Origin of the sequence: Methylovorus sp. MM2 (genome assembly GCF_001648895.1) — a bacterium.
Classification (GTDB): domain Bacteria; phylum Pseudomonadota; class Gammaproteobacteria; order Burkholderiales; family Methylophilaceae; genus MM1.
This window is the reverse complement of sequence record NZ_LXUF01000016.1, coordinates 1-115,343: the sequence shown is the minus strand read 5'-3', so window position 1 is coordinate 115,343 and position 115,343 is coordinate 1. Positions and strand designations below refer to the sequence as shown.

Annotated in this window: 114 protein-coding genes, 3 tRNA genes and 1 rRNA gene (1 of these 118 running past the window's edge); 21 read left to right on the top strand and 97 right to left on the bottom strand. The window is 46.9% G+C overall.

Features of this window, described 5'->3' with window-relative positions; translation table 11 throughout:
- The 8 genes from fliM to fliF all read right to left on the bottom strand — a co-directional run.
- Positions 1-908: the 5' portion of a flagellar motor switch protein FliM gene (fliM, locus tag A7981_RS11125; RefSeq protein WP_067268168.1), read on the bottom strand. It extends 103 nt beyond the left edge of the window; the window shows 908 of its 1,011 coding nt (coding positions 1-908); it begins with the start codon at positions 906-908; its stop codon lies off the left edge, out of view.
- 9 nt (positions 909-917) lie between these two features.
- Positions 918-1,412, bottom strand: coding sequence for a flagellar basal body-associated protein FliL (gene fliL, locus A7981_RS11120; protein ID WP_067268166.1), 495 nt, complete (start codon positions 1,410-1,412; stop codon positions 918-920).
- Between the two features lie 185 nt (positions 1,413-1,597).
- Positions 1,598-2,893: a flagellar hook-length control protein FliK gene (locus A7981_RS11115; RefSeq protein WP_067268164.1), complete on the bottom strand. Its 1,296-nt coding sequence runs from the start codon at positions 2,891-2,893 to the stop codon at positions 1,598-1,600.
- A 32-nt stretch (positions 2,894-2,925) separates the two neighbouring features.
- Positions 2,926-3,372 (bottom strand): flagellar export protein FliJ, encoded by a 447-nt coding sequence (gene fliJ / locus A7981_RS11110; RefSeq protein WP_067268162.1) that lies wholly within the window; start codon positions 3,370-3,372, stop codon positions 2,926-2,928.
- Between the two features lie 27 nt (positions 3,373-3,399).
- Positions 3,400-4,806, bottom strand: a complete 1,407-nt coding sequence (gene fliI, locus A7981_RS11105) for a flagellar protein export ATPase FliI (RefSeq protein ID WP_067268159.1) — start codon at positions 4,804-4,806, stop codon at positions 3,400-3,402.
- Positions 4,803-5,468: a flagellar assembly protein FliH gene (locus A7981_RS11100; protein WP_067268156.1), complete on the bottom strand. Its 666-nt coding sequence runs from the start codon at positions 5,466-5,468 to the stop codon at positions 4,803-4,805. The genes fliI and A7981_RS11100 overlap by 4 nt, the downstream gene beginning before the upstream one ends.
- Positions 5,461-6,456, bottom strand: coding sequence for a flagellar motor switch protein FliG (gene fliG / locus A7981_RS11095; protein WP_067268154.1), 996 nt, complete (start codon positions 6,454-6,456; stop codon positions 5,461-5,463). Before fliG ends, A7981_RS11100 begins: the two co-directional genes overlap by 8 nt.
- Positions 6,449-8,164: a flagellar basal-body MS-ring/collar protein FliF gene (fliF, locus tag A7981_RS11090; protein ID WP_067268152.1), complete on the bottom strand. Its 1,716-nt coding sequence runs from the start codon at positions 8,162-8,164 to the stop codon at positions 6,449-6,451. Before fliF ends, fliG begins: the two co-directional genes overlap by 8 nt.
- Before the next feature lie 191 nt (positions 8,165-8,355).
- Between fliF and fliE the strand changes: the two genes are divergently transcribed.
- Positions 8,356-8,724: a flagellar hook-basal body complex protein FliE gene (gene fliE / locus A7981_RS11085; RefSeq protein WP_067268149.1), complete on the top strand. Its 369-nt coding sequence runs from the start codon at positions 8,356-8,358 to the stop codon at positions 8,722-8,724.
- Between the two features lie 35 nt (positions 8,725-8,759).
- Here the strand turns inward: fliE and A7981_RS11080 are convergent, their stop codons facing one another.
- The 21 genes from A7981_RS11080 to A7981_RS10980 form a co-directional block, all read right to left on the bottom strand.
- Positions 8,760-9,119 (bottom strand): EscU/YscU/HrcU family type III secretion system export apparatus switch protein, encoded by a 360-nt coding sequence (locus A7981_RS11080; RefSeq protein ID WP_082889304.1) that lies wholly within the window; start codon positions 9,117-9,119, stop codon positions 8,760-8,762.
- Positions 9,112-10,062: a flagellar hook-length control protein FliK gene (locus tag A7981_RS11075; protein WP_067268147.1), complete on the bottom strand. Its 951-nt coding sequence runs from the start codon at positions 10,060-10,062 to the stop codon at positions 9,112-9,114. The genes A7981_RS11080 and A7981_RS11075 overlap by 8 nt, the downstream gene beginning before the upstream one ends.
- Before the next feature lie 14 nt (positions 10,063-10,076).
- Complete coding sequence (locus tag A7981_RS11070) at positions 10,077-10,397, bottom strand: flagellar protein FliT (protein WP_067268145.1); 321 nt, start codon at positions 10,395-10,397, stop codon at positions 10,077-10,079.
- 2 nt (positions 10,398-10,399) lie between these two features.
- Positions 10,400-10,840, bottom strand: coding sequence for a flagellar export chaperone FliS (fliS, locus tag A7981_RS11065; protein ID WP_067268144.1), 441 nt, complete (start codon positions 10,838-10,840; stop codon positions 10,400-10,402).
- A 20-nt stretch (positions 10,841-10,860) separates the two neighbouring features.
- Positions 10,861-12,849: a flagellar filament capping protein FliD gene (fliD, locus tag A7981_RS11060; RefSeq protein ID WP_067268143.1), complete on the bottom strand. Its 1,989-nt coding sequence runs from the start codon at positions 12,847-12,849 to the stop codon at positions 10,861-10,863.
- Between the two features lie 22 nt (positions 12,850-12,871).
- Positions 12,872-13,252: a flagellar protein FlaG gene (locus A7981_RS11055; protein WP_067268142.1), complete on the bottom strand. Its 381-nt coding sequence runs from the start codon at positions 13,250-13,252 to the stop codon at positions 12,872-12,874.
- A 76-nt stretch (positions 13,253-13,328) separates the two neighbouring features.
- Positions 13,329-14,126, bottom strand: coding sequence for a flagellin (locus A7981_RS11050; RefSeq protein WP_067268141.1), 798 nt, complete (start codon positions 14,124-14,126; stop codon positions 13,329-13,331).
- Positions 14,127-14,384: 258 nt separating this feature from the next.
- On the bottom strand, positions 14,385-15,134 hold the full coding sequence (locus tag A7981_RS11045; protein ID WP_067268140.1) for a hypothetical protein: 750 nt from the start codon (positions 15,132-15,134) through the stop codon (positions 14,385-14,387).
- A gap of 155 nt (positions 15,135-15,289) precedes the next feature.
- Positions 15,290-15,934: a response regulator transcription factor gene (locus tag A7981_RS11040; RefSeq protein ID WP_067268139.1), complete on the bottom strand. Its 645-nt coding sequence runs from the start codon at positions 15,932-15,934 to the stop codon at positions 15,290-15,292.
- A 14-nt stretch (positions 15,935-15,948) separates the two neighbouring features.
- A complete protein-coding gene (locus A7981_RS11035) occupies positions 15,949-17,355 on the bottom strand; it encodes a sensor histidine kinase (protein WP_067268137.1) in 1,407 nt (468 codons plus the stop codon).
- A gap of 333 nt (positions 17,356-17,688) precedes the next feature.
- Positions 17,689-18,213, bottom strand: coding sequence for an SRPBCC family protein (locus tag A7981_RS11030; protein WP_067268135.1), 525 nt, complete (start codon positions 18,211-18,213; stop codon positions 17,689-17,691).
- Positions 18,210-19,334 (bottom strand): vWA domain-containing protein, encoded by a 1,125-nt coding sequence (locus tag A7981_RS11025; RefSeq protein ID WP_254258563.1) that lies wholly within the window; start codon positions 19,332-19,334, stop codon positions 18,210-18,212. The genes A7981_RS11030 and A7981_RS11025 overlap by 4 nt, the downstream gene beginning before the upstream one ends.
- Positions 19,295-19,879, bottom strand: coding sequence for an MxaK protein (locus tag A7981_RS11020; RefSeq protein WP_067268131.1), 585 nt, complete (start codon positions 19,877-19,879; stop codon positions 19,295-19,297). The genes A7981_RS11025 and A7981_RS11020 overlap by 40 nt, the downstream gene beginning before the upstream one ends.
- On the bottom strand, positions 19,867-20,877 hold the full coding sequence (locus tag A7981_RS11015) for a VWA domain-containing protein (RefSeq protein ID WP_067268128.1): 1,011 nt from the start codon (positions 20,875-20,877) through the stop codon (positions 19,867-19,869). Before A7981_RS11015 ends, A7981_RS11020 begins: the two co-directional genes overlap by 13 nt.
- Entirely contained in the window at positions 20,874-21,761 is an 888-nt protein-coding gene (locus A7981_RS11010; RefSeq protein WP_067268126.1) for a hypothetical protein, read from the bottom strand. Before A7981_RS11010 ends, A7981_RS11015 begins: the two co-directional genes overlap by 4 nt.
- Positions 21,752-22,666 (bottom strand): DUF58 domain-containing protein, encoded by a 915-nt coding sequence (locus A7981_RS11005; protein ID WP_254258562.1) that lies wholly within the window; start codon positions 22,664-22,666, stop codon positions 21,752-21,754. The genes A7981_RS11010 and A7981_RS11005 overlap by 10 nt, the downstream gene beginning before the upstream one ends.
- Positions 22,663-23,685 (bottom strand): MoxR family ATPase, encoded by a 1,023-nt coding sequence (locus A7981_RS11000; protein WP_067268123.1) that lies wholly within the window; start codon positions 23,683-23,685, stop codon positions 22,663-22,665. The genes A7981_RS11005 and A7981_RS11000 overlap by 4 nt, the downstream gene beginning before the upstream one ends.
- Positions 23,686-23,840: 155 nt before the next feature.
- On the bottom strand, positions 23,841-24,125 hold the full coding sequence (locus A7981_RS10995) for a methanol dehydrogenase [cytochrome c] subunit (protein ID WP_067268121.1): 285 nt from the start codon (positions 24,123-24,125) through the stop codon (positions 23,841-23,843).
- A gap of 91 nt (positions 24,126-24,216) precedes the next feature.
- On the bottom strand, positions 24,217-24,696 hold the full coding sequence (gene moxG, locus A7981_RS10990; RefSeq protein ID WP_067268118.1) for a cytochrome c(L), periplasmic: 480 nt from the start codon (positions 24,694-24,696) through the stop codon (positions 24,217-24,219).
- A 5-nt stretch (positions 24,697-24,701) separates the two neighbouring features.
- Positions 24,702-25,610, bottom strand: a complete 909-nt coding sequence (gene moxJ, locus A7981_RS10985) for a methanol oxidation system protein MoxJ (protein ID WP_067268350.1) — start codon at positions 25,608-25,610, stop codon at positions 24,702-24,704.
- A gap of 86 nt (positions 25,611-25,696) precedes the next feature.
- A complete protein-coding gene (locus A7981_RS10980) occupies positions 25,697-27,493 on the bottom strand; it encodes a methanol/ethanol family PQQ-dependent dehydrogenase (RefSeq protein ID WP_067268116.1) in 1,797 nt (598 codons plus the stop codon).
- 256 nt (positions 27,494-27,749) lie between these two features.
- Between A7981_RS10980 and A7981_RS10975 the strand changes: the two genes are divergently transcribed.
- A complete protein-coding gene (locus A7981_RS10975; protein ID WP_067268113.1) occupies positions 27,750-29,099 on the top strand; it encodes a histidine kinase in 1,350 nt (449 codons plus the stop codon).
- Positions 29,089-29,724 carry a response regulator transcription factor gene (locus A7981_RS10970; RefSeq protein WP_067268111.1) on the top strand — a complete coding sequence of 212 codons (636 nt, stop codon included), beginning with the start codon at positions 29,089-29,091 and terminating at the stop codon, positions 29,722-29,724. The genes A7981_RS10975 and A7981_RS10970 overlap by 11 nt, the downstream gene beginning before the upstream one ends.
- Positions 29,725-29,901: 177 nt before the next feature.
- Here the strand turns inward: A7981_RS10970 and A7981_RS10965 are convergent, their stop codons facing one another.
- The 17 genes from A7981_RS10965 to galE form a co-directional block, all read right to left on the bottom strand.
- Entirely contained in the window at positions 29,902-30,585 is a 684-nt protein-coding gene (locus A7981_RS10965) for a class I SAM-dependent methyltransferase (protein ID WP_067268108.1), read from the bottom strand.
- Between the two features lie 261 nt (positions 30,586-30,846).
- Positions 30,847-31,491, bottom strand: a complete 645-nt coding sequence (locus A7981_RS10960; protein WP_067268105.1) for a response regulator transcription factor — start codon at positions 31,489-31,491, stop codon at positions 30,847-30,849.
- A 14-nt stretch (positions 31,492-31,505) separates the two neighbouring features.
- Positions 31,506-32,834, bottom strand: coding sequence for an ATP-binding protein (locus tag A7981_RS10955; protein ID WP_067268103.1), 1,329 nt, complete (start codon positions 32,832-32,834; stop codon positions 31,506-31,508).
- Positions 32,835-32,957: 123 nt separating this feature from the next.
- Positions 32,958-34,514, bottom strand: a complete 1,557-nt coding sequence (locus A7981_RS10950) for a DEAD/DEAH box helicase (protein WP_067268100.1) — start codon at positions 34,512-34,514, stop codon at positions 32,958-32,960.
- A gap of 77 nt (positions 34,515-34,591) precedes the next feature.
- A tRNA-Pro gene (locus tag A7981_RS10945) sits at positions 34,592-34,668 on the bottom strand.
- A 107-nt stretch (positions 34,669-34,775) separates the two neighbouring features.
- Entirely contained in the window at positions 34,776-35,201 is a 426-nt protein-coding gene (locus A7981_RS10940) for a MerR family transcriptional regulator (RefSeq protein ID WP_067268098.1), read from the bottom strand.
- Positions 35,182-35,484 carry an integration host factor subunit alpha gene (locus A7981_RS10935; protein ID WP_067268096.1) on the bottom strand — a complete coding sequence of 101 codons (303 nt, stop codon included), beginning with the start codon at positions 35,482-35,484 and terminating at the stop codon, positions 35,182-35,184. The genes A7981_RS10940 and A7981_RS10935 overlap by 20 nt, the downstream gene beginning before the upstream one ends.
- A gap of 36 nt (positions 35,485-35,520) precedes the next feature.
- Positions 35,521-37,875, bottom strand: a complete 2,355-nt coding sequence (gene pheT, locus A7981_RS10930) for a phenylalanine--tRNA ligase subunit beta (protein ID WP_067268093.1) — start codon at positions 37,873-37,875, stop codon at positions 35,521-35,523.
- 21 nt (positions 37,876-37,896) lie between these two features.
- Positions 37,897-38,880 (bottom strand): phenylalanine--tRNA ligase subunit alpha, encoded by a 984-nt coding sequence (gene pheS, locus A7981_RS10925; RefSeq protein ID WP_067268090.1) that lies wholly within the window; start codon positions 38,878-38,880, stop codon positions 37,897-37,899.
- A gap of 181 nt (positions 38,881-39,061) precedes the next feature.
- Positions 39,062-39,424, bottom strand: a complete 363-nt coding sequence (rplT, locus tag A7981_RS10920) for a 50S ribosomal protein L20 (protein ID WP_067268088.1) — start codon at positions 39,422-39,424, stop codon at positions 39,062-39,064.
- An 11-nt stretch (positions 39,425-39,435) separates the two neighbouring features.
- Positions 39,436-39,633 carry a 50S ribosomal protein L35 gene (gene rpmI / locus A7981_RS10915; protein ID WP_067268086.1) on the bottom strand — a complete coding sequence of 66 codons (198 nt, stop codon included), beginning with the start codon at positions 39,631-39,633 and terminating at the stop codon, positions 39,436-39,438.
- A gap of 122 nt (positions 39,634-39,755) precedes the next feature.
- A complete protein-coding gene (gene infC / locus A7981_RS10910; protein WP_174545166.1) occupies positions 39,756-40,280 on the bottom strand; it encodes a translation initiation factor IF-3 in 525 nt (174 codons plus the stop codon).
- Positions 40,281-40,338: 58 nt separating this feature from the next.
- Entirely contained in the window at positions 40,339-42,246 is a 1,908-nt protein-coding gene (gene thrS, locus A7981_RS10905) for a threonine--tRNA ligase (protein WP_067268081.1), read from the bottom strand.
- 151 nt (positions 42,247-42,397) lie between these two features.
- Positions 42,398-43,369, bottom strand: a complete 972-nt coding sequence (locus A7981_RS10900; protein WP_067268348.1) for a TIGR03790 family protein — start codon at positions 43,367-43,369, stop codon at positions 42,398-42,400.
- A gap of 182 nt (positions 43,370-43,551) precedes the next feature.
- A complete protein-coding gene (locus A7981_RS10895) occupies positions 43,552-44,001 on the bottom strand; it encodes a PEP-CTERM sorting domain-containing protein (RefSeq protein WP_067268079.1) in 450 nt (149 codons plus the stop codon).
- A gap of 10 nt (positions 44,002-44,011) precedes the next feature.
- Positions 44,012-44,500 carry a PEP-CTERM sorting domain-containing protein gene (locus A7981_RS10890; protein WP_067268077.1) on the bottom strand — a complete coding sequence of 163 codons (489 nt, stop codon included), beginning with the start codon at positions 44,498-44,500 and terminating at the stop codon, positions 44,012-44,014.
- A 185-nt stretch (positions 44,501-44,685) separates the two neighbouring features.
- Positions 44,686-45,678, bottom strand: coding sequence for a UDP-glucose 4-epimerase GalE (gene galE, locus A7981_RS10885; protein ID WP_067268075.1), 993 nt, complete (start codon positions 45,676-45,678; stop codon positions 44,686-44,688).
- Positions 45,679-45,844: 166 nt separating this feature from the next.
- On the opposite strand from galE, the gene rfbB reads away from it, so the two are divergent.
- Genes rfbB through rfbD form a run of 4 tightly spaced genes read left to right on the top strand, consistent with a single transcriptional unit; the run spans position 45,845 to position 49,279 of the window.
- Positions 45,845-46,948 carry a dTDP-glucose 4,6-dehydratase gene (gene rfbB, locus A7981_RS10880; protein ID WP_067268073.1) on the top strand — a complete coding sequence of 368 codons (1,104 nt, stop codon included), beginning with the start codon at positions 45,845-45,847 and terminating at the stop codon, positions 46,946-46,948.
- Entirely contained in the window at positions 46,945-47,823 is an 879-nt protein-coding gene (gene rfbA, locus A7981_RS10875) for a glucose-1-phosphate thymidylyltransferase RfbA (RefSeq protein WP_067268072.1), read from the top strand. The genes rfbB and rfbA overlap by 4 nt, the downstream gene beginning before the upstream one ends.
- Positions 47,823-48,368: a dTDP-4-dehydrorhamnose 3,5-epimerase gene (rfbC, locus tag A7981_RS10870; RefSeq protein WP_067268070.1), complete on the top strand. Its 546-nt coding sequence runs from the start codon at positions 47,823-47,825 to the stop codon at positions 48,366-48,368. Before rfbA ends, rfbC begins: the two co-directional genes overlap by 1 nt.
- Positions 48,368-49,279, top strand: a complete 912-nt coding sequence (gene rfbD, locus A7981_RS10865; protein ID WP_067268068.1) for a dTDP-4-dehydrorhamnose reductase — start codon at positions 48,368-48,370, stop codon at positions 49,277-49,279. Before rfbC ends, rfbD begins: the two co-directional genes overlap by 1 nt.
- An 8-nt stretch (positions 49,280-49,287) precedes the next feature.
- Here rfbD and A7981_RS10860 read toward each other — a convergent pair whose 3' ends face one another.
- From A7981_RS10860 to A7981_RS10770, 19 genes are all read right to left on the bottom strand, one after another.
- Positions 49,288-50,706 (bottom strand): mannose-1-phosphate guanylyltransferase/mannose-6-phosphate isomerase, encoded by a 1,419-nt coding sequence (locus tag A7981_RS10860; protein ID WP_067268066.1) that lies wholly within the window; start codon positions 50,704-50,706, stop codon positions 49,288-49,290.
- Between the two features lie 70 nt (positions 50,707-50,776).
- On the bottom strand, positions 50,777-51,943 hold the full coding sequence (locus A7981_RS10855) for a nucleotide sugar dehydrogenase (RefSeq protein ID WP_067268064.1): 1,167 nt from the start codon (positions 51,941-51,943) through the stop codon (positions 50,777-50,779).
- A 30-nt stretch (positions 51,944-51,973) separates the two neighbouring features.
- Entirely contained in the window at positions 51,974-53,107 is a 1,134-nt protein-coding gene (locus tag A7981_RS10850; protein ID WP_067268062.1) for a glycosyltransferase family 4 protein, read from the bottom strand.
- A 95-nt stretch (positions 53,108-53,202) separates the two neighbouring features.
- Positions 53,203-54,390 (bottom strand): glycosyltransferase, encoded by a 1,188-nt coding sequence (locus A7981_RS10845; RefSeq protein ID WP_067268060.1) that lies wholly within the window; start codon positions 54,388-54,390, stop codon positions 53,203-53,205.
- 72 nt (positions 54,391-54,462) lie between these two features.
- Positions 54,463-55,941: a murein biosynthesis integral membrane protein MurJ gene (gene murJ, locus A7981_RS10840; RefSeq protein ID WP_067268058.1), complete on the bottom strand. Its 1,479-nt coding sequence runs from the start codon at positions 55,939-55,941 to the stop codon at positions 54,463-54,465.
- Positions 55,941-57,068, bottom strand: coding sequence for a glycosyltransferase family 4 protein (locus A7981_RS10835; RefSeq protein ID WP_165595556.1), 1,128 nt, complete (start codon positions 57,066-57,068; stop codon positions 55,941-55,943). Before A7981_RS10835 ends, murJ begins: the two co-directional genes overlap by 1 nt.
- A gap of 73 nt (positions 57,069-57,141) precedes the next feature.
- A complete protein-coding gene (locus tag A7981_RS10830) occupies positions 57,142-58,284 on the bottom strand; it encodes a glycosyltransferase (RefSeq protein WP_067268054.1) in 1,143 nt (380 codons plus the stop codon).
- Between the two features lie 5 nt (positions 58,285-58,289).
- Positions 58,290-59,663, bottom strand: coding sequence for an O-antigen ligase (locus A7981_RS10825; RefSeq protein WP_067268052.1), 1,374 nt, complete (start codon positions 59,661-59,663; stop codon positions 58,290-58,292).
- Positions 59,663-60,886, bottom strand: a complete 1,224-nt coding sequence (locus A7981_RS10820) for a glycosyl hydrolase (protein ID WP_131800963.1) — start codon at positions 60,884-60,886, stop codon at positions 59,663-59,665. The genes A7981_RS10825 and A7981_RS10820 overlap by 1 nt, the downstream gene beginning before the upstream one ends.
- Before the next feature lie 141 nt (positions 60,887-61,027).
- The gene (locus tag A7981_RS10815) at positions 61,028-61,726 is read right to left on the bottom strand and encodes an exosortase C-terminal domain/associated protein EpsI (RefSeq protein ID WP_067268048.1); all 699 of its coding nucleotides are present in this window, start codon (positions 61,724-61,726) and stop codon (positions 61,028-61,030) included.
- Positions 61,723-62,625 carry an exosortase B gene (xrtB, locus tag A7981_RS10810; RefSeq protein WP_067268046.1) on the bottom strand — a complete coding sequence of 301 codons (903 nt, stop codon included), beginning with the start codon at positions 62,623-62,625 and terminating at the stop codon, positions 61,723-61,725. Before xrtB ends, A7981_RS10815 begins: the two co-directional genes overlap by 4 nt.
- 3 nt (positions 62,626-62,628) lie before the next feature.
- Positions 62,629-63,489, bottom strand: coding sequence for a chain length determinant protein tyrosine kinase EpsG (gene epsG, locus A7981_RS10805; protein ID WP_067268044.1), 861 nt, complete (start codon positions 63,487-63,489; stop codon positions 62,629-62,631).
- Positions 63,486-64,907 carry a chain length determinant protein EpsF gene (gene epsF, locus A7981_RS10800; RefSeq protein WP_067268042.1) on the bottom strand — a complete coding sequence of 474 codons (1,422 nt, stop codon included), beginning with the start codon at positions 64,905-64,907 and terminating at the stop codon, positions 63,486-63,488. The genes epsG and epsF overlap by 4 nt, the downstream gene beginning before the upstream one ends.
- A 57-nt stretch (positions 64,908-64,964) precedes the next feature.
- Positions 64,965-65,759 (bottom strand): polysaccharide export protein EpsE, encoded by a 795-nt coding sequence (gene epsE / locus A7981_RS10795; protein WP_067268040.1) that lies wholly within the window; start codon positions 65,757-65,759, stop codon positions 64,965-64,967.
- A gap of 57 nt (positions 65,760-65,816) precedes the next feature.
- Positions 65,817-66,755 carry an EpsD family peptidyl-prolyl cis-trans isomerase gene (locus tag A7981_RS10790; protein ID WP_254258560.1) on the bottom strand — a complete coding sequence of 313 codons (939 nt, stop codon included), beginning with the start codon at positions 66,753-66,755 and terminating at the stop codon, positions 65,817-65,819.
- Between the two features lie 178 nt (positions 66,756-66,933).
- A complete protein-coding gene (locus A7981_RS10785) occupies positions 66,934-68,307 on the bottom strand; it encodes an undecaprenyl-phosphate glucose phosphotransferase (RefSeq protein ID WP_371440360.1) in 1,374 nt (457 codons plus the stop codon).
- Between the two features lie 27 nt (positions 68,308-68,334).
- Entirely contained in the window at positions 68,335-69,597 is a 1,263-nt protein-coding gene (gene epsL / locus A7981_RS10780) for an XrtB/PEP-CTERM-associated polysaccharide biosynthesis outer membrane protein EpsL (protein WP_082889302.1), read from the bottom strand.
- Positions 69,545-70,222, bottom strand: a complete 678-nt coding sequence (locus A7981_RS10775; protein WP_067268036.1) for a CAAX prenyl protease-related protein — start codon at positions 70,220-70,222, stop codon at positions 69,545-69,547. The genes epsL and A7981_RS10775 overlap by 53 nt, the downstream gene beginning before the upstream one ends.
- Before the next feature lie 265 nt (positions 70,223-70,487).
- Positions 70,488-70,564 (bottom strand) — tRNA-Val (locus A7981_RS10770).
- A 146-nt stretch (positions 70,565-70,710) separates the two neighbouring features.
- Here A7981_RS10770 and A7981_RS10765 point away from each other — a divergent pair.
- The gene (locus tag A7981_RS10765; RefSeq protein WP_067268034.1) at positions 70,711-71,337 is read left to right on the top strand and encodes a 2OG-Fe(II) oxygenase; all 627 of its coding nucleotides are present in this window, start codon (positions 70,711-70,713) and stop codon (positions 71,335-71,337) included.
- The gene (locus tag A7981_RS10760) at positions 71,334-72,794 is read left to right on the top strand and encodes an aminotransferase class I/II-fold pyridoxal phosphate-dependent enzyme (RefSeq protein ID WP_067268032.1); all 1,461 of its coding nucleotides are present in this window, start codon (positions 71,334-71,336) and stop codon (positions 72,792-72,794) included. Before A7981_RS10765 ends, A7981_RS10760 begins: the two co-directional genes overlap by 4 nt.
- On the opposite strand, the gene A7981_RS10755 is transcribed toward A7981_RS10760, so the two are convergent.
- From A7981_RS10755 to A7981_RS10650, 22 genes are all read right to left on the bottom strand, one after another.
- A complete protein-coding gene (locus tag A7981_RS10755; protein WP_067268030.1) occupies positions 72,777-73,613 on the bottom strand; it encodes an SDR family oxidoreductase in 837 nt (278 codons plus the stop codon). The genes A7981_RS10760 and A7981_RS10755 overlap by 18 nt on opposite strands.
- Positions 73,614-73,617: 4 nt before the next feature.
- Entirely contained in the window at positions 73,618-74,199 is a 582-nt protein-coding gene (locus tag A7981_RS10750) for an NUDIX domain-containing protein (protein ID WP_067268027.1), read from the bottom strand.
- Complete coding sequence (locus A7981_RS10745) at positions 74,196-74,489, bottom strand: DUF2818 family protein (RefSeq protein WP_067268025.1); 294 nt, start codon at positions 74,487-74,489, stop codon at positions 74,196-74,198. The genes A7981_RS10750 and A7981_RS10745 overlap by 4 nt, the downstream gene beginning before the upstream one ends.
- 9 nt (positions 74,490-74,498) lie before the next feature.
- On the bottom strand, positions 74,499-75,947 hold the full coding sequence (gene nuoN, locus A7981_RS10740; RefSeq protein ID WP_067268023.1) for an NADH-quinone oxidoreductase subunit NuoN: 1,449 nt from the start codon (positions 75,945-75,947) through the stop codon (positions 74,499-74,501).
- Positions 75,948-75,974: 27 nt separating this feature from the next.
- Positions 75,975-77,465 (bottom strand): NADH-quinone oxidoreductase subunit M, encoded by a 1,491-nt coding sequence (locus tag A7981_RS10735; RefSeq protein ID WP_067268021.1) that lies wholly within the window; start codon positions 77,463-77,465, stop codon positions 75,975-75,977.
- Positions 77,466-79,523, bottom strand: coding sequence for an NADH-quinone oxidoreductase subunit L (nuoL, locus tag A7981_RS10730; protein ID WP_067268019.1), 2,058 nt, complete (start codon positions 79,521-79,523; stop codon positions 77,466-77,468).
- A gap of 22 nt (positions 79,524-79,545) precedes the next feature.
- Positions 79,546-79,854, bottom strand: a complete 309-nt coding sequence (gene nuoK, locus A7981_RS10725; RefSeq protein ID WP_067268017.1) for an NADH-quinone oxidoreductase subunit NuoK — start codon at positions 79,852-79,854, stop codon at positions 79,546-79,548.
- Entirely contained in the window at positions 79,851-80,498 is a 648-nt protein-coding gene (locus tag A7981_RS10720; RefSeq protein ID WP_067268015.1) for an NADH-quinone oxidoreductase subunit J, read from the bottom strand. Before A7981_RS10720 ends, nuoK begins: the two co-directional genes overlap by 4 nt.
- An 84-nt stretch (positions 80,499-80,582) precedes the next feature.
- On the bottom strand, positions 80,583-81,074 hold the full coding sequence (gene nuoI / locus A7981_RS10715) for an NADH-quinone oxidoreductase subunit NuoI (protein ID WP_067268012.1): 492 nt from the start codon (positions 81,072-81,074) through the stop codon (positions 80,583-80,585).
- A 9-nt stretch (positions 81,075-81,083) separates the two neighbouring features.
- Positions 81,084-82,130: an NADH-quinone oxidoreductase subunit NuoH gene (nuoH, locus tag A7981_RS10710; RefSeq protein WP_067268010.1), complete on the bottom strand. Its 1,047-nt coding sequence runs from the start codon at positions 82,128-82,130 to the stop codon at positions 81,084-81,086.
- Positions 82,130-84,550: an NADH-quinone oxidoreductase subunit NuoG gene (gene nuoG, locus A7981_RS10705; protein WP_067268008.1), complete on the bottom strand. Its 2,421-nt coding sequence runs from the start codon at positions 84,548-84,550 to the stop codon at positions 82,130-82,132. Before nuoG ends, nuoH begins: the two co-directional genes overlap by 1 nt.
- The gene (gene nuoF / locus A7981_RS10700) at positions 84,543-85,877 is read right to left on the bottom strand and encodes an NADH-quinone oxidoreductase subunit NuoF (protein WP_067268005.1); all 1,335 of its coding nucleotides are present in this window, start codon (positions 85,875-85,877) and stop codon (positions 84,543-84,545) included. The genes nuoG and nuoF overlap by 8 nt, the downstream gene beginning before the upstream one ends.
- Positions 85,877-86,350, bottom strand: a complete 474-nt coding sequence (gene nuoE / locus A7981_RS10695; protein ID WP_067268002.1) for an NADH-quinone oxidoreductase subunit NuoE — start codon at positions 86,348-86,350, stop codon at positions 85,877-85,879. The genes nuoF and nuoE overlap by 1 nt, the downstream gene beginning before the upstream one ends.
- On the bottom strand, positions 86,350-87,603 hold the full coding sequence (locus A7981_RS10690) for an NADH-quinone oxidoreductase subunit D (protein WP_067268000.1): 1,254 nt from the start codon (positions 87,601-87,603) through the stop codon (positions 86,350-86,352). The genes nuoE and A7981_RS10690 overlap by 1 nt, the downstream gene beginning before the upstream one ends.
- Positions 87,596-88,192: an NADH-quinone oxidoreductase subunit C gene (locus tag A7981_RS10685; RefSeq protein WP_067267997.1), complete on the bottom strand. Its 597-nt coding sequence runs from the start codon at positions 88,190-88,192 to the stop codon at positions 87,596-87,598. Before A7981_RS10685 ends, A7981_RS10690 begins: the two co-directional genes overlap by 8 nt.
- Before the next feature lie 19 nt (positions 88,193-88,211).
- Positions 88,212-88,688: an NADH-quinone oxidoreductase subunit B family protein gene (locus tag A7981_RS10680; RefSeq protein ID WP_067267995.1), complete on the bottom strand. Its 477-nt coding sequence runs from the start codon at positions 88,686-88,688 to the stop codon at positions 88,212-88,214.
- Between the two features lie 70 nt (positions 88,689-88,758).
- Positions 88,759-89,115 carry an NADH-quinone oxidoreductase subunit A gene (locus A7981_RS10675; RefSeq protein ID WP_067267993.1) on the bottom strand — a complete coding sequence of 119 codons (357 nt, stop codon included), beginning with the start codon at positions 89,113-89,115 and terminating at the stop codon, positions 88,759-88,761.
- Between the two features lie 455 nt (positions 89,116-89,570).
- Positions 89,571-89,655, bottom strand: a tRNA-Leu gene (locus A7981_RS10670).
- Positions 89,656-89,676: 21 nt separating this feature from the next.
- A complete protein-coding gene (gene secG, locus A7981_RS10665; RefSeq protein WP_067267991.1) occupies positions 89,677-90,024 on the bottom strand; it encodes a preprotein translocase subunit SecG in 348 nt (115 codons plus the stop codon).
- A gap of 61 nt (positions 90,025-90,085) precedes the next feature.
- On the bottom strand, positions 90,086-90,838 hold the full coding sequence (gene tpiA / locus A7981_RS10660; RefSeq protein WP_067268344.1) for a triose-phosphate isomerase: 753 nt from the start codon (positions 90,836-90,838) through the stop codon (positions 90,086-90,088).
- A gap of 71 nt (positions 90,839-90,909) precedes the next feature.
- A complete protein-coding gene (recJ, locus tag A7981_RS10655) occupies positions 90,910-92,601 on the bottom strand; it encodes a single-stranded-DNA-specific exonuclease RecJ (RefSeq protein WP_067267989.1) in 1,692 nt (563 codons plus the stop codon).
- Between the two features lie 20 nt (positions 92,602-92,621).
- Complete coding sequence (locus tag A7981_RS10650; RefSeq protein ID WP_067267986.1) at positions 92,622-93,605, bottom strand: hypothetical protein; 984 nt, start codon at positions 93,603-93,605, stop codon at positions 92,622-92,624.
- 96 nt (positions 93,606-93,701) lie between these two features.
- Between A7981_RS10650 and A7981_RS10645 the strand changes: the two genes are divergently transcribed.
- The 5 genes from A7981_RS10645 to A7981_RS10625 all read left to right on the top strand — a co-directional run bounded on the left by A7981_RS10645 (position 93,702) and on the right by A7981_RS10625 (position 98,134).
- Entirely contained in the window at positions 93,702-94,154 is a 453-nt protein-coding gene (locus tag A7981_RS10645) for a histidine phosphatase family protein (protein WP_067267984.1), read from the top strand.
- A gap of 174 nt (positions 94,155-94,328) precedes the next feature.
- Complete coding sequence (locus A7981_RS10640; RefSeq protein WP_067267982.1) at positions 94,329-94,982, top strand: ParA family protein; 654 nt, start codon at positions 94,329-94,331, stop codon at positions 94,980-94,982.
- Positions 94,972-95,952 (top strand): CYTH domain-containing protein, encoded by a 981-nt coding sequence (locus tag A7981_RS10635; protein WP_067267980.1) that lies wholly within the window; start codon positions 94,972-94,974, stop codon positions 95,950-95,952. The genes A7981_RS10640 and A7981_RS10635 overlap by 11 nt, the downstream gene beginning before the upstream one ends.
- A gap of 61 nt (positions 95,953-96,013) precedes the next feature.
- Complete coding sequence (locus A7981_RS10630; protein ID WP_067267979.1) at positions 96,014-96,385, top strand: DUF6394 family protein; 372 nt, start codon at positions 96,014-96,016, stop codon at positions 96,383-96,385.
- A gap of 15 nt (positions 96,386-96,400) precedes the next feature.
- A complete protein-coding gene (locus A7981_RS10625; protein ID WP_082889301.1) occupies positions 96,401-98,134 on the top strand; it encodes an NAD-binding protein in 1,734 nt (577 codons plus the stop codon).
- A 45-nt stretch (positions 98,135-98,179) separates the two neighbouring features.
- Here A7981_RS10625 and A7981_RS10620 read toward each other — a convergent pair whose 3' ends face one another.
- The 3 genes from A7981_RS10620 to A7981_RS10610 all read right to left on the bottom strand — a co-directional run bounded on the left by A7981_RS10620 (position 98,180) and on the right by A7981_RS10610 (position 100,875).
- A complete protein-coding gene (locus A7981_RS10620; RefSeq protein WP_067267976.1) occupies positions 98,180-98,863 on the bottom strand; it encodes a glycine zipper 2TM domain-containing protein in 684 nt (227 codons plus the stop codon).
- A 112-nt stretch (positions 98,864-98,975) separates the two neighbouring features.
- Positions 98,976-99,377: an alternative ribosome rescue aminoacyl-tRNA hydrolase ArfB gene (gene arfB, locus A7981_RS10615; protein ID WP_067267975.1), complete on the bottom strand. Its 402-nt coding sequence runs from the start codon at positions 99,375-99,377 to the stop codon at positions 98,976-98,978.
- A gap of 7 nt (positions 99,378-99,384) precedes the next feature.
- Positions 99,385-100,875: a leucyl aminopeptidase family protein gene (locus tag A7981_RS10610; protein WP_067267974.1), complete on the bottom strand. Its 1,491-nt coding sequence runs from the start codon at positions 100,873-100,875 to the stop codon at positions 99,385-99,387.
- 210 nt (positions 100,876-101,085) lie between these two features.
- On the opposite strand from A7981_RS10610, the gene aceE reads away from it, so the two are divergent.
- Genes aceE through lpdA form a run of 3 tightly spaced genes read left to right on the top strand, consistent with a single transcriptional unit; the run spans position 101,086 to position 106,864 of the window.
- A complete protein-coding gene (aceE, locus tag A7981_RS10605) occupies positions 101,086-103,740 on the top strand; it encodes a pyruvate dehydrogenase (acetyl-transferring), homodimeric type (RefSeq protein WP_067267972.1) in 2,655 nt (884 codons plus the stop codon).
- A 17-nt stretch (positions 103,741-103,757) separates the two neighbouring features.
- Positions 103,758-105,083, top strand: coding sequence for a dihydrolipoyllysine-residue acetyltransferase (gene aceF / locus A7981_RS10600; RefSeq protein ID WP_067267969.1), 1,326 nt, complete (start codon positions 103,758-103,760; stop codon positions 105,081-105,083).
- A gap of 8 nt (positions 105,084-105,091) precedes the next feature.
- Positions 105,092-106,864, top strand: coding sequence for a dihydrolipoyl dehydrogenase (gene lpdA, locus A7981_RS10595; RefSeq protein WP_067267966.1), 1,773 nt, complete (start codon positions 105,092-105,094; stop codon positions 106,862-106,864).
- Between the two features lie 38 nt (positions 106,865-106,902).
- Here the strand turns inward: lpdA and A7981_RS12215 are convergent, their stop codons facing one another.
- Genes A7981_RS12215 through A7981_RS10575 form a run of 4 tightly spaced genes read right to left on the bottom strand, consistent with a single transcriptional unit; the run spans position 106,903 to position 109,731 of the window.
- Positions 106,903-107,301, bottom strand: coding sequence for a hypothetical protein (locus A7981_RS12215; RefSeq protein WP_067267964.1), 399 nt, complete (start codon positions 107,299-107,301; stop codon positions 106,903-106,905).
- Between the two features lie 8 nt (positions 107,302-107,309).
- Positions 107,310-107,987, bottom strand: coding sequence for an SPOR domain-containing protein (locus A7981_RS10585; protein ID WP_067267961.1), 678 nt, complete (start codon positions 107,985-107,987; stop codon positions 107,310-107,312).
- On the bottom strand, positions 107,984-108,751 hold the full coding sequence (locus A7981_RS10580) for a type III pantothenate kinase (protein WP_067267959.1): 768 nt from the start codon (positions 108,749-108,751) through the stop codon (positions 107,984-107,986). The genes A7981_RS10585 and A7981_RS10580 overlap by 4 nt, the downstream gene beginning before the upstream one ends.
- Positions 108,748-109,731 carry a biotin--[acetyl-CoA-carboxylase] ligase gene (locus A7981_RS10575; protein ID WP_067267957.1) on the bottom strand — a complete coding sequence of 328 codons (984 nt, stop codon included), beginning with the start codon at positions 109,729-109,731 and terminating at the stop codon, positions 108,748-108,750. Before A7981_RS10575 ends, A7981_RS10580 begins: the two co-directional genes overlap by 4 nt.
- 113 nt (positions 109,732-109,844) lie before the next feature.
- On the opposite strand from A7981_RS10575, the gene A7981_RS10570 reads away from it, so the two are divergent.
- The 3 genes from A7981_RS10570 to corA all read left to right on the top strand — a co-directional run bounded on the left by A7981_RS10570 (position 109,845) and on the right by corA (position 113,333).
- Positions 109,845-111,611 (top strand): glutamine--tRNA ligase/YqeY domain fusion protein, encoded by a 1,767-nt coding sequence (locus tag A7981_RS10570; protein WP_067267955.1) that lies wholly within the window; start codon positions 109,845-109,847, stop codon positions 111,609-111,611.
- A gap of 5 nt (positions 111,612-111,616) precedes the next feature.
- Complete coding sequence (locus A7981_RS10565) at positions 111,617-112,192, top strand: flavin reductase family protein (RefSeq protein ID WP_067267953.1); 576 nt, start codon at positions 111,617-111,619, stop codon at positions 112,190-112,192.
- Between the two features lie 61 nt (positions 112,193-112,253).
- Complete coding sequence (gene corA / locus A7981_RS10560) at positions 112,254-113,333, top strand: magnesium/cobalt transporter CorA (protein ID WP_067267951.1); 1,080 nt, start codon at positions 112,254-112,256, stop codon at positions 113,331-113,333.
- Positions 113,334-113,344: 11 nt separating this feature from the next.
- Here corA and msrA read toward each other — a convergent pair whose 3' ends face one another.
- Entirely contained in the window at positions 113,345-113,878 is a 534-nt protein-coding gene (gene msrA, locus A7981_RS10555) for a peptide-methionine (S)-S-oxide reductase MsrA (RefSeq protein WP_067267949.1), read from the bottom strand.
- A 178-nt stretch (positions 113,879-114,056) separates the two neighbouring features.
- On the opposite strand from msrA, the gene A7981_RS10550 reads away from it, so the two are divergent.
- Entirely contained in the window at positions 114,057-114,827 is a 771-nt protein-coding gene (locus A7981_RS10550; RefSeq protein ID WP_067267946.1) for a ParA family protein, read from the top strand.
- Between the two features lies 1 nt (position 114,828).
- Here A7981_RS10550 and A7981_RS10545 read toward each other — a convergent pair whose 3' ends face one another.
- Both A7981_RS10545 and rrf read right to left on the bottom strand, forming a co-directional pair.
- On the bottom strand, positions 114,829-115,053 hold the full coding sequence (locus A7981_RS10545) for a hypothetical protein (RefSeq protein ID WP_067267944.1): 225 nt from the start codon (positions 115,051-115,053) through the stop codon (positions 114,829-114,831).
- A gap of 172 nt (positions 115,054-115,225) precedes the next feature.
- Positions 115,226-115,339, bottom strand: a 5S ribosomal RNA gene (gene rrf, locus A7981_RS10540).
- Between the last annotated feature and the right edge of the window lie 4 nt (positions 115,340-115,343).

Here is a 115,343-nt window from a genome sequence, read left to right as displayed (position 1 = left end):
TTGCACTGCATGACTGGTACACCATCTACTTTAGCTTCGATCTCATCCTTGATAGAAAGCGGGATCACATCACCCACTTTCATATTAAGCACGTCACCTAATTGCATATTGGTCTGAGCTAGGTCAGCCACCAATTTCACTTCCGCAGATTGTATCTGCTGTGTCATCAGCTTCACCCAACGTTTATCGACACCCAACACTTCGCCCTGCAAGCTAGACGTCAATACGTCACGTACAGGTTCGATCATCGAGTATGGGAAGCAGAAATGAATCTCTCCCGTTGTAGCCCCCAACTCAACACTGAAAGTAGTCGCAATCACTACTTCATTAGGGGTGGCAATATTGGCAAACTGGGTATTCATCTCTGAACGGATATATTCAAACTTGACCGGATACACAGGCTCCCATGATTTCTCATAGTTCTCTAATACGATAGCCAGCACGCGCTGGATGATACGCTGCTCTGTCTGCGTAAAGTCACGCCCTTCAACCCGCGTATGGAAACGTCCATCACCACCAAAGAGACCATCAACCACTGAAAACACGAGAGATGGATCAAAGACGATCAGCGCCGTCCCTCGCATCGGTTGCATTTGCACCAAGTTAAGATTAGTCGGCACAACAAGATTGCGGATGAACTCGCTGTATTTAGAGATACGGACAGGGCCTACAGAAATTTCCACATTGCGACGGAGGAAGTTAAAGAGCCCAATACGTAACAGCCTGGCAAACCGCTCATTGATGATTTCCAGCGTCGGCATACGCCCACGTACGATGCGCTCTTGCGTCGCAAGGTTGTATGAGCGAACAGCCGCAGGATCAATCTCAGGCTGAACTTCATCCTGATCGCCGCCGACACCTTTAAGTAGCGCATCGACTTCGTCTTGAGATAAAAAGTTATCAGCCATGGTCAGGTTTTATTGAACAACAAAAGAAGTAAAGAAGACACCATCAACTTCTTGAGGTTTAGCACCTTGAGAAAATGGTTCTTTTAGCTGAGCGATGATCTCGTCCGACAATACTTTTTTACCCTCTAGCGAAGTAACTTCACTACTTTTCTTGCTAGATAATAATAATAGAACGCGGTTACGCACTTCTGGCATATGAAGTTTCAACAGTTCAGCTGTCTCATTGTTCGCGACCTTTAAAGTGAGTTCCACTTGCAGATACTGGTCATCAGGATCAGGCTGAAGATTCACGGTAAATGTTTCAAGCGCAAGAAATACTGGGGGTTTAGCAGGTTCTGGCTTGGCTTCAGCCTCTTTATGCGGTGCAGCATGTTGTTGTGAAAGGAAATACCATGCACCCGCAGCCCCACCGCCGCCGATGATCAGCACGAGGAGCAAAATAATAATTAACTTCTTACTGCTTGATTTCTTTTTTGGACTTTCTTCGTCGAAATCTTGTGCCATCTTATAACCCCTAAAAACACTTCTGATGTATGGAACAGCTATATTATCAAAAAAATAGCCTTCCGCAGATGTGTTGAACAAAAGGGATAAAATGGGTCAAATCTAAGCTTGAAAACGATTTGCAGCAAGAATGCGGTTAGACATTCCTTATGTAAGAAAAATATCTAACCGCATAAGGAAATATATCAGGCGAAAGTATCTACCAAACCGTTACTTACTCGACTGACAGTTGGTATATGAGCGACGGCGCTTTCTTGCACACCGCTATCGCCAGCCAAACGTTCAGAACGGGCTTTTGCCATTTGCTCAAACTCTTTCTGCTGGCTTCCCGAACCAATATTAGTTTGCCCCAGATTGATTCCCGACTGGTTCATCATGTCACGCAGGTTAGACAGCCCATCTTCCAGAGCTTTGCGCACCTCGGAATTATCCGAGATAAAAGTAGCATCCGCTTGATCGTTATGCACATGGATCACCACTTGCAGCGGGCCAAGATCAGGCGGGTTCAAGGTCAGGGTGGCAGATTGTTCAGCAGCGCCTACCATCCAAACCACTTTTTGACCAATCGCCTGATCCCAACCGGTTTTACCGGGTGGCGTACTAATCACATTCGAGCTTGCTGCCTGCGCTACCTGAAGCTGGCTTGTTTGTTGTGTGGCTTGCGGCACAGGCGCTTGAATTGCTGAAGTTAAGGCAGCATCTTTTGCCACTGATTCTTTAGCACCCGCCATCAGCTTGTTCGTTTGTGCATCCGTGGCATCAGCCACTTTAGCCGCATTCGGCAATATACTATCAACCCACTCGGAGAGATCAGCAGCATGCTCAGAAGATTTACCTGAGACAGCAATATCTTTCGCATCGCCAGCCTTTTTATGTTGCGCGAGTTCGGCACGTAGATCAGCATCTAAGGCACTGCGTTTCTGTGCGGTGATATCAGCGGCTGCATTCCCTGTTTTTATCTCGCTCACACTTGTCGATTCTACTTGCGGGGTAATCGGCACGATTGGCGCCGCAATAACAGTAGCGGCATCAGCGGTCAACGCAGGTACATCTTCTACCGGAACATCTTTGGCATCTGCGACGATTGCTGTTTTTTTAGTGTCAACATCGGCTTTATCTTGCGTTATGGAAAGCGCTTGATCCTTGATATTGCTATCAACAATCTCTTTAGCTTTTTCAGAAACAGGTTCAGCTGATGGGGCTGAAGCAGTGGTTGTTTTGACGTTGGTATCACCAGCATTGACTATTTTCTTCGCCACTTGCTGTTCAGCCAAACGTGATTTTTCATCGATTCTTGCTTGCGCAGCACGTGTTTGATCGGTCTGCGCCTGTTTATTTCTCACTTGCGTTGAAAGCAACTCTTTAAAAGAAGCGCCCTCGTTCGCAGATGCATTCGCCGAGCTTTTATCGGGGTTGCTAACGGCTGATGGAACAGTCTGCGCAGGATTACTTTGTGAAATCAATAATGATAAGTTTTGCATGATCCAGTCACCTATTCTCAATACATTCAAGATTAACGATTAAATTTATTCATCCGCATTGCGTGTTCATCCATCATCTTCTGGTCTTGCTTCAACTGCTGCTGGTGCGCACGTTTATCTGATCGGTCAGCCAGCACTTCATAAGACAACTTTTTCTTTTGGCACTCTTGCCAAATCTCACGCTGCGCGTTGACTTGGTAACGTGAAGAGTCAACGACATCTTGCTGCCCCAGAATAGCCTGATCGAGCTTTCTTAAAAAACTCTGATAATTCTGGTAAGCATCTGCACTAAAGCCTGAAACAAGAATCCCATCCAGCTTTTTGACGTAATCGCCACGATATTCATTCAACATATCAAGCTTGCTATTTGCATCTTTCAATAATTGATTAGCGGCTGCAAGTTTTTCCGCAGCAGCATCGACCTCTTTTGAGGCTATTTCTTTTAATGTTGTTAGTACCACTGATTGCTGTGTTGCCATGTGATCTCTCCTCCAATCAGTACTTCACTATGCCTCGAGAATATCCGTCAGTTGCTGGATACTCTGTGCCACATCTGCACGTTCAGCGATATCTTGCTGCAAAAACGCCTCGACGCTTTCATGCCTTGCGATTGCTTCATCTAGGATAGGGTCACTGCCCGGCTCATAGGCACCAACATTGATCAGATCCATACTGCGGGTATAACGAGAATTTAACTGCTTGAGCTTTCTTGAAAGCTTCTGGTGATGCGGTGTGGTGATGTTATGCATCGCCCGACTAATAGATTGTTCTATATCAATCGCGGGGTAATGCCCACTCTCCGCAAGACTACGACTTAACACGATATGTCCATCAAGAATCGCGCGCGCAGCATCGGCGATAGGGTCCTGCTGATCATCACCCTCGGTCAGTACAGTATAAAAAGCGGTGATCGACCCCTCACCCGGGCGACCGTTACCAGCGCGCTCAACCAAGGCCGGCAACTTCGCGAAGACGGATGGCGGATACCCTTTTGTCGCTGGCGGTTCACCGACCGCTAAAGCGACTTCACGCTGCGCCATGGCATACCGTGTCAATGAATCCATAATCAATAATACATTCTTGCCTTGATTACGGAAAAACTCGGCGATGGCGGTTGCATAGCTGGCACCTTGCAAACGCATCAATGCAGGCACATCGGCAGGAGCTGCCACAACAACTGAGCGCGCCAAGCCTTCTTCACCCAGAATCTGCTCGATAAACTCCTGAACTTCACGTCCGCGTTCACCGATCAGACCGACCACAATGACATCTGCTGTTGTATAGCGCGCCATCATGCCGAGTAGCACACTCTTACCAACGCCGGAACCAGCAAACAAACCCATGCGTTGACCACGACCTACTGTCAGCATGCTGTTGATCGCACGTACGCCAACATCCAATACATCCTTGATCGGTGCGCGCATCAACGGATTCAGCGGACGCGCAGTCAATGGAGAGCTATCATTAGTTAACAATGGGCCTAGGTCATCCAAAGGACGGCCTGCGCCATCGACAACACGACCAAGCAGGCCATCCCCTACAGGCAAGTGACGCGCACGGTCTGATGTCCTGCGGCGTGGTGCTGTGCGCTGGCTAGGTTTAGGTAACGCATCGGAGACATCCATCGCATATACCTTGGCACCCGGCGTAATGCCTTCGACACCACTTTGCGGCATCAAAAGCAATTTTTCACCATCAAACCCAACAACTTCAGCCTCTACTTTGCGTCCTTCGGCAAGCGGTACGATGCAAGCACAGCCGATAGGAAGCTTGATGCCAACAGCTTCCATCACCAGCCCTGTCAATTTGGTGATCCGTCCAGCGACCTCAAGCGGCTCAACGATACTAAGTATCTCACTACAATCTTTCATGTAGTTCTGCCAATGCTTGTGATGTGCTAGCACATTACTCATTCTTCTATCCAGTCGCCACTTTGTGCCAGAGCATCGCTGATGCGCTTCCAACGCGTGGCATTGGTTGCATCGATCTGGTTGGCAGCAGTCTCGACGATGCACCCGCCTCGTTCGATACCGGCCTCCTCTAGCACCATCCAGTTCTGCTCAGTCAGCTCGACGGACATATGCTCTTTTAGCAATTTCGCATCTTCAGGGTGTACAAGGATCTTGGCTGGCTTCTGCACATAAGGCAGGTAATGAATCGCATCTTTAACCACAGGAATAATCACCATCGGGTCTACGCTCATCTTTGCCTTGAGCATTGCCTTGGCGATATCCAAGGCCAACTCCAATAGTTGTTCGGCTACTTCTTCATCGGCTTTATGCAAGGCCTCACTAAATCCTTGTGCCAGGTTCTTGAGCTCATCTCGCTCTTCCTGCTCGCGTTCACGGGCTTGTGCCATACCAACGGCAAAACCCTCCTGCATGCCTTTAGTAAAAGCCTCTTTGCGTAAGCCTTCAACAATATTAGCTAACCTCTCTTGCTCAACCGGATCATTCTTCGGCATCTCTTTTTTAGGTTTAATCGGCGTGACACCTGCTTTGCCGTCAGCAAAAGAAGACAACTCCCATCGCTGATAGGCTGTCTGCTGCTCTTTAGGTACAGGTGCGCTAGACATAAGTATCATCCCCCTTACCGGCTAGCATGATCTGGCCTTCATCCGCCAGACGCCTGATGATCTGCAATATCTGTTTCTGTTGAGACTCAACATCGGACAAACGCACAGGCCCTTTGCTCTCCAGATCCTCTTTCATCATTTCAGCTGCCCGGCTGGACATATTCTTGAAGACTTTTTCACGAATTTCAGCGCTAGCGCCTTTGAGCGCAACAATCAATGTTTCAGACTGCACTTCACGCAACATGACCTGAATACCCTTGTCATCGATCTCAAGAATGTTTTCGAAGACAAACATTTCATCCAATATCTTCTGCGCCATGTCCTCATCGTAACTCTTGAGGCCTTCCATGACAGTGGCCTCATTCTCACCGCTCATGTAGTTCATGATCTCGGCTGCTGTACGCACACCACCCATTTGTTGTTTCTTGATATTTTCATTACCTGTGAGCAACTTCGACAACACATCATTCAGTTCACGCAAGGCAGCTGGTTTTACGCCATCTAGTGTCGCAATACGCAACATCACGTCCTGACGTAAACGATCTGTGAAAAACCCGAGCACAGCTGAAGCATGATCTGGATCCAAATGCACAAGGATAGTGGCGATGATTTGAGGATGTTCGTTTCTGATGAAGTCGGCAACGGTTTGCGCATCCATCCACTTCAAACTTTCAATACCGCTTGAATCTTTGGTCTGCAAAATACGGTTAAGCAAACCTGAGGCTTTGTCATCGCCTAAGGCTTTTGTGAGTACGGAGCGGATATATTCATCAGAATCAAAAGAGAATGAAGCGCTCTTGTCGGTTTCAGCCAAGAACTCTTCTATGACGGCTTCAACCTGATCATGGCCCACCGACGTCAAAGTAGCCATGACAGTGCCAAGCTTCTGCACCTCTTTAGGTGCTAGATGGCGCATCACTTCCGCAGCCTCATCCTCACCCAAAGCGAGCATGAGGATCGCGCTTTTCATCACTCCGGCATCACTCATTGCCACTCACCCAGTTAGTTACCATATTTGCGACCAGCTTTGGATTTTCCTTAGCGATCTGCTTTGCCGCGATAAGACTTTGTTCATAGCCCTTAGGCTGAATTTTTCTCGCCTCAAGCAGGGGGTCGCCACCGATATTCACCACCGTATCCTGATTATCGCCAGGCGCGGGCAAATTCTCAACTGGCGGCTGTGTCATCTTGCGTAGCATAGGCTTCATGACACGCGAATACAGCATGAACAGAATCAACAACACTACACCAATACGCAAAAACTCTTTTGCCATACCAATATACTCTGGGTCTTTCCAGAATGGGATGCTTGGCAACAATTCACCCTGATCCGCAACAAAAGAGCTGTTCACCACAGTGAGCGAGTCACCGCGTTCAGTATTGAAGCCCATAGCCTGTTTAGCCAGATCACTGATCTGTGTTTTTTCAGCATCTGTCAGTGCGCGGCTTGTGACCTTGCCTTTGGCATCCATACTCTGAATATTGTTCACCACCACAGCAACGCTCAAGCGTTTGATACCACCCATTGGCTGCTGGGTATAGCGTACGGTCTTATCTACCTCATAGTTAGTCGTCACATTCTTTTGTGAGTTCAATGGCTCTTTCGGTGTTTGAGCCGCCGCGGCGGCGGCTGCAGCTGCCTGTGCTGCCGCAGTGCCCGGTGCAGGCGTCGCGCCATTGGCAGCAGTCGCAGGTGCAGGGGTATTTAATGGCGCAGTGTTAGGGACTGGCGGCTGATTAGATAATGCACCAGGCACACCACCGTTGGTTTGGTCGCCCACTGTTTTTGACTCGTTAGATTGCATGCTGCGAATCGCAGCCTCTTCCGGAGTTTGATTGGGCTTATATATTTCGGCCGCTTGCTCTTGGGTTGAGAAGTCAACTTCGGCACTGGCTTCTGCATGAACATTCTTTGCGCCGATGATGGGCGAGATGATCGACTCGACACGTTTTGCGATGTTCTGCTGCAACTCATCTACATATTTAAGCTGGCTAGGGTCTAGATTATTCAAGCCGCTTTTTTTGCTGGTATCTGACAACAGGTTGCCATTCTGGTCTACCACCGTGACATTCGATACTGATAACTCAGGTACGCTAGTCGCTACAAGATGCACGATCGCACTGACTTGCTGTGGATCCAATACTCGGCCTTGACGCAGATTCAACAACACAGACGCAGTAGGCCTTTGTTGATCACGCACGAATACAGAAGGTTTAGGTATCGCAAGATGGATTCTTGCGACTTCGACCGCAGATACAGCCTGAATAGTACGCTCCAACTCACCTTCAAGCGCACGCTGAAAATTCACCTGCTCAACGAATTGTGAAACGCCGAATTTCTGGTTCTCAAGTAGCTCAAAACCGATATTGCCGCCCTTAGGTAAGCCTTGCGCAGCTAATTTTAAACGGGTTTGGTGGACATCTGTGGCAGGCACAAGGATGGCAGTACCACTGTCAGAGAATTTGTAGGGAACATTCATTTGCTCCAACGCGGCAACAATAGCGCCGCCATCTTTATCGGCATAATTGGAGAAGAGCACACGGTAGTCTGGTTGCTGACTCCATAGCCAGAAAACCACCATGATCGCAGCAACGACTGCCACGCCGAGGCCGAGAACAAACTTGTTGCTCAATAGCGACCTGTTAATCTCAAGCAAATTGCCGTTATTAAAGGCCGCTTCTGTTACTGCTGCCATAATGACTCTCCAATTCAAATGCGTTTGTCATAAAACAAGACTGCATGGGTGACCTATTGGATGTCATTATCTTAGCTCATTTAAATTTTAAATGTCGGAATAGAGCGATTTTCACCATCTTATTTGATGACTGACGTATTTTTTATGGTGATAAATTAGCTGGGAGTCTCAGTAGAAGCGAGGTACCCAGAATGACGATTAATGCGATTGATTCCGGCAGAATCGAAGCCATGCTAGCACAGTTAAAGGCTGCAGCACAAAAACCTGCCTCAGAAAGCACCGCCGCCAAGGGTGGGGCAGCATTAGCCAACATACAGGCGAATCAGGAGACGAAACGCGTCGATTTCTCCGATGCGTTAAAGTCATCACTTGATAACGTCAACAAAATGCAGATCGATGCAGAGAGCATGGGCAAGAACTTTGCCATGGGCGACGACAAGGTGAGCCTTTCAGATGTGATGATTGCCGGGCAAAAAGCCAACATCTCATTTCAGGCCACTATTCAGGTACGTAATAAACTGGTTTCGGCTTACCACGACATCATGAATATGGCGATCTAGTCAACTAGCTCGCCAGACAATACGCCCAGACGAGATTACTTTTCCTCAGTCAAGAGCAAAGGCTGCGGTATCGTGTTGTATTGGGGCTCTGATGGTTTCTCATCGCCTTTATAGATATTTTCCGGACTTTCATTATTCTCAACATGGTATAACCAGGCCAAGATTTCGGCGATCGCCTGATAAAGTGCAGCTGGAATATGGTCATCCAAGTCTACCTGCATCAATAAAGCCACCAAGTCTTTTGATTCATGCACGAACACTTCGTGCTCTTTGGCTTTAGCGATGATCTGTTCAGCAATCACACCCCGCCCTCTTGCTACCACCTTCGGTGCGAGATCTCCTGTCACGTAAGCTAACGCGACCGCTTGCTGATGTGATGAAGCAGCTTTACTCATCCGCAGTTACCGTTAACGCTTCAAGCTTTTGCCCATGTAGCTCAAAAGCATTGACCAAATGCATACTCTGCACTTTAAGTTTGTTTAATGTGACCGCATTTAGAGCCGAGATATTCACCTGCACCTGATCATTGGCGATACGAATACGCGCAGACACTTTACCGAGTTTAGGTAAATGCAGAACAATTACACTGGAGATAGGCGGCTGCTCAGGGGTTTGCGATGAAGATGCTGCTTGATCTTCATTACTACTCTCATCCCGGCGCTCAACCTCCCAATCCATCATCTGACCCGGCCATACCTCACCGCGCCATACTAGTCGCTGGTTTTCAAGAATGGCCAACTGCTGTGCCATTAGCGCAGTCGTGGGCGCATTCGGCTGATTTTGCGGCTCTTGCATCACAGCTTGAAGCGTACGCTGGCCCTCAACGAAATCACGTAGATGCGATTCATAGAACAAGCCGCTATTCGTCAATGCGTTTTTTAATTCCTGCGCTACCACTTGCGGTGTCTTAGGTGTATTAGTCACCACATCATCAGAAACATATTGCGCTGTTACACCCTGCTTCTCGGCCTCTTTAAGCTTTTGGTCTATCCAACGGCCCGTGGGACTTAAATTTGCCTCGTTCTTCGGTGCGGTGACATTCTGCTGCACTAGCATGAATGTCGGTTGAGGGGCATCATTGATATATTTGAGCAGTAGGGTCTGACCTACCGTGGTGGATTTACTAAGGTCCATTTTAAGAATGGCGCCTTCGACTTTGACCATAAAGGTCTTATCGTCGACTTTTGATAGGACATGCGCATAATAATCCTGCCCCTTGAGTAACTGCGTCGCGCGGAAATCAAGGTCTTGGATCGCATCGGCGATCCGTACCGTAGGCAAAATCGGCGTGACCTTATCCATCGGCTGCACGCTGATCATGTCTGGTAGTTTAATCATACTATTGCACTAAATCATTGTAGAGAATGATGGCGACGCCTCTTATCAAAATGCGTTGTATTGATGATCTTGGCAATCTTGTCTTCCCAAGGGTTGACGAGGTTACGAATCTCTCGATCATCTTCAAGAATCTTCTTCAAGCTGGCTACTTTACGCTCAAGTGCCCTACCACTCAAAGATTCTTCATCGCTATTCTGTAATTTCTTCACATAAGCCGCACAATCTAGCTCTAACTGGGCAAGCTTTTCCCAATTCTGCTGCTGGGCAGCCAACAACATCTGGTTGGTGATCTTTGCAACAGACTCATAAATCGCTACGGTGGTGTTTTGTCCCATTATTAGGCTCCTGCAACAGCATAATACGGTTCTGGATTTATACTTTTTGTTTGTGCCGATTGGCCGATCGCCTCCCACGATCCCTTCAAGTCAACTAACAGCTTGATCACTTCTTCAATCAACTCAGGTTGATTCTTTAAATTAGCGATATATAGGCGATTACTCATATAAGCATATAGCGCATCAAGACTTTCAGCGATTTCTCCACCTGCTTTTTTATCCAAGCTTAACCTTAAACCGCTTTCAATAATCATGATCGCCTTGGAGATCAACGCACTTTTCTGTGCAATGTCATGCTCTTTCATCGGCATAATGGCAGACCGACATGCAACGATCGCACCGTCATATAGCATCACGATCAATTTATGTGGATTGGCGGCGGCAACGCCGGTCTCAATCCCGACTCTTGCGTATTCGCCTATGCCTTTATTTGATCCAAACATGATTTCGACTCCTTATTAGCTTATTTAGAGTTAGCATTAAATTGCGCGATTTGTTGTGTCAGGTAACTGCTGGTTGTCTGCATACTACTAATCAATGTTTCAAGAGATGCGAACTGTGCGCGATAACGCGCTTCGACTTTTGCCAACCGGACATTTTGCTCATCTATCTGGTCTGCAATACGATCAAGAGAAGTGGCTAATCCATCGGTACGTGCCTCTATCAGCCCATCTGAGCCTAACATCTGCTGAGCGTACTGATTCAGCTTGTAAGCGGCGCCTTGCGCGTAAGTAACTGTTCCGCGGCTACCCAATGTAGCGCCCGTAATATTCACGATCAAGCCGGTACTATCACCGGAAGTGCTCACTAGGCTTTGACCAGTACCAGTCGCTGCTACTCCATTAATCGTGCCGGCTACATCCAGTCCAGCCACAGCAGTTGGACTACCTCCGAAAAGATCTGTTGCGCCATTTCCGCCGGTAATCGCAACGGATTCACTCGCACCATAATTAGTAGTCGTGATCTTGAGCGCACCGCTATCTAGACTCACTGAAGCTTTTGCGCCAGCAGCGGTTAATTTTGCCTGAATAGCTGCAATCAGGTCTGCCGTATTTGCGTAACTGCCAGCGGCTACATTGATGCCATAACTCACACCACTAATATTGAGGTCTAAATGGTCATTCACACCAGCGACTATATTAAGATTTGGGCCACTACTGCCCAACAATGAGCCTTGCTGCGCTGCTTGGGTGATATTGACGGCATAGGATCCTGGTTTTGTACTTGTGCTGTTTCCTGTCACTTTCACAAGTGCATCAGTACTGGTGCTGCTTGTAGAAAATAAGGCGGCGATATCGCTGAAATTACTATCCATCGCTGTTGCTAACTTGGTCGTATCCAACTTCAAGGTGCCATCACTCTGGAATGCCACCCCGATCTGTGACAAACTCGTGTAAGAACCCGCACCTGTCACAGCCTGCGTCATGATACTTTTTAGCTGGGTAGAGATAGCACGCGCGGTTGAGTCGCCCAATAACTCACCGTTACTGGTTGAATCAACGGCAACGAATTTGGTTAATGTCCTGATCTTGCTATCCAGCGCATTATATGCATCGACAAAAGCCTGCACGGAGGCTTGCACTGTTGTTGTATCTTTAGTCACATCAAGCGATACATTGCTGCCAGCACTTTCTTTCACAAGCTTCAAGGTAACCCCATCGATCGCATCTGTAATGGTATTGCTGGATTTAGTCACGGCAATACCATCAATCGTCAGTAGCGCATCTTTAGCCGCCTGTTTCTCAGTCATGTTCTTACCACTGCCAACAGTCGCTGTTGGGTCATAAGCAAGCTGTGAAAGGCCTGTAGAATCAGTGCTATTACCATCGCTATCTGTCACGTCGATCTTGATCGAATTACTCGTACCTGTTGCAGTTGATGTCACCACCAGCCGATTGGTCGAACCATCGTTAATGATGGTAGCTGTTACCCCCGCACCCGCGGCATTGATTGCATCGCGTACACCTGAGAGAGTGTTATTGCCTGACGTGATATTAATAGAAGTAGTGCTGCCAGCACCATTTGCTGAGAATGTATTGGTGCCGCTGTCATAACTACCGAATGAGATCGTCAGCGTACCAGAACCAATCGCACTGTTAGTTGACGCAAAACCACTTGAAGATAGTTTTTGTTGCTGAGCTAGCTGAGAGACATTGACGCTATAGCTACCTACAGTCGCGTTGCTAGTTGCAGTTGCAGTAAAAACACTACTATCTGACGCTTTTGCAAGTAAGGAATTGAATCCCGATGCAGTCGATAATTTTGCAATCGCAGTCTGAAAAGTAGAAAGTGCGCTGGTAAGCGTACCGTATGCGGATACTTTAGCATTGTAAGCGGTCTGCTGTTGCGTCAGCTTAGTCAGCGTACCTGACTCACCCGTCACCAACGCGGTTACGATGGCATCGACATCGAGGCCAGAGGCAACACCTGTAGTAGAGGTAATAGCAGTCATATTCGTATCCTTAAAACAGTGATTACGCCGTTTGCTTTAGCAACAAACCTTGTAACTTATCCAGCGCCTTTGATATTGCCAATACTTCATCATCCGGAATCTGCCTGATGACTTCTTGCGTATGTTTATCGATTACTTTCACAATAGTTCTACCAGTATCCTTATCGATAGAGAACGTAATGCTATTCGCCACCGGGGTTACAAACTCATTGATACTTTGCACTGCATCTGATAACTCTTCATCACTGATAGGCTTGCTTTGTGTTGCTGGCACATTAGTAACAGCAGCTACTTGGCTAGTCGGCGGTGGTGTAGGTGTCGCAGTCTGAGTTGGTTTAACACTAGTTGAAGCCGAAACCATTGCTCTAGCCGCACTGTATGCATCTAAACTTGAAATCGACATATTCAACCCTCCTTTTTTAAATGCCTACAGGATGATTAATCATCCTGTAGGTAGCGCTTCATGTATTACCGTTAAATTAACCTTGTAACAGTGTCAACACGCTGCTTGGCAAGGAGTTGGCTTGTGCCAGCATCGCTGTACCTGCTTGTTGAAGGATCTGTGTACGTGTCAGGTTAGCTGTTTCTACTGCGTAGTCAGCATCCAGGATACGTGATTTAGCAGCAGATTGGTTCTCAACAGAGATTTGCAAGCTAGAGATCACGGACTCAAAACGGTTCTGAATCGCACCCAGTGTCGCACGGTTCGTATTGGCAGTAGTCAACGCAGTATCAATCGCAGTTAGTGCAGTGTTAGCACCAGTATCTGTACTGATATCACCTGTGATCGTTGAAGCAGCTACCGCTGTTGTTACGATAGTTTGACCGTTATCAGCACCCACTTGGAAAGTCATCGCTGCACCGAATACGGCACTACCGTTGAACTTGGTATCAGTACCCAAACGTGTAACTTCAGAAGTTAATTGCGCAAACTCTGCTTGTAAGTTGGCACGGTCGCCAGAAGTGTTCGTACCGTTGGCAGATTGAACAGCCAATTCACGCATACGTTGCAATGCATCAGTTACTTTACCCAAAGCGCCTTCAGCAACTTGTGAGAAAGAAATCGCGTCATTCGCATTACGGATCGCAACTGTTTGACCACGCACTTGTGCATCCATACGTGTTGCAATCGCTAAACCAGCAGCGTCATCTTTTGCACTGTTAACACGCAAACCTGATGACAAACGTTGGATGGAAGTGTTCAGGCTTGATTGAGATGAGCTCAGGTTACGTTGAGCATTCAAAGAAGCGATGTTGGTGTTAATTACTGAAGCCATGTTAATTCTCCTTCAATTTAAAGTTAAATTTCAATTACATCCGTGTTGCCTTCAGCTTTGCTTCAAATGCGAGGCTGTTGAAATTATTATCGGTAGTGTTTTGAGAAAGTTTAATAAAACGCTAACTTTGTTTTTCTCAACTCACCGAAAACACAGGCACGTTGTGTAACTGATGACGGCTCCAATCGTTAAAACCTTTAATAAATAATTAAATAAAACCTAACTTATTGATAATAAATATTTTTATTAAAAATTTATTTACGAATCCTTCTGCTTCAACACAATATCTCGTATATGTTGAGATACTTTTTCCATTTGTTTCTGGTCTAACGGTTCTTTTAACATCGCTTGAAAATCGTAGATTTCTTTTGTAATCCAGCTTTTTGAGTCCAAAGAAACAAGGACACTTTCCATTAATAAATAGAGCAGTTTAATAAATGCCTTATTTTTTCCGGACGCCTCTTCTGCAAATAAATTGATATGAAAATACAGACTCTTCATCTCAAGAGATAAAGCAACCATCTCTTGCCTAAGGGTTGCCTCTTTCACTTGGTTGCCTAAACGCTCGGCGCGCTTAGCCAAAGTGGGTTCAGCATGCAATAGACCCGGCAAGGTCAAAGTCATGGTTTTTGAAAGCAGGTCACGCCAAAAGCGTGTTGACTGCGTATCTTCACCAAATGCAGAGAACGGCGTGCTTTTAGGTGTTTCGGCTACAGATGCTTTGACCAAATCTACCACTTCATTACTGAATTTTGCCCAATCATCGTTCTCAATCGCAGATGCCAGCCTCAAGCCTTTATCAGTACCGGTTTTGGCGAGCAGCCGTGCCATGCGCAACATGGCCACGTCAAACTTAACCTCGAAGTGCCTAACACCAGTAAGCTCGTTATACATCGCCTCGTACGCTTCTGGTGTCGCTTCTATGTTCTTTTCATGTAGCTTCCGCAATATCTCTTGGGCAAGCTCCGCAGATGATTGGGGGATAGGCTGTACAGTTTCTTCAGTCATGAAAAGTCAATTACCCAAGATTCGTTAAAAAGTGCGTTAAAGAATGCGTTAAAACGATGTAGGGGATAAGCAGTTATCTTATTCAACATTTGGCCAATACAAAAAGCCTAATAGCTGGGCAAAAATAGTCTTAATCAATATATTAGGCCTAAAAATCAATCTACAAGATGATTCTTAATCGCATAATGTGTCAGCTCAGCATTGTGCTTTAGCTTCATCTTCTCAAGTAAGCGTGCGCGATACATGCTGATGGTTTTCACTGATAACGATAATTTAAGCGCGATTTCGCTAACAGATAATCCGGATGCAATCAGCGTCAGTGTCTGGAACTCACGATCAGACAATGATTCATGCGCTGGCGCATCCGACTCCATGCCGACTTGGTTAGCCAAGGCCTCTGCAACCTCGGGCGTGATGAATTTTTTACCAGTTGCCACGATGCGAATCGCGTTCACCAACTCTGATGATGCGCTTTGTTTACTAAGATACCCGGCCGCGCCTGCTTTTAAAGATCGAATCGCATACTGGTCTTCTCGATGCATGGAGAGCATAAGCACTGCCAAGTGGTAATTATTACGCTTAATCAGCTTAAGCGCTTCAAGCCCGCTACGATCAGGCAGGGAAATATCGAGCACGAGCACATCAGCATCGGTCTTCGTGGTAAGTTTGATGGCTTCTGAAGCATTATTTGCCTGAGCGATCACTTCAATATCGTCTGTCTCAGCCAGAATCTGCGCCAGCCCCTGCCGTAAGATGGCATGATCATCGGCCAGAATCACTTTTATCTTTTTATTATCCATTAACAGATTGCATCCTAATGTACCGTTTCACAAGGGAGTTTTACCACAATACGCGTGCCGCTCTTTGCTGCACGCTGAATATTAAAGCTGCCATTCAATAGTGTCAGCCGCTCTGACATCCCACGTAACCCATATGAATTCGCTTTTAGCATATCACTTGGTTCTATGCCTATGCCATCATCCACGACTTCTAGCGTGATTTCCCTCTCATCTGCGGTGAGTGCAACTTTCACCAGCTTGGCTTTCGCGTGCTTGGCGATATTAAATAAAGCCTCTTGGCATATGCGGAACAGGGTAATCGCTTGATCCTGCGTTACAGAAAGTTCTTGTTGATTAGAGGTGAATACTGATGTGACGCCGATCTGCTTCTCAAATTCCTTGGTTTGCCATTCAATAGCTGCCACGATGCCAAGCTCTAGGATATTTGGCCTTAAATCGCCAGAAATGCGGTGTGCTGCTTCAAAGGTATTATCGACGATACCTTCCAATTGCTTGGCTTTTTCAAGCAACTCGGTCTGGTCTGGCTTGATGCGTTTAACGATGGATGAAAGACCTATTTTGATGGCGGTGAGGTTTCCACCCAGATCATCATGGATCTCGCGGCCTATCCTCTGCCGTTCTTGCTCCTTGATCTGCTCCATATGAGCCGATAGCTCTGCTAGCCGCTGACGTGATTGCTCAATCTCATGCTTTTCATTCTTGCTCTGCGTGATGTTGGTCATGATGCCTTCCCATTGAATAGCTCCATCATTCAAGATTCTTGGACTAGAGCGCAGGTTGATCCATTTCGTATCTTGCCATTCATCGATCCAGATGCGGCCTTCCCAATTCAATACGGTCAACTCACTCGCAGAGAGGGTGATACTTTCTTCAAAAGACGTGCGGTCTTCAGGCAACATCATCTCTGAGAACATTGCGGGCACTTTCTTAAGTACCTCAGGCATCAGCCCAAGCAAAGCTTTGCAGGCTTCACTTAAGAAGATGAATACAATATGTCCATCTTCATCAAAACGAAATTGAAATACTAAGCTAGGAGTATTAGAGACGATTGCATGAAAACGTGACTCGCTTTCATCCAGTGCCTGTAGCATGGCTTTTTTAGTAGCCCAGCTGCTTTTTGTGGCAATCAAGTAATCTTGCTGATTAATACGGACAAGCAATACCTTTAATCGATCATCCTGATATATATAGTTCTGCTCTCCAACCTTTTTTCCAATCGTAAAAAGATTGGCTGTCTGTCGATGGTTATTGAGATATTCAATCAGCACAGACTGGTCAATGCCTAATAGGGTTTTCAAATCATAGATATCTAATTTATCGACATCACAAACAAAATGCTCTGCTACGCTTTTATTAGCACTGATGACTTGCATGGATAAAGCATCAATCAGGAATACTTCATCGGATACATCTAGGGTCATTACGTTAAATAACTCAAGAATTTCTGAGGAATGACTCAATGGATAAGGCCTCTTTATTATCTGGCAAACATGACATAACAACACATGCCATTATGATAGACCTAAAAGGCAAAAAAAAACCAGACACAAAGTGCCTGGTTGAGATATCTATGGAGTATGCATGAACACGGTAGATGAGCTATAACCTGAATTTCCAGATCAGTTACACATAACAGCTTGCATGGAACACACTATAAGCGGTTTGAACATTTACGCCCTACGCCTTACCTCCCGAAATAGTATGGGAATAATTCCCGAATTGATTTTATAAGCGATATTCACCGCCATCAGTCTCTATTTAGCTTCAACTTTCGCCTTTAAACCAGCTAAGCCTGTTTGAAAGAACGCTGTCACACCGGTTACCGCAGATTCGTCATCCTGCCCCGCAGGTGGTTCATTGCCAGTAAATGCGCGATAGAAACGTGCCTTCCAAGTGACGACTGTTTTGCCCTCAGCATTCGCGGTCAACTCAAAGCGACCATTCAAGGAGCTTACTGGCAAGGCAGTAATATCGACATCTCGCCCCATGCGGTAAGCATAGCGCGTTTCAGATTCTGAGTAATCATCCAGCTCGTCTTTCAATACGCCACCACTTTTAAAATTCATCGTGCGAGATGCGCCAGACGCATGACCACCTTCACCGGTCGATTTTTGCAATGCCGGGTGCCAGTTTGCAATAGCGCCAAAGTCACTCGCTACCGCCCAAACCTTGGCCAAGGGAGCATCGATCACGATACTTTCTTCAGCCTTTTGCGGTGTCGGGCCGTGTGCAAAACAGACCAGCGGCAACATAGCGATTAACGATAGGATTTTCTTCATGACGTACCTTTCTTGTACTTGGATAAAATTACTTGGATAAAATGGAATACTGAAAATCGTTGATTAGGAAATACATTACGCACGAGGCGGTGCGCATTGAATATTTCCCTAAATAGGCTAGGTCGTTCGACCATAAAGAACGACGCGATGAATAACAACAGGGATGCCATGCCAAAGACAGGTCGTATATCTGTCGCCACCCATTTACGTTCTACAGCAGATTGCTTAAGTGCTGGGGGCAGTTTTTTTGTCTGCTCAAGATGCATATAAGTCAAACCTGTGACTTTGGCTAGCTTTTGCAAGCCATCTTCATTCAAGGCAGATAGATTCTCGTGATTGCCATGTCCCGGATCAGCACCATGCGGTGCATTACGCCCGTGGTAGCCTTCCATCTCCAGCACCGACATAACATCTGCCATGCCGAATGTCGCAAATTGCATGACTTCGTCCTCTGTCCAGTATCCGGTGATGGTGTCGTGCTCATCCAGGTGCGGTATCTCTTGCGGGATGACATCTCCTACACCTACGACGAGCCCGCCTATCTCGCCGGGCTTACCATCGAATTCGGGCATATATTTAGGATTTGCTGGCGGTGCCTGATGGCCATCGGTAAAAAACACCAAGGTGCTGGCACCGATTCTTTTTGCTTCTTCAATACCCCGAAATACCCCGTGAGCGATAAACGAATCTGCCGCCCATGCCATACGCCAGTCAAGATTTTCGGCTGCTTCATCGAGCACAGCAAAGTGTGCGCACACCTCAAGCGGCTTGAACAACATCAAGACATCACGTTCAGTAAATAAGCCAATGCTGGCATTTGAGCCGCAAGGCAGACTACTTAATGCATCCCTGACTGCTGCCCGTGAAAACTCAAGGCGAGACCGACCGGCAGCCCCTGCATCCCGCACATTCATGCTCTGGGTAATATCGACCACAAACACAACAGAATAGACCTTGCGTGGCATGGGTATTGATGGATGTAAAAATACAGGCAGCAACATAATGGCTGCAGCCATTAATAGAAAAAGTGCCGGATGATGTTCCCATAGCGGGTGTACCCAGCGTACCAACCTCCATTTCTTCACGGCATGCCTTTGGGAAAACCGGGGATAGTCGGCCATGCACGTTCCGTGGAAGTTTTGAGTTCTTCCGTCTCATCCTGCTCCTGCTCGTTACGTATCCCCGGTGTCAGGTCAGGGCTGGCTCTTTGCGCCAATTCCATGTTGTGGCGCGCATTCCAGTATTCGGGTGCCAATCTCAAGGATTGCCGGTAGCTTTCTTTTGCCATTGCAAGCAGGGGTGAGGCTTCGTTATAGGCAAGCGCTCCTTCTTCGCGCAATGCTGTCAGCGCTGTCTGGAGATAGATATTGCCCATGTTGTACTTGGCTAATGCTGATATTTCGCGGGGGACATCGCGATCCAATTCACCATAAAGGCTGAGTGCTTTGGTCGTATCTTCTTTATTAGCCGCCTGCTGTGCTGTGAGAAACCTGATTTCAGGCGCATTCATGATCGATTGGTTAGTGACAACTTGATGAGGGTCGCTCAATGCCTGATTAATCTGGGATGCCTGATACCAGTACCACCCGCACCCTAGAATAACAATAGAGGTGACCGTCAATATGGCCCAAGCCAGAATATCCCGCCAAAAGATCATGCGTGCCATGTGTTGATCTCCATTCGCTTAGCCGTGATCAGTAGCCCAAGTGCCATAAGTGCTATGGCATAACCCCACCCTGCTAGGTCGCGTCGCGGTTGTTTTTCAAAATAATGGGAAGGCAGGTTATGCATGCGACCAACATCCTCCATCGCGGCCTTGAGTGCTGTGGGGTTCTCAGCTTCATAGGCTTGGTAGGGAACATTCAATGTCTTGAAATACTCATGCAGAAAATACTCGGGCGCACTGGCTGAATCGTCACCATCTTCCGGTTTGATAAAAATACTGGGGGAATTCACCCCGCGTATGTATATCCAAGCCAAGGCGGCATGTTCACGTGCAAACCATGTCCTGATCTGGTCTTGGGTCTGGCTGTCGATGTGGGCACCGCCATCAGACACAAGTAGTATCAATCGTGCACCGGTGACGGGCTTACCCTTAAAGTAATCAAGCGCCATACCCAAACCACGTGCGACCGCCGTGAACCCCATGCCTTTTACATCAGCACTAGCCAGCGCCGACTTCAGCGCCTCTTGGTCATGTGTTAGCGGCACGACAAACACAGGGGAGGTGCTGAATGTGATGAGCCCGACCAGATCCTGCTTGCGACTCTCAATAAACTGCGCGATCACATCGCGTGCGACAGCACTCTTAGAAAGTGACTGATCCGCAGGCTTGCTGATGTAACGCCCGGCAAAGTCGTCATTCATACTGGCGCTTCGATCAAGCACCATCATGATATGGGCGCCATGCCCGATACGCTCTATCTCAGACTGCTTCAAATGCAGCCCCGCCATGCCCATGACCAACCCCAAGATCATGATGATGCCCAGTAACTTGAGGGTACGCTCGATCCATCTTGATGTGCAGTCAACGGGCAGAAGGATTATGGCCGGATAATCGAACAGGCGCTGCCCGTGCAAAAAGAATGGCACCAGCAGCAGTGACAATATCCAAAGCACCATGGGTGAATCGAACCCTATAGCGTTGAAAGCATCTGCATTCATGGTTTTCGCCCTCTCTCGATCGCACGCCCTTTAAGGCAGAACTTTCTAACCATGGTTACATCCCAAGTGACTTGATCTGATGCGAAAAATAACAGGTTGGATTGTCGGTAAAACTCGGCGATCTCATCTTTCATGACAGCCAGCGCAGGTTTCGACTGCAATAGTTTGCCAATATCGCCAGCAAACACAGCACCGCCTGCGGAAGCGTTCAATGCATGATGGGCAATGGCAAAGGCCTCAGCGTTTTCAATCTTGCGGCTACGAATTCGGGTAAGCAGGCGGCAAGCTTGTGTGAATGGACCGCCTCGCAACCATCTAAAAGGCCGCATATCGTATCGCCACAACAGCCACAGTGAAGTGATGATAAAAATGGGAATAGCAAATGACATCGCGCGTAGCATCACGACTAAAGATATCTTTGGCGGTAACGCATCTGCCTGTAAAGTCGCTGCTATTGGGTCAAGCATAATAGGCAGCAATTGAGATACCATGACTTGCCGTTCATGCACGTTGACTGACAATGCCTCCTTACCAAGGTGCATGGTGGCTGAGAACCCCGGGATGGCAATATTTCGCGTCTCCCTCACTGCCTTGAATATCTGCCAGGTCAACCGTAAGGTGTAATGCCCTTGCTCTGGATTTGCGGAGACGACTTTCATGTCGCGTAACTCGACCCATTGACCTTCCCCTGAGCGCGGCAGTGAGTCTTCCGCCAGCACAGCGCCTGCAGGCCCTTGGATCATGATGGATTCATTGATGACATCGCCGACGAAATATCCACCTGGCCGTAGATGGCTTTCTACCTTGACATCACTTGCAGCCGCTATGCTCGCCCATGCAAGAGATAACAAAAGCAGGCATCGAATAAATGGGATTAATCGCAACGCAAAGGCTCCAAAAAATAACGCGTCATCGCACTGGCATGGAATCGCCCTGTAACAAAAAAGGGAGCACGGCCAAAGTTTTGGCAGACACTTCGCAGCTCTTGCCTGCGTCGCTCGTAACTAGCTGCGATATCGCGCTTCAGTGACGGCCGAAACCACAATAGTTGTTCCTGGCTGCCCTCTGAATCACGCACGCGCCCCAGACCCCAATCAGGCAGGTCGGCGAACTCCGCCTGATCCCACAAGACAACAGGAACGACATCGTGATGGGAAAGTGACTGCAAGATAGTCTTGAGTGAAGCTACTGAAAAATGAAAATCCGAAATGAGAAATACCAGCGCCCGCTCTCGCCCTATGGCATTCGCCGCTAGATTTAATCCCTCGGCACTGCCAGAAGGCGGGGGAGCACTTGCGATACGCTGACGTATCTCCATACCTAATCGACGGCTGCATCTTGGGGGCACAAACAGGTCGCGGTTAACACGCTCATTGCATGCAACAAAACCTAGCCTGTCACCCATTCGCCAAGTAGACCATGCGAGCTGATCGCTGATCTCGGCAATCTGTGCAGCTTTATTGATATTGCCCCTAAACCCCATAGAGGCGGACCAGTCGGCAATAACCCATACAGGAATAGCCGCATTCTGCTGGAATATTTTCACCAACATACGGCGATACGGGTCTCGCGCTGTTGCCCGTAGATCAACTCTTCTTGGATCGGGATGGTCGATCAATAACCCATGCCCGCGAAATATCGCACCATTGCCTGCCATGCGACCCACATGCGCACCGGGTCGCACGCCTGATGTACGCCAATCCAACCGATAATGGATTAACTCATTGGCGCGGCCCAATTTATCTCGTTCCACCATTTGATCTGGGCCCACTAGGCTACCTGCGGTCAAGGTGCAGCTACCTGATTCAGTATCTGGGCCATCAACGCAGGCGCGACAACGTCCCGATTCAGCTCATATACCGGCTGGAAGAAGACCCGATGTGCGACGATTTCGTAAAACACAGCACGGATATCTTCCGGCAACAGGTAATCGCGGCCGGCCAGCCATGCAACCACGCGCGCACCGCGCATCAACATACCCATACCGCGCGGGCTCGCCCCTGCAAGCACCAGATTGCTCATATCGATATCAGACAATTGCACGCCATACTGGCCTGGCGTCACAGTCGCCTGCCATAATTGCAAAGCATATTCCTGCAAGGTAGGGCTAGCCTGAATAGAAGTCTGTATATTCGCTGCCACCTGATTAAGCTCAGCATACGGCAAGACCGCTTCAGGAACGCTGGAGATCAAATGATCGGTATCCTGAAAACGGGTATCGAACATTAACTGTTTGCGCAACACATTGTCCGTGGGAGATTCGATCAATATCTCCATAAAGAAACGGTCACGGGCGGCACCGGGCAACTCGAAGGTTTCTTCTTTCTCTACACGGTTACGGTCGGCGAATAATAGAAAATGGGGGAAGAAATACTCACGGTTGAATGCAGTGACACTGCGTTCGGCCATCGCTCGTAACAAGAGAGAGTGCACCTGCGGGCGGGCACGGTTAATCTCATTGAAAAAAAATACGGAGAGGTCTTCGCCTTTTGCCAACAGCGGGCCGGGGTCGATACGCATCTGGCCGGTGTCATCTATCCAAGTGTGGTAGATAAGGTCAGATGGCATCAGGTCAACCGTGCCCTCTACACGCTGATATGCGCCGCCAAGCGCACGGGCAGCAGCGCGCAGTAATGTTGTCTTACCTACCCCTACATCACCTTCAAGCAACACATGTCCTCGGGCGAACAAAGCGACAAGTAACTGCCTGACTGGATGTTCCTGACCTAGGGTCACATGGTTGATGGCCTGTTCAAAGGCAAATGCACGATGCTGCCAATCAGCAAGTGCGGAATTCGTCTGGTTCATGGAGTATCACCATCAGCTTGGCCAACTACCGGACATACTGGGAAATATGTAGCCTGCAATACGGCGGAATTGAAATAACCCGACAGATATTTGCTGTCGCGCCACTGGGAGAAACATCCGGGCAACGAAAGGGAGAGGAACGTTGCCCGAATGATTTACTTCACGTCGTACTTGAACGTACCAGTGGCCTTAAGGTTGGCAACACGTTTAGCATTACGCTCGTTCATGGCATTGATAGCCTTCTCTTGCTTGCTGATTTCTACCGCATCGTGCTTAGGGTCGTACTTGGATCCAGCGATTTTGTCCGGGAAACCAGGTTTCGGTTCCCAGCAATTGCCCGGCTCTTTACAGTTCTGTCCGTCATATGCGAATGCACTCGCTGAGAAGGCGAATACCACGGCGCCCATCAGGCTAATCTTTAACCAGTTCTTACTTTGCATTTTATTTCCTCCGAATCCCTGGCAGTTAAAAATCTCTTCGCGAAGGCCAGGCGCATATCGCGAAAAGGATCTAAATCAATCGAATTAATTGTTAATTGGTAATCCATTTGGCTTTATCAGGATCACCGGTATAGATAGAACGTACCCAGCTCATGATCTGCAACATCTCGTCCTGCGTAAGACGGCCACGCTGGGGACCCATCATGCCTTCTGCACCACCGAAGATAGTCTCGAACAACCCTTTGTCGGTCATGTTCTTTGGATAAGTCCAATAATCATCCGACAAGGCTGGCCCCAGCTTGCCTTCGGCCAAATGTCCATGACAACCAGAGCAAGCTGTCGAGAATAGACTCTCGCCATGGTGGATTATTTCAGCATTGCTGTTATAGGGATTAACACCCGTCTGCTTGAACTGCTTCACAGCAGGCGTTTCAACTTCACTCAAACCGCTAAAATCAAGCATCTCGCCCGATATCGTCCCTCTGAATATCAAATCATCTGCCATGGCCATGGCAGACACCACTGCGGCTAACAACGCTGACAAAACCATCAGCTTATGCCCTTTACTCATCACTATTACCCCTTACTACCGTTAACGAAACTCTCACTCACCGACTTTGCTTTCTCTATAGGCAACAAAGGAATCCCCTCTGCCCGCAAGATAGCGTCGACGTCATTCTTTCTTTTCACCAATGCGCGCTCCAGCTGCGACTCAAGCTCGGTATCTGACTTACGTACCCCGATGCTGACTGAGAACTGGTGCGGCACTTTCTCACCGTTGGATTTTTTGGCGTTATCAACAACCAGTTTCTCTACCAAAGGCACGCTTGATTGCTTCACATAACGGGCAGCGGCTGGTGCCCATAACACGGCAACATCCACGCGGCCATTCAAGACATCATTGACTACCCGCGATGGGTCGTATTTGATGTAATGATTGCGCGGAGATTTGTAATTCGATATCTCAGCTTTGTACTGGAACATATCCACAAAACGTTCGATCTGCACCAGCATGACTTCTGGCGGTGTTTCAGGAATCCAGCCGATCTGCGTTTTTGGATTCTTCAGATACTCGCTATTCCAATCGGTCAGACCCAGATCACCTTTATCTTTCTTATAAATAAAGACATAACCTGATTTGTAATACGGTGAGGTCGTCGCCATGCGGGGATCATTAATATCCGCGCCAATGACCACATCACATTTATCCTTGTCCAGAAAATCGCGTACGACATAACGCGCATCTTTCCACCACACATATTCGACTTTGCGCCCCAGCTCATCCGCCAGCACCTTTGCGATCCGATTCTCAAACCCTTCAAGATTCGTGTTCGAATAGGGCAACTCATCCTCCCCTGCACAGATCCTTAATGGCTCTTTTCCATCTTTGGCATCTTCAGCAGCAATCGCATTGCTACTCATCACAAAGATACTTGTCGCTAGCAGCAGACCTAGCTTAGCCAGACTTAATTGGATCGGTTTCATTGCATCGACTTCCTTTAACATGTCTTTTCTAACATTCGATAGAACCGCCAACACCATCAAAGCATTGGCGGTTATTTCACATCAACTTACAGACCAAACACCATCACACCACCACCCATTTGGGTATAGTTCTGGAGTTCTTTGAAAGCACCTACAGCACCAAGACCAGCACTTGGATCAGTCAGGTCGAATACCAGACCAACGCCGGGCCAACCGCCTACACCATAGTTAGTAGCAACGAACTGCTTGCCTTTATATGAATAAGACATTGGTGCACCGATTGCGCCAGAAGGCATCTTGAAGTTCCAAAGTTCCTTACCATTGGTCTTATCAAGCGCTTTGATCTTGCCATCGAGTGTGTTGTAGAACACCAGGCCACCTTTGGTTGCCAATGTGCCACCCCAAACTGAGAACTTCTCCCATTTGGTCCACTTCACAGCACCCGTCACGCCATCCATCGCACGGACTTGCCCCATTTCTTTCTTGGTCGGGCCATTTGGCCCGGGATACATCGCCAGCGTGGCGCCAACGAAGAACTGACCAGCACGGTATGGCAGCATGAACGGCTCCCAATCCATACAGATATGGTTCAAGCCAAAGAAGAACGTACGGCTATCCGGGTCGTAAGCATCAAGACCTTGGTTATGGAAACCCATCGCAGAAGGACAGATATTGGTACCTTTATGATCCATACGTGTACTGAACTCTGGATCGCGAACTGGCAGACCAGTCTTCAAATCCACTTTTTTGAACACATTCACGGCAGGATCAACTTTTGCAGCTTGCACGATAGAACCGGTATTACGGTTCAATGTGTACATGATGCCGTTACGGTCAACGTGGGTTAGCAGAGGGGTGACCTTGCCATCGACAGGTTGATCGGTCAGGATCATCTGGTTCACACCAGCGAAATCCCACTCATCATGAGGCGTCTTTTGGTAACCCCATTTTGCAGCGCCAGTGTCCACATCACGTGCCCAAATAGTCATCGTCCATTTGTTATCGCCAGGACGCATCGTCTCATTCCAAGGTGCCGGGTTGCCTGAACCATAGTAGAAGAGGTTCAGTTTAGGGTCATAGGCATACCAACCCCAATTAGTACCGCCCCCGATTTTCCAGGCCTCGCCTTCCCATGTCTTGGTACCAAGACCGAACTGGCCGTAGTGAGGATTATCTTTATTGAAGTCTTTTGAAAGGTTCAGCTCATTGTCAGGACCAGTCGCGAAAGAACGCCAGATGATCTCACCTGTCTTTTGGTCGTAAGCCGTTACATAACCACGTACACCCAACTCAGCACCTGAACAGCCGACCAAGACTTTGCCCTTAACCGCAAATGGCGCCTGTGTGATGGTAGAACCAACTGCAGGGTCACAGTTTTCCATCTTCCAAAGCTCTTTACCTGTCTTAGCATCCAAAGCCACCATGTGACCATCAAGCTGCGTTTTGAAGATTCGACCATCGTCATACGCAAGGCCGCGGTTCACGATGTCACAGCAAGCCACCGACTTAACAGAGGCATCCTGCTTAGGTTTGTGCTGCCATACGATCTTCTCTGGCTCAGCCAGATTCAAAGCGAATGTATTGTTAGGAAATGGCGTGTTGATATACATCATGTCGCCAATGATCAATGGCGCACCTTCGTGACCATGCAGCAAACCGGTCGAGAACGACCAGGCCGCCTTTAGATTCTTGACGTTACCGGTATTGATTTGTGAAAGTTTGCTGTAATGCTGACCAGTATAGTCGCCCGTTTGCATCGTCCAGTTGCTTGAATTTGCTTGCAATGCTTCCAGTGAATCGGCAGCAAAAGCTGCCGCCGGAAACATCGCAGTCAACGCCAGGCTCGCAGCACCAAAGCCTGCGGCTGTTATTATTGACTTCATCTCGGAATCCTCCTCATGTGTTGATATAGTCCTACTCCCTCCACCCAAATCCATTCGGCTTTGAGCGAGGCAAACTATCGCAAACCTTGGCTAATCACACGAGGTGTGCCATTCACATTTAACAGGGGAAAAATTCACTTATTACAAATTGTTATTTTTATTACATATTGAAACAATTAAGGGAAATAATCCCTGCTGCCATCAGGAGCTTATCGCTAGGCATATACCCAAGTAACCATACATACTCAAGGACTTTATGCCAAAGTCTTTGTTCCCAACCATTCCTGACTACCTCGGCAACAGAAAACGCGTATTACGTGAGTTCGCTTGGGTACCGATTACCTTTCTTATCGCCTTTGGTGTATCCGCCTATTTCGATATTTCAGAACGCATCGCCGCGTGGACGCAACAAACGGCGGATCACTATAACTTCGATGAGATGCCTCACTCGCTATTGATCTCTGCCATCACGCTTTGCTGGTTCGCATGGCGGCGCTGGCAAGAAGCAAATCAAGAAATTACCCGCCGCTTGGAGATAGAAAAAAAACTGATTTCAGAACGGATCCAGTTTCAAACCTTGTTCAATGAAAATCTGGCAGGCAATGCGGTTGTCTCAAAGCAAGGCTTGATATTGATGTGCAATCCATCATTCGCACAGTTTCTGGAAATCAGCAGCCCAGAACAGGCACTAGGCAGCAATCTAACGGATTACTTTAAAAAAGAAACCTCTTGGGAAAACATCGTGAGTCGCATCCAACTCGCGAAAAAAGCGGATATCGGTGAACTAAGCATCATCGGCATTTATGGCAAACGCACAAAAGCCATCGCACGCGCCGTTGGTCATTTTGATGAGGCCGATATGCTTACATCCCTGCATCTTTTTGCAGCCGATGTGACTGAGCTAAAGATGGCCGAGTCTGAAATATCAGAACTGCTAAAAGAGAATAATTACCTATTACGCCATGCCCTCGACCTACAGGAAGAAGAGCGCCGTAACATCGCGCGTGATCTGCATGATGATCTGGGTCAATACTTGAATGCCATCAAAGCGGATACCACAAACATCATAAAGACCGATGGTCTACCTGATGATGCATCCCTACTCGCAAAACGCATCATCTCGCACTCAGATCATATCTATAGGTCAGCACGGCAGATCATGCATCGCTTAAGACCTGTGGCGCTTGATGAGTTAGGCCTATCAGCAGCGATTAACCATCTTGTCAGCACGTGGCGCAGCCCTGATGAAGCCAGCACCTATGCATTGAATATGACCGGCCCGCTAGATAGTTTGGATGAACATATCGCCATCAATACCTATCGCATCATTCAGGAAGGCCTGACCAATGCATCGCGTCATGCCAACGCGTCAATGATCACGGTCAACCTAAATTTGGTCGATGTAACGCTGGCAATCCAGATTCAAGATGATGGTCAGGGCATGGATCTCGGTAAACCAAACAAAGGCCTTGGTCTGGTAGGGATGCGGGAGCGCATCAAGAGCATAGGCGGAAAATTCGATATATCCAGTGAATCGGGGAAAGGTGTAAATATCAATGCGCACATCCCCATCAAGCAGTTTGAGGAGAGTTTTAATGCAGGGTGAAGTACGCGTACTTTTGGTAGATGATCATGCCGTTGTGCGGCAAGGCTATAGGCATCTATTAGAAAAATCGAATATTCAGGTAGTAGCTGAATCCGATAGTGGAGAAGAAGCCTATCGTCTTTATACTGAGACCGATCCCGATGTAGTGATCATCGATTTATCCATGCCTGGTATGGGCGGGCTTGAAGCATTACGCCGCATCATCTCGCGCGATAGAAACGCCCGCGTTCTTGTATTTAGCATGCATGATGATGCCATATTCCCCACCCGCGCATTGCAGGCGGGTGCCTTCGGTTATGTGACTAAAGCGAGCGCACCTGAAGTGCTGGTTGAAGCTGTGATGGCTATCGCGCATAACCGCAAATATGTCAGCCATGACATCGCCCAGCAGGTTGCCGTTCATAACATCAGCGGTGGCGACATACTCAATATCTTAAGTTCACGAGAATTCGAAGTATTCACCTTGTTAGCACAAGGCCGATCGGTGGAAGAGATCGCAGCTTCGCTACACTTGGATTATAAAACGATAGCCAATGTACAAACGCGATTAAGGCAAAAGTTGAATGTGGAGAACTCAGCGCAACTCATGCTACTGGCAATCCGCCTGAATATCATCAAAACGTAAGTCGTGAATAATTCCCGTATAAATCATGACAGCCTCTCTCACGGCTAAATAATCTTGTTGAGTACACTAGACTCAGTTGTCATCTCCAAACTGATAACTCCATAGTATTAGGCCAGCATTTGATGCTGGCCATTTTTTTGCCTTACTCTCGCGGTTTATTCACTCAGGTCAACCTCTTTACTTAGGGTGTTTACGTAACACGTATACACGCCACATCGCATACTTAGGCAAGAAATCATGGTAGCTGACCACGTCGAAGCCTGCCTGTATAAATTCGCTCTCAATTACAGCGCGTGGAATAACAAAGCGGTTGTTGTTAACAGTTGCAGGTCTCTTTGCTTCCAGTTTTCTACGTTTTTCTGCTTTATAGTTACCATCTACCCATAACGACAAAATCACAGTATCGCGCGTTACACGGTGGAACTCTTTCAGCATGGCAAGCCGATGCTGACTATCCGCAATATGGTGCATGAGACGCATGCTGAATATGCAATCTACGGCCTGATCTTGAAGTTTAATATCGAACGCAGAGGTTTGAAAAGTCTTAACCCTAGCCACTACATGAGAAGGCTGGGCTGCCTTGGCAACAGCCAGCATATCAGCCGAATTATCGGCAGCGAGTATTTCACGATCAGTATCTTCAGCCAATAAAGGCCAAAATCTGCCAGCGCCTGATGGTAGATCGAGCACGATTTTAGGATAACCTGCTTGTTGGAGCGCTTTTCTTGCAAGCTGATTGTCACGCCAATGAGATAGCTTTCTGGCAAAACCATCTTGATGTTTTTTTAGATATTGTTCGGAATGTGATTTATCGTATTTTTGTGAGAATTCAAGTTCAATATTCGAGGGTTGATTTTCCATTAGCCTAAACACTTGATTAAGTTGACTTGAGATTATATGCAACTCACGTGCCTAGGTTATCCATGGCAAGCGTAAATAATTGTAAACCTAGAGAAATTCAAGAAAATATATTATTCAAATCAATAATTTGAAAACATATAATTCAGATTTAAATAAAAAACCTCATTATATTTTAAGCAGTGACTGAGATGACGAACATCAGTTGAATGCAAGAAACACTACCGCTTTTGCACCAGATATGACAAATCTTGCAGACGTAGTTTAGCCTTCAATCAACCCATGTTTGATGGCAAAACGTACCATGTCGACTGCAGTGGATAAGCCGAGCTTCTGCTTGATCATCGTGTGGTAATTCGCCACCGTTTTCTGGCTGATTTTAAGTAGATCCGATATCTCATCTGAATTCTTGCCCTCCGCTAATAAGCGGAATACTTCGAACTCACGGGGAGATAGCTGATTAATGACATCAGTATCTCCAACCAGACTTTGTAATGCGATCTTTTGAGCAATGGACGAACTAATAAACGTCTTCCCCTGCGCGACTTCACGTACAGCCGTCACCAGTTCATCAAAAGCACCGGTCTTGGTCACATACCCCCGGGCACCACCTTTCAGTGCCTGCATAGCAAATGCAACATTCTCATGCATTGAGAATATCAATATTCTTGCAGTGCGATACCTAGCGATGATACGTCGCATTGCTTCCAGCCCGCCCATGCCAGGCATGGACAGATCCATCACAGTGACATCAGGTAAATGCTCGCCAAAAATCTGGTAAGCCTCTTCACCGCTCTCAGCCTCAGCGACTACCTCAAGGCCGGGTTTTTGTTCAAGTAAGCGGCATAAGCCAGAGCGCACCACAGCGTGGTCATCTGCCAACAGAACCCTTACGACATCTTCACTCATCCCCTACCCTTTTCCTAAACAGGCACCTTGGCAACGATTCGCGTACCTTTATCCAGGCTGCTTTCAAGATTAAAAGCGCCCCCTAGCCCTTCAACCCGTTCACGCATACCTGCCAGGCCGAATCCTGTTACTAATTTATCCTGCTCGAATCCGCATCCATCATCTATCACTGTGACAAGTAACCCCTGTTGATCGCGATCTACCTGAATATCCAGATGATGGGCCGCAGAATGTCTGGTGACATTGGTGAGACACTCTTGTATCAGTCGATAGACGGTAATCGGTGCTAGCTCCCCGAGATCATCCAAATGATGAGAGAGCGTCAGCGTGGTTTGAATATTCGGATTACGCTGCTTCCATGAATCTACAAGATCATTGAGCGCGATATTTAAACCCAGCTTCAATGTGTCCGGCCTGAGATGCTCAAGCATATCCCGCACGATGGCCACGACATGGCGCGCAACATCGACAATCGCACCGGCGCTGGCTTTAATCGCGTGATTACTCACGTCGTTATTCAAGATCGCACTGGCATCGGCATTAATAGCCGTCAGGCTTTGTCCGATCTCATCATGCAGATCACGTGCAAGGTTCTTGCGCTCATCCTCTTGCGCGCTAATCAACTGTTGCGCCAGCAAATGGTTACGACGAATACTGTCTTCCAGTTTATTCGCCATCAAATTGAATTTATCGCTGATGCGTGTCAATTCAGGCAATTTAAAGACCGGCAAACGAGCGCGCAGATTACCTAGCTCAAGCTGGCTCAATGCATCGAGAATGTGTTCAACAGGTCTTAAAGCACGATCTACAGCCCAATACACCATGATATTGACAGCGATGAAGAAGAATATCGCCAAAGCGAGTGTGCTTTGCGTATCGCTCCATATTTCGGCAAGCTCGTATGAGGGGTCAGGCGTAATCACCATCTCGCCGATTACCTGACCGTTCACCATAATCACGCGCCGTGACTGTTTCCACTCTGAGACGGGTGCCAATCCCATTGCAGTGGTGAACCATGCGGGTGGTAGATCGAGCTTTTCTTCATGCTCGGGCCTAGCATTGGTGTCATTGAGATGGCCATCAGCGTCATAGAACTCCAAACGCAAATGACGAAGATCACTCAGGCTTTGCAACCTGAAAGGTTGGCTTTGTATGCTTCGGCTTGGATTTTCGGCATACCTGGACACCTCTGCATCCAATAAATAGAGCGCCAGCTTAGATGTCGACTCAAGCTCTGCACGCACGTCTTCTCTCGCATTCATCACCATTGAGATGCCGCCGATACCCATCATGAGCAGCAACAGCAAAGTGATCATCAAGTTAAGACGTAATTTGAGACTCATATTCCGAAACATCAATGAAACGCGCATTCTATAGTCAATGTCCTTGCACGATAATGGGAAAAATTCCCTAATTCTATTAGCAGATGGGCTAACGCTTTCGCTAAAGTACATAACACTAACAAACTAACGCGGGCCATTGTCATAGAATATCTCGCGTGAAGTCTCCCCATAACCAGCCTGAACAAGCAGCGCCTGCTCAATATAGCGACTCACTTTATTACGTAAGGCAGGTACCAAGTCACCCTCAATAAAGGTTTGGGGAAACTTAAAGGCAAGCCATGCATAGAGACTAATGTCTTTACCCAATGCCTCCGCCTTCTCCAGATATTGTGCTCCGCGCGAATCCAACCATTGGGTATCGGCGGGCAAAGGTTTTTTTAAGTTAGCTGAAAAAGCCTTGAGACAAAGAAGGAAATAATCCAGTTCGTGACTTTTATCCAATGAAATCGGGGCGCAGGAGAAGATAAATTTATGCGCAAGCGATAAGTCTGGCACGTGTAAATCGATGATATGACCAAGATTCACCTGCCCTTCAAGATGGGCTACCTCGAATAGCGGGCTATCGATGCCGATGCGTTCACAGAAATAAGTGAGAAGCTCGCCTATACGGTTATTATGTAATCGGTTGGAAAGCCCGCTGATATTCGGCCAATTCGGGGCAACCGGTAATTTACCGAGATTGACAGCATCAGATGTCGTCAACATATGCTCGAGATGCAACATCTCATCGTCTTCAAAAGCAGTCACATACCCGATGTCGTATATGCCATACCGACCCGCCCTGCCAGCAATCTGACGTGTTTCAGTCGCGCCTAAGGGTCGGCTGGCAACGCCATCGAACTTATGAATGGCAGAAAATACCACGCGCCGAATAGGCAGATTAAGTCCCATCCCAATAGCATCGGTCGCCACCAAAACATCTGCTTCGCCACTGACAAAACGGCGCGCCTCGGTACGCCTGACTTCAGGCGACAAAGCCCCATAGATCGTCGCAACACCAAAACCCCACTGTCGGATACGGGCCGCGAGGGTCAAAACATCCTTGCGCGAAAAAGCAATGACCGCATCCCCTTTCTGCAATTTTCCTTTCAATCGCCAGCGGTTATATTGAGACCCGCAGATAGAGTACTCTTCTAGCAGTAATGGCGTCTTACGTTCTAGCCGAGTTATATCATAGCGCTCGCCTAAAGCTGCAATGACACGCAAGCAAGCATCCGTCACGGCATCTGAACCACAAACGAACACCTCTTTAGCTGGAACACCCACCAACGCCGCAGTCCATGCATATCCACGATCTGCATCATGCAACATCTGGATCTCATCGATGATGGCAACATCCACCTCACGACCAGAATGCATCATCTCTACCGTACAAGCCGTGTGCTGGGCACCGGGAATGATATCCCGTTCCTCACCGGTGATAAGGTTGCAGGGCACGCCAGCTTCATGGAGGCGATCCCTGATTTCCATCGCCAACAATCTCAAAGGAGCAAGATAAACACCAGACTTTGCCTGCTGCAAAATCTGCAAAGCATGATAAGTCTTGCCGGAATTAGTAGGCCCAAGATGAAAATGAATATTGCGTTGCAATCGTCGTGCAAGTGGAAATGAAGCGGGGTAATCAACAGTACTCAAGGATGAGTTCAATGATAGGATTGATGGCTGATGATCAATGGTCATAGTAATCGAATCTATCAGATAGAAGGAGGAGGTAAAAATAAAAAATGCCACTCTTAATTAGAAATGGCATTTATATTTGGTCGGGACGGTGTGATTCGAACACACGACCCCTTGCACCCCATGCAAGTACGCTACCAGGCTGCGCTACGCCCCGAACCGTTGCTGTTCAATATCAACAGCAAGCCAGATATTATAACGGAAAAGGTGGGGTCTAAACAGAAGGATGTAACTACAAACCAAGCAGAGAGCAGGTTTTTTCTACTAATTGACCCTGAGAAGACTCAGCACTTCTCGCAACTCACTACGTAAAGCAAATGAATCAATGCCGCTGCTCGACTCAGCAGCCAACCGGGCCTCAAAAGCCGACGGCTTGACCGCCGCACTCCCTGCGTTAGTAACAGCCTCACTCATACGATGATCGTGACCATCGAGGCGATTACGAGCACCGCTGATAGTAAAGCCTTGCTCATAGAGCAACTCGCGAATACGGCGAATCAATAACACTTCGTGATGTTGGTAATAGCGACGATTACCGCGACGTTTTACAGGCTTAAGCTGCGTAAATTCTTGCTCCCAATAGCGCAACACATGCGGCTTTACCCCGCACAAATCACTTACTTCGCCAATGGTGAAGTAACGCTTGGCAGGGATAGGGGGTAAGACGACCTTAAGCGCTGACTCCGGCATATGCCTCCTCTACCTTGCTTTTGAGCTTTTGGCTAGCATGGAAGGTTACAACGCGTCGTGCAGTGATAGGGATTTCTTCACCTGTTTTTGGATTACGACCTGGACGCTCGGATTTCTTACGTAACTCAAAGTTACCAAAACCAGAAAGTTTGACACTATCGCCAGTTTCAAGTGCTGTGCGAATTTCTTCAAAAAACGCTTCAACCATATCCTTGGCTTCGCGTTTATTCAGTCCCACTTGTTCAAAAAGTAAATCAGCTAAATCAGCTTTAGTTAGTGTCATGCAAACCTCTCAACTACTTTCTTAAATTCTTAATGCTTATTTTCTCAACTCGGCATCATGCTGGCGAACAATTAATTCCACAAGCGCGGACATCGCCGCATCAGTTTCTGCATCGGTTAATGTCTTTTGAGTATCTTGCATAAGCACTAGAAATGCAAGGCTTTTTTTGTTTTCCGCTATGCCTTTTCCACGATAAACATCAAACAAAGCAATATCATAGACATATTGGATGTTTGCTTCCGTCATCGTTTTTAACAACGCTCGCACCGAGACTTTTTCATCAACGACAACTGCAAGATCACGTCTTACCGGTGGAAATTTCGGCACAGCCACATAACGTGCGACCGAACTTTCTAAAAGCGGCGCAACATCAAGTTCAAAAAGTACGGCACCCCGCGCCAACTGATAATGTTGCTGCCATTTTGGATGCAGCTTGCCTATCCAACCAATAGCAACACCATTCAGATAGACTTGTGCAGATTGACCAGGATGCAACGCTGCGTGCTGTGCAGCGCGATATTCAGCACGTCCGTTAGTCAGCATATCAACTTCGGCTTTAACATCGAAGAAGTCCACTTCACGTGCGGATTCAGCCCATTGCTCCGGGTTTGCATCGCCATAGGCTAAACCAGATATGCGCGTTGTCTCATGATACCCCTTAGCAGACCGAGCATAAGTAGCACCAATCTCGAAAAGGCGCACACGATCCTGCTTACGGTTCAGGTTATACACCAAGGTATCAAGCAGACCACCCCACAAGCCAGACCGCATCACACTCATATTGCTGGCAATAGGATTCTTTAGTGGTATTGACTCAGGATTACCAAGCAATTCCTTTTCCCAGCTTTCATCGACAAAGCTATAGCTCACAATCTCTTGATAACCACTACCAGTCAAGATATCGCTTAACCATTTACGACTTAGTGTGCCTTCTGAAGACGGTAGCATGGTCACGATATCTTGAGGCGCAATCGCGGGGATATTGTCATAGCCATGTAGGCGCGCGACCTCTTCGATCAAATCTTCTTCAATACTGATATCGAATCGATAGCTAGGTGGCGTTACTGTGAAAACACCCGCCTTATTTTCATAGTGAAAACCAAGCTGGTTGAATAGTCGTTCAACTGTCGCCTCATCTAGCGAAATACCAAGCACCGAAACCAACTTAGTCATGCCCAATGTGACTGGCTTACGCACAGGCAATGGTGCTAGCACTTCAGTTATCTCGCCCGCTTCGCCACCACATATCGCCTGTATCAATGCAGTTGCACGCTCTAATGCAAATAACGTATTGCCATAATCAACACCGCGCTCGAATCGATAGGAAGAATCGGTACTCAAGCCTAAACGACGCGCTTTACCTACGATCACCTCCGGGGTAAAAAAGGCACTTTCAAGAAAGATATCCCGAGTAGTATCAGAAACAGCCGTTGATGCACCGCCCATGATACCGGCTAACGCAATCGCGCCCGTATCATCAGCGATCACCAGCATATCAGGATGTAATTCGACTTGCTGCTGGTTCAATAATTGAATCTGCTCTTTTGGGTTGGCGAATCTGATTTGTACATCACCTTGAAATTTCGCTGCATCGAACGCATGCAACGGCTGCCCCATTTCAAGTAAGACATAATTCGTCACATCGACAATCGCACTGATGCTGCGTAGCCCACCACGTTCAAGACGACGCACCATCCAAGCAGGCGTCACTGCACTTGCATTGACTTCTCGGATAAATCGACCTGTATAGCGTGGACACTCTGCTGATTGCTGAACTACGACTTGTTTTTTAGCGCCAGCAGATGCTGTAACACTTTCCGATTGAGGTAATGTTAAAACCGCACCAGTCAACGCAGAGACTTCACGTGCTACACCTAGGATACTGAGGCAATCGCTGCGGTTTGGCGTAAGTTTGAGTGTAAAGAGTTTATCGTTCAGATCTAGGAACTCTCGAATATCCTGACCGATAATGGCATCTTCAGGAAGCTCTAGCAATCCACTACTTTCTTCAGCAAGTCCCAGCTCTTTGGCAGAACACATCATGCCGAAAGATTCTACGCCACGCACCTTGGCTTCTTTTATATCAAAGCCCGGCAGTTTCGCGCCAACAAGTGCGCAAGGGGCTTTAAGCCCTACACGTGCATTCTGTGCGCCACAGACGATCTGTAAAGGTTCGGTAGCCCCTACATCGACTTTACATACCTGCAAACGGTCAGCATCAGGGTGCTTATCCGCACTGATGATCTTGCCGATCACTACTTTACTGAAGGCGGCACCAACAGCATCAAGGCCTTCAACCTCTAGCCCTGCCATGGTTAATGCATGACCTAATGCTTCACTATCAAGCGCAGGGTTTACGTATTGACGCAGCCATTGTTCAGAAAATTGCATATAGTTTAATCCTGGCTTCGACTATGAGAACTGCTTAAGAAAGCGCAGATCGTTTTCAAAGAATAACCGTAAATCGTTCACGCCATAACGCAACATCGTTAGGCGCTCGACACCAAGTCCGAAGGCAAAACCACGATATTTTTCGCTATCGATACCCACATGTTTAAATACTTCCGGGTGCACCATGCCACAACCGCCAATCTCAAGCCAGCCACCATTCCAGCTCATATCCATTTCAGCAGAAGGTTCTGTAAACGGAAAGAATGAAGGACGAAATCTGACTTGCAGATCATCACGCTCGAAGAAACGTTGCAGGAAGTCTTGCACCACCCCTTTAAGGTTCGCAAAGCTAATATTCTCATCCACCCACAAACCTTCGACCTGATGGAACATCGGTGAGTGTGTGGCATCTGAATCCACACGATATACACGGCCAGGCGCGATAATCTTAAGTGGAGGCGTCTTATTCTGCATGTAATGCACTTGCACTGGCGAAGTATGAGTACGCAACACATGCTGATCATCCACATAGAACGTATCATGCATCGCGCGTGCAGGATGATTCTCAGGAATATTCAAAGCCGTGAAGTTATAAAAATCGGATTCGATCTCAGGGCCTTCTGCTACTTCAAAACCGACTGAGTGGAACAGTTGTTCGATGCGTTGCAAGGTCAATGACACCGGATGCAAGCCGCCACGTCCACGATGTCGAGCTGGCAATGTCACATCGAGTGACTCTCCCGCTAACTGCTGCTCTTGTTCTGCTAATAATATCGCATCGCGTCTAAGCTTAAGCGCTTCTTCAACGCCCTGTTTGACGACATTGATCGCGGCTCCAGCTGCAGGGCGCTCTTCAGCAGAAAGTTTACCCAGACCTTTTAAAGCATCGGTAAGCGACCCACTCTTGCCAAGATAGCGTGCCTTGACTTGTTCAAGCTCCGTCACAGTTGCACATGCTGCAAAATCACGTTGCGCTTCTGGTAAGATTTTTTCTAGATTTTCCATATCGATCTTGGCTTTACAATCCCAGCTTAGATTGAGGGTGACCAAAGGCCACTCGATGTTTCAGATATTTTCAACAATACAGTGAACGCAAGCATTTTAAAGTAAATCGCCCATACACAGCAGTGATAAAAATACCCGTAAAAAAAGGAGGCGCTCGGCCTCCTTTTTAACTTGCAGCGAATTAAGCGGCAGCGAGACCTGATTTAGCCAATTCAGCAAACTTGGCAAAAGCCACTTTGTCGAATACAGCAAGATCAGCTAACACTTTACGATCCACTTCAATCGCAGACTTCTTCAAACCGTTGATGAAACGGCTATATGTCAATCCATATTCACGTGCACCGGCGTTGATACGCGCGATCCACAGAGCACGGAACTGACGTTTTCTTTGGCGACGATCGCGGTAAGCATATTGCCCCGCCTTCATCACTGCTTGTTTAGCTACACGGTAAACGTTCTTACGGCGACCACGGTAACCCTTGGCTGCATCAAGAACCTTTTTATGACGTGCACGAGCTATGACACCACGTTTGACTCTAGGCATGATCTATCTCCTTAAGCCGTTGGCATCATCGCGCGAACGCGTTTGACATCAGTTGGGGAAACGATCGCCGTGCCGCGTAGTTTACGCTTTTGCTTGGTGGTCTTCTTGGTCAGGATATGACGCAGGTGCGAATGGGTACGCTTAACCTTGCCATTCCCTAAGAACTTAAAGCGCTTTTTAGCGCCGCTCTTGGTCTTCATCTTTGGCATTTTTTTCTCCTAAAAGGAATATAAAAAGAGCGATCGGGCATGCCTTTAGGCCACGTCGCTACAGCTTGGTACAACTTACTACAACTTACATTCGATTCAGCATTCACCTGAATCGAATCAATCTATTTCACTTTCTTGTGCGGCCCAAGTACCATCACCATCTGACGGCCTTCCATCTTAGGGAACTGCTCGACTACCGCATACTCCTGCAAATCTGCCTCAACACGCTTCAACAGGGCTAAACCAAGCTCCTGATGGGTGATCTCACGACCACGAAAACGCAATGTTATTTTGGCTTTATCACCATCCTGCAAGAAACGAATCAGATTACGCAACTTGACGTTGTAATCGCCATCATCCGTTCCAGGGCGAAATTTTACTTCTTTTACCTGAACCTGCTTTTGCTTAAGACGGGCTTCGTGCTGTTTTTTGCTTTCGGCATACTTGAACTTGCCGTAATCCATCAAACGACACACCGGTGGGGCTGCTTGCGGCGCGATCTCTACCAAATCGATATCAGCTTCTTCCGCTTTTGCAAACGCTTCACTCAGACTCATTACGCCAAGTGGCTCACCCTCTATCCCTACCAAACGAACTTGTGGCGCTGTAATGTCACCATTGATTCGTACTTCTTTATCTTGAGCTATCGCAAATTCTCCAGTTATTTATTAAAAGGCCAAAATAATAAACCGCGCTACACGCAGGTTAAACCTTTGTATCTATGTCATTTTTAAGGCGCTCTATAAACGCACTTACAGACATTGAACCTAGGTCTTCACCTTGTCGGGTACGCACGGCCACTTGACCACTTTGCATTTCTCGCTCACCTGCTATCAGCAGATAAGGCATCTTCTGCAAACTATGTTCGCGGATTTTATAGGTTATCTTCTCATTTCTCAAGTCCGAATCGACTCTGAAGCCATTTTTCTTCAGTTCTGAGACCACTTTTGCAACATATTCGGTTTGATTGTCACTGATATTCAAAACCATCGCTTGTATAGGCGATAACCAAACAGGCATCGCGCCCGCATAGTTCTCCACAAGAATACCGATAAAGCGCTCCATTGAACCTACAATTGCGCGATGCAACATCACTGGGTGCTTGCGGCTGTTATCTTCAGCGACATACTCTGCACCAAGGCGCTCAGGCAGATTAGGATCAAGCTGGATCGTGCCGCATTGCCATAGACGGCCCAAACTATCTTTCAGCGTGAATTCGATCTTAGGGCCATAAAATGCACCTTCACCTGGTTGCAGCTCATAATCCAAACCATTCACCTTGAGCGCGTTGGCAAGCGATGTCTCGGCTTTATCCCAATCTTCATCAGTACCAACGCGCTTCTCCGGGCGAGTAGATAGCTTGACCAAAACCTCTTTGAAACCAAAATCTGCATAAGCCTTGTAAAGCATCTTGATAAAGTCAGCTACTTCCGCCTCAACCTGATTTTCAGTACAGAAAATATGTGCATCATCCTGAGTAAATCCACGCACACGCATCAATCCGTGTAGAGAGCCAGAAGGTTCGTTGCGATGGCAGGAGCCGAACTCCGCCAGTCGTAATGGCAGATCACGATAGCTGTGAAGTGAATTATTGAATATCTGCACGTGCCCGGGGCAATTCATAGGCTTCACCGCATAGTCACGACTCTCAGAAGATGTCGTAAACATATTGTCACGATAGTTTTGCCAATGTCCCGATTTTTCCCAAAGTGTACGATCCATGATGGTAGGCGTACGGACTTCCTGATAGCCGTATGTCTTGAACATCTCACGCATATACTGTTCGACTTCTTGCCAGATGCTCCAGCCACGAGGATGCCAAAACACCATGCCCGGCGCCTCATCTTGCATGTGGAAGTAATCTAATTGCTTGCCGAGTTTACGGTGATCACGCTTTTCCGCTTCTTCAAGCATATGCAAATGAGCATCAAGATCTTCCTTCTTCGCCCATGCAGTACCATAGATGCGCTGTAACATCTCATTATTAGAGTCGCCACGCCAATATGCTCCAGCGAGTTTCATGAGCTTGAAGGCTTTAAGTTTACCTGTAGATGGCACATGCGGCCCACGACACAAGTCTGTGAATTCACCTTCACTATAAAGGGATACGTCTTCACCTGCCGGTATCGAAGAAATAATCTCCGCTTTGTATGCTTCACCTATTGATTTGAAGTAAGCGACAGCCTCATCTCGCGGCAATACTTTTCGAGTGACCTGCTCATCTTTCTTGGCAAGCTCGACCATCTTTTTCTCGATAGTTTCAAGATCTTCGGGAGTGAATGGGCGTTTATATGAGAAATCATAATAAAAGCCATTCTCGATCACGGGGCCAATCGTTACTTGTGCATCAGGAAATAATGTTTTTACCGCATAGGCCAATAGATGCGCCGTTGAATGACGGATGATCTCAAGACCCTCTGCATCGCGATCCGTGATGATAGCCAAGTCTGCATCTTGCTCGATCAGAAAAGAGGTATCGACAACCTTACCATCGACTTTACCGCCGAGCGCCGCACGCGCCAAACCAGCGCCAATATTCATGGCGACGTCAGCAACAGTAACGGGGGCATCGAACTTACGTTCAGAACCATCTGGCAAGCGAATAACTGGCATATATCCCTACTGATAAACAGTAAAAGCCGCTGAACGGCTTTTATCGAAATGTGGTGTAGTTTGCAAAACTTTAACTTACAAAAATCTAAAGCAAACCTAGATAAGAGTGGAATTATCGCATAGCCAGCGCTTGAACGACAACCAATGCAACTCAGCGGCGGTAGGGAGAGGCCAACGGTTCGCCAATGAACACCCCCTGAGTCGGCCAGGCAACACTTTTCCAGTATGCCTCTACTGCACTCGCGCCATTAAGATAGTGCTTCATCAACACAGCTGGATTTGGGAACTTCTGCCAGTAATTACATGGCTCAGACACCGTTCCATAACTCGCAGTAGCCCCTGCCTCAAGCCACTTCATGCTACTCATCTGACCATGATTTAACAAATCCCCACCGAAGGAGGTCAAGTGATCAGCTAAAGCGCCCGGCAAAAATCTTAACGTCTCAAGACTAGGAACCTTTGCCAAACCAGTTTCATAAAACATGATGTCCCGCTCATTCGCGATACTATCTGCCTTTAACGTCTTAATTGTCAGATAGCGTTGGGTAACCTCCCCCGACTGCGGAAAAAACCTTGCACGGGAATTCCGATTAATATCAGATGTTGATAGGAAATAGGCATTCGCCTTAGGTGCGCTGTAATCACTCTTCAACCCGCGATCAATTAACGCCTTGGCGTCAGTGACTGATACAACAGGCAACAACATAGATATCCTGTACTTTACGTCACTGAATGGTTTTTTGGAGGCAGAGTCAAAATAAGCACTTAGACTTCCTGGGGAACATGTGTTTTGACATTGGTTGGCATTGAAACCTAACGTATATGCCGAGGTGATGGAATTACATTCAACGGCATAAGGGGTTGCCCAAATCATGACGATGGCCTGAATGTCATCGCTTAATGCAGCATCAATTGTTGATTTTAAGGTCTGGAATGCAGTAATTGATAGTTTTTCCCGACCAACAGGAATGTTCACATGTACCACATTAGCTGTCGGAATCTTGCGAATTTTCACGTAATAGGCGCCGACTTCAACGCTTTTTGGGTCGCTATCATTAATTATAACTGCAAGATTCTGAGCACTCAGGGCGTATCCAGAAAACGACCTTCTAAAAGATGGCATGTCTTCCGCATTGGCTGTGTTTAGCAACAAGGCTGATTGCAAAGAAATTACTAAAAGACAAATGACAGTATAAACAATGCGCACTACACTCACCTTATAAAACATGTGCACATCATCATACCCAAAAAAATGGGAGCACAGGCTCCCATTGATTCTAACCTTAAACTAAAGCCCGATAAAGATTATGATTTTTCACGCCGACGTAGCGCAGCAAATAGACCTAAACCTGCCAGTAGCATGGCTGAAGTAGCTGGCTCAGGAACACTCGATACAACAAGCGTAAAGTCGCCTGATCCACTAGTTTTCCCATAGACAATCGCACTATAAGTATCACTGACACCCGTTGGAATGGTGAAATTTAGCACACCGGAATTGGTCGAGCCAACCAAGGTTAGTTTGCCAAAATTCGTTACACCCTGACCGACAGTCACTCCAAGATTAGAAAATGAGTCGCTCACATCCGTAAGGTAAAGTGAGTAATCACCTGGCGCCAAGCTAAAAGTATACTTATGGGCGCCAGTACTTACATCAGTCTCGGAAACATTGAGGAATGTCGTATCTGCATGTGCAGCAATATTGAAACCCAAAAGTGCAGCAAGCACAGAGAGGCTAAATACCTTTGATCTTTTCATGTTTGCTCCTTTATATTTTGCTGGTTGCAATGACTGCAGGTTTACGCCGACGAGCGTATACCATGAGCAAACCTATACCACTCCCTAGCAATAAAGCTGAGTTAGGTTCCGGTACAGGTGCAGCCGCTACGGTGAGTCCATAAGATCCTACGCCAAAATCATTGTTGGCATTTCCATACACATAAAACGTATAGAGTCCGCTACTCAACCCGGTTAAACTGTAACTGCCCTCGCCGACAAAGTTGGCTATCGAGCTTGAGCCCTGCGAAACCGATACGCCAAGACTCCCAGAAATAAAGTACTCAGGGAAGCCATAGTCCGCGAGATCAAGACTGTAACTGCCACTACCAAGATAGAATGAATATGTACTATCGAGGGGCACGGATGAGGTCACATCAATAAAACCTTCTTCGTGAAACCCAGTATCAGCACTTGCCACTAGACTGCTGAGTAGAATAGCAGCGCCTGCAATCCAATTCAGAAATTTGCTATTTATCATGATTCAACCTTTAATCTAGAGTAATTTACGAAGTTACTTTAGCAACATTCATGCCACCGTTAAAAATCAATTTAAATTCAATAAAAATCAACAAGATAATTAAATTTATTTTCGGCTATTACATCGAGCGTGTTCATTATCAATGCATAAGAACATAAGATTATTGCGTTATTGTGAACATCTAATTATTGCGCCAGTTGCCACCGCCATGTATCCATACACATATCATTAATAGTCTTCTCGGCTTTCCATCCCAATGCATTTTCGGCATACTCAGGGTCGGTATAAGAAGTTGCCACATCTCCCGCACGCCTTGGTGCAAGCTGATAAGGAATAGTTTTTCCGGTAGCGGATTCAAATGCTTTTACCATTTCCAGAACACTGTATCCCTCACCTGTTCCCAGATTGCAAGTGAATACGCCTGTAGTATTTTTCAGCTTTTTCAATGCTTTGATATGCCCATCAACCAAATCGACCACATGAATATAGTCACGTACGCCTGTGCCATCTATCGTCGGGTAATCACTACCAAACACAGAAAGATGCTCACGTTTACCCTGTGCGACCTGTGCGATATACGGCATCAAATTATTAGGAATACCATTAGGGTTCTCTCCAATCAAGCCACTGGCATGGGCGCCAACAGGATTAAAGTATCTTAATATCGCAATATGCCATGCGTCGTCGGAATGAGACAGGTCTCTGAGAATATCCTCAACCATTAGCTTACTTGCGCCATAAGGATTAGTAGCACTTAACGGAAAATCCTCCCGAATCGGCACACTGGCAGGATCCCCGTAAACAGTGGCTGAGGAGCTAAATACCAATGTTTTAATATTGTACTTTTCCATCACCTGCAAGAGCGTGAGAGTGCCATATACATTGTTGTTGTAATAGCGTAGTGGTTGAGCGACAGACTCGCCAACAGCCTTTAACCCAGCGAAGTGCATTACCGCAGTAAATGGATATTTTTGAAAAGATGCATCCAGTAAAGCTGTATCTCGAACATCACCCTCAATCAAAATAGGTAACTTTCCGGCAATCTTGCCGATACGCTCTATCACTGTTTTTTGGCTGTTGCTGAAATTATCGATCACAGCAACTTCATATCCTGCTTCTATAAGTGCGATACAGGCGTGTGAGCCTATATATCCGGCACCTCCGGTGACTAAAATCATTTAGTAAGTCCAATCTAAAAACTTTTAGTTAAATATCTAGCATCACGTACATTTTATCTACATATATCACAATTCAATATTTGCATTTAGCCATGCGACTGTTTAGTTGGTAACATACTAAATATGTATCAGCATGATGCAATTACTTTAGAAATACCCAAAAGAAGTGAAAAATCAATTAAATAATACAATCCTTGTAACGGGAGGAGCTGGTTTTATAGGCTCTAACTTTATAGTTGACTGGATTAACGCCGGATTAGGCACGGTCATTAATCTGGATAAACTCACCTATGCTGGCAATTTAGAAAACCTTGCTGAGGTTAAAGAAAATCCCTCACATGTTTTTGTGCATGGTGATATTGGAGATCGAAACCTCGTCGCAGAACTATTAGCAAAATACAGACCATATGCAGTCGTGAACTTTGCCGCAGAGAGCCATGTAGACCGCTCGATTCATGGACCGGAGGATTTTATCCAGACAAACGTTGTCGGTACTTTTCATTTGCTAGAAGAAGTTCGGGCATATTGGCAGCGCCTATGTGAAGAAAAGCCTTCAGAATTTAGTAACCCGGACTTTCGTTTTCTACATGTTTCTACAGATGAAGTCTATGGCACATTAAGTTCAAGTGATCCAGCCTTCACTGAAACAACACCTTACGCTCCCAATAGTCCTTACTCAGCATCAAAAGCTGCGTCTGATCATTTAGTCAGGGCTTATTACCATACCTACCATTTACCTGTAGTAACGACCAATTGCTCCAACAATTACGGGCCGTATCATTTTCCTGAAAAGTTGATCCCGCTTTGCCTGTTAAATGCGTTAGCGGGCAAATCATTACCTATTTATGGTGATGGTCAGCAAATTCGCGATTGGCTTTATGTAAAAGATCACTGCAGTGCTATTCGTCGGGTATTAGAAGCGGGGCAGTTGGGCGAAACTTACAACGTGGGTGGCTGGAATGAGAAGGCCAACATTGATGTGATCAATATCCTCTGTGAGATTCTGAATGAATTAAAACCGAAAGCTGATGGGACAAAATACCAATCACAGATTACCTTTGTGAAAGATCGCCCTGGTCATGACCGTCGTTACGCGATAGATGCAAGCAAGCTTGAACGTGAACTAAACTGGAAACCGGCAGAAACCTTTGAAACCGGTATTAGAAAGACCGTCCTCTGGTATCTCGAGCATCAATTCTGGGTGAACAATGTAACCAGTGGTGAATATCGTAGCTGGATCGATCAACAATACACGGGGAGAGCCGCGTGAGAAAAGGCATCATACTTGCAGGTGGCTCAGGCACAAGGCTGTACCCTGTCACTCAAGCTGTCTCAAAACAACTATTACCGGTCTATGATAAACCGATGGTCTACTACCCGCTATCGACCCTGATGCTTGCAGGCATACGCGATATCTTGCTCATCTCTACCCCGCAAGACACGCCAAGGTTTGAGCAACTATTAGGTGATGGCAGCCAATGGGGCATCAATTTAAATTATGCCGTTCAAGCATCTCCAGATGGTCTGGCGCAAGCATTTATCATTGGCAGTGACTTTCTGCAAAATTCCCCAAGTGCATTGGTGCTGGGCGATAACATATTTTATGGGCATGACCTTGGCAGCGACCTGAATAATGCCAACACAAAGAAGGAAGGCGCTACTGTCTTTGCTTATCCAGTCAATGATCCAGAACGTTATGGGGTCGTAGAGTTTGATGCCAATGGCCAAGCAATCAGTCTTGAAGAAAAACCAATAACACCTAAGTCAAGATACGCAGTCACCGGTTTATATTTTTACGATAACCAAGTGATTGATATCGCAGCATCGCTCAAACCATCTCCAAGAGGTGAGCTAGAGATCACGGACATCAACAAGCACTATCTTGCACAAGACCAACTCAATGTTGAGCGCATGGGGCGTGGGCACGCATGGCTAGATACAGGTACGCATGAGTCTTTATTGGAGGCCTCATTGTTTATAGAAACGATCGAAAAACGCCAAGGACTTAAAATTGCCTGCCCTGAAGAGATTGCATATCGCATGGGTTATATCAGTGCAGATCAGGTAGAAGCGATTGCTGAAATATACAAAAAGAATAGCTACGGGCAATATTTGCTACGCATGCTAAAAGAAAAGGTTTATTAATGAATGTAGTAAAAACAGCTATCGCTGATGTCCTAGTTTTCGAGCCGAAAGTATTTGGTGATGCCCGTGGATTTTTCTTCGAAAGTTTTAATGAAACTGTCTTTCAAAATGCCACAGGCCTAAAACCCAACTTTGTTCAGGATAATCATTCCGGTTCAGCCAAGGGGGTTTTACGTGGATTGCATTACCAGATTCATCAACCACAGGGTAAATTAGTGAGGGTGACTGCGGGCGAGGTATTTGACGTTGCCGTTGATTTAAGACGCTCATCCCCGACTTTCGGGAAATGGGTAGGTGAATACCTTTCAGCAGAAAATAAACGGCAAATGTGGGTACCAGAAGGTTTTGCGCATGGGTTTCTCGTACTCTCCGATTTTGCTGAGTTCTTATATAAAACCACAGAACTTTATGCCCCGGCACATGAACGATGCATCCAGTGGAACGACCCTTCGCTCGCCATTGAATGGCCTCTTGATGTGCCGCCGATACTTTCATCCAAGGATCAATTAGGCTCACGCTTTCAAGAAGCAGAAGTGTTTGAGTAATGCCAAGATTTGAAACAATCCTGCTTACCGGCATCAATGGCCAGGTTGGTCACGCACTGCAGAGCAAACTAGCGACTTTAGGCAATGTCATTGGACTTGACCGCAGCCAGCTAGACCTCACAGACACTTCAGCCATCAGGCGATGCATTCAGCAGATAAAACCCGATCTGATTGTTAACCCTGCGGCTTATACAGCAGTGGATAAGGCAGAATCTGAACCGGAGCTTGCAATGGCTATCAATGGTGTTGCCCCGGGCATCATTGCTGAAGAAGCAAAAAAGCTCGGCGCATTGCTTATACATTTCTCGACCGACTATGTATTCGATGGAGCAAAGGCTACTCCCTATGTAGAAACTGATATCACAAATCCACTGAGCGTTTACGGCAAAACCAAACTGGCAGGAGAAGAAGCCATTCGTGCCGCAGACACTCCACACATGATCTTTCGTACCAGTTGGGTTTATGGGTCATACGGCAAGAATTTTCTGCGTACGATCCTGCGCCTAGCTATGGAACGCGATAGTTTGCGTATCGTGGGTGACCAGATGGGCGCGCCAACATCCAGCACTTCGATTGCAGAGACTACTGTAGCTAGCCTGCTAAACTGGCATAAAGATAAAAGCGGAACCTACCATCTGACTAACAGCGGTGATACAAGCTGGTATGGTTTCGCGCAGGCAATCATTGAACAGTATTCATTCTTGCAAAAACTAAACGGCTGGTCTGCCTTGCGAACAGCGATCGAACATGTCGAAGCCATTAGTACAGCAGATTACCCTACACCTGCCCATCGCCCAGCCAACTCACGCATGGATTGCAGCAAACTATCGCAGATATTTGATATTGAGTTAGAGGACTGGCGATCAGCTTTAGTAGGCGTAATGCAAACACCTGAATTTATAACAGGTTAAACAAAAACTCAGGAACGCCCGTAGGTATCCTCAAAACGCACGATATCATCTTCGCCTAAGTAACCCCCTGATTGCACCTCGATCAAATGCAAAGGCAGTTTTCCTGGGTTTTCAAGGCGATGAGTGGAGCCTATCGGGATATACGTCGACTCATTCTCGCTGAAGAGCTTTGTCTTTCCATCTATCGTGACCATCGCTGATCCGCTTACAACCACCCAGTGCTCCGCCCGATGGTGGTGCATCTGCAAAGACAGCTTCTGACCGGGCTTTACCATGATACGCTTCACCTGGAAGCGATCACCGGCATCAATGCCCTCATACCAACCCCATGGACGGTAAACGCGGGGATGCGATATATGCTCGCTACGCTTCTCAAGCTTAAGATAATCGACGATTTTCTTTACATCCTGCGCACGATCCTTATGGGAAACAAGTACGGCGTCAGCAGTCTCGACAATCAGAATATCTTCAACACCGATTACTGCTACGAAGCGGCTATCACTGCGAATCAACGAGTTCTTCACGCCATCCAGATAGACATCTCCACGAATGGCGTTACCCTGTCCATCACGTTCCTGCACTTCCCATAAGGCAGTCCACGATCCTACATCGTTCCAGCCGATATCTACCGGCACTACAGCCGCCAATGAGGTCTGCTCCATGATCGCATAATCGATAGAATCTGAAGGCGATTCGGAAAATGCCTTTTCTTCCAACCGACAAAAATCCAGATCCTGATAGCGTTGTTCGAACGCAAGCGCCACCTGCTGTACAATCTTGGGATTAAATTTTTCTAATTCTGCCAAGTAGATATCCGGCTTGAACAGGAACATACCGCTATTCCAGTAGAAATCCCCACTCTGGATATATGACTCTGCGGTTTCAAGGTCGGGTTTCTCGACAAAACGACCCACCTCGAAACATCCTTCATACCCAGATAATTGAGTCCCCGACTGGATATACCCGTAGCCCGTCTCTGGACTACCCGGCTGAATACCAAACGTCACTAAACGCCCTGCCGCCGCCGCAGAAGATGCTCTAATTACCGCTTGTTCGAATGCTTCTACATCCTGTATTACATGGTCAGCAGGCAATACCAGCAATAAGGCATCCGGGACATCTTTAAGCAGCATTGCAGCGGCGGCAATAGCTGGGGCGGTATTTCGCCCGACAGGTTCCAGCATGATAGATCTGGGCTCTATATCCAGCGCCCTCAACTGTTCCGCCACCTGAAAGCGGTGATCATTGCCACAGACCACAACAGGTGCATCGACTTGCTCCCAGCCGATAACACGCTGCAATGTCTCCTGCAACATCGAGTAATCAGAAATGAGCGGGAGCAGTTGTTTAGGCAGTGCTGCCCGTGACAATGGCCATAATCGAGTGCCAGAGCCGCCGGATAAGATGACCGGGATAATTTTAGCCATTAACAATCCTAGTAACTTTTAATAATTGGGTTCTGTAAATCATATTTTAAATCTCAACTGGTCAAATTCATTAATCACTACCGAAAATATCTCGTGTAAACACCTTGGATTCAACATCGGCCAGTTCTTGACTCATCCTGTTGGATACAATGACATCTGCCATGCTTTTGAATGCATTCAAATCGTTGACGACTTTGGATTTGAAAAAATCCGGCTCATTAAGCGATGGCTCATACACAATCACTTCAACACCTTTGGCCTTGATACGCTTCATGATGCCTTGGATACTGGATGCACGGAAGTTATCCGAACCACTCTTCATAATTAGGCGGTATATACCAACCACACTCGGCTTACGACTAAGGATACTTTCGGCGATAAAGTCCTTACGTGTGCTATTGGATTGCACGATCGCATTGATCAGGTTCTGAGGAACGTTGCTGTAATTCGCCAACAATTGCTTGGTATCCTTTGGCAAGCAGTAACCACCGTAACCAAATGACGGATTGTTATAATGGCTTCCAATCCGAGGATCCAGCCCCACACCTTCTATAATCTGCCGACTATCCAGCCCATGGGAGATCGCATAACTATCAAGCTCGTTAAAATAAGCGACACGCATTGCTAGGTAAGTATTCGCGAAGAGCTTGATAGCCTCCGCCTCTGAGCTATTGCTCAACAACACCGGGATATCTTGCTTGATAGCGCCTTCCTGCAATAGCTGCGCAAAAACCCTGGCTCGTTCTGAAATCTCACCAACGACAATCCGTGAAGGATGAAGGTTGTCATACAAGGCTTTACCTTCCCGTAAAAACTCCGGAGAAAATATCAGATTATTGCACTTGAACTGATCCCGAATTTTCTCGGTGTATCCAACCGGAATCGTAGACTTGATTACCATCACAGCATCAGGCGCTATTTCCATCACATCCCGGATCACAGCCTCGACTGACTTTGTGTTAAATGTACTGGTCTCAATATCATAGTCGGTAGGCGTGGCAATGACGACATAATCAGCGCCAGCATATGCATCTTTTTTATCAGTCGTTGCACGCAGATTCAAGGGTTTATTCTTGAGATAATACTCAATCTCGGTATCGGCAATAGGCGACACCTTGTTATTCAGCATATCCACTTTAGCGGGCATGATATCCAGCGCAACCACCTCATGGTTCTGCGCGAGAAGAACAGCTATAGATAAACCAACGTATCCTGTTCCGGCGATAGAAATTTTCATTACTTAGCTCTTATCCTCTAATACAAAATATTATTGCGAAACCAACCCGTTTATATATTCCTGAATCTCTTGCCTGAATCTTTGGGGAGAAAACCTAAGCGCATTATCACGACAAGCGTGGGGGGAGATTTTTGGATCCATCGTATTAAATCGCGTCACGGCATCAATAATTGATGCGACCGACTGTTCTTGAAAGAAGACTCCAGTCGCCACCCTTCCATGATCGGGCGATAAAACTGTTTCTAATGCGCCTCCCCGACCATAAGCGATCACTGGTGTACCGCAAGCCTGCGCTTCTACCGGTGTAATGCCAAAGTCTTCTTCCGCAGCAAACACAAAAGCTTTTGCCCGCTGCATATGGTCCTTCAATACGGCGGTAGATTGATAACCAAGTATTTCTACATTAGGACCTGCCTTTGCTTTCACTTTCGCCATTTCTGGCCCTTCGCCAATGACAACAAGTTTTTGGTCAGGCATATTAGCAAAGGCCTCAACGATCATATCGACGCGCTTATATGGCACTAATCTGGAGGCCGTTAAGAAAAACTCTTCTTTCTTTTCTTTGAACTCAAACCCATCCGTATCGACTGGCGGGTAAATAACCGTTGCATCCCGCCCATAAATCTTCTTTATACGCTTTGCAATAAAATGGGAGTTGGCAATAAAGGCATCGACGCCATTCGCAGTCCTGACATCCCATATACGAAGCTTATGGAGGAACCATTTCGCGAACCACCCCTTTATACCCGTATCAAGACCAGACTCTTTTAGGTACTGGTGCTGTAAATCCCATGCATAGCGCATAGGTGAATGCACATAACTGACATGGAGTTGATTCGGCCCGGTTATCACCCCTTTTGATACGGCATGGGCGCTGGATATGACGATATCATAAGCTGAAACATCAAGCTGCTCGATAGCAAGTGGCATTAGCGGCAGGTAGCTTCGATAGTGCTTCTTTGCAAAGGGCAGCTTCTGGATAAAAGAAGTCGTCACAGGCTTATGGTCGATGTACCAACGCAAATCATCAGGCAGAAAATCTATCACTCCCAATATATCAGCATTGGGATAACACTTAACCAATTGCTCAACCACCCGCTCTGCGCCTGCATAGTTAACGAACCACTCGTGGACAATCGCTACTTTTTTTTCTTGTATAGTCATATTATTCCGGATTACTCAATATAAAACTCATTCTCAGTACCTATTTGCGTTCCATCAACTGTTAGCGAATACAAAAATACTGAAAAACAAATCCTCTAAACAGATGCATTTTCTGTTCCACCTTGATGAGGGCCGAGCACAATATCCATCATCTTCTTCGTACGGCGTTCATAAGTCTGCTCCATGGCAATCTCGAGACGCTCCTCAAGAGGGATCACCTCTCCACGCAGGACTTTCTCCACCCCCTCGATAAACTCATCGTTGGATTTTGCCAAAGTGGCCACATGCCGATAATTGGCTAACGCGTGCAGGTCCGTTGCGACTACAGGCAATCCTGCCGCTAAATACTCAAAGAACTTCATCGGGAACATAGAGCGCGTATATTCATTTAGCATGCTTGGCAGGATGCCCACGTCGAATGCCTTCAGATACGCAGGTAAATCCTGATATTCACGAGGCCCGACAAAATGGATATTCGGCAATCTGGTCAGCGTGGAAATATCTGTCCATGGGTCTCCCTCGCCAACCTTGCCGATCATCACGATCGACCACTCAGGGTGCCGCATTGCCATAGACTGCAGCAATTCAAAATTGATCTTATACCCGCTGATCGCACCCACAAAACCAATGACAGGGCTTGCGATATTCTTCATATCGTCAGGGATAGCCGTATTCGCTTCCCGGGCTTTGGAGAAATGTGCGAAGTCAGCAACATTCGAGAAATAGAATGTCCTCGGATTCATCGCCTTGCGTGTTTCCAGAAGGTATTCCGCGGTTACAAAACAATCATCAACGGCTCGCACTAATGCATTTTCTGCAGACTCGATCTGGTCAACAGGCATGCCGGGCTGAGCCTTGATTTCATCTACGCAATGATAAATAACCTTGCCAAACTTTTTAAGATTGAAGAAACTTAATGTCATCGGGTTATAGGTCCAGAATATATCCGGAGAAAATTTCAATCGCCACATCCAGAACCGCAAACCCGCAGTCAGCAAATACCGGTTTATCGCCCTTACAGCAGCATAGCGCTGAAAGGGTATCACCAAGGGAGACCATACCCACAAATTCTCGCGGACTTGCCGCGGAGCCCTTAATGCCTTTTTAAGGCGTACAAGAATGCGCCGCAAATCCTGACTTGAGACAGATGGCCTGCGCAAACCAAGCGAGTCTATATAAAAAACCTTATATCCACTACGCTCTAGCTCGCAAGCGACATGCTGCTTATTCGTCCAGAAAGGATTGTCCCAATCAGCAGTGGATAATAAAACGATATTGCTCATTTAGCCTCGTTAAATCTATATTTATAATCTTAAGAACACAGAGTGACTTGCCTACCACTAGCGCCACAAACATTAATCAGGAGTCTTTAATCGTTTATAAAAATCGATAAGCTCTATTCTTAATTTAGGAAAAACAAGAAAAATCAAGAGCCAGAAAATCATATTTGCTATGGCCTTATCTGTGGTACCTAAGCCAGAAAATGTATTCATCACTTCAATAAAAGCTATGTTGCTCAAGATGATGCTTATCCAGAATATAAAATCTCGCCTTAATTTTTGAATCAAATCCAGCTTGTTGAGCGCGATAATAGCAATAGCAAATGCCATGCAAGACCCCGAGATACCCAAAATCTGCACACCTACATAATCCCCTAAGAAATAATTCATAGTAATATTGATACATGCGCCTATTGCTGTTGCTTTCAATACGGCACTATTCATTCCACGCGCATTTAAAAACCTTTGAGCGGCATAAGCAATTAAGCCCGCAAAAATCCCAATCGCTTGTCCAGAGATTATTGCCGATGTCACCTGAACAGAACTTTCTCCAAACGCGCCTCTTTGAAAGAACAATCGCACAAATAACTCAGAGTTTGTCGCGAGAAATATCGAAATAGGAACACCAATAATCAATAGAATTCGAATTGAATAAAGTGCCCGCATTTCAAAATTCTCTTTGGTCATTGTTGACATCTTGGCCTGCCCTGCCAATGCGAACGGTACAGCAATTAGAATTATTAAGGTTTCTGTAACGAACCTCGCATAATCTAGTCCGGCGATAGATTCAGGATTAAGAATAGAGCCAACCCTTCTTTCAACTATCTGATTTATCTGCAATATCACCGGCACCCAGAACAACACCCGAAATACTTTCCACGAAGAAAGCAGCGCAGGGCGCATGAGATTCCAGTCATGTTTCCGCGGATCAAATACCAACCCAGCAGCTCTGGCTGCCAGAAACCCCCAAATACCTAGATAGAAATAACTGAGTACAAAGCCCAGTGGGATTAACAATGGTTCTTTTAGATACCAAGCAAACAATGTACCGAGGATCAACCCTATACTTTGCACAGAAGCTCTGGCAGCTGTAATAGCCCCACGCCCCGTCACCAAATCTGCAGCCGCATATAAGGAGACAACTGCATACGCAGGCAATGCAAAGGTTAAGATTCTTACCATATTTGTCGCCATTGCTGCAGATTCAGCATCAAACCCCGGAGCCAGCAGAACAACCCACTGGGGAGAAAAGACAAATAACAGAATTGAAGCGAAACAGGAAACAGCTAACAAGATTAAATGCATTCCTGAAAACAATGCCGCTGCCTTTGGAGGGTCAATCTCACGCCAATGAGAAAAATTAGGTGTGAAGCCCCCGTTTACTGCATCTGACACGAACCCATGCAAAGGAATCAAAAATGCTGATTGAGAAAGTCTAAACGCATTCGCAATTAATCCGGTACCAAATAACCATGCCCCCAATAACTCGCGGAATACGCCAAGAATCTTACCGACAAAACCTCCTAATAACAGCACCCTGACAATAGAGAACATCAGGCCTGCCTTAACGCTTCGAAGCGCCGTACATAAGCTTGCACACAGCCTTGCAAGGAGTATTCCGGTGTAAGCAAGGATTGCATTGGTCGCTTGTTCTTAAGCTCTTCGGCAATAGCCTCTGAGATCGCCTTTGGATTTTGCGGATCAATGAATCGAATAGGTAATTTGGCATCAAACACTGCACGCATTGACTCTGAGCATATAGCAGGCAACCCACACGCTAGTGCTTCTAGCACATTCATTGTCAGGCCGACTTCTTGTCGGAGCGTGGGAAACACGAAAACATCTCCCGCCACCAGCAATTCTGGAATATCTTTACGAGAAACACTGCCAGTAAAGTGAGTTCGTGAAGAAATATCAGGAGGAAATAATTTCACAAGAGCCTGTAATGTGTTTTGCTCTTCCCCTCCGCCGATAATAAGAAAATGAACCGACTTATCAAGTTCAGCCAACATCCGAAATGCCAGTAAGCTCTCACGACATCCTTTCTGAGGATGTAGCCGTGCAGCAAAAACGAGTACGCGCGCATCCTCAGAAATGCCAAAATTCTGACGTGTTATATTTTTACTTACAAAATTCGGCCGAAAGATATTCGTATCGACTCCATTTCTGATTAGGGTGTATTGAATATCATGAGCGATTAATTTGGTTGGAAATGATTTAAATTGTTCCTCCAGCATATCGCCAACTAGAATCAACTCATCGAACTTCCTATAAATCATCGCATCTTTAAAGAACCAGTATAGATTCTTGATCGACTTGAGTATCTGCACAGGTTTTCCGGTGCGCCATTTTGAGACCAACTCTCCCCACGAGGTACCATGCGCCTGAAATAAAAATGGGGCCGCCAACCCTTGGGACTTGAGAGGGATAAGCCCGGCAGCGGCAATGCTGATGCTCAATACCCCATCGATCTTTTCAAGACCGATCTTTTTCACTTCGTTTCTTGAGCCTGCCCACCATGTAAATGAGTAACGTTCCGGCTTAGATGACTGCACCGCGATCACCGTCACACCATCTTCAGTGAACGTGGCAGGTTTACCGTTGATTCTTGTCGTGATGACAGTCACCTCATGCCCTGTACGGGCAAGCTCACGAAAAATATCCCATGCAATCGCTTGCATGCCGCCAATACTGTGAAATGGTAGAGTTCGACTTACTCCTAGGATATGCATTCAGGCCTTGTTGTTCTCTGTCTTAAGCGTTAATTTTGCCTGTGGAGGCTTTCAATGTCATAGATTGGGAATAGATGTCTTCGAGCAATCTAGACTGTTTCTTTATATTGAATTTATCATTGACCAGTTCGCGGCCAGCCAACCCAAACCGGCTACGTAAAGCGTCACTCGCGAGCAAGGCATCCAAAGCCTCTGCAAGCTGGCTCACATCTCTTTCGGCTACCAGATACCCATTTTCATCATTCACGACAGCTTCGGGAATACCTCCATGACGCGTGCCGACCACGGGTACTCCGCTAGCCGCGGCCTCCAGAAGCACAAGGCCCAATCCCTCTGCGTCCCCATTAGATGCAGTGACGCTTGGTAAGACAAGTACGCTAGCCTTACTCAGTTCCTCCCGGATAAAGGCATGCGGCTGGCTACCTTTAAATTGCACATTATTGGCGATAGGAGCAGCTAGGCTCTGAAGAGATTCTTTTAACGGGCCATCCCCAATGATGATTAATTGTGCTTCAGGGTATTTTTTTACGATCGCCTGAAATGCTTTGATCAAATACTCGGTACCCTTTTTCTCGACCAAACGCGCGATATGCACAACACGCAGGTCTGTATGCTCTTGAGGGCTTTGCCGGAAATCATCCGGATCGATTCCAATATAGTGTGTAATCAGTTTTTTTTCGGGAAATCCCGCTTCTAAGGCCTTATTCTTTATAAATTCCGATACACAAATGAACAAGTCGCCTTCTTGCTTCAATGAATCCTGAAAAAGAGCATATCTCATTAACGCGGGGCGCCCTGAGCTCAGGAAAGAAGCTCTTGACCTACTGACATCAAAACCGTGCAGGGTAGTAACGAGCGGTAGGTTGAGTGATCTTGCTAGCGGCAAAATCAATAATCCATCGATGCTAAAATGTGCATGTATAAGATCAAAGTTTTTCTGATCGAACATCTTCTGGAACATCGAGCAATCGCTCAACGCATAAAACCTTATAAGCTCTGAGATTCCCATTGTTGAAGGTACGAAGTAATCAACGTTCTCCGGTGCTTTGCCGAACAGTCTCCCTCCAAACAAAGTAGTCTGGGTTGACTGAAAGTGACGCATTTGTGATACGACAAAGGTCTCCGATGGTTTAAATAACTGGAATCTGAAAACTGCACTTTTCATGTTATCTATTCAGCTTTCTCGTCGGTTGACTTTTTCTTCTTTTGGAAGCACCCCTGACTGATGGCGTATCCGATCATCATCGCCAACAATGGGGTGATGTGAGCCTCGCCAATCAGGCCGAAATTCTCACCTTGAGCTTGGAAGAACACCCAAAGGACAGCCCCCAACACACCCTTGACAATCAATGCCTCACGGCCTGTATTGTAGGTCAATGCCTTGATGAGGAAGGCGACAAGGCTAACCGAGAATACGAGGCCAGCTAACGCGGCAAGCAATCCGCTCTGGCTCCATAGAATCAAATAGGCATTATGTGCTGGCAGGTTGGTTCTATATCCATTCATAAAGGCATACCCTGCGGATTGGATATCCCAACCACCAAAACCTAGGCCCAGGAATGGGTGCTTTGCAAACGCATTAGCTGCAAAAGTCCACATGACGATCCGGTCATCCAGGGTACTGGTAGAGTTTGTGAAGAACTCAGAATTCTCAAAAAACAAATGCCCGAAAATCCATGCGAGTGACCCCATAAAAACCAAGCCTAAAAGAACAAGTAAATGCTTGAGATTGATGGTGTTTGAAAAAACGATATTGATTACGAACAAGAGCAGAGGCAATGTAGCAGCGACGATGATAGCAGCCTTGGAGCCCGCGAAGAAAACAGCAATCCAACAAAGTACGGCACTAGATATCAAAAGCTTGCTTTTGAGTGCCTTGCCAAAAAACCATGCCCCCATGGCAGCCATGCCCATATAAGCCGCGCCTACATTTGCATTGATAAAAAATCCGCCTGCCTTGCTAGGGTCAAACACGTTATTAGGGCTATATGTCAATAATGCACTTAAGACGTTCTTTGAGATGAAGAATTGCGAGATTACCGAGTTCAAAAAATTCATCTCAATCTCGGGGCCTAAGCGGAACAGGATCACCAAAATGGCATTAAGCCCTACCAAAGTTAGCGATATCTTGATGACGCGTTCTTTAATCCCAGCCTTGATATTTGCTGCATTAGAGAATGCAATAACGATGAATATGAATACGATCTCATAAATCAGGTATCTGATCCCCTCAATGGGTTTGGGCGACCAAAGCAAGCTTACCCCCCTGAATACCTCCATTAACAAGAATGCATATACCCAGAGAAATCGCGTCTGGTTCAAATTCAATAGCGACTTTACAGATAGCAGCCCAGTTAATAGCGATGCCGAAAGATAAAAGCCAGGCAAGGGGAAGATATACAACTGAACGGTGGATGTTAACGTACTAATCGACGCCCAAAAGATCGGTTTGAATTTTATGACGGCTGCGACCAAAGCAATCAGGCATGCGACAGCCACACATAAAATAAAGGCAAATATTAAAAACGCGGTAAAGATATCCACTATTTACCTGCAGAAAATTTTTCGACAAAAACAGGATAATCGTTTAGGTCGGCAGTACTGTTATCCGCTCCTTTGGAAGTGATGACTTCATACTTGAAACTGCTTCTCGCCTCCCTTTTCTTGCTGGGTTTCCAAGCGATATATGACATGGTCGAATCTGCAGCAGCAGGCAGCATGACGGCATATTCCTGATCGTTCCTTAAAGCTTTTAAACGATCGTTAGTGCTGGCGAACAATTGACTAACCTGCTTATAGACCTTGGCACTGCTTTTAGGTGCCTTATATTTATCGAATAACCCGAAGTGGTGCTCCTTATCGGGATCATTATCATCACCAGACTGAAAAACGGTAAACCACCACACACCCTTCACATAAGGCCTTGCATTCGCAAGCAACATGAAGCGTGCCAGATAAGCACCTGAAGTGCTGATGGGCGTACCTTTCTCATCTATATGTGTAGGCCAGCCCACTTCCGTAATATAAAGTGGAAAGTCTTTTCCTTTGTTCACTTTTCTTAACATGGTTTCTACGTTATCGACGACGTCTATCGCATCCTCCGGCGAGAACATCTTTTTCTCCCACCATGTATATGGGTGTATGGAAACTGCATCACAATATTTATACCCGCCTGCAGCAATAAAACGCTCCATCCAGTCCCCTCTCAGCGCCCCGCCCGAAGGGCTACCTCCCAGAAAAAGGACATCCGGAGCAGCTGCTTTGAGCCTTGGATAAACGATCTTAGCCAACTTGACATAGTCTTCGGCTGAGCCCGGAGAGCCTCCACCACTCGTGTTATTCCACTCATTCCATATTTCAAACATCCTTACCTTACCGTGCAGTGTTTTTACCAGCCACTCCGCGTAATCTGCAAACGCATTGATCTCTGCCTCGGTTTTAGGTTTATCAATGCCTCTAACCTTATTCCCATAATCCAGAATCAATAAAGGTTCGATGCCATTCTTTTGCATGGCATCAAGCTGCACGACCAGCCATTGAGGAAGCTTATATTGCCCAATCTTCTCTTCCATTTGATTCCACGGCGCATCAACTCTTATAGACTGGCTCCCCAGACCTTTAGCTGCAATCACTACACTTGCTGGATCGTTGATCGAGGTAGAAACACCCAATATAAAATCATCGGCCGCAAGCACTATCGCTGACTGGATGCCCAACAACACGCAAAGATATAAGCGCGCCATTTTAAATGTGATCATATTCTTCATATAAATATCCACCTTTCGATAAAACGCTTTAAAAACCGATTTATCTGGATTCAGTTCCTGAAAAAGCATTGCGATTTATGCGTCCTGACTTGGGGCTTCAATATCAAAACTAGAGCACCTCGATTACAAGATACTGGGAAATTATTTGATTAAAAAACTTCTGCCTTTAGCCGAATCGACATTTTTTACTAAATCTTGTAAAAAACGCTTATTAAGTTGATATGCGCTTTCAGCATTTTTCTCATCATTAATTATGGAGGAGGCTCGAACAAGCACGCCATCAGGAATGACACCTTCAAGACCTGTCTTAAAGATATAAAGGCGAGTTTGCCATGCATTCCCACTGTATATGTCACCTATCCTGATCCAGTATGAAACAGCTTCTATATATTTAGGATTGAACGCGAGCATATCTTTTCCAGTGACCACCTTATTGCCAGTTGAGGCTATTCCAAAATCGGTATCCTTCAACTTCTTTATTTCGAACCCCTGTGCCGCATAGCAAAGCTCTGGCCTGTGTATCTTGACCTCTTGGCGCTGCTTTCCACCCCATGCTATCGTCAACATAACAGTCTGGTTATCGGAGTTCTTATACGTCCTGCTTAGCACTTGGTCATACGGATAGTCATCGCCTTTGTCAGCAGTATTCGTTGTTAATCCAACTTGCATGAGGCCAGTAGATACTTCCTGCCAATCCCCGAATTGCTGAGGAATAAAGTCCGTCAAAGATGACATTGACTGCTCATCGGCGATATTAAATGTTGGCCGCATCAGCACTGCCAACAGGGTAGCAGTGAGCATTAACACAAAAAGCAATAGACCTCTTGTTATCAACTTCATTGTTTATGCCCAATAGCCTGAACACGTTTGTTCCTATGCGTCACAAAGTATTGCAGGGCTGAATCGACTGAAATGATCAATGCGAGTGCTACAACGAATAACAACATGCCAGCAAAGCCGTGAATAAACCCTTGCCCTGTTGCATCCCCAAAATAGTAGGTCACTAATATAAGCACAATCACACGAATCACATTTGCAGTAAACGATATAGGAATGATCAATGTTGCTAATGTAAGGTTACGGAATAAAGAGTCATGTCTGACAATATTCAGGTAGAGCAACCCAAGCGCCTCTAACGAAAGCAAGGTATGCATTCCCGCACAGGCATCTGCAACCAGCAATTGATATTGTCCAATCTGAATCACGACACCAGATCTTGCAATTGGATAATCGAACCAATAAAGGATTTGCTCCGCCACATAGGAAACCGCAATCTTCATCGGCAGGGTCAAGACATCCATGACCGAGCCCGGAATAGGGATCATGAACAAGAGAAAGAATAAAGGAAACCAAAAGGTCCTGATCGCTGAGATGCCATATGTGATCAATAAGACCCCGCCCAAGACAGGGATCAGCGAACCGATATCCAACACTACAATGTCTTGTGACCTACCTACGATATAGAATGACAAGCCGCCAATAAAAAGCAGCCATCCCCATACAGAAGCTTTTTCATGCTGCGGTTGCGTTAGAAAATAGGTTCGCTTTTCCCATATCAAATATAGAACAACCATTAAAATGATTGGCCCATGCGCTTGATTCTCGGATTGCCAGAGCGTATTACTCAGATGGATAAAACTAGGAACATAGAGGGCGAACAGCCCCAGTAGAACCATCCATAATCTACCTAATACAGGCTGCCAAGGTCCTAAGGAATTAGAGAAAGACAATAATTTCATGGCCTAGAAATCAAGAAGTACCGAACCTACGATTTGCGTACCATTTTGTTTCAGTTGCTCCACAGCCGTAGCGACATCTAAAACACGAGTCGAGCTTTGACGAGCCACTAAAACGGTACCGCCCAACATAGCGGCGATGGCATAGGTATCTGCACCTGCAGAGAATGAGGGGGTATCGATCAAGATAACATCATAGTTAATGGCAAAAGAGTTAATCAAATGCTGAAATTCAGGACGGCTGACCAACTCTTGGGGATTAGGCGGCAATGTACCTGCAGAAAGCACAGAAAGATTCTCAAATGCATTGATCTTGGAGACCACTTCAACACCTGCGCGCCCAGCAAGAATATCGGATAAACCCTGCTTCTCGGTAATCCGGAAAATCTCATGTTGCCGAGGCTGCCGCAGATTAGCATCTACCAACAAGGTCCGCTTCCCAAGTTGAGAGAACACAACAGCAAGATTAGCTACCAAGTAAGTCACACCCTCACCTGGGTTTGCACTGGTAAGAGGCAAGGCTCTTCTACCCGTAGAGAACCAATGAAGCATCAATTGACTTCGCACTGCACGCAAGACCTCAACTTTTGCACTGAATGGCTGATAGGCAGCAATCAACTCTGACGAATAGTTATGCTGATCCGAAGACAAGTAAGGATAAGAGAATTGCCTCGAAAGCACCTGCTGTATGTCCTCTTCTGTGATCAAGCCCAGACTTTTTGCAGCATCACCGAAACGCATGCCTCGCTCATCATGCAACCGCATAACACGCTCGGCATCTTCAGGAGTAATCTTGCCCATCGCAAGCAATAAACTACCTATGCTCAGATCAATAGAGGTTTCATCTAGTTGTGGCGTTAAGTTCATAACATGCTCATTTTCTTTACATTCACCGGCTTTTTCCTAAATATCCAGGATAGCCAGTTTCTGGTTATCTTCTTATCATTGACCATTACCCCCAGAACTGGTGCTTGCAGTATCTCGACGAGATCTTCTGGGGAACGAATTCGTTTATCCAGTAACTCGGCTACGATAGCCAAGCCCAAGCCCAGTAAAGTACCAAGGAATATCGCCGCGGCCGTATTCAGGAGTATCCGAGGACTTGCGGGCTTAAGGGGCACAGTAGCCGGGTTAAGAATCGCCACATCCGACTGGTTTGATTGGCCCTCAATATTCGTCTGAGAAAAACGTTGCGTAGCCAAATCATAAGCATTCTGGGCACTTTCCACTTCGCGTACCAATATGGAGAGCGCGTCGCGGTCACGATTCAGTTCCAGTACTTTGATTTTTTGCGCCTCGAGTGCGGCACGTATCTCAGATTCACGCTGTTGCAGAATGCGTGCATTCGTGGCTACCGTACCTGATGTCTGTTGCACCTGACGGTTAAGTTCATCCCGTAGATGATCTACTTCGGCCTTTGCGCTTTGATATTGCGGATGGTTACGCTCAACCGTTTGCGAGATATTGGCAAACTTCGACTCTGCTCGAGCAATATCGGCTTTTAAACTTTGTATGACAGGATTAGAAGCAATATCAGGCGACTCGTTGGCACTTGTGCCGTTGGAGTTGCGCTGCCGCGACTGTGCCTCCATCGCCTGACCCTGTGCCATGACGAGCTGTGTTGAAAGATCATTCAATCTTGCACGTTCTACATCCAAGCGCTCATCTACACTGACAATACCTTTTTCCTGCTGATATGCCGACAGTTTTTGTTGTGCATTCTCCAGATCATTCTTTAAATCCTTTAATTGATCAGTGAAATAAATTGCCGCCTTTTTCGATGGCTCTACTTTCAACTGAATATTCGTTTGCAGGTAAGCCTCGGCAAAGGCGTTAGCGATAGCCGCCGAGAATTGAGGGTTTGCACCATAAAAACTGATCTCGATAATACTGCTTTCACGAGAAGGAGTAACATCCAGTTTTTTCAAGAGCAACTCAGATAACCAATCCTCTATAGTCCCTTCCCCATCAGTATCATCAACAAAATCCTGTTTTACAGTAGGACTTTCTGCAAGCTTGAGGCCAGAAATAACCTTGTATGCCACATTCTTACTGGAAATGATACTTACCTGCGTAGCCATATACCCCGGCATCAGCTGTGCAGGGAGCACCATGCCTGTCACCGGGTCGGCTCCTTTATAGTTGACGATGACAGTGGCCGTCGCTTTGTAACTTTTGCTTATCAGTAAACTGATTACTATTGTCAGCAGAACAGTAACAAGCAATGTAGTCACGACGATTTTAAAGCGTGCGCGAAGAAGAAGAAATAATTGCTGAAAACTCATTGAAACCGACCTTTTAATTTGGCTAAACGGACCATTTGGTTGCCTAACAGGATTAACTTAGAACAAGCTTTCTTTAACATACACCACGTCATCGGGCAGAAGCATATCATCATGTTTTACAGAGATTATGGCCATCTTGCCCTGCGCGTCCTTACGTTTAACACGAACACCACGCTCGGTACCACGCTGAGTAAGGCCACCCCCAGCAGATAAAGCTTGCAGTATCGTCATATTGCGCTCGAGTCTATATTGCCCAGGACGCTGCACTTCACCATAGATATAAAATCTAGGGGCACGCTCAACAAAAACAATATCGCCTGCTGTGATAATCGTATCTTTGTTTACGTCAGGTTGATGCATCATCTCCAACAAGTCGATTTCCGCCCTTTCAGTCTTTCCATTCTGAGTATGAATTACCGTAACAATATCCCCTCCATCAGGATTGACTCCTGAAGCAAGCGCGATCACATCACTTAAAGTCCTAGTGCCATCGATTGGATAACGTCCAGGACGATTTACCTGCCCGAGCACTGATACCTGCTGACTTTGCATCTGTGTGACAATGATGTTGACATGGGGATTTCGTATAAAACCGCCTTGCTCCAACATCGTGGCAATCTTACCTTCAGCAGCAGCAGTACTACCGCCTCCTACAGAAACCTCACCAATCAATGGAAAAGTTATAGTACCCGCCTCACTTACTCGCACCTCTAAAGATAGATCGGGCTGATCAAATACCGATACCCTGATGACATCTCCGGGCCCGAGGACTAAATCGTTGCCAGCGGCAACAATAATCGTTGCGTTTAATAAGATTAAGAGCGCCGTAATATATCTACAAAAAAATTTCATCAATTACTTCACTCCAAAGACAATAACAATACATGCAGAATATTAAGAAAAGCCAAGCTATTTCAAACCACTTACACCATGTTCCATATCACTATTGGAAGTCGGTTTCTCTTGAGATTTTTCAATCTCGCTAGGCTTATCATCCTGATTAATATATTCAATTTTTGCTTCACTACGCAAGCGCGCCAATTCTGCCTCTCCCGCATCTTTACGCTTCTGGTTAAGAAGATATTGTTCAATCTGTGGCGCTGCAGTATCCAAAGCGATTGGGCTATTTTTAATGCTTTCCATCAATATGAGCATAGTACGACTACCCATTGAGATAACGAATAACTGGCCTTTGCGGGCATCCCGTAATCGCGAAGCAAGGTCAGCAGGCATTTCAGCCAAACTTCTGGAAATCTCGCCACGATCGTATTGGATATTGTTAGCATCCATCCAGTTGGCCACTTCATCCAGAGACTTTGCCGACTTTAGAACCTCTTTCAACGCATCGTTGACCTGACGCGAATCTACCAGCAACTGCTTCATCTCTGCCAATTTCCGCTCGCTGAAAGTCTCAGGATGTTTTTGATAATAATCTTCAACCTCAGCTCTGGTAGGTTTTGCTACAGCTGAGACAAGACTTTGGATATATGCCTGCGCGATAATCTGTGATTTGGCACGCTCAATTGCCTGCATTACGTTAGGGTCACGGTCAACTTTAGCTTTTATGGCTTTCGTCTCTAGGAGTTGCCGATCAATCAACGATTGCAATATCTGTTTTTTAGCCGCCTCTTGCTGAGCTGGAGGAACATTTGCCCGCGTGAGCTCTTCGTTAAGCTGATGAATTGTAATGTCTTTACCATTCACACTTGCTAAACTCTGAGTAGCTTTACCTTCTTTGTCTTTACTCCCACATCCACCGAGTCCAATCATGGTGATTAGCATCAACAATGTGGTGATCGTAGATAAAGGCTTTCTTATTAAATAAGAATCATTACTATTTAAATCCAACGTTATTCTCCTAAATACTTATTTGATTAGACACTTTAGATCTACATCCCATAAAACACGCTAAAAACTCGGTCTTCAAAGGGCATTCATATAGCAGGCATTCTATATTCAATTTACACAATCCAGAAATCATTAACAATTAAACGCTTGTTCTTAAAAGTATTATGAGAAAGAAATCTCAATATGCATTCTCACGCTTCAGTACAACAATGACCGTACGGAAAATAATCCATAGATCTAATGGCAATGACCAATTACGCAAATAATCAAGATCGTACTCTACTCGCTCTTTCATTTTCTCAAGCCGATCTGTTTCACCTCTTAACCCATTTATTTGAGCCCAACCAGTGATGCCTGGTTTAACCTTATGACGTAGCATGTAGCCTTTGATTAACTTACGATACTGCTCATTGTGCGCAACAGCATGAGGCCTCGGGCCGACGATACTCATGCGTCCTTGTAGTACATTGATGAATTGAGGAAGCTCATCCAATGAGGTTTTTCTTAAAAAGGCCCCAACCTTAGTGACTCTAAAATCATCCTTTTGTGCCTGAACAACCTGATGACCATCCTCACTCACAGTCATGGAGCGAAATTTATAAACAGTGATTTCCTCTCCATTTAGACCATAACGACGTTGCTTGAATATGACATTCCCAGGTGACGTACATTTGACAGCCAATGCAATCAACAACATCAAAGGCAATAACAACAAAAGGATAAGCGTTGCCAACACTAGATCGCTGGCTCGCTTAACAAGTGTGTTATAGCCCGTGAAAGGGGTCTCACATATCGCGACGACGGGTACTCCGCCTACATCATCAAATCGAGCCTGCACCAAGTCAAATATATAGATATCCGGCACAAAGTATATTGATGCGGTGGTATCTTGTAACTCGTCAAACATTTTTGTGATACGCGGCTGTGCAGAGATAGGGAGGCTCACAAAGATAATATCTACATTATGCTTACGCGCATATGCAGCTATATCTGCCACCCGACCTAGCAAGCGTGGCGTATCTTGGTGTAATCGAGCAACTTCACGATCATCAAAGAAACCTTTAACCTCCATGAACAGGTAAGGATCATCATTTATACGCTCTACAATACGATGCCCTAAGTCATTAGCCCCTACGATAATTACCGAACGCAATGCCCCGTTTTTATGTAGATCCGATGCGATCTTGCGTATCAGCATGTGGCTAAAAAAGATAATGATGGGCGCAACAATCGCCCACTGCACAAGGACTTTTTCATCATATTGAACGGCTATATCTGACGCGTACCCAATTATTACGATGACACCTACAACGATGACCCATCCGAAAGCGATATCACGAATATAGGCGATGACTTTCCCACTTCGCCAAGTCCTATATAAATTGATCTGCTCATACACGTGAGAGGATACAAAATACGTAAGTAGCGCAAGAATGAGGTAATACCCATTAAATGGCTGCTTATTGACTGCGGTAAAGATATAAAGCAGCCCTAGAATAAGCAAAGGGTCTAATAAACGCTTAAAAAAAGTAACTAATGGAATGTCATTCACGATAATTAACTATCAATCGAAATAATATTAAAATGCATACTGCGCACTCAAAAAAGCTCCGCTAGACGCAAACTCTAAAAGCTCATTGGTTGAAATGCGTGTACTTCTATTCAGTGTTGCATTTAATGACAACGCATCTGTCGCCTTGTACAAAAGTGAAACAGATGAGCTACGGTAAGTATCGACTCGATGAGAGTTGATATCCCCCTGAAAATCTTGGTTATCATAGCGAAGGTTGCCTTGCACCGTGACTTTTCCTGTAACTAACCAGCTCAAACCGAGACTAATCCCACGGCTTAAAATATAACTCGAGGTTACATATGACTGACCACCAATCTCCCGCCAAGTACTGATGTTGACCAAGGTTTTCCCTGTAGCAGCCCAATTTAAATTAAGGCGGGAGTTAAACCCACTGTAATCCCGCTCAGAAAATTCATCATGCTTGCGCTCTACAAGCCCGCCCAGAAACTGTAGTTGTGTTTTACCTGAATACATCCAGTCTACTTTTGCTTTCAGTTCATTTTGATCGTAACTATTATCTACAAGTAAAATCCCTACCTGTAGAGGTACGGGCCTATCTCCTCTTACATGCCTGTATTGAATACCAATCTTGCTCAATGACGGGGATAAGTAATCTACACCGAGTTCTTGGGCATTCTCATTTAAATTCGCCCTTTGCTGGCTAACCGCACTGAATTCCATCTCGCTTCTTGATATAGCGCTACGCACTTGCCAACTGGGATGAAACCGCCAAGTAGCATCGAACAATCTACGATCAATAGTACGCTGGTTCAACTCTAGCCCGCGATAATCAGCAAATGGAACCAAAGACTCTTCATGCGATGCTTCAACATTGCCCTGAAGATGATTCCCCACTTGCCAACCCCATCGACCAAGCGCCTTTTTGCCATCATTATCGATATCTGAATTACGATTATAACGAGTGTCGTTCACGCTAATATCGGCATAGAGTTTCTGCAGACTGATCTGCTTATCCAAGATCACACCAACCTCTTTTCGAGTGAATGTATCGGATGTCTCACTTGACCCTGTTGCAGCCAACGCCGTTTCTCTGCTGTTGAATCGACGCAAATTACTATCATACCCTTGCGTAATCCCCATATAAGGTCGAAAAAAATCCCCCTCCTCGGCAAAAACATCTCGAGGATATGCATATGCAGTCGCAAATAGAATGGCAACACAAGCAACTTTTAATACATTTACCAAAAAAAACCTTTTACCAAAAAGCCCAACTTCTGGTGTATAGCACCCAGAAACCAAGCATTGCATTCGTCACTGCGTGGGCAATCATCGGCACCCAAACATTACCACTTCGAATATAAAGCAAACCATATACCAAGCCCGCCATGAAGCCCGCTAGCCAGAGATTATGCTCTATCGCAAATAATAACGAAGATACAAATAACGCAATCCAACCTACACGTTGAGGTTCAACTTTTAGAAAATCTATGCTGACGATCCATCGCATTAGAAATGACCGCCAGAATAACTCTTCCATGATTGGCACAACCAAGGCAGCACCTGAAATTCTAGCTATAACCAGTAGCCAGTTCATTCCATTTTGATCTGTGGGATTAAATCCAGAGGAAGTTGTTCCTATTTGCATCCAGGATAAATCCAGATTCACCCATGCAATAAACACGACAACACCTGCTAACACAGAGACTCCCAAGTGTTTAGCGCTAAGCTTTGAGCACTTGTATAACTCAGTGTAATGCTTTCGAAGATACCACAGAAGCAATCCCACCGCTGTTACCTTCATCACATATAGCCAGCGGCTATCGATGAATGCAACATCGTATTTAGTCAATCCATCTGCCAACACGATAAACAGCATGTATAGGAGAAATGGAGCGATACGACTCCATATTTGCGGAGAGAATGACTGGAACATATATTCTTAAAGTTAATGATTCCGCATTGAATGAAGCCTATATGATACAAAACAATCAAAGCAAATGATAGTCATTCTCATTTAAAGCAAAAATATGTAGTTTTATGCCAATAATGCAAGTAATGGCGTGAGTGTACCAGTCGTTAAGTGGAACCCCTGAATAGATGGGATTGGCTACATGATGATAGATTAAGAAAGAAAGACAAAATAAAAAAAAGCCGCAATAAGCGGCTTGATCATTCACTACCAATATCTTTATGAGAATTGGTAGGCGCGATTGGACTCGAACCAACGACCCCCACCATGTCAAGGTGGTGCTCTAACCAGCTGAGCTACGCGCCTGCATTTGATTACGAAATCAAAAGAGGTGCGAATTCTAGCGCATTGCGGCTATTCAAGCAATCGCGACATAAATAGATCTCCTTGATGATACACCCGCATGATGAGGCTTATAATAGACTCCATCAAAATTCTAGCCGTCTCAGCGCATGCTTTCGTTAAAAATCCAATCCATCATTGATGCAATAGATAAAGAGGGATACGCCGTCATCGAGGATTTCTTAGCGCTTAATATTGTTGCTGAGTTAGCAGGCGAGGCAGATATGCTGCAACAGCAAGGAGCGATGAAAGCTGGAAGAACGGGAACGGTTATAAAGAACAATTCTGTAGCTACCAACCCTCGAGGAGACTTCATCTACTGGCTAGCAGAGCATGAACTCTCAAGCATTCAAAATCAATACTGGCAGGCCATGCAAGTATTGCAGCGCGCACTTAACCAACATTTTTATCTCGGACTTTTTGATCTTGAAGCGCATTATGCGATCTATCCCACCGGAGCCGTCTACCATAAACACTTAGATCAATTCCGCGAGAAGCAGGATAGAAAAATCAGCATAATCTTTTATCTGAATCACGATTGGTCAACTAAAGACGGCGGGGCATTGCGCCTTTATTTGAACAAAGACAGTGAGATAGATTATATCGACATACAACCAGATGGCGGTAAGCTGGTTGTCTTTTTATCTGACCAGTTTTTTCATGAGGTTTTGCCCGCCACACGTGAGCGTAGAAGCTTGACTGGCTGGTTTAGGCAAAGAGGCAGTCAACTATCATGAATAAGACTAAAACATTGATCGCCGACATGTTCGACCCCGAACAATTTCAAGTGATCGGACATCATCTGATTGACCTGCTCACCAATCAATTGAGCGATCAAATAGCTGGAAATGCCAGCGTTTTCAACTGGCGAGCGCCAGCTCTTGAAGATATCAACTGGCAGCAACCGCTACCCATAACTGCCACTTTTGATGCAAAACAGTTGATCGACAAACTGCAAACCCAAGTACTTTCAAATAATCTGGCGATTCACCATCCTCATAATCTGGGGCATCAGGTTGCGACACCTTTACCGATAGCCGCGCTATGCGACTTGGTGGCGTCACTCACCAATCAGGCGATGGCGGTTTATGAGACGGGGCCAAGTGCTACGATGCTCGAACGTCAGGTGATTCGCTGGTTAAGTACATTGATCGGCTGGGAACAAAGCGAAGGCGTGCTGACATCAGGCGGTGCGCAAGCCAATCTGACCGCCCTGCTTGCTGCCCGGCAACACACTGCTCAATCCAATGTATGGAAAGATGGCATCGCCGATCATCAAAGGATGTGCATATTAGCTTCTGAATATGCGCATTACTCAGTCGCACGTGCGGCAGGCATCATGGGCTTGGGTACCAATGCCGTTATCAAAGTCGCAGCAGACCGTGAGGGTCGCATGGATATACATGCGCTAGAAATGGCTTATGAAGAGGCGATTGCGAATCGACTTCATATCATCGCTGTGGTTGCTACCGCTGGATGTACGCCCACGGGTAGCATAGACCCGTTAATGGAGATCGGTGACTTTTGTCAGCTTCACGACTTGTGGCTACATGTCGATGGTGCACATGGCGCTTCGGCGTTACTCTCAGAGCAGCATAGAGAATCACTAAAAGGTATTGAGCTGGCTGATTCCGTCGTGTGGGATGGCCATAAGTTACTGTATATGCCAGCAACTGTTTCCGCTGTCATCTTCCGTGAGCGCAAAAATGCTTATGCCGCTTTTGCCCAAGACGCCTCTTACCTATTCCAAGGCAACACACATGAAGAAGAGGCATACAACATCAGTTACCGGACGCTGGAATGCACAAAGCGCATGATGGGTTTAAAGCTATGGGTGGCATTCTCACTCTATGGAGTTGAGGGTTTAGCTGCACTGGTAGATCACGCATTTTTGAATGCTGCAATCTTTGCGGAAAAACTACAGGATGCCGCTGATTTTGAGTTACTGATCAAGCCGCAGACCAATATCGTTTGCTTCCGCCATCAACCGAGCATTTTGGAACTAGAAGCGCTTAATCAACATCAGGTTAAGTTACGCAAAGATATTGTAGAGAGCGGCGCATTTCACCTGACGCAGGTAGAAATTCACGGGGAGATATGGTTGCGCACAACGCTGATGAACCCCTTCACAGAATCCAAGCATATGGATAGCTTGATAGACCTGATTAGTGCATTATCAAGTCAGGCTAAGTAATTGCGCATATCCCGCTTGATAGTCAGGGTAAGTAAATTTAAACCCCGTACTTAGCATCAAGCTGTTATCCAGACGTTTATTGCCTTGAATAGGCGGCACGATGACTTCACTTGCATCGACTCCCTGCTGCTTTGCCAGCCAATTGAGCAATGCATATTGCGTAATCGGTTGCGTATCAGTGACCAGATAAAGCTTTTCAGGCGCTTTACCCTCCCCTAATCGTTGTATCAGGTAGACGATAAAAGCAGCGCCATCGTCACGATGAATTCGATTAGTCCAGCCATTCCTTGTAGGCCATTGCGCTGGTGTTTTTGCAAGCTGAATCATACGTGTACGGCCCGGGCCGTAGATTCCTGAAAAGCGCAGGATGGTTGCTGGATAACCCTGCAATAAAGCTTCTGCCTCCAACATGCGTTCTCCAGTGAAATCAGCTGCAATGGCAGGGCTAGTCTCATCTAGGAATGCATCTGTTTGCTGACCATACACACCTGTGCTGGAAACGAAAAATATATGACGCAAGCTTTTTAATTCGTTCAAAGCCGCGAGGGTATTGCGCAAACCGTCCACATATTGCTCCCGATAACTTTCATCGGTATGTGCATTAGCAGCAACACAATAGATCAGAATATCGGGCCGCGTTTCAGCTAAGATGACTAAGGTCTGTGGTTTTGTCACATCTGCCTGAATCAATCTTGCGCCCTCAGGTAAGTCCTGATTACTGCGGCGGACCCCAGTGACATCAAAATCTGAATGCCTCAATCGCCTTGCGACTTCAAGACCTAGATCCCCACAGCCAACGATCAATACACTCGCTGACATAACCTTAGATATTTTTAGTAGCTCTTGAAGAAGGTTGCCATTGCCCTTGCAGGTATTTCTCGGCCCACATCAAGGTGATGATGGTTTTGCCATCGGTGATTTCACCGCTTTGAATCATGTTTAAGCATTCATCCAAAGAGGCCTCGAACAATTGTAAGGCTTCATCCTCATCCCGATTATGTTGCCCCTCTTGCAAACCACGAGCAAGATAAGTGTAGATGACCTCATTCGAGTAACCGATACAAGGATGCTGGCTGGAAAGATATATCCATTCACTTGCCGTGTAGCCAGTCTCCTCCAGCAGTTCACGCTGCGCTGTCACCAAGATATCTTCGCCTGCATCGATCTTACCCGCGGGTAATTCGATAAAGACCTGGTTCAGTGGATAACGGAATTGGCGCTCTAGCAGCAAGTTACCGTTATCCAATAAAGGGATGACAATCACAGCACCCGGATGAATGACGTACTCACGCTGACCAACGCCACCGTTAGGCAAACGTACTTGATCACGATTGACCTTCAGCATACCGCCTTGTGCAATGACCTCTGACGATATTGTGGTTTCTATCAGGCTCTCATCATTCATTTTTGATGCCAAAAGTAACGATACACAAAACCCGGGAATGCTAATACCAGAAATAAACTTGCAGTAATCGCATAGAACTCCCACTGCTGAGGAACCGATTGACCCGTGGTCATCTTTTCAGCGTAGAAAGCGATCGCCCCCATGACGAAATACAGCACGACTACCTCCAGCAAACTCCAACCAAATGCTTTAGGCTGGTTTTTTAGCGGAATCACATAGAACAGGCGCTCTGAGAACCAAGGGGAATTCGCTAGCACAAGTGCCAGCAGGATTAAAACAATATTCGTCATTTATAAAATCTATTGAAGGCTACGCGAGATCGCGTAAGCACATATATTCATCAAGGGCTGCGGCATCAACCCAACAACCAGTAAGGCAAGGGCATTGATACTTAAGACCAAACGCATGCTGAATGGTGCAACGATAGGTGATTTATCTTCCACGTCATCAAAGTACATCAACTTAACGACACGCAAGTAATAAAACGCACCGATCGCTGCCATCAGCACTGCATAAACCACCAGCCAGACAAAACCTGCCTGTAAAGCAGCTTGCAAGACCGTGAATTTAGCATAAAAACCCAAAGTCGGTGGCACACCTGCCATTGAAAACATCACGATCAACATCAAAAAGGCATACCAGGGGCTACGCTGATTTAAACCTTTTAAGTCGCTCAAGTTCTCGGCTTCAAAGCCATGGCGCGACAATAACAGAATGACGCCAAAGCCTGCCAGTGTCATCATGGTATAAGAAACGATATAGAACGTAGATGAGATATAGCCGTTCATGCTGGCGCTCATCAGCCCGTAAAGCAGGAAGCCGATGTGAGATATCGTTGAATATGCCAACATACGCTTGATATTGGTTTGTGCGATGGCCGTGATATTTCCTATGGCGATAGACAACACAGCCATGATGATCAGCATGCCTTGCCAATCACCAGCGAGTACGAACAAGCCCTGAATCAATAAGCGGATAACAAAAGCAAATGCAGCAAGCTTTGTGACTGTGCCGATGAAGATAGTCACCGCTGTTGGTGAACCATGATAGACATCAGGTATCCACATTTGGAATGGCACGGCGCCTAGTTTGAATGCCAAACCAGCCACAACGAACACCAAGCCTAAGACCATCACCGCATGGCTTGGCACCCCGACCAACAATGCCTGCGTCACATCACTAATATTCAAACTACCAGTCACGCCATAGAACATCGACATGCCATAAAGCAGCATGCCTGAAGCCAGTGCGCCAAGTACAAAGTATTTGATTGCAGCCTCAGTTGCGCGTGGGTTATCACGATCAAGCGCTACAAGCGCATAGAGGCTAAGAGACAGCAGTTCCAAGCCCATGTAGAGGGTGAGGAAGTGCTGGCCGGAAACCATGATCATCATGCCAAGTAATGCAAATAGCACCAATGCGTAAAACTCACCGCGGAACATGCCACGCAGCTTGATATAGCTCCGCGTATAGACCAGCATGGTGAATGTAGACAGATACATCATGACTTTAATCACATCTGAGAAAGGGTCATCGACGAACATGTTATTAAACGCATATGACACTGATGGGGTATAGGTACTGATAGTGATAAAAGCTGCGCCGATCAATGTGAATTGCGCCAAAACATGAATCAGGAAACGATTGTTAGGTTTTAGGAACAGATCCAGCAACAAGATAAACATCGCCATACAAAGCACGAATATCTCTGGTAACGCCGTCGCTAAATCGTAATAAATGGCATCCATTAACTGGTTCTCTATTCCCATGATTGTTTATAAACCTATTGGCAACTTACTCTGCGATAGATGCATCAGCAGTTGGTTGACCGTAGCATTCGTCAGTTCAGTGATAGGTTGTGGGTATAAACCGAAACCAAGCACCAAAACTGCTAATAGCGCAAGAATGAAGAATTCGCGCTTATTGATATCGGTTAGCTCTGCAACATGATGATTCGCCACCTCGCCATAAAACACACGTTTGACCATCCAAAGTGTATATGCGGCGCCGAATATCAGCGTAGTTGAGGCAAGGAATGCATACCAAAAATTAGCCTGCAACGCCCCCAATATCACCATGAACTCACCGACGAAACCTGATGTACCCGGTAGGCCACTATTTGCCATGGCGAATAGCACAGCAAAAGCAGCAAACTTCGGCATTTTGTTTGCCACACCACCATAATCAGCGATCTGACGTGAATGCATGCGGTCATACAACACTCCGACTGAGAGGAACATCGCTGATGAGATAAAGCCATGCGAGATCATCTGCACAATGGCACCATCTAAGGCCAGCTGGTTAAAGACGAAGAAACCTAGCGTCACAAAGCCCATATGTGAAATGGATGAATAAGCGATCAGTTTTTTCATATCTTGCTGCACGAGGGCTACAAGCGCGATATAGACCACGGCGATCAAAGATAATGTGATCATAAAACCGGAAAGATAAGCAGAAGCATCCGGAGCGATAGGCATCGCAAAACGCAGGAAGCTATAGCCCCCCAGTTTAAGTGCAATAGCCGCCAGTACGACCGACCCGCCAGTTGGTGCTTCAACGTGCGCATCAGGCAACCAAGTGTGTACAGGCCACATAGGCACTTTGACGGCAAACGCCATAAAGAAGGCCAAGAAGATCAATATCTGCTCATTCATCGCCAAAGGCATCTGGTAGTAATCAATGACCTCGAAACTACCGCTCTGATGGAACAAGTAGATGAAGGCGACCAACATCAATAATGATCCCAAAAGGGTATATAAGAAAAACTTGATGGTCGCGTAAACCCGATTTGGTCCGCCCCAAATACCGATCACCAAGAACATCGGAATCAGCATTGCTTCCCAGAACACATAGTAGAGAATCGCATCCAACGAACTGAATACGCCGATCATCAGACCAGACATGATCAGGAATGCCGCCATATATTGCGCAACACGCTTCTGTATCACTTCCCAACCGGCGATGACGACAATAATGGTGGTAAAGCTCGTCAGCAAAATCAGCGGCACTGCGATACCATCCGCGCCCAAGTGGTAATGGATATTAAATGCAGGTATCCATTCTATTAACTCTTGGAACTGAAAGCCGCCATAGCTGAAATCAAATCCGGTATATAAAGGCACTGTCACAAGGAATGCGACGATACTGCCAGCCAACGCGACCCAACGAGCAATGTGGGCATGCTTATCGCCACCGGTGAACAATACGGCGATACCAGCCAATATAGGCACCCAGATAGCCAAACTCAATATAGGTAGGTCAGTCATTTAAATTTTCGCAAACCAGAAAGTAAGCATGAGGAAAACGCCAATGATCATGGCAAACGCATAGTGATAGATCAGGCCGGATTGCAATTGTCGAATGATGCCGGAGATGCGTCCGATCAACCGTGCAGTGCCATTGACGATTAAGCCATCGATCAGTTTTACATCACCGATCTGCCATAACTTATTGCCAATAAAACGAGAGCCTGCGGCAAAGACCTTTTCATTAAAACTATCAAAGCCGTATTTATTCTCAAGTATCTTATTGATCAGCACCGTATGCGCTTTAATAGCCGCGGGAATATCCGGCCGTTTCATATAAAAGAACCATGACAGGACAACACCTGACAATGCCAGCCAGAATGGTGCTGAAGTCAGCGCATGCATTGCCATTGCACCTGCACCGTGAAAATCTTCAGCCAGTTCATGCATTACAGGGTGCGCATGGATATCGACAAAGATCACACCATTGAAGAAATCGCCAAATAACATCGGCCCGATAGCGACGTAGCCGATAATCACAGAAGGGATCGCCAATGCGATCAATGGGAAAGTGACGACCCAAGGCGACTCATGCGGTTTATCGTCAGGCCCTAAACCATGATGTTCTTCGTGTACGACATGATGATGCTCATCGTCACTGTGCGCGGCAACCTCATGAGTATGAGGCGTATGCTCTTCGTGCGGCTTTTCCATCCAGCGCTCTTTCCCGTGGAACACCAAGAAGTACAGACGGAATGAATAGAAAGCCGTGACGAATACACCAGCCAGCACAGCGAAATAGGCAAAGCTACTGCCAGTGATATGCGATAACTTGACGGCTTCGATAATTGAGTCTTTGGAATAAAAACCGGAGAAAAGCGGCGTACCGATTAATGCGAGTGAGCCGATGAGCGAGGTGATCCATGTGATCGGCATATATTTACGCAATCCACCCATATTGCGAATATCCTGATCGTGATGCATACCCATGATGACAGAACCCGCAGCCAAGAATAATAAGGCCTTGAAGAAGGCGTGCGTCATGAGATGGAACATCGCAACTGAATATGCCGAAGCTCCTAAAGCAACTGTCATGTATCCCAATTGTGACAATGTCGAATACGCAACGACGCGTTTGATATCGTTCTGGATGATGCCAAGAAAACCCATGAATAAAGCGGTGATCGCACCGATCACCATCACAGTTGAAAGCGCGGTGGTGGATAGCTCGAATAAAGGTGACATACGCGCCACCATGAAGATGCCTGCTGTAACCATCGTCGCGGCATGAATCAATGCCGAGATCGGTGTCGGGCCCTCCATAGAATCCGGCAACCAGACATGCAGAGGTACTTGTGCGGATTTACCCATCGCCCCCACAAACAATAACAAACAGACCATCGTCATCAATGACCACTCGGTATTCGGAATCACACTAACCGTTGCATCAGCAAGATGTGGCGCAATCGTAAATACAGCGTCGTAATTCAGACTGCCAAAGAAATACAACACCATACCGATACCGAGCAGGAAGCCAAAATCCCCAACACGATTTACCAAGAAAGCCTTGAGGTTGGCATAGATTGCCGTTGGTCGTTTGTACCAGAACCCGATTAATAGATAAGAGACCAGCCCGACAGCCTCCCAGCCGAAGAACAATTGCATGAAATTATTACTCATGACCAGCATGAGCATGGAGAATGTAAACAGGGAAATGTAGCTGAAGAAACGGCTATAACCGGGGTCCTCATGCATGTAGCCTATGGTATAGATATGCACCATCAATGAGACAAAAGTCACGACGACCATCATCATGGCGGTTAATCTATCTACCAAGAATCCGACTTCAAAACTGATATCGCCACTTGTTAACCAAGTATAAACAGTACCGTTGTATACATTTCCCTGTAGAGCATCAACGAATACATAAGCCGAAAGTGCGAAGGATGCGCCCACACCTAATATCGTCAGCACATGCGCGGCACTACGCGGCAGCTGGCTGCCAAACAGGCCAACGATCACCGCAGCAAATAGCGGCAGCAAGGGGATAAGCAAGTAGATGGATTGCATATCGGTCATACAAGTGCCTTCATTTTTATTTTTATCCTTTGAGGCTATCTATGTCATCGACATTGATGGTTTTAAGGTTTCTAAACAAGACCACCAGAATCGCAAGCCCTATGGCGGACTCGGCTGCTGCGACCGTCAGAATGAAGAACACGAATACTTGGCCAGCTGTGTCATGCAGGTAATGAGAGAATGCGATGAAATTCAGATTTACAGCTAACAACATCAATTCGATCGCCATCAGAATGATGATGACATTCTTACGGTTGAGGAAGATGCCAACAATACTGAGCGCAAATAGCAGCGAGCCTAAGATCAGGTAATGAGATAAACCGACTGTCATGCGCCCTCCTTCTTATCTGCCACGTCAGCTGGAACTGATTTTTCTTCTACATCCGCTTGCATCATCACGATGCGGATTCGGTCAGCACGCTTGACCTTGACCTGATCTGCGGGATCAATGAATTTCGAATCTTTACGATCGCGTAACGTCAAGGCAATGGCAGCGACGATAGCGACAAGCAATATCACCGCAGCCAATTCGAATGGCAATAAGTAATCGGTATAAAGTTGGCGTCCCAGCTCTGCCGTGTTGCTATAGCCAGTCGCATGAGGCGTAGGTGCTGAGACCTGATCGACACCAAAAGTCTTTACGCCAAGAATCATGGACATCTCGATCACCATGACGACACCCAATGGCAATGCAATGGGTAACGCTTTCCAAAAACCTTCGCGCAACCTATCAAGATTGATATCCAACATCATTACCACGAACAGGAAAAGCACCATCACGGCACCGACATATACGAGCACCAAAGCAATCGCCAGAAACTCCGCCTCTAGTAACAACCAGATACCTGCAGCTGTAAAGAATGCGAGCACGAGATATAAAGCCGCGTGCACAGGGTTGCGCGCAGTAATGACACGCAAGCCCGCAGCCAGCAATATGGCGGCTAACACATAGAATACATAGTCTTTGAAGATCATCGATTGCTCAGCTTATAGTTTGTCTTGTCGTATAGTTTTTGTCGTCATGTAGCTTGTAAGGTCGACTTATTTCTCAAACATAAATCACCGGAATTTTGCATCTTCAGCACGATCTGCTGCGATCTGCTCTTCATATTTATCACCGACCGCCAACAACATGGGTTTGGTATAGAGTAAGTCACCACGTTTCTCACCGTGGTAATCAAAGATACGTGTCTCGACGATAGAATCCACAGGGCAGGATTCTTCACAGAATCCGCAAAAGATACATTTAGTCAGATCGATGTCATAACGCGTTGTGCGACGCGTATTGTCTTCTCGCTGTTCGGATTCGATCGTAATCGCCATTGCAGGACAAACCGCCTCGCAAAGCTTACAAGCAATACAACGTTCTTCACCATTTGGATAACGCCGCAAAGCATGTAGTCCGCGAAAACGAGGGCTCATCGGTGTACGCTCTTCAGGGAACTGAACCGTGATCTTACGCGCGAAGAAATAGCGGCCAGTCAGCGCCATGCCTTTGAGCAACTCAACGAGCATCAGGCTAAAAAATAGGGATTTGATCTTTTCAATCATGGGCTATGCTCAATGGAATAAGTAGGCTAACGGGGTTTGCATCAACCCACCAATGACGAATATCCATACCAGCGTAATCGGGATGAATACCTTCCAACCCAAGCGCATGATCTGGTCGTAACGGTAGCGCGGGAATGTCGCACGGAACCATAAAAAGCAGAATAAGAGGAAGCCGACCTTAGCAAGCAGCCAGAGAAAGCTATCAGGCAAAAAGGGAACAGGTGAAAGCCAACCACCCAAAAACATGATCGCGGCGAGCATACAGACCAAAATCATATTGGCGTATTCTGCCAAGAAGAATATGGCGAATGCCATGCCTGAATATTCAACGTGGAAACCAGCCACGATTTCTGACTCGCCCTCCGCCACATCGAATGGTGCGCGGTTAGTCTCAGCAACCGCACTGATGAAGTAGACAATAAATAATGGAAACAACGGCAACCAGTACCATTGCCAGAAGCCGCCCTGTTGGGCTAATACGATCTTGCCTAGATTCAGGCTATTGGCACACATCAACACGCCGACTAATGAAAAACCCATCGCGATCTCATAAGATACGATTTGCGCTGCTGAACGAAGGCTACCCAAGAATGCGTATTTGGAATTGGATGCCCAGCCCGCAATGATCACACCATAGACTGCGACTGAAGTCATCGCTAGGATGTATAGCAATCCAGCATCAATATCAGCCAACGTCATATTAAGATCGAACGGCACCACGGCCCATGCAGCAAATGCTGGGGCAATCGCCAGCACCGGCCCTAGTAAGAACAATGTTTTATTGGAGGCGGTAGGTAAAATGATCTCTTTGGTGAGCAGTTTAAGACCATCAGCTACTGGTTGTAGCAGCCCGAAATAACCAACCCGATTAGGGCCGATACGTACTTGCATAAAGCCGATGACTTTACGTTCAGCCAAGGTCAGATAAGCCACAGCACCCATCAATGGCAGCACGATCGCCACGATCTTGATCAATGTCCAGCCTGTCAGTTCAATAGCCGGCCACCAGCTACCAAATAACTGCTGCAAGGGGTTCAATATAACGTCGAAAGACATTATGTCGTCGCCTCCATAGCTGGTTCAGTGGCAATCACTTTTTCAACGGTGATCTCACCCATCAAATCGCCTAGCCCCAAAGTAGCACTATTTGCACCGGCGACACGTACACAACCATGTGGTACGTGTATATCGGCTTTTGCAATCAACTCTGCGGAGCCATTGCCTTGTCTCACGGTGACTACATCACCATCCTGTAGCTTGAGTTTCTCAAGCTGTTCAGGATGCATACCAGCACTAGGTTTGATCTTGTACTTGGTTTTCTGCAGAGGTGGTGAACGACGCACGATGGCATCCGACTGGAATTGAGGAATCTCACCCACACGTTGCAAGTCACTATCCAGTTTGACCTTGACGACGATGTCGATCAATTCACGTAGATTATTATTCAGATTACGCCAAGCAACGGTCGATGGTTTTTCGCCGCCAAAGATCTCACTCTTCACTTGCTCGCTGCTATCGAAATCGAACCCTTTCAGGTCTAACATATTGCCTAGCACACGCAATACTTTCCATGCTGGACGAGCCTCTCCCAATGGTTTAGTGACCGCAGCAAAGCTCTGCACACGGCCTTCCATACTCATAAATGTACCGGAAGTCTCGGTAAATGGTGCGATGGGCAGCAGCACGCTCGCACTATCGAGCGCAGTTGATTTAAACGATGTCAGCGCGACAACACATTCAGCACTATCCATCGCCTGCTTGGCAATGGCTGCATTATGACAATCAAGCGCTGGCTCCACGTTAACCAGCACATAAGCCTTGCGAGGATTTTCCAGCATCGTCTTGGCGTTCAAGCCTTCAACCTGAGGTGTAGCACCCACAAGGTTTGCGCCGACACTGTTTGCACCAGCGCTCAACACACCGAATGTGGCGCCACACAGAGACGCAATAGCTTCAGCCAAGCTGTATATTTCAGTATAGCGAGGGTGATGCTGAGAGATATTACCTAGAAAAACTGCCGAGCGTGGACTCACAAGGTCAACCAGTTCACCATGGCCTGCTAGGCTATTTGCCATGGCTTTACTGTTATCCCAAACCTTCACGCCTTCCAGTAACTCATTGAGCGATTTAGGCAAGCATAAAGAAAGGCGCTCCAATCCTGAAACCGCTTTCAGTATTTGTGCCAGTACATTCACCATGTCATTCGGTGAACATATCGCCTTATGTTTGACCGCCATCAGAGGATCGTCATCTAATGGATTCACCAGTGACAACTCACCACCTTTAGCAACTGCTTTGCGGATACGATTGGCGAGTAATGGATGTTCATTACGCAGATTACTGCCAATGACGAGGATACGATCCATATCTTCTATATCAGGGATATTGCACCCCATCCAGACCACACCTAAGCGTTTGCCATCATGACGGAAATCTGTGTGACGTAAACGGTAATCGACATTATCTGACCCTAGCCCATGCGCTAACTTTTTCGCAAGATGCACTTCTTCCATTGTGCTATTCGGGGAGACAAGTACGCCTAATTCATCAGAACCGCTTGTATCGACAATCTCTTTCAAGTGACTAGCAGCAAACTCCAATGCCGTTTTCCAGTCAGTCTCGTGCCATTCCCCATGATGCTTGATCATCGGCACAGTCAACCGATCAGAACTATTCAAGCCTTCATATGAGAAGCGATCACGGTCAGAAAGCCAGCATTCATTGATGCTTTCTTTTTCACGCGGCAATACCCGCATGACTTTGCTATCTTTGATATGCACTTCGATCTGCGAACCAAGGCCATCATGCGCTGCAATAGATGGACGGCGAATCAACTCCCAGCTACGTGCGGAATATCTGAAAGGCTTACTGGTCAGCGCGCCAACAGGGCAAAGATCGATGATATTGCCTGAAAGCTCCGAATCGACACTCTTATCAACATAAGCGGTAATCTCTGCGTGCTCGCCGCGATTGATAAGGCCAAGCTCCATCATGCCGCCGACCTCTTTAAGGAAGCGTACACAGCGAGTACATTGGATACACCGCGTCATATCCGTTGAAACCAATGGGCCGATATTCTTATTCAGTACAACGCGCTTTTCTTCAGTATAACGAGAAGCCGGTGCACCATAGGCAACTGCGATATCCTGTAGATCACACTCCCCCCCTTGGTCACATATTGGACAATCCAGCGGATGATTGATGAGCAGGAATTCCATCACGCTTTTCTGTGCTTCCACAGCTGCTTTAGAGCGTGTGAATATCTTCATGCCATCTGCCACAGGTGTGGCACAAGCAGGTAGTGGCTTATTGAATTTCTCTACCTGTACCAAGCACATACGGCAATTTGCCGCCACTGAGAGTTTTTTGTGATAACAAAAACGCGGGATCGCGACACCAAGCTTATCAGCGGCATCGATAATGGTAGAGCCGTGATCGACTTCGACTTCTTTACCGTCTATCTCTACATTAAGCATATGCCACCTCTAATATCTCGCTCTCGACCATGCTTTTGCCGTGTTGGATGTAATACTCGAATTCGGGTCTGAAATGTTTGATAAAGCTCAGCACAGGAGTTGCTGCAGCATCGCCTAGTGCACATATCGTCCGACCCGAGATGTTATTACTCACATCGACCAAAAGATCTAAGTCTTCCATACGGCCTTGCCCGTTGACGATACGATTGATAACTCGATACACCCAACCCGTACCCTCTCGGCATGGCGTACATTGCCCACAGGATTCTTCGTAGAAAAAATAGGAAAGACGCTTTAATGTCTTCACCATACAAGTCGTTTCATCCATCACAATCATAGAGCCTGCACCAAGACTCGAACCCGCTTTAGATAAGCCATCGTAATCCATCGTGGCGCCAAGAATCGCAGCGGCTGGCATCACTGCTGTAGAAGGGCCGCCGGGAATCACTGCCTTAAGCTGACGACCTTTCCAAACACCACCAGCAATCTCCAACAACTCAGTGAATGGCATACCCATACGCACTTCATAATTACCGGGGCGAGCTACGTGACCAGATACTGAAAAGATTTTACTGCCGCCTGAGTTTGCGACACCTAGATCCTGAAATGCCTGTCCACCATGCTGCAATATCCAAGGGATAGACGCATAGGACTCTGTATTATTCACATTTGTTGGTTTGCCGAACACACCATAACTCGCTGGGAAAGGGGGCTTGAAACGTGGCTGACCTTTTTTACCCTCTATGGATTCAATCAGTGCGGTTTCTTCACCGCAGATGTAGGCGCCATAGCCATGCACGGCATATAGATCAAAATTGAATTCTGTACCGAACATCTTTTCACCAAGATATCCTGCCGCACGTGCTTCATCTAAAGCACGCTCGAATATCTCGTAATCCTGCCAGATCTCGCCGTGAATATAGTTGTAACCCACGCGAGCACCCAGCGTATAAGCAGCGATTGCCATACCTTCAATCAATTGATGCGGGTTATAACGAATAATATCGCGATCCTTAAAAGTACCAGGCTCACCTTCATCAGTATTGCATACCAGATACTTGGTGCCATCGTAATAACGTGGCATAAAGCTCCATTTAAGGCCTGTCGGAAAACCCGCCCCGCCTCTACCACGTAATCCAGAAAGCTTGACCTGACTAATGATGTCAGTCGCTTTTACTTTTTCAGAAACGACCCGTTTAAGTTGTTGGTAACCGCCGACATCAAGATAGGCCTGCAAGGATGCCGGGCTCTTATCATTGATGGTTCGCAGGCAAACCAGTGTTTCTTTTTCTGATCTGTGTTGAATAGGCGTTTCAGGATAGGCCATTATTTCAACTCCTCCAGAATTTCATCGACTTTTTCAGGCGTCAGGTATTCATGCATCTCACTATTGTTGATGTGCATCAAAGGCGCACCACCACAACAGCCCATACATTCGCCTTCCTTCAACGTAAATTTACCGTCTGCTGTGGTTTCGTTAAACCCGATACCTAAACGCTTCTCCAAGTGATCTACGATCTCATCGGAATCACGCAGCATGCAGGAGATATTGGTACAGACCGTGATCTTGTATTTACCCATAGGCTCAAGTTCATACATATTGTAAAAACTCGCCACCTCAAGTGCGGCAATCGCAGGAATGCCGAGATACTCTGCTACGTAGGCAATCGTTTCTTTCGACAACCAGCCTTTTTCCGTCTGCGCGATGCGCAAGGCAGACATCACCGCGGCCTGCCGTCTATCAGCGGGATACTTGGTCAGTTCACGATCTATCTTGCTCAATGATTCTTGGGTCAACATTAGCGATCAATCTCCCCGAATACGATATCTTGCGTTCCAATGATGGCGACCAAATCAGCGATCATATGTCCGCGTGTCATTTCATCCAATGCTGCCAGATGTGGAAACCCTGGCGCACGAATCTTCAAACGGTATGGCTTATTAGCGCCATCAGAAATCAAATAGATGCCGAACTCACCTTTAGGGTGTTCAACTGCAGCATACGCCTCACCAATCGGCACATGGAACCCCTCAGTAAAGAGTTTGAAGTGATGGATCAAGGCTTCCATGTCGTGCTTCATCCCCTCACGCGCAGGAGGCGCTACTTTGTAGTTGTCTGTGATTACCGGGCCGGGATTTTTGCGTAGCCAATCGATACATTGCTTAACGATACGGTTTGATTGGCGGAACTCTTCAATACGCACCAGATATCGGTCATAACAATCCCCATTTACGCCAACTGGGATGTCAAAGTCCAACTTATCGTAAACCTCATAAGGCTGTTTCTTACGCAGATCCCATGCAAAGCCGGAGCCCCGTAACATTGGCCCGCTCATGCCGAGCGCTAACGCACGTTCTGGCGATACCACACCGATACCTACGGTACGTTGTTTCCAGATACGGTTATCCGTGAGTAAGGTTTCATATTCGTCGACATAAGTCGGGAAACGATTCGTAAAATCCTCGATAAAATCCAGTAGCGAGCCTTGGCGGTTCTCATTTAATTTCTTGATTGCATCTTTACTGCGAAAATTCGAGTTCTCATGCTGCGGCATACGGTTCGGCAGGTCACGATACACACCCCCCGGACGATAATAGGCCGCATGCATACGAGCCCCAGAGACAGCTTCGTAGCAGTCGAACAAGTCCTCGCGCTCACGGAAAGCATACAAGAACACAGTCATCGCACCGACATCCAGCGCATGTGCCCCAAGCCACAGCAGATGATTCAGGATGCGTGTGATCTCATCGAACATCACGCGGATATATTGCGCACGAATCGGCACTTCAATACCCATGAGCTTCTCGATCGCCATCACATACGCATGCTCGTTAGACATCATGGACACATAGTCCAATCTATCCATATAAGGCACCGATTGCAGGTAGGTACGATTTTCGGCTAACTTTTCAGTTGCGCGGTGCAATAACCCGATATGCGGATCAGCACGCTGGATGACTTCGCCATCTAACTCCAGTACCAAGCGCAATACACCATGTGCCGCAGGGTGTTGCGGGCCGAAGTTCATCGTGTAATTACGAATCTCAGCCATTATGGAAGCCCTCTTCGCGAATTATTCTTGGCACATTGTCACGTGGCTCAATAGTCACTGGCTGGTAAATAACACGCTGCTGCTCGGGGTCATAGCGCATCTCGACATTACCGATCATTGGGAAGTCTTTACGGAAAGGATGTCCGATAAAACCATAATCAGTCAGCAATCGACGTAGATCAGGGTGGCCTTCAAACATCAACCCATAAAGATCGAATGCTTCACGCTCGAACCAGTTAGCGGCTGACCACATATCCACCAGCGTTGGTAGTACAGGAAAGTCGTCATCCGCTGCAAATACTTTTAAACGCACGCGATGATTGAGGCTAATGGATAAGAAGTGATACACAACAGCAAAGCGTGCGCCCTCCCATGCGCCTTCACCATAACCGGAATAATCAACACCACAAAGATCAATGAGTTGCTCGAACTTAAGTTTTTCATCATCGCGCAAGAGCACACATACAGATAGCAGGTCAGCAGCTTTGCACTCGATTGTCAGCTCACCGACATGCTCCGAAAACTTGGATAGTTTTTCACCTAAAGTAGTCTTTAGATTCTCGGCAAGTCGTTCAAGGCGTGTTGTCATTTATATTTACCGATCATCCCTAGCGAGCAATCGTATTAGTACGTTTGATCTTGGATTGCAACTGGATAATGCCATAAAGCAACGCCTCAGCAGTTGGAGGACAACCCGGCACATAGACATCGACAGGCACGATACGATCACAACCCCGCACAACCGCATAAGAGTAATGATAGTAACCACCACCATTTGCACATGAACCCATCGAGATCACCCAGCGTGGTTCAGCCATCTGGTCATACACCTTACGCAATGCAGGTGCCATCTTATTGACCAACGTCCCTGCTACGATCATCACATCTGATTGTCGTGGGCTAGGACGGAATACGATACCGAATCGATCCAAATCATAACGGGCAGCGCCAGCATGCATCATTTCAACAGCACAGCAGGCCAAACCAAACGTCATCGGCCACAGCGAACCCGTACGGGTATAGTTGATGACCGTATCCAACGTGGTCGTCACAAAACCTTTTTCCAGTATGCCCTCGATACTCATGCAACCACCGCCTCGACCATAATGAATGGATATTTCATGAGATCGTTCCCACAAAATACTGCATGGATTTTTATTCCCATTCCAATGCGCCTTTCATCCATTCATAGACAAAACCGACAATCAGAATGCCAAGAAACACCGTCATCGCAAGAAAACCAAACATGCCAATCTCTTGCAGCACGACAGCCCATGGAAATAGAAATGCGATCTCAAGATCAAAAAGAATAAACAGGATAGCGACAAGATAATAACGAACGTCAAATTTCATGCGGGCGTCTTCAAACGCCTCAAAACCACATTCGTAAGGGGAATTCTTTTCGGCATCTGGTTTGCTAGGGGCTACCAGCTTACCCAGAACGAGAGGACCAACGCCAACACCTAAGCCGACGATGATGAACAACAGGATAGGAAAATAATTTTCCAGCATGTTCAGCCCTAGTTAACCCAACTCTTGAAAGCCGGATATTGTGTAAAGGTGAGATGACAACATAAAGAACATCGAAGCTTCTCTTTGCTGACACATCCTGATAAAGCTAACGTTACCACAAGACAAACACTGTATTACATTCACCAGCAATACACCTATAAAGATTATGGCTTTTGACAGAGGGTTGGTCAAGCGAGAATATGTCTGGATGATGCATCGATAAACACTTTGGCGTTAACTCAGTTTCTTTTACTACCCACGGTTTTTAACAGTTTATTAATAAATTGTAACAGAATAATTACAATTAAATGGGCAGGAGATTCAAAAATATTTTGCTTGCTTAAACAATAAAAGCAGGGCGATAAAAACAAAAAACCCGCGAGACGAATCTGGCGGGTTCTGATCGGTTAATTAAAACCAAATGATATTTACAACTCAACTACTTGTACTAAATTTGGTGCCGACGGTGAGACTCGAACTCACACGACTTTCGTCACTACCCCCTCAAGATAGCGTGTCTACCAATTCCACCACGACGGCAAAGACTAAAAACCTAAAGACTTATTGCGGTACATCCTTAGCTGTTGATTTTTCAGTAGCTTCAGGTGCTGCTTTAGTTGCTTCGGACTTTTCCGGAACACTCAAGGTATGTGATTTAAGCACACTAGCATGCTCAGCACGGTGGCTTGATAGATAGGCCAGCGACAAGCTGGTAATAAAGAATATCGTCACTGATACCGCAGTAGCGCGACTCAGGAAGTTTGATGAACCGCTCACACCGAACAAGCTACCTGACGCACCGCTACCGAAGGCAGCGCCCATATCGGCACCCTTGCCGTGTTGCAATAGCACAAGGCCGATCACTGAGGCGGCTGCAAGCACATGAATGACTGTTACTAGAGTTTCCATACTTTTTTAAAATCCATACTTTCTAAACGCGATACACGCTTGATATTTGTTTTTGCTTTTTTCAACAAGCGGCACGACAAATTGCTTCAAAATCGTTGGCATTCAACGAACATCTACCGACCAAACCACCATCAATATCCGGCATAACAAATAATTGTGACGCATTTGAGGGATTTACGCTACCCCCATATAGAATTCTTACACTCTCTGCGGCACTTTCATCCAGCAGCGCTATCCGCTGGCGAATGAAGGCATGCGCGCTCTGCGCCTGATCGGGCGACGCAGAGAAGCCGGTGCCAATCGCCCACACAGGCTCATAAGATACCACTGCCGTTGCAAACGCTTTCGCACCTACGATATCCAATATGGCATCTAGTTGGGCTGCGATGACACGTTCACGAAGGCCAGATTCTCGCTCATGCAATGTCTCCCCCACGCAAAGCACAGGCGTAATGCCGGAACATTGTGCCGATGCAAACTTAGCCGCGATATTGGCGTCACTTTCACAATAAGCCGTGCTGCGCTCGGAATGGCCCACAATGACATATTGCGAACCAAAGTCCTTAAGCATCGTGGCACTGACTTCACCGGTATAAGCGCCGACTTGATGCTTTGCGATGTTTTGCGCACCCCAGCCGATCCGGGTATTTTGCAAAGCTGCCTGCGTCTGGAACAGATAAGGGTATGGTACGCAGACAGCAAAATCGGCTTGCGTCAACGGCTCAAGCTTGCGGATGAGCGCATCAAGCAACTGTTTATTCTGTGCAAGAGAGCCATGCATCTTCCAATTGCCGACTACTAATTTACGACGCATTTTATTGATACCTATGAATTTTTGTAATTTTACCTTGATGCCATTAGCACGGTCAACGCGGCAAATGCTCGCTATATCGCTTGCCAATGGCGCAAACCGAGCTGAATATTCTGCGCGCCGTTATATTGATTGGTCTGCAATTGATACACCAGCTGCACGCGTTCTGGCAGAAACTCCTGCTGGTTAAAAAAGATGGCATCAAACCGCCGCTTGTTCTTTTCAAGTTTGAGCTTTAAATGCCGCTCGCCCACGATACGCTGCTCGACGACTGCAAATTCATCAGCGAAGCTAGGTTGCGGGAACCCTTGCCCCCAGACCTGCCGCTCTATTGCACAGGCCATATCCCAATGGATATCGATCACCTCTAGCCGCCCATCGACCTCGATCACTGACTCTAGATCGGCAGGTGTAAGCAAACCAGCTACCGTAGATTCAAAAATCTGATTAAATCGGTCGAAATCTTTTTCGAGAATGCTCAACCCTGCCGCCATGGCATGCCCACCAAAACTGATAAGCAGATCAGGATGTTTTTTTGAGATCAAATCAAGCGCATCGCGCAGATGTAACCCGCTAATTGATCGCCCAGAACCCTTAAGCTTACCATCCCCTGAACGGGCAAAAGCGATGACCGGGCGATAGTGTTTTTCCTTGATGCGGGAAGCGAGAATACCGATAACCCCCTGATGCCACTCAGAATCATAAAGGGACAGGGAGAAACGGTTGGCGGCATCTATATCATCCAGCGCGATGGTCGCGGCGTCATGCATATCGGCCTCTATGCTGCGCCGTGCCAGATTAAGCTCATGTAACTGCTGCGCCATTTTTTGCGCCTCATCTTCACTATCAGTGAGCAGGCACATAATACCCAATGACATATCATCGAGTCGGCCTGCTGCATTTAAGCGCGGGCCTACCGTAAACCCTAAATCCTGAGCGCTCGCTAATGCAGGGTCGCGGCCAGCAATCTTCAATAGCCAACGAATGGCTGGGCACCCCTTGCCTGCACGAATGCGCCGCAAACCTTGATCGACCAATATCCGATTGTTATCGTCCAGTTTCACTAGATCAGCGACAGTGCCGAGTGCGACGATATCCAATAGCGCTGTCAGGTTAGGCTCAGGTTTATCTGCGAATACACCACGTGCACGCAGCTCTGCCCGTAGTGCCAGCATGACATAGAAGATCACGCCGACACCTGCCAGATTTTTACTGGGGAAGTCGCACCCATGCTGATTCGGGTTGACGATACATGCAGCGGCAGGCGTAACATCTGCTGGCAAATGATGATCTGTCACTAATACGGAAATACCGAGCGCATTGGCTGCGGTAACGCCATCAACACTGGCGATACCATTATCTACCGTAACAATAATGTCGGGCTTTCTGGTAGCGGAGAGCGCGACGATCTCTGGCGTCAGCCCATAACCATACTCAAAACGGTTAGGCACAAGAAAATCTACTTTTGCTCCCATGCTACGTAATCCACGCACTGCGATGGCAGTGGCTGTAGCACCATCGGCATCATAATCGCCAATCACCAGCACGGATTTTTCCTGTGCTATCGCATCAGCAAGCAATTGTGCCATGTTGAGGTTGTTGGTTAGCTTTTCAGGAGGGATGATGCCCGCAAGCGAGGTATCAAGCTGCGAAATCTGTGCGACACCACGTGCTGCCAACAAGCGCGCAAGCGTAGGATGGATGCCATCCGCTACGAGGTTTTGAGCTGCGGCAAGATCAACTGAGCGATGAACAATATTAGCCATGTATCTGCTTACTTCTTGATTCAATCATGTATATCGCCATTAAAATAGGTTGAAAGTGGCTGGCGCTTACGCCAGATACGCCATGTATCGGAGGACTTAATCTGCGCATGTAACACATGCCCTTGAAGGCCGAAATACAGCACAAGATCATGGATTCTTCGACGTCTTAACAAAGAAAGCATCTTGATAAAACTAGCGCCGCCGATGGAAGAGATATCATCTATGATCCATATCACATCGTCTTGAGCAGCCTTAAGCCAATGGTCAATATCAGCAGGCAACGCAGATAGGCTATTGCCGTTCATTTTAGCGATTCCTCTAGCCAACTGACTATCGCCATAAATATTCTGGGCTACCTTTGAGGCAAGTTGAACAACGCCTCCGCCCGAAAGCCAAATGCTATTGATGGGCACCAACCCTTTGCGCTCTCGCAACTGATTGATGGGGTGATCATGCAATAACATCTGCACTTCGTTCAAAATACCATGCCATTTTGTAGCGCCTTTACCTTGCGGCATATAGGGTCTGATGTCTTTGCCTACGACAAGTTCTGGAGATGTCGTTGTAATCTCGGGTGGCTGTTGAAGACGTAGGTAAAAACCATCCTCATTTCCAATCACCTGCTTTGCAAGCGAGAACTCAAAACCATCAGGCTTAAAATGCTGATTCAGCAAAGTCAGCAAACTGGCACATTCTTCTGGGGTAACAAGCGTAAGCTCAAACGGATAAAGTGAGAAGTAATCGCGCTGCAATACCAGGTGTACTGGATGTATCTGCATCCAGTATGCATCAGACTGGGACGCACCTTCTGCCAATTGGTGAATGGCAGCAATGGGCCAATCTGCCTGCCTATCAATACCCGAAACTGAACAGCTGACCGCAGCAATAGTCTCAGGAATAATTGAAATCTCAGCAAATGACAATAATTGCGCCAAGGCTTTTTGCTCAGACGATGGCAACCGCTGATAGTCGCTCACGCGTGAAGATGTAATTTGTAATTTCACACAACGGTCACTTTGTAATCATCCGCTACAAGCATTAAGATAGTTACACCTAAGATATTCATACCTAACTCATAACCAACTAACGAATAATACGCTATGGAACTTATTTTATGGCGTCATGCCGAGGCAGATGACGCATTTCCCGACATAAGCCGCGCGCTTACCAACAAAGGTGAGCAGCAAGCAAAAAAGATGGCTGCATGGCTCAAGCAGCAGCTACCTGCAGATACAAAAGTCATTGCAAGCCCCGCAACACGCACACAGCAGACCGCTGAAGCACTTGGCTGGGATTTTACCACGCTGGAATCACTAGCCCCCGGCGCCTCTCCGCACGCGTTACTTGAAGCAGCTAACTGGCCCAAAGGGTCAGGGACAGTATTGATTATTGGTCACCAGCCTTCACTAGGCATGGCGGCGGCACTTGCGATAACAGGCAGGATCCATTACTGGAGCGTTAAAAAAGGTAATGTCTGGTGGTTATCCAGCCGGGTTAGAGCGCATGAGGAGCAATCCGTTTTACGCGCCGTCATTTCGCCCGACTTCATCTAAATCGCCCGCGACGCTTCGAACACAATCAAGTCAATCATACTACTCAACGGGATGAAGATAATGGACAGGGCTTTTTTATCGGTAATCCGGTACCATTAGATGCTGCACTTAATAAATATATCAACCAGTAAATATATCAACCAGCTCACGCTGGAAAATTTCGACGAGTAGAATTTGAGAACCATTTTAATTGCCAACCCCAAAGGTGGAAGCGGCAAGACCACAATAGCCACGAATCTGGCAGGTTATTTCGCTACCCGTGGCAAACATGTCGTCCTTTCCGATACGGACAGGCAGCACTCTGCCTTGAGCTGGCTAAGCCGTCGCCCGGAAAAATTACCACTCATTCACGGTATGGATGGTCGTGGAAAACATAAAGACAGCCTGAGCGCCGACTGGACTATTATCGATTCGCCCGCTGGCCTGCGTGGCGAAAAGCTGAGTAATGCAGTCAAACTTGCAGACTGGATCATCGTACCGATTCAACCCTCGGCGTTTGATATAGGGGCTACAGAAGAGTTTCTGGAAGTCCTACGTGAAGAAAAAGCCGTGCGTAAAGAAAAGACATTTGTTGCCGTAATCGGTATGCGTATAGATAGCCGCACGCGCTCCGCAGCAACTTTACAGGCTTATCTGGCTAAAAGTGGATTTCCTGTGATGGGGAATATTCGTGATGCCCAAATCTATGCATTGGCAGCAGAACAAGGTATAAGCTTATTCGATATCCGCCCATCGCAAGTCAGCAGAGATTTGCAGCAATGGGCACCTTTACTGCACTGGATAGTGAATGCCGACCGGGATACCAAGGTGAATGAAAATGCCGAATGAGATCGAGTTAAAACTTCGCATAAGTGAAGCGGATGGGCCAAGGCTAAATGATCATCAAGTTATCCGGCAACACCTAGTAGGCGAACCCATCACGCGCCGATTGATCAGTACCTATTACGACACGCCAACGCTTACTCTACTCGACAAAAAAACCAGTTTACGCGTTCGCAGCATGTCAGGCGGCTGGTTCCAGGCAGTCAAAAGCGCGGGGAAATCAGTTGCTGGCCTGCACCAGCGCATGGAGTGGGAAGATATCCTCTCCACTAACGCACCCGATTTCAACAAGATCGATAAGATATCCGACCCAAACATCGTCGAGATATTCTCTGATGCTACGCTTCGCGATGCATTGAAACCGATATTCACCACTGACATGATGCGCACCGAGTGGCAGCTATCTTATGATGATGGCACTACGCTGGAACTGGCTCTCGATATAGGCGACCTCATCGTCGGGGAAGAAAAAAAAGACCGCATCGAAGAAATCGAGATTGAGCTAAAAACCGGCAACCCTGTTCATGTATTCGAGCTTGCGCTTGAATTGCAGAAAGATATCCCACTCACGATTGAGAACATCAGCAAAGCCCAGCGCGGCTATGCGTATTATCGCCCTGAACCATTAAAGATCAGTACAGCAAAATCCATCAAGATCACCAGCAATATCTCCTCCGAGCAGATATTCGAACAGACGGCATGGGAGTGTGTCAGACACCTACAAAGCAATCAGGCGATCGTGCTGGAGAACCAGAGTATCGAGGGCATCAAACAGATGCAATGGGCAGTACAGCGTCTGGAGTCCGCGATATTACAAGTGCAAAGCCTAGGCGCACCTAGCAACGAGATAAGATGGCTTAGCCATGTGTTAAGCGAAGGCGATGTGAGTAAAGTTAAAACATGCCTGATCAGCCAACGCTATCAACGATTATTATTAAGCCTAGGTGCATGGCTACTCGCAAAGCCCAACTTGTAAGGCTAAAATCACGTTCTAATTCACAGTAATATCATCCCGTGTATCGCAAAAAGAGAACAACATGAATCTTGAAAAAGTAGTTTTTGGTTTCTTCATCGTACTGGCACTTACCCTGAATTTCGGCTTCTTTATCGGTGATATCGATAATCCAGCACACCATCATGTCTATGAGCTTTATGCAGCGATCGTCATTAACCTGATCGCCACGGTGCTCAAATTCGGTGACCGTACGCAGATAGGCGCACTGCATCTAGCCACTAGCCTGGTGGCTGACCTGCAACTGATTGTCGCCGCGATTCTTTGGATTGCCTCAACGGCGACCGACGAGACAACGACCATCGCCCGTGTCGTATCATTAGCCGCTGGCGCATTTGTGGCTAATATCATCTCGGTCGTGTTGCTCATCGCGGAGACAGTCAGTCTGCGTCGCTAGGTTGTATATACCATCTTGAATAACATCTTCTTCCTGATTCTGCGGCGCATGCGAGCGCCGCTGATTCTGGTCATCGTCACCTATACCATTGCCATCATTGGTTTGACGATGATGCCGGGCACAGACCCCGAGGGTCGGCCTTGGCACATGAGTGTGTTCGAGGCGTTTTACGTCATCAGCTATACAGCGACGACGATTGGCTTTGGTGAAGTGCCTTTCCCTTATAGCCCGTCACAACGTCTATGGATGACATTCTCCATCTACTTTACCGTTATCCCGTGGTTCTATGCCATCGGTAAGATCATTTCCCTGTTTCAAGATCCGGGGCTGAAGCTAGCAGTCACCACAGCGCGTTTCGCCCGAGAGGTGGAACATCTGCATGAGCCCTTCTACATCGTCTGCGGTTATGGTGAGACTGGTAAGCAACTCGTCAGTGCGCTCGACAAAAAAGGTATTCGGGTCGTGGTACTCGAGATTCAGCAAGACCTCATCAACGAGTTGGAGCTTGAGGACCACCAATTTGACATTCCCAACCTTTGCGCCGATACAAAGATGCCGGATACCCTGCTGAGAGCAGGTGTGAAACATCCGCTTTGTCGAGGCGTTGCGGCATTGACAGATAACGACCATGTGAATCTCGCTATCGCCATCGCGGTTAAGCTCATCAACCCGAATCTATTGATGCTGGCACGTGCGGAGAATGAAGAAGTTGCCGCCAACATGGCCTCTTTTGGCACCGACCATATCATCAATCCTTATGCTCTCTTTGGCGAACTGCTCGCGATGGAAGTGCACGCTTTAGGTACGTATCTATTACATGAATGGCTGACTGCCGTACCCGGTGATGCCCTGCCCTCACCGGCTTGCCCTCCAATAGGAAAATGGGTCATCTGCGGTTACGGCCGTTTTGGCAAATCCGTTGTAGCGAACCTTGAACGTGAAAACATCAGCACCGTGATCATCGAGGCAGACCCTGAGTTAACGGGCTGTGTGAACTGTATCGTGGGTAGTGGCGCAGAAGGCAAGATACTACAAGAAGCTGGAATTGAAGATGCCGTAGGTATCGTTGCAGGCACCAACGATGACATCAATAATCTTTCTATCGTCATGACTGCACGTGAGTTGAATCCGGATATCTTCGTGGTCATCCGCAAGAACCGTCGATTCAATGAGGTGTTGTTCGACCAGTTCAATGCAGATATCACTATGCAGCCAAGCAATATCATCGCCCATGAATGCCTCGCCCACATGGTCGCCCCGCTACTTTCACAATTCCTGAGCCTTGCGCGCAACCAAAGTAATGCATGGTCTAATCAAGTGATCAGCGAGCTGGTTGAGACCGTAGGCGAATCAGTACCACTGACATGGCGCGTGACGGTCGACCACATCCACTCCCCAGCAGTATCGAACCTCATTCGATGGGGTATCCCGGTACCATTGAACGCGATCACACAAAATCCGAACAACCGCACAGAACATCTGGAACTTGTGCCACTGATGCTGATAAGAAATGGCCAGAGTACCTTATTGCCAGAGAAGACTACACTACTGCTGGAAGGCGATCTGGTGCTTTTCTGCGGTAAGGATTATGCAAAAACGATGCAGTCGATCTTATTAAGCAACCATAAAGTGCTGACATTCGTCATGAATGGTAGAGAGATTGCCGAGGGTATCGTATGGCGGTGGATGTTAAAAAAGATAGCCAGTTTCAAAAGAAAAAAGGGCTCAAAAAAAGCTGAGCCATCTTAGCTATAGCAGACTAATAAAAAAGCAGCGATCAACGCTGCTTTTTTATTACCAGTGATGCCCACCTGGGCCGGGACCACGGCCCCATCCCCAAGGTCTTGGGCCGTAACCGCCATACCCATAGTTAAACCCGAAACTAGGTACGATGACCACTGGTGCTGGCCTCACATACTCGCGATACACAGGTGGTGGCGCCTCGTATACAGGCTGAGTACTTTGGTACACAGCCACTGGCGGGTTCGCCTGAGGCACGCCCACAGCCACATTGACGCGTATCGAATCACCCGGTGGTTGGTCTGTGACGGTTGTGTAATCGCGGCCATTATATCGGTATGTTACCAAGTAGCCCCGGCTGACATTCTGCCAGTTATCCACACTATAACAACGCTCGACTGGCCGCATCGGGTAAGAAGTCGTTGAACCGACATTATTACCCACTACGGCACCTACACCAGCACCAACTACAGTAGCTGCGGCACGGCCACCGCCTTGTCCTATCTGGCTACCTAGTAGTGCACCTGCAATACCCCCGACAATTGCACCCGCTGGTGAGCTCTCGGTATAACTTTCCTGCACATATTCTGTACGGCATTCTTGGCGTGGTGTGTTCACACGCTCAGTTTGTGGAGTTACAGAGATAACACGCGCAGTATCGAAATATTGGTCATCGGCTAAGGCTGGCAAAGCAAAACTCGCCAATACCAAAGCCGAAATCACACTTTCGTTATGCATTTACATTCCTCTCAACGCTTGTTATGCCGCAATGCTGCGGGATATATCTTAGAACGCGGAGAAGTACAAATAGTTGACGAACAAGATGTAAAAAGCTGTAAAGATTATGCTGTTAAATATCTGAGACCTTACCGCGCAGCTTCTTAACCGAGCTGCGCTGCGCTTTACCTTCCAATCGTTTGCGCTTAGAGCCAAGCGTTGGTCTTGTCGGTCTACGCAATTTTGGCGGAATGGCAATACTATTCACCAGATCATGCAAACGCTGCATTGCCTCTACGCGGTTCATCTCTTGGCTACGATATATCTGCGCCTTGATAACAACCACTCCATCACGCGTGATACGTTGGTCTTTGACTTGTACCAACCGATGCTTAATCGAATCAGGAAGCGATGAAGCCTGAATATCAAAGCGTAGGTGAATAGCGCTGGAGACCTTATTCACATTCTGGCCACCCGCGCCTTGTGCACGAACCGCGGTCAGCTCTACATCATCCCAAGGTATTTCAATGATCATTTAGCTCTCAATGACCGAATTTTTCCTGAATCAACCTAAAAGCGAGATGCACACCAAAACCATTTGTATCCGTGGCAACTGCGCCCAATCCACCCTTGCAGCTGTAGGAAGAAAGGTCTACATGCACCCAAGGGATATCTCCCTCAATGAAGCGTGACAGAAAACGAGCCGCAAGCGTATGGTCGGCGCCACCTTCAAGGGTGCATTGCTTGATGTCGGCGATATCGCTGTCCAGATCCTCCTCATAGTCTTCATCAAATGGCAGCGCATAGACACGCTCACCGACCTCTACGCCAATCTCCACAGCCTTACTAAGCAAAACAGGCCGATTACCGATGATACCGCTGGCACGATTGCCCAGTGCCACATACATACTGCCAGTCAATGTAGCGAAATCCATGATGAAGCTTGGCTTAGTGCGAGATGCAAGCGTCAGTGTATCGGCAAGTACCATGCGCCCTTCAGCATCGGTATGTACCACTTCGATAGTCGTGCCATTCAATGCAGTCACGACATCATTTTGCTTATAAGCCAATGGCCCGATATGGTTTTGAGCGATTGCCAGCCAGCAATCGATCTTGATCGGCAATTTGGCCCGTGTTGCCGCGTGCAATATCCCTAATGCAACAGAGGAGCCGTTCATGTCTTCGTGCATGCCGTTCATATATTTAGCAGGTTTAAGGTTATGGCCGCCCGTATCGAAACATATGCCTTTGCCTACCAGTGAGATGTGCTTTTTCGCGCCCTTAGGTGCATATTGCAAGTGTACGATTGCGGCATCCTGCGGATCAGAGCCTTGAGCTACAGCCACAAACGCGCCTGCTCCCATCTTACGCAAGCGTTTAAAATCATACTCCTCATACTGCCAACCGCTGTTTTTGGCCATTTTAACTATCTTTTCGCGGTAGATCGCTGGAGTTAGCTCGTTTGGAGGCAATATACTCAACTGCCTTGCCAATGAGCTGCCTGCGACGATTGCTTGTATATCAGCAAAACCGGATGGATCAGCAAAACCATGGAGTTCGATAAGCTTTAAGTGACGAGTCTTTTTCTTATTTTTCTTATTTTTATCACTCTTACTATTAGGCAATGCATTTGCATTCACCGCGGCGACGTAAAAGGCATCTTGCGCCGCCTTTTTACGAATCGATTCGTTGCCATAAACAAGTATCGTCAACGCTTGGGGCTTTTCTTCAAATAATGGCTTTAGCGCTTTTCGTAATTGAGTATGACGCTTGAATGCACTGGCCTTATCATTCAAGACCAACCAGCTTGCGACCTTGCCATCAGGCAACTCTGCGAATACATGGGATTTAACCAACTCCGAATATTTACCCTGCGTACGCTTTAACTTGGCATCCAAGACTTCAGCGAAAGGCAAATCAGCAGGACGAGTGGCAGGCAACACAAATAATATGTGCGCTGCACTTTTAATCGACTGCTCATCCGCAGGCAATGGCGATTGCGTTAATTGCGCGGGCTTTAATTCCAGAGACATGGCATTCCTTTTTTATCTTCTATCGTTAGATTCAATATGCATTCCAACGTGCTAATAACTTGACCAAAATAGCCAAAAAAGCCAAACTATAGGCTTTGCCCAACAGTCAAAAACTGACGGGGCATAGCGATTTATCAATCAAGCTAAAAAATACGATCCTTGATTGATTATACCTACAGCAACTGACAAAAGTTTCCCGGAGATTCCTACATGGCATTAACCCCCGATATTGATCCTCAAGAAACCAACGAATGGCTAGAGGCCATCGCCGCGGTACTTGAGAACGAGGGACCAGAGCGTGCGCACTTCCTGCTCGAGACGCTCATCGATAAGGCACGCCGCTCAGGTGCATATCTACCTTATAAAGCCACGACTGGTTATGTAAACAGCATTCCATCCCACATGCAGCAGCGCCATCCAGGTGACACTGCTATGGAACGTAAGATCCGTGCATTGGTTCGCTGGAATGCCATCATGACCGTGTTACGCGCCAATGAGAAATCTCCAGGTGTCGGCGGCCATATCGCCAGCTTTCAGTCAGCTGCAACGCTTTACGATATCGGATTCAACCACTTTTTCCGCGCTGCCAATGAAAGCTTTGGCGGCGATCTTGTGTATTTCCAAGGTCACTCATCTCCTGGCGTGTATGCTCGCGCATTCCTTGACTGCAGGCTTGATGAAGAACAATTATCGAATTTCCGCATCGAAGTCGGCGGCAATGGCCTTTCTTCCTACCCTCACCCATGGTTGATGCCTGATTTCTGGCAGTTCCCTACCGTATCGATGGGCCTTGGCCCGTTGCAAGGTATCTATCAGGCACGATTCCTGAAATACCTGCATGACCGCGGCATCGCTGATACATCCGACCGTAAAGTCTGGGTATTCTGTGGCGACGGTGAGATGGACGAACCTGAGTCATTAGGCGCGATCTCGCTTGCATCCCGCGAGAACCTTGATAACCTGATCTTCGTCATCAACTGTAACTTGCAACGTCTTGATGGCCCTGTGCGCGGCAATGGCAAGATCATTCAAGAGTTCGAAGCGACATTCCGTGGATCCGGCTGGAACGTATTGAAAGTCATCTGGGGTTCATACTGGGATCCATTGCTGGCAATGGACAAAGATGGCCTGCTCAAGAAGCGCATGGAAGAATGCGTGGATGGTGAATACCAGAACTTCAAGGCCAAAGGCGGCGCATACACGCGCGAACATTTCTTCGGCAAATATCCTGAATTGAAAGAAATGGTTGCCGCCATGTCTGATGAAGACATCTGGCGCCTCAACCGTGGTGGTCATGATCCACATAAAGTCTACGCTGCATATGCTGCTGCTGTTGCGCACAAAGGCCAACCGACTGTCATCTTGGCAAAGACCGTCAAGGGCTACGGCATGGGCTTAGCTGGCGAAGGCCAGAACATCACGCACCAGCAGAAAAGCATGGACTTCGAGTCACTGAAAGCATTCCGTGATCGTTTTGATATCCCTGTGAGCGATGAAGATGTAGAGAACTTGGCATTCTACCGTCCTGCGGAAGATAGCCCTGAGATGCAATACATGAAACAACGTCGCGAAGCGATGGGCGGTTTCGTACCTGCCCGCCGCCGCAAAGGCAACGAATTGACCGTGCCCCCGCTTTCAGCATTTGAGAATATGCTGGGCGCGACTGGTGAACGCGAGATCTCTACCACGATGGCGTTCGTTCGTATCCTTTCGACCTTGCTACGCGATAAAGCCCTAGGCAAATACATCGTGCCTATCGTGCCAGATGAGGCGCGTACCTTCGGTATGGAAGGTATGTTCCGGCAGCTTGGTATCTACTCATCTGTCGGCCAGCTTTATGAGCCACAAGATGCCGATCAGGTCATGTTCTACAAAGAACAAAAAGATGGTCAGATCCTTGAAGAAGGGATCAATGAGGCAGGTTCATTCTCCTCATGGATAGCGGCTGCGACTTCCTATAGCGTGACCGGCGTGCAGATGATTCCGTTCTACATCTTCTATTCGATGTTCGGTTTCCAACGTATCGGCGATCTGGCATGGGCAGCTGGTGACTCGCGTTCACGCGGCTTCTTGCTAGGTGCCACAGCTGGGCGTACAACATTGAATGGCGAAGGTCTACAGCACGAAGATGGTCATAGCCATCTGATGTCAGCGACTATCCCTAACTGTATCTCTTATGACCCAACGTTCGCTTATGAACTTGCCGTCATCATTCAGGAAGGCTTACGCCGCATGGTACAAAATCAGGAAGATGTGTATTACTACATCACCCTGATGAACGAGAATTACAGCCATCCGGAAATGCCTAAAGGTTCTGACGAAGGCATCCTGAAAGGCATGTACTCCTTTAGCAAGTCTAAAGTTAAAGGCCCTAAAGTACAGCTCATGGGTAGCGGCGTGATTCTGCGTGAAGTGATTGCAGCGGCTGAATTACTCGAAAAAGACTGGGGCGTATCGCCTGATATCTGGAGCGTAACAAGCTTTACCGAGTTACGCCGTGAAGGGATCGATGTCGAGCGCTGGAATCTGCTGAATCCTGAGAAACCGCAAAAAGAAACATTCGTCGGTAAATCTTTGAAGAAAGCGGAAGGCCCTGTGATCGCATCAACCGATTACATGCGTTCGTTTGCTGATCAGATCCGTAATTTCATCCCACAGAAATATGTGGTACTGGGTACTGACGGTTATGGCCGCAGTGACAGTCGTGAAGCCTTACGTAGCTTCTTTGAGGTAGATCGTTATTACGTGACAGTTGCAGCGTTAAAAGCGTTGGCTGATGAAGGCAAGTTGCCTGCAAGTAAAGTTGCTGAAGCGATCAAGAAATATAACGTAGATACAACTCGCCCTAACCCGACAACGGTCTAAATACAGGAAATCAAGAGATGGCAATTAAAGATGTACTTATTCCGGACATTGGTAATTTCGATAGCGTTGACGTTATCGAAGTGCTGGTCAAGGCAGGCGATACGATTGCAAAAGATGACTCGCTCATCACTGTTGAATCAGATAAAGCCTCTATGGACATCCCTGCGCCATTCGCAGGGACAGTCAAAGAGGTAAAGATCAAAGTCGGTGACAAAGCTGCGCAAGGCACGCTCGTACTCATCTTGGATGCAGCTGAAGGTGAAGCACCTGTAGCAAAGCCTGCTGAAGCCAAATCAGCGGCGCCTGCCACTGTTGCGGCTCCAGCGGCAGCGATCCCTGAGCCGACACGCCCAGCACCTGAACCCCCTAAAGTGATTCAGCCACAGGCCACACCAAACCCAATTGCAGCAAGCGTCACAACAGCATCTGGAAAACTTGCACATGCAAGCCCATCGGTACGCAAGTTCGCACGCGAGCTTGGTGTCAACCTAGCGTTAGTGAGCGGTAGCGGTGCCAAGAACCGTATCTTGCAAGCCGATGTTCAAGCCTTTGTTAAAGGTGAATTGGCTAAACCACGCACGGCCAATACGGCTGGCGGTATGGCCGTTGCACAAGCCCCGGTGATCGACTTTAGCCAATTCGGCGGCGTCGAAACCAAACCGTTATCACGCATCAAGAAGCTTTCCGGTGCCAACCTACATCGCAACTGGGTCACTGCGCCACACGTCACGCAATTCGATGAAGCAGACATCACCGACTTAGAAGATTTCCGTAAATCCATGCAAGCCGATGCTGAAAAACGTGGCGTTAAACTCACCATGTTGGCATTCCTGATCAAAGCATCAGTAAATGCACTGCGTACTTACCCTAACTTCAACTCATCGCTCTCACCTGATGGTGATAGCCTGATCATGAAGCAATACTTCAATATCGGCTTTGCTTGCGACACACCGGATGGTTTGGTCGTACCTGTCGTACGTGATGTGCACCAGAAAGATGTGTTGGATATCGCACGTGACTTGGGTGAGCTTTCAACCAAAGCCCGCGAGAGAAAACTGAAGATCGAAGAGATGCAAGGTGGTTGCTTCACCATTTCCAGCTTGGGTGGTATCGGTGGCACCGCATTTACGCCTATTATCAATTGCCCTGAAGTGGCGATTCTAGGGGTATCTCGCTCCAGCTTCCAACCGGTATTCGATGCCAAGACCAAGACATTTGAACCACGCCTGATTCTGCCATTATCGCTGTCTTACGATCACCGTGTGATCGATGGTGCCGATGGTGCACGCTTCACTAGCCACATGCGCATGATGCTGTCAGACGTACGTCGTCTTTTGCTGTAAGGATATCAATGAGTAATTTAGTTGAAGTACTAGTACCGGATATCGGTAATTTCGATAGCGTCGATGTAATCGAAATTCTGGTCAAGGTTGGCGATGTCATTGCGAAAGAAGATTCGCTGATTACATTGGAGTCTGATAAGGCATCCATGGATATCCCATCGTCTCATGGAGGGGTCGTAAAAGAGCTAAAGGTAAAGGTCGGCGATAAGATCACCAAAGGATCGCTGATCTTGCTACTTGAATCAGAAGCCACAGCCGCTAAGACAGAAACCCCTGCTCCTAGCCCAGCCGCCGCACCTGTAGCAGAACAAAAAGCTACAGTTGCACCAACACCTACTGCAACGCCTGCACCTGCAGTATCTGGCAACTCAGACATACATGCAGAAGTTGTCGTTCTGGGCTCAGGCCCCGGTGGTTATACTGCAGCCTTCCGTGCAGCAGACTTAGGTAAAAAAGTAGTCTTGATCGAACGTTATGCCACATTAGGCGGTGTTTGCCTGAATGTTGGATGCATTCCATCCAAGGCATTACTGCACACGGCTAAAGTCATCACAGAAGCTGAAGAAACATCCCATCACGGCGTGACATTTGGTGCGCCTAAGATTGATCTTGAACAACTTCGCACTTGGAAAGCTAACGATGTGGTCGCCAAACTCACTGGCGGCCTAGCGCAAATGGCAAAACAGCGTGATGTCACAACAGTTCAAGGTGTTGGTAAATTCACAACCCCTAATCAGCTCGCCGTCACTGCTGCTGATGGCAAGATCACCACTATTTCATTCGACAACGCCATTATCGCCGCTGGCTCTCAGGCGATCAAATTCCCCGGCGCTGCTGAAGATGAGCGCATTATGGATTCCACAGGCGCATTAGCTCTGGCGGATATCCCTAAACGTATGCTTGTCATCGGTGGTGGCATCATCGGCCTTGAAATGGGTACTGTATATGATGCTCTGGGCACCAAGGTCAGTGTCGTAGAGTTTGCTGATGGCCTGATTCAGGGTTGCGATCGTGACCTTGTACGCCCATTACAAAAGCGCATGGAGAAGCGTTTCGAGAAAATCATGTTGAGCACGAAAGTTGCCAAGATTGATGCTAAGAAAGATGGCATCCATGTCAGTTTTGAAGGCGAAAATGCAGTCGAAACGCAAGTGTACGACCGCGTATTAGTAGCGATTGGCCGCAGACCAAATGGCAAGAATATTGGTGCTGAGCATGCTGGTGTGACTGTTGATGATCGCGGCTTCATCAATGTTGATAAGCAGATGCGTACCAACGTACCGCATATCTTCGCTATCGGCGATATCGTCGGCCAACCGATGCTGGCACACAAGGCAACTCACGAAGCTAAAGTAGCGGCGGAAGTCATTGCAGGCCACAAGGTCGAATTCCAAGCGCTAGCGATTCCATCCGTTGCTTACACAGACCCAGAAGTAGCATGGGCAGGGGTGACTGAAATTGAAGCCAAGGCTAAAGGTATCGAGATAGAGAAAGCATCATTCCCATGGGCAGCAAGTGGCCGCGCACTATCAATCGCACGCTCAGAGGGTGCGACTAAGCTGATATTCGATAAAGAAACTCACCGCTTGATCGGTGCAGGTATCGTCGGCGTGAATGCAGGGGAGTTACTTGCAGAAGCGGTATTGGCTATCGAAATGGGTGCAGATGCGCATGATTTGGGATTAACCATCCACGCACATCCGACCCTATCTGAAACGATCTGTTTCGCAGCCGAGATGAAAGAAGGTACGATTACCGACCTTTACATCAAGAAACGTTAGACCTAATACAGAGATACTAGGTCTAACTTAATAAGTACTTAAGAGGCTTCGGTTTTAGCTGGTTCAACAGCTGCCGGAGCCTCTGGCTTTTTAGCAACCTTAGGCTTAGGCGCTACTTTTGGCTTTGCGGCTGGTTTAGGCTTAGTTGCAGTAGTAGCCTTCGGTTTGGCTGCTGCTTTCGTGGTAGTCGCTTTCGGTTTTGCTGCAGGCTTAGCAGTAGCTGCTTTTACAGGTGCTTTTTTCACAGCAGCCGGTTTCTTCGCTGGTGCTTTCTTAGCCGCAACAGGCTTGGCAGCGGCCTTTGGTTTCTCGGATTTAACCGGTTCCGTAGCTACTTTTGCTTCAACATCACTGAGTATCTTGCTCACCAGACGTTTACCTGCAATGACTGTGGCAGCAAGTGCTACTTTTTTCAAAACCGTTTTAAAAATTCCCATACGAGCTCCTATTGGCATGTTACTGGTTTAAGTTCACTTCCTGCAAAATCGGGTTTTAACTTCTCGATCTCAGACGCTATCTCGGGTGAGACATGCTGAATCAACAAACTAGCCCGGCTACTCTCGCCATTCCGCACACCTTTCACTGCAGAACGTACTCCGCGATTCTTTAATTCTTCTAACAGTTTATTCGCTAATTGCTCATCTTTAAATACTCCCAACGAAATTGCATTTTTCCACTGGGTATCTTGCATGATCAAACTTTCTGTTACGCCTAGCGCTCGCAGCTCCTCCATCTTGGTTTGTGCTGCTTGCAAACTACTTAACCGGGGAATATATACCCAATAACGCACAGACTCCTTGCCGACCTCTTGCCTCACAGTGGACTCCACCGAGAATTTAGTCAATATATTGCGCGCCTTGGGCAGATTATCCGCAGAGAAATTACCCCATTCATAACAAGAGTATACAACAGGGGTCATATCAACTTTAGGTTCTTGCGCAGCTAAAGCCTCAGATTGACTTGAGCCAGGCAATGCTTCCACTTCTTTTTGTGTCAACAGTTTGATCTTTTCAGGATGCAAGGGCTCTAAACTGACATGTGCATTCTTGGGTGACTGGCTCAGATTAAAATACGCCAGCATCAATATATTAAGCAGTAAAAGTACGGTTACCACCCATTTCATAAAGCTTCTCTTTCCATTAAAAATAGCCCTTGCAATACCAATGCCTCATCAACAATCAACTCATAGGTTTGAGGTGTGATGCTTAATGCATTGAATGCTTCGTATAGTTTTTCTGCATCGCCCCCGGTAAAGATACAGCGTACGGGCAAATGCGCTTGCTGGCTTAACTTTGCTAGCATGAACTGTACCGCGCCAACCATAGCACTTAATGTCCCTGTATAAATCGCATTATCTGTGTTCACGGGGAAATCCTGCATAGTCCCTGAAACCTTCGAAATGCCATTTGCCGCCTGTATCAGGCTGCTCTGCATTAACCCCAAGCCCGGCAAGATAAGTCCACCGAGAAAAATACTACTAGCTACAGCGGTGTCACTCCCTAGTGCATCCACTGTGAGGGCAGTGCCTGCGTTCACAACAACACACGGCGCACCATAATGTTGCTTGGCAGCAAGCAGTGCTGCCCAACGATCCGTACCCAATTTATCCGGCTGCTCATAGGAATTCAGAACACCGACAGCCTCTTTACTGGATATTGCCCATCGTAATGCAATATTGCTGGTCGTGAGTTTAGCTTGGATTATTTCTGCATATTTAGCATCTGCCACATTCGATACCACAGCATGCTGGCAAGCGCGCCACTCGGCAGGTATGAATAACGCCTCAATGTCTTTATTTAGATAAGCGCCAGAAGATTGCATTTGTCCTTCGAGGTCAAAAGTTGCCCACTTCAAGCGGCTATTGCCGATATCAATCGCCAAGATCATGCGATGCTACCTCGCAAACTAATCTCGCCTGCGGAGAAACGCTGTTCACCCTGCGCCGTCTGCACGAGCAAGATGCCATCCAGCCCCACGCCATTGACTTGCCCTTGCAGCTCACGCCCATCCGGCATTAATAAGCGCACAGGCTTGTCCTGATAGGCATGGTAATGCAACCACTCTTCTCGCAGGATTTCAAAACCATCCTTTTCAAAATCCTTTAAGACATCCCCTAGATGCTTCAGCAACACCCCTAGAATCAGGTTTGGGTCGATATCTTGCCCCGTTAAGGTCTTCATGTCCGTTGCAGCTTGGTCGATATGGCGCTTTAGATGCTCGGGTAATTTAAGATTGATGCCGATACCGATGACCGCAGCACTCGGCCCATCCATATCTCCTTGTAACTCGATCAGGATGCCTGCCAACTTTTGGTAATTAACCAACACATCATTCGGCCACTTTAATTGCGCAGCTTGAATACCTATTTCGTTTAAAGCACGTATCAGCGCAACCCCTATTGCCAGACTTAGTCCTGAAAGCGCGGCTGCACCGGATTGAAAGCGCCACAGCAATGAGAAAGTCAGACTATTGCCCAGACCAGCCTGCCACGCTCGCCCACGCCGCCCCCTGCCTTTCGTCTGAAGCGAAGCCACGATGCAAGTTGCATGGGCGGCACCACTGGCCGCTTTTTTCATCAAGTAAGTATTTGTCGATTCCAAATGGTCATGTACTTCTACATTGAACCAAGCCCGCTGCTCACCTATCGAAGATAAAATCGCTTGCTTATCCAGCATCACGATAGGCTCAGGCAACTTATACCCTCGCCCCCGGACAGAGAATATCTCGATACCAAGGGCCTCGGCATCTTGCAAGGCATTCCAGATCGTGGCGCGCGTCACATCAAAATGCTGGGCTAGCGCCTCGCCAGAATGGAAGCGTCCATCGGCAAGCACTTTTAATATTGGAAAAGTCAGGCTATTAGTCATTGCTGATAATCATTTTATTTAAGCTATATTAGCACAGCAGCGGGCACCCACTAGGAGCCCGACAGGGTGTAAAATAGCAAGAAGCTATCTACAAAAACTAACCAGATCATTACATGTCATCCGAAAAAACCCCTATCGCCCCAGGTTCTAACTTTATTCGCAATATCGTTGAACGTGATATCGAACACGGCACCTATGCTAATCGGCCATGGGCTGGCCAACCTGGCGATGCAGCAACGCAAGCGACTGGTACCCTAGACCCAGCAAAGATTCGCACACGATTCCCTCCTGAGCCGAATGGCTATCTTCACATTGGGCATGCAAAATCGATTTGCCTGAACTTTGGTCTGGCGCGTGATTACGATGGCATTTGCCATATGCGCTTTGATGACACCAACCCTGAAAAAGAAGAACAGGAGTATGTAGATTCGATCACTGACGCAGTGAAATGGCTAGGTTTTAGTTGGGATGGCTTCGGTACTTCACATTTGTATTACGCAAGCAATTATTTCGACTTCATGTATCGAGCAGCAGAGCATTTGATTGAAACAGATAAAGCCTATGTAGACCAGCAGACAGCTGATGAAATGCGTGCTAACCGCGGCACACTCACAGAGCCTGGCAAAGACTCAGCTTGGCGCAATCGCCCAGTGGCAGAGTCCTTGGCGCTTTTCCGTGATATGCGAGACGGCAAACATGCTGATGGCGCAATGATTCTACGCGCCAAGATCGACATGGCATCTCCCAACATCAACATGCGTGACCCGGCGATCTATCGTATCAAACGCGCAACGCATCACAACACTGGCGATACATGGTGCATCTACCCCATGTATACCTTTGCACACCCGATCGAAGATGCATTGGAACGCATCACACACTCCATCTGTACGTTGGAATTTGAGGATCAGCGCCCATTCTATGATTGGCTACTAGAAAATCTGCGCGATGGCGGTCTGCTCGCAAACCCTCTGCCAAAACAATATGAGTTTGCGCGATTGAACCTCACTTATGTCGTTCTTTCAAAAAGAAAACTGATTGATCTGGTCGAAAATAAACACGTCAATGGCTGGGATGACCCACGCCTGCCAACGCTTGCAGGGGCAAGGCGACGTGGTTATACCGCAGAAGGTTTCCGTTTATTTGCTGATCGAATCGGCGTTTCCAAAGCCGACTCATGGATCGAATACACCATCCTTGAAGACTGCATGCGCGAAACGCTCAATGAATCTGCTGAGCGCCGTATTGCAGTACTAGACCCGATCAAACTTGTCATTGATAACTACCCCGATGGTCAAACGGAAGACTGTTTCGCCCCGAATCATCCACTGCACCCTGAACTCGGTAAACGCGTCGTTCCGCTATCCAAAGAGCTTTGGATAGAACGCGAAGATTTTATGGAAACACCTTCAAAAGGCTATTTCCGCTTATTTCCAGATAACATGGTGCGCCTACGCTATGGCTATGTCGTCAAATGCACAGGCTTCGAAAAAGATTCCGCAGGCAACATCACGACTGTGCATTGCGAATACCTCCCTGATACAAAATCCGGCACACCGGGCGCTGATAGCATTAAGGTTAAAGGCAATATCCATTGGGTTTCTGTTCCTCATGCCTATCCGGCAGAAGTACGACTGTATGATCGCTTATTTAAAGAGGCACACCCGGGCGCTGGTGACAGAAACTACCTAGATGATTTGAACCCAGATTCCATCAAAATCATCCATGCACAGCTTGAACCTGCACTAAAAGATGCCAACCCTGAAGATCATTTTCAATTTGAGCGTCACGGTTACTTTGTTGCAGACAAGAAAGACTCAGCACCCAGCATGCCCATATTCAATCGTGCAGTTACATTAAGAGACGTTTGGCAGAAATAAATCTCATGAAACCTATTCAATTAAAACACGCATATCGTCTCATCAACCATGGGCCAGTCGTACTCTTATCTGCCGAACACGCGGGTATGCGCGACATCATGGCGGTCGCATGGAACATGCCCCTCGATTTTGAACCTGCCAGACTGCTAGTAGTGCTTGATAAAACCAGTAACACACGCAAACTGGTTGAAGGGTCAGGCACATTTGGCATATCAATACCGACTCGGTCTCAAGTCAATACTATCATGAGCGTTGGCTCCATCTCTGCTAGTGAACTACCTTCAAAAGACAAGTTCCTGCATTGGAACCTTGCAACAACGCCAGCAACCCATATTCAGGCACCATTGTTAAACGAAAGTGTGGGTTGGCTTGAATGCAAAGTCATCAATGAGCCGCACAACCAATCAACTTATGACTTATTCATCGCCGAAATAGTCGCTGCCTATGCCGATGAACGTGTCTTCTCTAATGGGCGCTGGCATTTTGATGATCATGAAGAAATGCGAACAGTGCATTACACTTCTGGCGGATCATTCTTTACAACCGGTTCAAGTTTTCACATTGATAAAAAAACGGTCTAACAGATATCTATCCGCTCGTTCCTCTATCCAATAAACCATTGAGATTGAAAGCTTAGGTGACATGAAAAAGAATCATAAGCATCACTCTCAAAAGATTGGCATGGCTCCCGGGTCACTTGTTTACATCGGGGAAGTGAAAACCAAGAAACCAGTGATTTCACTCATTGAATACAATAGTGATAAAGTTGAAGAACGCGTATTAGCATTAGCTGATATCGAAAGCCTGAAACCTGATCTAAAGAACAAGATTTGGTTGAATGTGCATGGTTTGCACGATGCAGATATCATCGAGACCATCGGCAAGCACTTCAAGCTTCACCCGCTTGTGCTTGAAGACATCCTGAACACTGGACAGCGTCCTAAAGTAGATAGCTACATTGATTATCTATACATCGTTGCCCGCAGCTTTCACCTTACAAAAACCGCTGGCCCTCTGCAATCAGAACAGATCAATCTTATCCTAGGAAAAGGTTTCGTCATTACCTTCCAGGAACGCTCCACAGGACTTTTCGAGCCAGTTCGAGAACGTTTACGCACTGGTCGCGTACAGATCAGGGCTGCAGAAACAGATTATCTAGCCTACGCACTCCTCGACGTCATCGTCGATCAATACTTCAGCGTGATAGAAGATCTGGGAGACCATTGCGAGACCGCTGAAGAGAAACTACTCAGAAAACCCGGCCCATCAATGCTGCAAAAGATTCAGCAATTAAAACGTGAAGGCGTCGACCTGCGCAGAGGCATCTGGCCTATGCGTGAAGTGATCAATAACCTAATACGTAATGATCAACACTTCTTCACGCCTACTACGGTCATCTATCTACGCGATGTATATGACCACACTGTACATGTCATAGAGTCATTAGAAGCGATGCGAGACCTATTGGCAGGCATGCTGGATATTTACTTATCCACCATTAGTAACCAACTGAATAAAGAAGTACGTACACTCACCGTGGTGACCATGCTATTCATGCCAGCAACACTCATTACCGGTATTTTCGGCATGAATTTCGATTACATGCCGCTACTGAAAGACCATCAAGGTTTCTGGGTCGCCATTGGTGGTATGGCAGTCATCGCCATAGGGATGGCGATACACTTTTTCCGCAGACAGTGGCTCAGCCGCCGTGGTATATAAAAACCTAGTGTTTATTTAATCTTGTCTGCATATTTGGCACGTACTTTCGCTACTTTTGGTGCAGCTACTATCATGCAGTAAGGCTGGTTTATATTATTCGCGTAATAATACTGGTGGTAATCCTCTGCCGGGTAAAATATAGCGGCATCATTAATCTCTGTGACGATAGGCGCAGGCCAGATTTTTTCTGCATTAAGATGATCAACCACCGCTTGTACTTGTGATTTCTGTTCCTCACTCTGGCAAAACACCGCTGACCTATATTGCGTACCAATATCATTACCCTGCCGATTCGGCGTAGTAGGATCATGTGAGATAAAGAAGATTTCAAGCAACTCGACAAAGCTGATTTGACTAGAATCAAAGGTGATCTCGATCCCCTCGGTATGTCCCGTTGTGCCTGTACATACCTGCTTATAGCTAGGGTTCACTACATGACCACCAATATAGCCAGATACCACCTTTTTCACACCCCTCAATTGTGAGAATACAGGCTCAATACACCAGAAACATCCGCCTGCTAAAACAGCTACTGAATCACTCATATATCACTCCGATTGGGCGACCTAGTTTGTCACCAACGATAATCACGATATGCGCATGGATAAAAATGCGGTATATTTTGCAAAGAATAAATGACATCTTATGCTTAGGACAGCTAGAGTTGGCAGTATTTCCCTTACAAATATAAAAATTGAACATTTATTACAATGAAAATAGAACATGACGCGCATCGCTGTATTTAATCAAAAAGGCGGTGTTGGTAAGACTTCTACGGTATTGAACCTCTCAGCTGCCATCCACATGGATGGTGCAAACCCTTTACTCATCGATATGGACCCACAAGGGCATCTGACCGAGATTCATCCGAACCCGCCCCCGGCTGCCAACCAAAGCTTGTTCGGGTTTTATCAAGACAGCAAACCTCTTGTACAACTTGAGCTGGAATGGAAAGACTTAGGTTGGCTCATTCCATCTCATCGTGAGCTGATCAAAGTAGACTCGATTTTCGGCAAAGGCCCAGCCATCCTGAATCGACTTAAACAAGGTTTAGAGATACTCGAGAAAGAATCACCTCCTAGAGTTACTCTCATGGACTGCTGCCCATATCTTGGTGTACTTTCCTTGAATGCGATTTTTTCCGCGGACTTGATTGTTATCCCGATAGGTTCAGATTTTCTATCGCTACAAGGGGCTCAAAAGGTTGAGAATACGTTACGAGCGCTGGAGCCTGTTCTCAAAAAACGTGTTGAACGTCGCTACCTACTTACTTGCTTTGATAGACGTCGAAAGATGACATTTGAGGTGCAAGAACACGCCAAGAATTATTTTGGCAAGGAAGTCTTTGAAACAGTGATTTCAGAAAATGTAGCAGTCGCTGAGAGTCCACAATACAAAAAAGACGTATTTCAATATAGCCCACATAGCGCAGGCGCTGTAGATTACAAAAGCTTACTTTCCGAAATGATTGCCCAAGACCTCATCGCTATCTAGCCTAAGTATTATTAGCGATCAGGTTAAGTACATCTTCATAAGAAGATGCTGTCGAACGCTCAGGCGTGGCTATATGCACTTCTAGGATTTCGCAGTGACGATACATCTGCTGTAACTTCCTATTCGCATCCTCTTCATTACGTCCATAGATCTGCAGATTATCTACGATTGCACCATTACGACTGCGAATCTGGTAAACATACTTGGTAATCAACGGTGCATGCATGGATGATCTCTTGATATTTTCGTTCAACTATATGACCCATCCATAAAAAATACAAGCAATTTGGTTTTATTAAACCAAGTAGCGACTATCCGCTCGCTCAATCCAGAAGAATAGTAGTAGATATAAAGCAAAACCCCCTGCCACTTTCGTAGCAGGGGGTTTTTTAATAAGAGCCTGGCGGTGACCTACTTTCGCATGCGAAGAGCATACTATCATTGGCGCAGAATCGTTTCACGGCCCTGTTCGAGATGGGAAGGGGTGGGTCCAATTCGCTATGGCCGCCAGACATA

What these genes read in the sequence shown, in the direction of transcription:
- A7981_RS10645 (WP_067267984.1), top strand. Translation starts at nt 93,702, where the DNA reads ATGGAACTTATTTTATGGCGTCATGCCGAGGCAGATGACGCATTTCCC.
- A7981_RS11100 (WP_067268156.1), bottom strand. Translation starts at nt 5,468, where the DNA reads ATGTCTAGCGCACCTGTACCTAAAGAGCAGCAGACAGCCTATCAGCGA.
- A7981_RS11080 (WP_082889304.1), bottom strand. Translation starts at nt 9,119, where the DNA reads ATGAGTAAAGCTGCTTCATCACATCAGCAAGCGGTCGCGTTAGCTTAC.
- A7981_RS10975 (WP_067268113.1), top strand. Translation starts at nt 27,750, where the DNA reads ATGCCAAAGTCTTTGTTCCCAACCATTCCTGACTACCTCGGCAACAGA.
- recJ (WP_067267989.1), bottom strand. Translation starts at nt 92,601, where the DNA reads ATGGCTAATATTGTTCATCGCTCAGTTGATCTTGCCGCAGCTCAAAAC.
- moxG (WP_067268118.1), bottom strand. Translation starts at nt 24,696, where the DNA reads ATGAGTAAAGGGCATAAGCTGATGGTTTTGTCAGCGTTGTTAGCCGCA.
- A7981_RS11070 (WP_067268145.1), bottom strand. Translation starts at nt 10,397, where the DNA reads ATGGGACAAAACACCACCGTAGCGATTTATGAGTCTGTTGCAAAGATC.
- A7981_RS10585 (WP_067267961.1), bottom strand. Translation starts at nt 107,987, where the DNA reads ATGAAATGGGTGGTAACCGTACTTTTACTGCTTAATATATTGATGCTG.
- A7981_RS10980 (WP_067268116.1), bottom strand. Translation starts at nt 27,493, where the DNA reads ATGAAGTCAATAATAACAGCCGCAGGCTTTGGTGCTGCGAGCCTGGCG.
- fliG (WP_067268154.1), bottom strand. Translation starts at nt 6,456, where the DNA reads ATGAGTGATGCCGGAGTGATGAAAAGCGCGATCCTCATGCTCGCTTTG.
- A7981_RS11015 (WP_067268128.1), bottom strand. Translation starts at nt 20,877, where the DNA reads ATGAATGCAGATGCTTTCAACGCTATAGGGTTCGATTCACCCATGGTG.
- A7981_RS10960 (WP_067268105.1), bottom strand. Translation starts at nt 31,491, where the DNA reads ATGAGTGAAGATGTCGTAAGGGTTCTGTTGGCAGATGACCACGCTGTG.
- A7981_RS10860 (WP_067268066.1), bottom strand. Translation starts at nt 50,706, where the DNA reads ATGGCTAAAATTATCCCGGTCATCTTATCCGGCGGCTCTGGCACTCGA.
- A7981_RS10570 (WP_067267955.1), top strand. Translation starts at nt 109,845, where the DNA reads ATGTCATCCGAAAAAACCCCTATCGCCCCAGGTTCTAACTTTATTCGC.
- A7981_RS10835 (WP_165595556.1), bottom strand. Translation starts at nt 57,068, where the DNA reads ATGCAAGCGATTGCATGGGATATTTTTCGTGAGCTTGCCCGTACAGGG.
- pheS (WP_067268090.1), bottom strand. Translation starts at nt 38,880, where the DNA reads ATGGAAAATCTAGAAAAAATCTTACCAGAAGCGCAACGTGATTTTGCA.
- A7981_RS10755 (WP_067268030.1), bottom strand. Translation starts at nt 73,613, where the DNA reads ATGTCAGCGAGTGTATTGATCGTTGGCTGTGGGGATCTAGGTCTTGAA.
- epsF (WP_067268042.1), bottom strand. Translation starts at nt 64,907, where the DNA reads ATGAGTTTTCAGCAATTATTTCTTCTTCTTCGCGCACGCTTTAAAATC.
- arfB (WP_067267975.1), bottom strand. Translation starts at nt 99,377, where the DNA reads ATGATCATTGAAATACCTTGGGATGATGTAGAGCTGACCGCGGTTCGT.
- corA (WP_067267951.1), top strand. Translation starts at nt 112,254, where the DNA reads ATGAAAAAGAATCATAAGCATCACTCTCAAAAGATTGGCATGGCTCCC.
- nuoF (WP_067268005.1), bottom strand. Translation starts at nt 85,877, where the DNA reads ATGGCCTATCCTGAAACGCCTATTCAACACAGATCAGAAAAAGAAACA.
- fliL (WP_067268166.1), bottom strand. Translation starts at nt 1,412, where the DNA reads ATGGCACAAGATTTCGACGAAGAAAGTCCAAAAAAGAAATCAAGCAGT.
- nuoH (WP_067268010.1), bottom strand. Translation starts at nt 82,130, where the DNA reads ATGTCTTTCGACGTTATATTGAACCCCTTGCAGCAGTTATTTGGTAGC.
- A7981_RS11025 (WP_254258563.1), bottom strand. Translation starts at nt 19,334, where the DNA reads ATGGCCGACTATCCCCGGTTTTCCCAAAGGCATGCCGTGAAGAAATGG.
- A7981_RS11035 (WP_067268137.1), bottom strand. Translation starts at nt 17,355, where the DNA reads ATGACCCTAGATGTATCCGATGAAGTATTCCTGATTGATGCTTTATCC.
- A7981_RS10935 (WP_067268096.1), bottom strand. Translation starts at nt 35,484, where the DNA reads ATGACACTAACTAAAGCTGATTTAGCTGATTTACTTTTTGAACAAGTG.
- A7981_RS10965 (WP_067268108.1), bottom strand. Translation starts at nt 30,585, where the DNA reads ATGGAAAATCAACCCTCGAATATTGAACTTGAATTCTCACAAAAATAC.
- msrA (WP_067267949.1), bottom strand. Translation starts at nt 113,878, where the DNA reads ATGAGTGATTCAGTAGCTGTTTTAGCAGGCGGATGTTTCTGGTGTATT.
- A7981_RS11075 (WP_067268147.1), bottom strand. Translation starts at nt 10,062, where the DNA reads ATGATTAAACTACCAGACATGATCAGCGTGCAGCCGATGGATAAGGTC.
- fliF (WP_067268152.1), bottom strand. Translation starts at nt 8,164, where the DNA reads ATGGCAGCAGTAACAGAAGCGGCCTTTAATAACGGCAATTTGCTTGAG.
- xrtB (WP_067268046.1), bottom strand. Translation starts at nt 62,625, where the DNA reads ATGAAATTATTGTCTTTCTCTAATTCCTTAGGACCTTGGCAGCCTGTA.
- A7981_RS10635 (WP_067267980.1), top strand. Translation starts at nt 94,972, where the DNA reads ATGCCGAATGAGATCGAGTTAAAACTTCGCATAAGTGAAGCGGATGGG.
- fliJ (WP_067268162.1), bottom strand. Translation starts at nt 3,372, where the DNA reads ATGGCAACACAGCAATCAGTGGTACTAACAACATTAAAAGAAATAGCC.
- A7981_RS11045 (WP_067268140.1), bottom strand. Translation starts at nt 15,134, where the DNA reads ATGACTGAAGAAACTGTACAGCCTATCCCCCAATCATCTGCGGAGCTT.
- A7981_RS10830 (WP_067268054.1), bottom strand. Translation starts at nt 58,284, where the DNA reads ATGAAAAGTGCAGTTTTCAGATTCCAGTTATTTAAACCATCGGAGACC.
- A7981_RS10550 (WP_067267946.1), top strand. Translation starts at nt 114,057, where the DNA reads ATGACGCGCATCGCTGTATTTAATCAAAAAGGCGGTGTTGGTAAGACT.
- rfbC (WP_067268070.1), top strand. Translation starts at nt 47,823, where the DNA reads ATGAATGTAGTAAAAACAGCTATCGCTGATGTCCTAGTTTTCGAGCCG.
- moxJ (WP_067268350.1), bottom strand. Translation starts at nt 25,610, where the DNA reads ATGAAACCGATCCAATTAAGTCTGGCTAAGCTAGGTCTGCTGCTAGCG.
- A7981_RS10685 (WP_067267997.1), bottom strand. Translation starts at nt 88,192, where the DNA reads ATGACAACACGCCTTGAACGACTTGCCGAGAATCTAAAGACTACTTTA.
- A7981_RS10890 (WP_067268077.1), bottom strand. Translation starts at nt 44,500, where the DNA reads ATGATAAATAGCAAATTTCTGAATTGGATTGCAGGCGCTGCTATTCTA.
- fliS (WP_067268144.1), bottom strand. Translation starts at nt 10,840, where the DNA reads ATGTTTGGATCAAATAAAGGCATAGGCGAATACGCAAGAGTCGGGATT.
- A7981_RS10950 (WP_067268100.1), bottom strand. Translation starts at nt 34,514, where the DNA reads ATGACCATTGATCATCAGCCATCAATCCTATCATTGAACTCATCCTTG.
- fliI (WP_067268159.1), bottom strand. Translation starts at nt 4,806, where the DNA reads ATGAGTAATGTGCTAGCACATCACAAGCATTGGCAGAACTACATGAAA.
- A7981_RS10620 (WP_067267976.1), bottom strand. Translation starts at nt 98,863, where the DNA reads ATGCATAACGAAAGTGTGATTTCGGCTTTGGTATTGGCGAGTTTTGCT.
- A7981_RS10765 (WP_067268034.1), top strand. Translation starts at nt 70,711, where the DNA reads ATGCTTTCGTTAAAAATCCAATCCATCATTGATGCAATAGATAAAGAG.
- A7981_RS11040 (WP_067268139.1), bottom strand. Translation starts at nt 15,934, where the DNA reads ATGGATAATAAAAAGATAAAAGTGATTCTGGCCGATGATCATGCCATC.
- A7981_RS10745 (WP_067268025.1), bottom strand. Translation starts at nt 74,489, where the DNA reads ATGACGAATATTGTTTTAATCCTGCTGGCACTTGTGCTAGCGAATTCC.
- nuoL (WP_067268019.1), bottom strand. Translation starts at nt 79,523, where the DNA reads ATGACCGATATGCAATCCATCTACTTGCTTATCCCCTTGCTGCCGCTA.
- nuoI (WP_067268012.1), bottom strand. Translation starts at nt 81,074, where the DNA reads ATGATTGAAAAGATCAAATCCCTATTTTTTAGCCTGATGCTCGTTGAG.
- aceE (WP_067267972.1), top strand. Translation starts at nt 101,086, where the DNA reads ATGGCATTAACCCCCGATATTGATCCTCAAGAAACCAACGAATGGCTA.
- A7981_RS10775 (WP_067268036.1), bottom strand. Translation starts at nt 70,222, where the DNA reads ATGTTCCAGTCATTCTCTCCGCAAATATGGAGTCGTATCGCTCCATTT.
- A7981_RS10750 (WP_067268027.1), bottom strand. Translation starts at nt 74,199, where the DNA reads ATGAATGATGAGAGCCTGATAGAAACCACAATATCGTCAGAGGTCATT.
- A7981_RS10845 (WP_067268060.1), bottom strand. Translation starts at nt 54,390, where the DNA reads ATGAGCAATATCGTTTTATTATCCACTGCTGATTGGGACAATCCTTTC.
- A7981_RS10565 (WP_067267953.1), top strand. Translation starts at nt 111,617, where the DNA reads ATGAAACCTATTCAATTAAAACACGCATATCGTCTCATCAACCATGGG.
- A7981_RS10610 (WP_067267974.1), bottom strand. Translation starts at nt 100,875, where the DNA reads ATGTCTCTGGAATTAAAGCCCGCGCAATTAACGCAATCGCCATTGCCT.
- secG (WP_067267991.1), bottom strand. Translation starts at nt 90,024, where the DNA reads ATGGAAACTCTAGTAACAGTCATTCATGTGCTTGCAGCCGCCTCAGTG.
- A7981_RS10630 (WP_067267979.1), top strand. Translation starts at nt 96,014, where the DNA reads ATGAATCTTGAAAAAGTAGTTTTTGGTTTCTTCATCGTACTGGCACTT.
- rfbD (WP_067268068.1), top strand. Translation starts at nt 48,368, where the DNA reads ATGCCAAGATTTGAAACAATCCTGCTTACCGGCATCAATGGCCAGGTT.
- epsE (WP_067268040.1), bottom strand. Translation starts at nt 65,759, where the DNA reads ATGAAATTTTTTTGTAGATATATTACGGCGCTCTTAATCTTATTAAAC.
- A7981_RS10955 (WP_067268103.1), bottom strand. Translation starts at nt 32,834, where the DNA reads ATGAGTCTCAAATTACGTCTTAACTTGATGATCACTTTGCTGTTGCTG.
- A7981_RS10735 (WP_067268021.1), bottom strand. Translation starts at nt 77,465, where the DNA reads ATGACTGACCTACCTATATTGAGTTTGGCTATCTGGGTGCCTATATTG.
- A7981_RS10995 (WP_067268121.1), bottom strand. Translation starts at nt 24,125, where the DNA reads ATGCAAAGTAAGAACTGGTTAAAGATTAGCCTGATGGGCGCCGTGGTA.
- A7981_RS10545 (WP_067267944.1), bottom strand. Translation starts at nt 115,053, where the DNA reads ATGCATGCACCGTTGATTACCAAGTATGTTTACCAGATTCGCAGTCGT.
- murJ (WP_067268058.1), bottom strand. Translation starts at nt 55,941, where the DNA reads ATGTTCTCTATTGTCAGGGTGCTGTTATTAGGAGGTTTTGTCGGTAAG.
- A7981_RS10940 (WP_067268098.1), bottom strand. Translation starts at nt 35,201, where the DNA reads ATGCCGGAGTCAGCGCTTAAGGTCGTCTTACCCCCTATCCCTGCCAAG.
- fliD (WP_067268143.1), bottom strand. Translation starts at nt 12,849, where the DNA reads ATGACTGCTATTACCTCTACTACAGGTGTTGCCTCTGGCCTCGATGTC.
- A7981_RS11115 (WP_067268164.1), bottom strand. Translation starts at nt 2,893, where the DNA reads ATGCAAAACTTATCATTATTGATTTCACAAAGTAATCCTGCGCAGACT.
- galE (WP_067268075.1), bottom strand. Translation starts at nt 45,678, where the DNA reads ATGATTTTAGTCACCGGAGGTGCCGGATATATAGGCTCACACGCCTGT.
- A7981_RS10575 (WP_067267957.1), bottom strand. Translation starts at nt 109,731, where the DNA reads ATGACTAATAGCCTGACTTTTCCAATATTAAAAGTGCTTGCCGATGGA.
- thrS (WP_067268081.1), bottom strand. Translation starts at nt 42,246, where the DNA reads ATGCCAGTTATTCGCTTGCCAGATGGTTCTGAACGTAAGTTCGATGCC.
- A7981_RS10720 (WP_067268015.1), bottom strand. Translation starts at nt 80,498, where the DNA reads ATGATCTTCAAAGACTATGTATTCTATGTGTTAGCCGCCATATTGCTG.
- A7981_RS11050 (WP_067268141.1), bottom strand. Translation starts at nt 14,126, where the DNA reads ATGGCTTCAGTAATTAACACCAACATCGCTTCTTTGAATGCTCAACGT.
- nuoN (WP_067268023.1), bottom strand. Translation starts at nt 75,947, where the DNA reads ATGGATGCCATTTATTACGATTTAGCGACGGCGTTACCAGAGATATTC.
- aceF (WP_067267969.1), top strand. Translation starts at nt 103,758, where the DNA reads ATGGCAATTAAAGATGTACTTATTCCGGACATTGGTAATTTCGATAGC.
- A7981_RS10850 (WP_067268062.1), bottom strand. Translation starts at nt 53,107, where the DNA reads ATGACTATACAAGAAAAAAAAGTAGCGATTGTCCACGAGTGGTTCGTT.
- pheT (WP_067268093.1), bottom strand. Translation starts at nt 37,875, where the DNA reads ATGCAATTTTCTGAACAATGGCTGCGTCAATACGTAAACCCTGCGCTT.
- A7981_RS11055 (WP_067268142.1), bottom strand. Translation starts at nt 13,252, where the DNA reads ATGTCGATTTCAAGTTTAGATGCATACAGTGCGGCTAGAGCAATGGTT.
- rplT (WP_067268088.1), bottom strand. Translation starts at nt 39,424, where the DNA reads ATGCCTAGAGTCAAACGTGGTGTCATAGCTCGTGCACGTCATAAAAAG.
- fliE (WP_067268149.1), top strand. Translation starts at nt 8,356, where the DNA reads ATGACGATTAATGCGATTGATTCCGGCAGAATCGAAGCCATGCTAGCA.
- nuoG (WP_067268008.1), bottom strand. Translation starts at nt 84,550, where the DNA reads ATGCTTAATGTAGAGATAGACGGTAAAGAAGTCGAAGTCGATCACGGC.
- A7981_RS10895 (WP_067268079.1), bottom strand. Translation starts at nt 44,001, where the DNA reads ATGAAAAGATCAAAGGTATTTAGCCTCTCTGTGCTTGCTGCACTTTTG.
- lpdA (WP_067267966.1), top strand. Translation starts at nt 105,092, where the DNA reads ATGAGTAATTTAGTTGAAGTACTAGTACCGGATATCGGTAATTTCGAT.
- A7981_RS10815 (WP_067268048.1), bottom strand. Translation starts at nt 61,726, where the DNA reads ATGAAGTTGATAACAAGAGGTCTATTGCTTTTTGTGTTAATGCTCACT.
- A7981_RS11020 (WP_067268131.1), bottom strand. Translation starts at nt 19,879, where the DNA reads ATGGCACGCATGATCTTTTGGCGGGATATTCTGGCTTGGGCCATATTG.
- A7981_RS10760 (WP_067268032.1), top strand. Translation starts at nt 71,334, where the DNA reads ATGAATAAGACTAAAACATTGATCGCCGACATGTTCGACCCCGAACAA.
- epsL (WP_082889302.1), bottom strand. Translation starts at nt 69,597, where the DNA reads ATGCAATGCTTGGTTTCTGGGTGCTATACACCAGAAGTTGGGCTTTTT.
- A7981_RS10820 (WP_131800963.1), bottom strand. Translation starts at nt 60,886, where the DNA reads ATGAAGAATATGATCACATTTAAAATGGCGCGCTTATATCTTTGCGTG.
- tpiA (WP_067268344.1), bottom strand. Translation starts at nt 90,838, where the DNA reads ATGCGTCGTAAATTAGTAGTCGGCAATTGGAAGATGCATGGCTCTCTT.
- A7981_RS10970 (WP_067268111.1), top strand. Translation starts at nt 29,089, where the DNA reads ATGCAGGGTGAAGTACGCGTACTTTTGGTAGATGATCATGCCGTTGTG.
- nuoK (WP_067268017.1), bottom strand. Translation starts at nt 79,854, where the DNA reads ATGACAGTCGGTTTATCTCATTACCTGATCTTAGGCTCGCTGCTATTT.
- A7981_RS11030 (WP_067268135.1), bottom strand. Translation starts at nt 18,213, where the DNA reads ATGAAGAAAATCCTATCGTTAATCGCTATGTTGCCGCTGGTCTGTTTT.
- A7981_RS10680 (WP_067267995.1), bottom strand. Translation starts at nt 88,688, where the DNA reads ATGAGTATCGAGGGCATACTGGAAAAAGGTTTTGTGACGACCACGTTG.
- A7981_RS12215 (WP_067267964.1), bottom strand. Translation starts at nt 107,301, where the DNA reads ATGGGAATTTTTAAAACGGTTTTGAAAAAAGTAGCACTTGCTGCCACA.
- A7981_RS11000 (WP_067268123.1), bottom strand. Translation starts at nt 23,685, where the DNA reads ATGAACCAGACGAATTCCGCACTTGCTGATTGGCAGCATCGTGCATTT.
- A7981_RS10690 (WP_067268000.1), bottom strand. Translation starts at nt 87,603, where the DNA reads ATGGCTGAGATTCGTAATTACACGATGAACTTCGGCCCGCAACACCCT.
- rpmI (WP_067268086.1), bottom strand. Translation starts at nt 39,633, where the DNA reads ATGCCAAAGATGAAGACCAAGAGCGGCGCTAAAAAGCGCTTTAAGTTC.
- nuoE (WP_067268002.1), bottom strand. Translation starts at nt 86,350, where the DNA reads ATGTTGACCCAAGAATCATTGAGCAAGATAGATCGTGAACTGACCAAG.
- epsG (WP_067268044.1), bottom strand. Translation starts at nt 63,489, where the DNA reads ATGAACTTAACGCCACAACTAGATGAAACCTCTATTGATCTGAGCATA.
- A7981_RS10855 (WP_067268064.1), bottom strand. Translation starts at nt 51,943, where the DNA reads ATGAAAATTTCTATCGCCGGAACAGGATACGTTGGTTTATCTATAGCT.
- A7981_RS10580 (WP_067267959.1), bottom strand. Translation starts at nt 108,751, where the DNA reads ATGATCTTGGCGATTGATATCGGCAATAGCCGCTTGAAGTGGGCAACT.
- A7981_RS10900 (WP_067268348.1), bottom strand. Translation starts at nt 43,369, where the DNA reads ATGCCATCTTTTAGAAGGTCGTTTTCTGGATACGCCCTGAGTGCTCAG.
- A7981_RS10675 (WP_067267993.1), bottom strand. Translation starts at nt 89,115, where the DNA reads ATGCTGGAAAATTATTTTCCTATCCTGTTGTTCATCATCGTCGGCTTA.